This window comes from Collinsella sp. 1033st1_E11_1033SCRN_220408 (assembly GCF_039062465.1).
Classification (GTDB): domain Bacteria; phylum Actinomycetota; class Coriobacteriia; order Coriobacteriales; family Atopobiaceae; genus Parolsenella.
Genome location: NZ_JBCLNF010000002.1, coordinates 1 through 113,276, shown reverse-complemented (window position 1 = coordinate 113,276; position 113,276 = coordinate 1). Strand labels below are relative to the sequence as shown.

General features: G+C 64.2%; 100 protein-coding genes and 1 tRNA gene. 63 read left to right on the top strand and 38 right to left on the bottom strand.

Annotation, left to right across the window (positions count from 1 at the left end; translation table 11 throughout):
* The first annotated feature begins 100 nt into the window (after positions 1-100).
* From rplE to rplQ, 18 genes are all read left to right on the top strand, one after another.
* Positions 101-661, top strand: a complete 561-nt coding sequence (gene rplE, locus ABCN07_RS02450) for a 50S ribosomal protein L5 (protein WP_343005245.1) — start codon at positions 101-103, stop codon at positions 659-661.
* A 100-nt stretch (positions 662-761) separates the two neighbouring features.
* The gene (locus ABCN07_RS02445; protein WP_073296263.1) at positions 762-947 is read left to right on the top strand and encodes a type Z 30S ribosomal protein S14; all 186 of its coding nucleotides are present in this window, start codon (positions 762-764) and stop codon (positions 945-947) included.
* A gap of 114 nt (positions 948-1,061) precedes the next feature.
* Positions 1,062-1,460 (top strand): 30S ribosomal protein S8, encoded by a 399-nt coding sequence (gene rpsH, locus ABCN07_RS02440; protein WP_293847343.1) that lies wholly within the window; start codon positions 1,062-1,064, stop codon positions 1,458-1,460.
* 28 nt (positions 1,461-1,488) lie between these two features.
* Complete coding sequence (gene rplF / locus ABCN07_RS02435) at positions 1,489-2,025, top strand: 50S ribosomal protein L6 (RefSeq protein WP_293814419.1); 537 nt, start codon at positions 1,489-1,491, stop codon at positions 2,023-2,025.
* Between the two features lie 66 nt (positions 2,026-2,091).
* Positions 2,092-2,460, top strand: coding sequence for a 50S ribosomal protein L18 (rplR, locus tag ABCN07_RS02430; protein ID WP_293814420.1), 369 nt, complete (start codon positions 2,092-2,094; stop codon positions 2,458-2,460).
* A 12-nt stretch (positions 2,461-2,472) separates the two neighbouring features.
* Positions 2,473-2,997 (top strand): 30S ribosomal protein S5, encoded by a 525-nt coding sequence (rpsE, locus tag ABCN07_RS02425; protein WP_293814421.1) that lies wholly within the window; start codon positions 2,473-2,475, stop codon positions 2,995-2,997.
* A 2-nt stretch (positions 2,998-2,999) separates the two neighbouring features.
* Positions 3,000-3,185 carry a 50S ribosomal protein L30 gene (gene rpmD, locus ABCN07_RS02420; protein WP_293814422.1) on the top strand — a complete coding sequence of 62 codons (186 nt, stop codon included), beginning with the start codon at positions 3,000-3,002 and terminating at the stop codon, positions 3,183-3,185.
* A 10-nt stretch (positions 3,186-3,195) separates the two neighbouring features.
* Positions 3,196-3,645: a 50S ribosomal protein L15 gene (gene rplO, locus ABCN07_RS02415; RefSeq protein ID WP_293847338.1), complete on the top strand. Its 450-nt coding sequence runs from the start codon at positions 3,196-3,198 to the stop codon at positions 3,643-3,645.
* On the top strand, positions 3,639-4,928 hold the full coding sequence (gene secY / locus ABCN07_RS02410) for a preprotein translocase subunit SecY (RefSeq protein ID WP_343005244.1): 1,290 nt from the start codon (positions 3,639-3,641) through the stop codon (positions 4,926-4,928). Before rplO ends, secY begins: the two co-directional genes overlap by 7 nt.
* Before the next feature lie 122 nt (positions 4,929-5,050).
* Positions 5,051-5,677 (top strand): adenylate kinase, encoded by a 627-nt coding sequence (locus tag ABCN07_RS02405; protein ID WP_343005243.1) that lies wholly within the window; start codon positions 5,051-5,053, stop codon positions 5,675-5,677.
* Positions 5,674-6,459 carry a type I methionyl aminopeptidase gene (gene map / locus ABCN07_RS02400; RefSeq protein ID WP_317285438.1) on the top strand — a complete coding sequence of 262 codons (786 nt, stop codon included), beginning with the start codon at positions 5,674-5,676 and terminating at the stop codon, positions 6,457-6,459. Before ABCN07_RS02405 ends, map begins: the two co-directional genes overlap by 4 nt.
* A gap of 151 nt (positions 6,460-6,610) precedes the next feature.
* The gene (gene infA, locus ABCN07_RS02395; RefSeq protein ID WP_293837134.1) at positions 6,611-6,829 is read left to right on the top strand and encodes a translation initiation factor IF-1; all 219 of its coding nucleotides are present in this window, start codon (positions 6,611-6,613) and stop codon (positions 6,827-6,829) included.
* Positions 6,830-6,972: 143 nt separating this feature from the next.
* Positions 6,973-7,086, top strand: a complete 114-nt coding sequence (gene rpmJ / locus ABCN07_RS02390) for a 50S ribosomal protein L36 (protein WP_013252436.1) — start codon at positions 6,973-6,975, stop codon at positions 7,084-7,086.
* 14 nt (positions 7,087-7,100) lie between these two features.
* The gene (gene rpsM / locus ABCN07_RS02385) at positions 7,101-7,472 is read left to right on the top strand and encodes a 30S ribosomal protein S13 (protein WP_293837131.1); all 372 of its coding nucleotides are present in this window, start codon (positions 7,101-7,103) and stop codon (positions 7,470-7,472) included.
* A gap of 13 nt (positions 7,473-7,485) precedes the next feature.
* Positions 7,486-7,893, top strand: a complete 408-nt coding sequence (gene rpsK, locus ABCN07_RS02380) for a 30S ribosomal protein S11 (RefSeq protein ID WP_073296226.1) — start codon at positions 7,486-7,488, stop codon at positions 7,891-7,893.
* Positions 7,894-7,912: 19 nt separating this feature from the next.
* Complete coding sequence (gene rpsD / locus ABCN07_RS02375; protein WP_293814428.1) at positions 7,913-8,506, top strand: 30S ribosomal protein S4; 594 nt, start codon at positions 7,913-7,915, stop codon at positions 8,504-8,506.
* Between the two features lie 22 nt (positions 8,507-8,528).
* Entirely contained in the window at positions 8,529-9,470 is a 942-nt protein-coding gene (locus ABCN07_RS02370) for a DNA-directed RNA polymerase subunit alpha (RefSeq protein ID WP_293814429.1), read from the top strand.
* A 30-nt stretch (positions 9,471-9,500) separates the two neighbouring features.
* Positions 9,501-9,989 carry a 50S ribosomal protein L17 gene (gene rplQ / locus ABCN07_RS02365; protein WP_343005242.1) on the top strand — a complete coding sequence of 163 codons (489 nt, stop codon included), beginning with the start codon at positions 9,501-9,503 and terminating at the stop codon, positions 9,987-9,989.
* 247 nt (positions 9,990-10,236) lie between these two features.
* Here the strand turns inward: rplQ and ABCN07_RS02360 are convergent, their stop codons facing one another.
* A complete protein-coding gene (locus ABCN07_RS02360) occupies positions 10,237-10,677 on the bottom strand; it encodes a hypothetical protein (protein ID WP_343005241.1) in 441 nt (146 codons plus the stop codon).
* Between the two features lie 312 nt (positions 10,678-10,989).
* Here ABCN07_RS02360 and ABCN07_RS02355 point away from each other — a divergent pair, with 312 nt between their 5' ends.
* From ABCN07_RS02355 to ABCN07_RS02315, 9 genes are all read left to right on the top strand, one after another.
* Positions 10,990-11,730 (top strand): ATP-binding cassette domain-containing protein, encoded by a 741-nt coding sequence (locus ABCN07_RS02355; RefSeq protein WP_343005240.1) that lies wholly within the window; start codon positions 10,990-10,992, stop codon positions 11,728-11,730.
* The gene (locus ABCN07_RS02350; protein ID WP_343005239.1) at positions 11,720-12,505 is read left to right on the top strand and encodes an energy-coupling factor transporter transmembrane protein EcfT; all 786 of its coding nucleotides are present in this window, start codon (positions 11,720-11,722) and stop codon (positions 12,503-12,505) included. Before ABCN07_RS02355 ends, ABCN07_RS02350 begins: the two co-directional genes overlap by 11 nt.
* Positions 12,506-12,512: 7 nt before the next feature.
* Complete coding sequence (gene truA / locus ABCN07_RS02345; protein ID WP_343005238.1) at positions 12,513-13,388, top strand: tRNA pseudouridine(38-40) synthase TruA; 876 nt, start codon at positions 12,513-12,515, stop codon at positions 13,386-13,388.
* Between the two features lie 106 nt (positions 13,389-13,494).
* Positions 13,495-14,250: a hypothetical protein gene (locus ABCN07_RS02340; protein ID WP_343005237.1), complete on the top strand. Its 756-nt coding sequence runs from the start codon at positions 13,495-13,497 to the stop codon at positions 14,248-14,250.
* A gap of 213 nt (positions 14,251-14,463) precedes the next feature.
* On the top strand, positions 14,464-15,534 hold the full coding sequence (locus tag ABCN07_RS02335; RefSeq protein ID WP_343005236.1) for a glycosyltransferase: 1,071 nt from the start codon (positions 14,464-14,466) through the stop codon (positions 15,532-15,534).
* Between the two features lie 286 nt (positions 15,535-15,820).
* Entirely contained in the window at positions 15,821-16,882 is a 1,062-nt protein-coding gene (gene argC, locus ABCN07_RS02330) for an N-acetyl-gamma-glutamyl-phosphate reductase (protein WP_343005235.1), read from the top strand.
* A 48-nt stretch (positions 16,883-16,930) separates the two neighbouring features.
* On the top strand, positions 16,931-18,214 hold the full coding sequence (gene argJ, locus ABCN07_RS02325; protein WP_343005234.1) for a bifunctional glutamate N-acetyltransferase/amino-acid acetyltransferase ArgJ: 1,284 nt from the start codon (positions 16,931-16,933) through the stop codon (positions 18,212-18,214).
* 103 nt (positions 18,215-18,317) lie between these two features.
* Positions 18,318-19,274 carry an acetylglutamate kinase gene (argB, locus tag ABCN07_RS02320; RefSeq protein WP_330028290.1) on the top strand — a complete coding sequence of 319 codons (957 nt, stop codon included), beginning with the start codon at positions 18,318-18,320 and terminating at the stop codon, positions 19,272-19,274.
* A gap of 141 nt (positions 19,275-19,415) precedes the next feature.
* A complete protein-coding gene (locus ABCN07_RS02315; RefSeq protein ID WP_343005233.1) occupies positions 19,416-20,675 on the top strand; it encodes an aminotransferase class III-fold pyridoxal phosphate-dependent enzyme in 1,260 nt (419 codons plus the stop codon).
* 142 nt (positions 20,676-20,817) lie between these two features.
* Here the strand turns inward: ABCN07_RS02315 and ABCN07_RS02310 are convergent, their stop codons facing one another.
* Positions 20,818-22,215: a type IV secretory system conjugative DNA transfer family protein gene (locus ABCN07_RS02310; RefSeq protein ID WP_343005232.1), complete on the bottom strand. Its 1,398-nt coding sequence runs from the start codon at positions 22,213-22,215 to the stop codon at positions 20,818-20,820.
* Between the two features lie 11 nt (positions 22,216-22,226).
* A complete protein-coding gene (locus ABCN07_RS02305) occupies positions 22,227-22,820 on the bottom strand; it encodes an ATP-dependent Clp protease proteolytic subunit (protein ID WP_343005231.1) in 594 nt (197 codons plus the stop codon).
* Positions 22,821-23,192: 372 nt separating this feature from the next.
* Here ABCN07_RS02305 and ABCN07_RS02300 point away from each other — a divergent pair, with 372 nt between their 5' ends.
* Positions 23,193-24,272 (top strand): hypothetical protein, encoded by a 1,080-nt coding sequence (locus ABCN07_RS02300; protein WP_343005230.1) that lies wholly within the window; start codon positions 23,193-23,195, stop codon positions 24,270-24,272.
* 163 nt (positions 24,273-24,435) lie between these two features.
* Here the strand turns inward: ABCN07_RS02300 and ABCN07_RS02295 are convergent, their stop codons facing one another.
* The 3 genes from ABCN07_RS02295 to ABCN07_RS02285 are packed head-to-tail and all read right to left on the bottom strand — an operon-like array spanning position 24,436 to position 28,343.
* A complete protein-coding gene (locus ABCN07_RS02295; protein ID WP_343005229.1) occupies positions 24,436-26,034 on the bottom strand; it encodes a UDP-glucose--hexose-1-phosphate uridylyltransferase in 1,599 nt (532 codons plus the stop codon).
* On the bottom strand, positions 26,025-27,233 hold the full coding sequence (locus ABCN07_RS02290; RefSeq protein WP_343005228.1) for a galactokinase family protein: 1,209 nt from the start codon (positions 27,231-27,233) through the stop codon (positions 26,025-26,027). Before ABCN07_RS02290 ends, ABCN07_RS02295 begins: the two co-directional genes overlap by 10 nt.
* Before the next feature lie 36 nt (positions 27,234-27,269).
* Entirely contained in the window at positions 27,270-28,343 is a 1,074-nt protein-coding gene (locus tag ABCN07_RS02285) for an aldose epimerase family protein (protein ID WP_343005227.1), read from the bottom strand.
* A gap of 231 nt (positions 28,344-28,574) precedes the next feature.
* Between ABCN07_RS02285 and ABCN07_RS02280 the strand changes: the two genes are divergently transcribed.
* The 6 genes from ABCN07_RS02280 (at position 28,575) to ABCN07_RS02255 (ending at position 35,106) form a co-directional block, all read left to right on the top strand.
* Positions 28,575-29,615 (top strand): LacI family DNA-binding transcriptional regulator, encoded by a 1,041-nt coding sequence (locus ABCN07_RS02280; protein ID WP_343005413.1) that lies wholly within the window; start codon positions 28,575-28,577, stop codon positions 29,613-29,615.
* A 10-nt stretch (positions 29,616-29,625) separates the two neighbouring features.
* On the top strand, positions 29,626-29,760 hold the full coding sequence (locus ABCN07_RS02275; RefSeq protein ID WP_343005226.1) for a hypothetical protein: 135 nt from the start codon (positions 29,626-29,628) through the stop codon (positions 29,758-29,760).
* Positions 29,761-29,996: 236 nt separating this feature from the next.
* Positions 29,997-31,283 (top strand): substrate-binding domain-containing protein, encoded by a 1,287-nt coding sequence (locus ABCN07_RS02270; protein WP_330029766.1) that lies wholly within the window; start codon positions 29,997-29,999, stop codon positions 31,281-31,283.
* 123 nt (positions 31,284-31,406) lie between these two features.
* Positions 31,407-32,915 carry a sugar ABC transporter ATP-binding protein gene (locus ABCN07_RS02265; protein WP_293837085.1) on the top strand — a complete coding sequence of 503 codons (1,509 nt, stop codon included), beginning with the start codon at positions 31,407-31,409 and terminating at the stop codon, positions 32,913-32,915.
* Between the two features lie 19 nt (positions 32,916-32,934).
* Entirely contained in the window at positions 32,935-34,590 is a 1,656-nt protein-coding gene (locus ABCN07_RS02260; RefSeq protein ID WP_343005225.1) for a galactoside ABC transporter permease, read from the top strand.
* Between the two features lie 213 nt (positions 34,591-34,803).
* A complete protein-coding gene (locus ABCN07_RS02255; RefSeq protein ID WP_343005224.1) occupies positions 34,804-35,106 on the top strand; it encodes a hypothetical protein in 303 nt (100 codons plus the stop codon).
* Positions 35,107-35,434: 328 nt separating this feature from the next.
* Here the strand turns inward: ABCN07_RS02255 and asnS are convergent, their stop codons facing one another.
* From asnS to ABCN07_RS02225, 6 genes are all read right to left on the bottom strand, one after another.
* The gene (gene asnS, locus ABCN07_RS02250; RefSeq protein ID WP_293814451.1) at positions 35,435-36,874 is read right to left on the bottom strand and encodes an asparagine--tRNA ligase; all 1,440 of its coding nucleotides are present in this window, start codon (positions 36,872-36,874) and stop codon (positions 35,435-35,437) included.
* 162 nt (positions 36,875-37,036) lie between these two features.
* Complete coding sequence (locus ABCN07_RS02245; protein WP_343005223.1) at positions 37,037-38,065, bottom strand: membrane dipeptidase; 1,029 nt, start codon at positions 38,063-38,065, stop codon at positions 37,037-37,039.
* 73 nt (positions 38,066-38,138) lie between these two features.
* Complete coding sequence (locus tag ABCN07_RS02240) at positions 38,139-38,696, bottom strand: helix-turn-helix domain-containing protein (protein ID WP_343005222.1); 558 nt, start codon at positions 38,694-38,696, stop codon at positions 38,139-38,141.
* A 2-nt stretch (positions 38,697-38,698) separates the two neighbouring features.
* A complete protein-coding gene (locus ABCN07_RS02235; RefSeq protein WP_343005221.1) occupies positions 38,699-40,111 on the bottom strand; it encodes a LarC family nickel insertion protein in 1,413 nt (470 codons plus the stop codon).
* Positions 40,112-40,118: 7 nt separating this feature from the next.
* Positions 40,119-40,874, bottom strand: coding sequence for a nickel pincer cofactor biosynthesis protein LarB (gene larB / locus ABCN07_RS02230; RefSeq protein ID WP_343005220.1), 756 nt, complete (start codon positions 40,872-40,874; stop codon positions 40,119-40,121).
* A gap of 5 nt (positions 40,875-40,879) precedes the next feature.
* Positions 40,880-41,545, bottom strand: coding sequence for a hypothetical protein (locus ABCN07_RS02225; RefSeq protein WP_343005219.1), 666 nt, complete (start codon positions 41,543-41,545; stop codon positions 40,880-40,882).
* A 148-nt stretch (positions 41,546-41,693) separates the two neighbouring features.
* Here ABCN07_RS02225 and ABCN07_RS02220 point away from each other — a divergent pair, with 148 nt between their 5' ends.
* Genes ABCN07_RS02220 through ABCN07_RS02200 form a run of 5 tightly spaced genes read left to right on the top strand, consistent with a single transcriptional unit; the run spans position 41,694 to position 46,907 of the window.
* Positions 41,694-43,331: an ABC transporter substrate-binding protein gene (locus ABCN07_RS02220; RefSeq protein WP_343005218.1), complete on the top strand. Its 1,638-nt coding sequence runs from the start codon at positions 41,694-41,696 to the stop codon at positions 43,329-43,331.
* 18 nt (positions 43,332-43,349) lie between these two features.
* Positions 43,350-44,390, top strand: a complete 1,041-nt coding sequence (locus ABCN07_RS02215) for an ABC transporter permease (protein ID WP_343005217.1) — start codon at positions 43,350-43,352, stop codon at positions 44,388-44,390.
* Positions 44,383-45,318 (top strand): ABC transporter permease, encoded by a 936-nt coding sequence (locus ABCN07_RS02210; protein ID WP_343005216.1) that lies wholly within the window; start codon positions 44,383-44,385, stop codon positions 45,316-45,318. The genes ABCN07_RS02215 and ABCN07_RS02210 overlap by 8 nt, the downstream gene beginning before the upstream one ends.
* A 9-nt stretch (positions 45,319-45,327) precedes the next feature.
* Entirely contained in the window at positions 45,328-46,281 is a 954-nt protein-coding gene (locus ABCN07_RS02205; RefSeq protein WP_343005215.1) for an ATP-binding cassette domain-containing protein, read from the top strand.
* Positions 46,278-46,907 (top strand): ATP-binding cassette domain-containing protein, encoded by a 630-nt coding sequence (locus ABCN07_RS02200; protein ID WP_343005214.1) that lies wholly within the window; start codon positions 46,278-46,280, stop codon positions 46,905-46,907. Before ABCN07_RS02205 ends, ABCN07_RS02200 begins: the two co-directional genes overlap by 4 nt.
* Before the next feature lie 137 nt (positions 46,908-47,044).
* On the opposite strand, the gene ABCN07_RS02195 is transcribed toward ABCN07_RS02200, so the two are convergent.
* Positions 47,045-48,058 (bottom strand): DUF5692 family protein, encoded by a 1,014-nt coding sequence (locus ABCN07_RS02195; RefSeq protein WP_343005213.1) that lies wholly within the window; start codon positions 48,056-48,058, stop codon positions 47,045-47,047.
* Between the two features lie 171 nt (positions 48,059-48,229).
* Positions 48,230-48,637, bottom strand: coding sequence for a hypothetical protein (locus ABCN07_RS02190; RefSeq protein WP_343005212.1), 408 nt, complete (start codon positions 48,635-48,637; stop codon positions 48,230-48,232).
* A gap of 165 nt (positions 48,638-48,802) precedes the next feature.
* Here ABCN07_RS02190 and ABCN07_RS02185 point away from each other — a divergent pair, with 165 nt between their 5' ends.
* The gene (locus ABCN07_RS02185) at positions 48,803-49,231 is read left to right on the top strand and encodes an FKBP-type peptidyl-prolyl cis-trans isomerase (protein ID WP_343005211.1); all 429 of its coding nucleotides are present in this window, start codon (positions 48,803-48,805) and stop codon (positions 49,229-49,231) included.
* Between the two features lie 361 nt (positions 49,232-49,592).
* Here ABCN07_RS02185 and ABCN07_RS02180 read toward each other — a convergent pair whose 3' ends face one another.
* From ABCN07_RS02180 to ABCN07_RS02155, 6 genes are all read right to left on the bottom strand, one after another.
* The gene (locus ABCN07_RS02180) at positions 49,593-51,548 is read right to left on the bottom strand and encodes a heavy metal translocating P-type ATPase (protein WP_343005210.1); all 1,956 of its coding nucleotides are present in this window, start codon (positions 51,546-51,548) and stop codon (positions 49,593-49,595) included.
* Between the two features lie 105 nt (positions 51,549-51,653).
* Positions 51,654-51,872, bottom strand: a complete 219-nt coding sequence (locus tag ABCN07_RS02175; protein ID WP_293835986.1) for a heavy metal-associated domain-containing protein — start codon at positions 51,870-51,872, stop codon at positions 51,654-51,656.
* A 165-nt stretch (positions 51,873-52,037) separates the two neighbouring features.
* On the bottom strand, positions 52,038-52,409 hold the full coding sequence (locus tag ABCN07_RS02170; protein WP_343005209.1) for a metalloregulator ArsR/SmtB family transcription factor: 372 nt from the start codon (positions 52,407-52,409) through the stop codon (positions 52,038-52,040).
* Positions 52,410-52,427: 18 nt separating this feature from the next.
* A complete protein-coding gene (locus ABCN07_RS02165; protein ID WP_293814468.1) occupies positions 52,428-52,898 on the bottom strand; it encodes a dCMP deaminase family protein in 471 nt (156 codons plus the stop codon).
* Positions 52,899-52,931: 33 nt separating this feature from the next.
* Positions 52,932-53,588 carry a SprT family zinc-dependent metalloprotease gene (locus ABCN07_RS02160; RefSeq protein ID WP_343005208.1) on the bottom strand — a complete coding sequence of 219 codons (657 nt, stop codon included), beginning with the start codon at positions 53,586-53,588 and terminating at the stop codon, positions 52,932-52,934.
* A gap of 15 nt (positions 53,589-53,603) precedes the next feature.
* Positions 53,604-54,182 (bottom strand): xanthine phosphoribosyltransferase, encoded by a 579-nt coding sequence (locus ABCN07_RS02155; protein WP_293814470.1) that lies wholly within the window; start codon positions 54,180-54,182, stop codon positions 53,604-53,606.
* A gap of 204 nt (positions 54,183-54,386) precedes the next feature.
* On the opposite strand from ABCN07_RS02155, the gene ABCN07_RS02150 reads away from it, so the two are divergent.
* The 3 genes from ABCN07_RS02150 to ABCN07_RS02140 are packed head-to-tail and all read left to right on the top strand — an operon-like array spanning position 54,387 to position 58,095.
* Positions 54,387-56,063: an FAD-binding oxidoreductase gene (locus ABCN07_RS02150; protein ID WP_343005207.1), complete on the top strand. Its 1,677-nt coding sequence runs from the start codon at positions 54,387-54,389 to the stop codon at positions 56,061-56,063.
* On the top strand, positions 56,060-56,845 hold the full coding sequence (locus ABCN07_RS02145; protein ID WP_343005206.1) for an electron transfer flavoprotein subunit beta/FixA family protein: 786 nt from the start codon (positions 56,060-56,062) through the stop codon (positions 56,843-56,845). Before ABCN07_RS02150 ends, ABCN07_RS02145 begins: the two co-directional genes overlap by 4 nt.
* A complete protein-coding gene (locus ABCN07_RS02140) occupies positions 56,842-58,095 on the top strand; it encodes an electron transfer flavoprotein subunit alpha (protein WP_343005205.1) in 1,254 nt (417 codons plus the stop codon). Before ABCN07_RS02145 ends, ABCN07_RS02140 begins: the two co-directional genes overlap by 4 nt.
* A 100-nt stretch (positions 58,096-58,195) precedes the next feature.
* On the opposite strand, the gene ABCN07_RS02135 is transcribed toward ABCN07_RS02140, so the two are convergent.
* The 8 genes from ABCN07_RS02135 to ABCN07_RS02100 form a co-directional block, all read right to left on the bottom strand.
* Positions 58,196-58,519: an SHOCT domain-containing protein gene (locus tag ABCN07_RS02135; RefSeq protein ID WP_343005204.1), complete on the bottom strand. Its 324-nt coding sequence runs from the start codon at positions 58,517-58,519 to the stop codon at positions 58,196-58,198.
* 248 nt (positions 58,520-58,767) lie between these two features.
* A complete protein-coding gene (gltA, locus tag ABCN07_RS02130; RefSeq protein ID WP_343005203.1) occupies positions 58,768-60,177 on the bottom strand; it encodes an NADPH-dependent glutamate synthase in 1,410 nt (469 codons plus the stop codon).
* The gene (locus tag ABCN07_RS02125) at positions 60,165-61,004 is read right to left on the bottom strand and encodes a sulfide/dihydroorotate dehydrogenase-like FAD/NAD-binding protein (protein ID WP_293814475.1); all 840 of its coding nucleotides are present in this window, start codon (positions 61,002-61,004) and stop codon (positions 60,165-60,167) included. Before ABCN07_RS02125 ends, gltA begins: the two co-directional genes overlap by 13 nt.
* A gap of 321 nt (positions 61,005-61,325) precedes the next feature.
* On the bottom strand, positions 61,326-61,952 hold the full coding sequence (gene pth, locus ABCN07_RS02120) for an aminoacyl-tRNA hydrolase (protein ID WP_343005202.1): 627 nt from the start codon (positions 61,950-61,952) through the stop codon (positions 61,326-61,328).
* A gap of 69 nt (positions 61,953-62,021) precedes the next feature.
* A complete protein-coding gene (locus tag ABCN07_RS02115) occupies positions 62,022-63,014 on the bottom strand; it encodes a ribose-phosphate pyrophosphokinase (RefSeq protein WP_320680592.1) in 993 nt (330 codons plus the stop codon).
* A gap of 141 nt (positions 63,015-63,155) precedes the next feature.
* The gene (glmU, locus tag ABCN07_RS02110) at positions 63,156-64,565 is read right to left on the bottom strand and encodes a bifunctional UDP-N-acetylglucosamine diphosphorylase/glucosamine-1-phosphate N-acetyltransferase GlmU (protein ID WP_343005201.1); all 1,410 of its coding nucleotides are present in this window, start codon (positions 64,563-64,565) and stop codon (positions 63,156-63,158) included.
* Between the two features lie 169 nt (positions 64,566-64,734).
* A tRNA-Gln gene (locus ABCN07_RS02105) sits at positions 64,735-64,806 on the bottom strand.
* A gap of 114 nt (positions 64,807-64,920) precedes the next feature.
* Positions 64,921-65,781, bottom strand: a complete 861-nt coding sequence (locus tag ABCN07_RS02100; protein ID WP_343005200.1) for an HAD family hydrolase — start codon at positions 65,779-65,781, stop codon at positions 64,921-64,923.
* A 153-nt stretch (positions 65,782-65,934) separates the two neighbouring features.
* Here ABCN07_RS02100 and ABCN07_RS02095 point away from each other — a divergent pair, with 153 nt between their 5' ends.
* The gene (locus ABCN07_RS02095; RefSeq protein WP_343005199.1) at positions 65,935-69,120 is read left to right on the top strand and encodes a hypothetical protein; all 3,186 of its coding nucleotides are present in this window, start codon (positions 65,935-65,937) and stop codon (positions 69,118-69,120) included.
* Positions 69,121-69,242: 122 nt separating this feature from the next.
* Here the strand turns inward: ABCN07_RS02095 and ABCN07_RS02090 are convergent, their stop codons facing one another.
* The gene (locus ABCN07_RS02090) at positions 69,243-70,850 is read right to left on the bottom strand and encodes a hypothetical protein (RefSeq protein WP_343005198.1); all 1,608 of its coding nucleotides are present in this window, start codon (positions 70,848-70,850) and stop codon (positions 69,243-69,245) included.
* A gap of 229 nt (positions 70,851-71,079) precedes the next feature.
* Here ABCN07_RS02090 and ABCN07_RS02085 point away from each other — a divergent pair, with 229 nt between their 5' ends.
* The 5 genes from ABCN07_RS02085 to ABCN07_RS02065 all read left to right on the top strand — a co-directional run bounded on the left by ABCN07_RS02085 (position 71,080) and on the right by ABCN07_RS02065 (position 76,450).
* Complete coding sequence (locus ABCN07_RS02085) at positions 71,080-72,105, top strand: protein kinase (protein WP_343005197.1); 1,026 nt, start codon at positions 71,080-71,082, stop codon at positions 72,103-72,105.
* A gap of 118 nt (positions 72,106-72,223) precedes the next feature.
* On the top strand, positions 72,224-73,120 hold the full coding sequence (locus ABCN07_RS02080; RefSeq protein ID WP_343005196.1) for a VWA domain-containing protein: 897 nt from the start codon (positions 72,224-72,226) through the stop codon (positions 73,118-73,120).
* 69 nt (positions 73,121-73,189) lie between these two features.
* Positions 73,190-74,305 (top strand): protein phosphatase 2C domain-containing protein, encoded by a 1,116-nt coding sequence (locus tag ABCN07_RS02075; protein WP_343005195.1) that lies wholly within the window; start codon positions 73,190-73,192, stop codon positions 74,303-74,305.
* Between the two features lie 70 nt (positions 74,306-74,375).
* Entirely contained in the window at positions 74,376-75,443 is a 1,068-nt protein-coding gene (locus ABCN07_RS02070; protein WP_343005194.1) for a hypothetical protein, read from the top strand.
* A 2-nt stretch (positions 75,444-75,445) separates the two neighbouring features.
* On the top strand, positions 75,446-76,450 hold the full coding sequence (locus ABCN07_RS02065; protein ID WP_343005412.1) for a transglutaminase domain-containing protein: 1,005 nt from the start codon (positions 75,446-75,448) through the stop codon (positions 76,448-76,450).
* A gap of 248 nt (positions 76,451-76,698) precedes the next feature.
* On the opposite strand, the gene mgtA is transcribed toward ABCN07_RS02065, so the two are convergent.
* A complete protein-coding gene (gene mgtA, locus ABCN07_RS02060) occupies positions 76,699-79,485 on the bottom strand; it encodes a magnesium-translocating P-type ATPase (RefSeq protein WP_343005193.1) in 2,787 nt (928 codons plus the stop codon).
* Between the two features lie 453 nt (positions 79,486-79,938).
* Between mgtA and ABCN07_RS02055 the strand changes: the two genes are divergently transcribed.
* From ABCN07_RS02055 to ABCN07_RS02045, 3 genes are read left to right on the top strand one after another with little or no spacing between them, the layout of a single operon-like run.
* The gene (locus ABCN07_RS02055) at positions 79,939-81,102 is read left to right on the top strand and encodes an FprA family A-type flavoprotein (RefSeq protein WP_343005192.1); all 1,164 of its coding nucleotides are present in this window, start codon (positions 79,939-79,941) and stop codon (positions 81,100-81,102) included.
* A 17-nt stretch (positions 81,103-81,119) separates the two neighbouring features.
* On the top strand, positions 81,120-82,331 hold the full coding sequence (locus ABCN07_RS02050) for an MFS transporter (RefSeq protein ID WP_343005411.1): 1,212 nt from the start codon (positions 81,120-81,122) through the stop codon (positions 82,329-82,331).
* A gap of 1 nt (position 82,332) precedes the next feature.
* Positions 82,333-83,175, top strand: coding sequence for a fused MFS/spermidine synthase (locus tag ABCN07_RS02045; RefSeq protein ID WP_343005191.1), 843 nt, complete (start codon positions 82,333-82,335; stop codon positions 83,173-83,175).
* An 18-nt stretch (positions 83,176-83,193) separates the two neighbouring features.
* Here ABCN07_RS02045 and ABCN07_RS02040 read toward each other — a convergent pair whose 3' ends face one another.
* The 4 genes from ABCN07_RS02040 to ABCN07_RS02025 form a co-directional block, all read right to left on the bottom strand.
* Positions 83,194-85,788 (bottom strand): DEAD/DEAH box helicase, encoded by a 2,595-nt coding sequence (locus tag ABCN07_RS02040; RefSeq protein ID WP_343005190.1) that lies wholly within the window; start codon positions 85,786-85,788, stop codon positions 83,194-83,196.
* Positions 85,788-87,317: an ATP-binding protein gene (locus ABCN07_RS02035; protein WP_343005189.1), complete on the bottom strand. Its 1,530-nt coding sequence runs from the start codon at positions 87,315-87,317 to the stop codon at positions 85,788-85,790. Before ABCN07_RS02035 ends, ABCN07_RS02040 begins: the two co-directional genes overlap by 1 nt.
* Positions 87,310-89,094 (bottom strand): TerB N-terminal domain-containing protein, encoded by a 1,785-nt coding sequence (locus tag ABCN07_RS02030; RefSeq protein ID WP_343005188.1) that lies wholly within the window; start codon positions 89,092-89,094, stop codon positions 87,310-87,312. The genes ABCN07_RS02035 and ABCN07_RS02030 overlap by 8 nt, the downstream gene beginning before the upstream one ends.
* Positions 89,095-89,262: 168 nt before the next feature.
* The gene (locus ABCN07_RS02025) at positions 89,263-90,000 is read right to left on the bottom strand and encodes a DUF554 domain-containing protein (protein WP_343005187.1); all 738 of its coding nucleotides are present in this window, start codon (positions 89,998-90,000) and stop codon (positions 89,263-89,265) included.
* Positions 90,001-90,140: 140 nt separating this feature from the next.
* On the opposite strand from ABCN07_RS02025, the gene ABCN07_RS02020 reads away from it, so the two are divergent.
* On the top strand, positions 90,141-90,911 hold the full coding sequence (locus tag ABCN07_RS02020; protein ID WP_343005186.1) for a DUF3825 domain-containing protein: 771 nt from the start codon (positions 90,141-90,143) through the stop codon (positions 90,909-90,911).
* 297 nt (positions 90,912-91,208) lie between these two features.
* Positions 91,209-94,517, top strand: a complete 3,309-nt coding sequence (locus tag ABCN07_RS02015) for an FtsX-like permease family protein (protein WP_343005185.1) — start codon at positions 91,209-91,211, stop codon at positions 94,515-94,517.
* 177 nt (positions 94,518-94,694) lie between these two features.
* Here ABCN07_RS02015 and ABCN07_RS02010 read toward each other — a convergent pair whose 3' ends face one another.
* Entirely contained in the window at positions 94,695-95,222 is a 528-nt protein-coding gene (locus ABCN07_RS02010) for a helix-turn-helix domain-containing protein (RefSeq protein WP_320680076.1), read from the bottom strand.
* Positions 95,223-95,452: 230 nt separating this feature from the next.
* On the opposite strand from ABCN07_RS02010, the gene dcuC reads away from it, so the two are divergent.
* From dcuC to ABCN07_RS01985, 5 genes are all read left to right on the top strand, one after another.
* A complete protein-coding gene (gene dcuC, locus ABCN07_RS02005) occupies positions 95,453-96,820 on the top strand; it encodes a C4-dicarboxylate transporter DcuC (RefSeq protein WP_343005184.1) in 1,368 nt (455 codons plus the stop codon).
* Positions 96,821-96,914: 94 nt separating this feature from the next.
* Positions 96,915-98,096 (top strand): MalY/PatB family protein, encoded by a 1,182-nt coding sequence (locus ABCN07_RS02000; RefSeq protein ID WP_343005183.1) that lies wholly within the window; start codon positions 96,915-96,917, stop codon positions 98,094-98,096.
* Positions 98,097-98,283: 187 nt separating this feature from the next.
* The gene (locus ABCN07_RS01995; protein ID WP_343005182.1) at positions 98,284-98,736 is read left to right on the top strand and encodes a DUF1893 domain-containing protein; all 453 of its coding nucleotides are present in this window, start codon (positions 98,284-98,286) and stop codon (positions 98,734-98,736) included.
* Positions 98,737-99,036: 300 nt separating this feature from the next.
* The gene (locus ABCN07_RS01990) at positions 99,037-99,597 is read left to right on the top strand and encodes a DUF2798 domain-containing protein (RefSeq protein WP_343005181.1); all 561 of its coding nucleotides are present in this window, start codon (positions 99,037-99,039) and stop codon (positions 99,595-99,597) included.
* 64 nt (positions 99,598-99,661) lie between these two features.
* Positions 99,662-100,633 carry a 3-hydroxyacyl-CoA dehydrogenase family protein gene (locus ABCN07_RS01985; RefSeq protein ID WP_343005180.1) on the top strand — a complete coding sequence of 324 codons (972 nt, stop codon included), beginning with the start codon at positions 99,662-99,664 and terminating at the stop codon, positions 100,631-100,633.
* A gap of 185 nt (positions 100,634-100,818) precedes the next feature.
* Here ABCN07_RS01985 and ABCN07_RS01980 read toward each other — a convergent pair whose 3' ends face one another.
* Both ABCN07_RS01980 and ABCN07_RS01975 read right to left on the bottom strand, forming a co-directional pair.
* Positions 100,819-101,838, bottom strand: coding sequence for a M42 family metallopeptidase (locus tag ABCN07_RS01980; protein ID WP_343005179.1), 1,020 nt, complete (start codon positions 101,836-101,838; stop codon positions 100,819-100,821).
* Between the two features lie 173 nt (positions 101,839-102,011).
* On the bottom strand, positions 102,012-105,791 hold the full coding sequence (locus ABCN07_RS01975) for a phosphoribosylformylglycinamidine synthase (RefSeq protein ID WP_343005178.1): 3,780 nt from the start codon (positions 105,789-105,791) through the stop codon (positions 102,012-102,014).
* Positions 105,792-106,113: 322 nt separating this feature from the next.
* On the opposite strand from ABCN07_RS01975, the gene ABCN07_RS01970 reads away from it, so the two are divergent.
* The 3 genes from ABCN07_RS01970 (at position 106,114) to ABCN07_RS01960 (ending at position 109,650) form a co-directional block, all read left to right on the top strand.
* Positions 106,114-107,502, top strand: a complete 1,389-nt coding sequence (locus ABCN07_RS01970; protein WP_343005177.1) for a transglutaminase-like domain-containing protein — start codon at positions 106,114-106,116, stop codon at positions 107,500-107,502.
* Positions 107,503-107,597: 95 nt separating this feature from the next.
* The gene (locus ABCN07_RS01965; protein ID WP_343005176.1) at positions 107,598-108,866 is read left to right on the top strand and encodes a U32 family peptidase; all 1,269 of its coding nucleotides are present in this window, start codon (positions 107,598-107,600) and stop codon (positions 108,864-108,866) included.
* Positions 108,850-109,650: a U32 family peptidase gene (locus ABCN07_RS01960; RefSeq protein ID WP_343005175.1), complete on the top strand. Its 801-nt coding sequence runs from the start codon at positions 108,850-108,852 to the stop codon at positions 109,648-109,650. The genes ABCN07_RS01965 and ABCN07_RS01960 overlap by 17 nt, the downstream gene beginning before the upstream one ends.
* A gap of 123 nt (positions 109,651-109,773) precedes the next feature.
* Here the strand turns inward: ABCN07_RS01960 and ABCN07_RS01955 are convergent, their stop codons facing one another.
* Positions 109,774-111,777 carry a translation factor GTPase family protein gene (locus tag ABCN07_RS01955; protein ID WP_343005174.1) on the bottom strand — a complete coding sequence of 668 codons (2,004 nt, stop codon included), beginning with the start codon at positions 111,775-111,777 and terminating at the stop codon, positions 109,774-109,776.
* Between the two features lie 362 nt (positions 111,778-112,139).
* Between ABCN07_RS01955 and ABCN07_RS01950 the strand changes: the two genes are divergently transcribed.
* On the top strand, positions 112,140-112,688 hold the full coding sequence (locus ABCN07_RS01950) for a DJ-1/PfpI/YhbO family deglycase/protease (protein ID WP_343005173.1): 549 nt from the start codon (positions 112,140-112,142) through the stop codon (positions 112,686-112,688).
* Positions 112,689-113,276: the final 588 nt, after the last annotated feature.

Sequence of the window (113,276 nt, the reverse complement as noted above, 5' to 3'; positions counted from 1 at the left end):
TCGACCTATGGTCGCTACCTGCGGCTTTACGGTCAGGCAAGGGGAGTCGTGCTTGCCAGCCTGCGCCAACCCCATGCTTAAAACCCCAAGAGGAGTGAATATGGCTGAGGAGAAGTACGTCCCGCGTTTCAAGACCAAGTACAACGACGAGGTCCGCGCCAAGCTCATCGAGCAGTTTGGCTACACCAACCCGATGACCGTTCCGCAGATCGAGAAGATCGTCGTGAACATGGGCGTCGGCGAGGCCGCGACCGATTCCAAGGCTATCGACGGTGCCGTCGCTGACCTTCGCACCATCACCGGCCAGCAGCCGACCATCCGTCGTGCCCGTAAGTCCATCGCTACCTTCCACCTTCGTGAGGGTCAGCCCATCGGCGCCAAGGTCACCCTCCGCGGCGACCGTATGTGGGACTTCCTGGATCGTCTGATCTGCATTGCCATCCCGCGCATCCGTGACTTCCGCGGTATCTCCTCCAAGAGCTTCGACGGCCGTGGCAACTTCTCCATGGGCGTCACCGAGCAGCTCATCTTCCCGGAGATTGACTTCGACAAGATGGACCACACCCGCGGCATGGACATCACCATCGTCACCACCGCGAAGACCAACGAGGAGGGCAAGGCCCTGCTCGACGCCTTTAACTTCCCGTTCAGGGAGAACTAGAGGTAATCCCGCCGCCTACGAGAGCGGGCGGCGTGTTGCCGCTTCGGCGGCATAGACAAAGCCGCGCAAAAAGCGCGACCGTCACCCAGAAGGAGGATTTGTGGCTAAGACATCGATGATCGTCAAGGCTCAGCGTGAGCCGAAGTACTCGACGCGCACTCAGAACCGCTGCCAGCGCTGCGGCCGTCCGCACAGCGTGTATCGCAAGTTCGGCCTGTGCCGTGTGTGCTTCCGCGAGCTCGCGAGCAAGGGCGAGCTTCCCGGCGTCCGCAAGGCGAGCTGGTAGGCCTACAAGGTCTAGCGGCTCCCAGGGCAGACGGAAGACTCCCGTCCAGGCATCCCGGCCAAGGGCTCGGGTGAACCGGACGAAGAGGTTCATCCCTACCGAAGGAGAATCCCAATGAACGTTACCGATCCTATTGCAGACATGCTTACGCGCATCCGCAACGGCAACACCGCCGGCAAGGACGTCGTGAGCATGCCCTCCAGCAAGGTGCTTGCTGAGGTCGCCCGCGTCATCGCGGAGGAGGGCTACATCGAGGGCTATGCCGTCGAGGACACCACTCCCCAGAAGACCCTGCACGTCACCCTGAAGTACGGCGCTCGCCACGCCCGTATCATCCGTGGCATCAAGCGCATTTCCAAGCCCGGTCTGCGCATCTACTCCAAGGCCGAGGATCTTCCTCGTGTCCTCGGTGGCCTGGGCACCGCCGTCATCTCCACCTCCAAGGGCATGATGTGCGACCGCGACGCTCGTAAGCTTGGCGTCGGCGGCGAAGTCATCGCCTACATCTGGTAACTCACGGCAGGATAGGAAAGGAGACACTATGTCCCGCATTGGCAAGAAGCCTGTCCAGATTCCCGCCGGAGTCACTGTGACAGTCAACGGCACCACCGTGAACGTCAAGGGCCCCAAGGGCGAGCTTGAGCGCACGTTCTCCGATCTCGTCACCATCACGGAGGAGGGCGAGGAGATCCTCGTCACCACCAACGACGAGACCCGTGAGGCCAACGCTCAGCACGGCCTGACCCGTACCCTCATCCACAACATGGTCATCGGCGTGTCCGAGGGCTTCATGAAGCAGCTCGAGCTCACGGGCGTTGGTTACCGCGTCGCTCTCAAGGGCAAGGATCTTGATCTTTCCCTCGGCTACTCTCACCCCGTGATCTACGTTGCCCCTGAGAACATCACCTTCGAGGTTCCCGATAACACCCACATCAACGTTAAGGGCATCTCCAAGGAGCAGGTCGGCCAGGTTGCCGCTGAGATCCGCATGAAGCGTCCTCCCGAGCCGTACAAGGGCAAGGGCATCCACTACATGGGTGAGCACATCCGCAGGAAGCTCGGCAAGGCCGCTAAGTAGCGACCGCCAAGGCAGTCATAAAAGTCCGCCACCCTGTCAGGTGGCGGCGTGACTAAGGAGATTGGTATGAACAAGCAGCAGGCGAAGCGAGCCGGCCTCAAGCGCCGTGAGCGTCGCGTCCGCTCCAAGATTTGCGGCACCGCCGAGCGTCCGCGTCTTTCCGTGCACCGCACCAACGCGCACATCTACGCTCAGGTCATCGACGACGTCGATGCCAAGACGATCTGCACCGCCTCGACGCTCGACGCCGAGTTCCGTGCCACCGGCAACCTCGGCTCCAACAAGGAGGCCGCTGAGTTCGTCGGTAAGATGATCGCCGAGCGCGCTCTCAAGGCTGGCGTCGAGACCGTCACCTTCGATCGTGGCGGCCGCATCTACCACGGCCGTGTCAAGGCTCTCGCAGACGGCGCCCGCTCCGCGGGCCTGAAGTTCTAGGAGGTATCTGTAATGGCTCGTAACCCGAAGCAGCAGCGCGAAGCCTCCGAGCTTGAGGAGCGCGTCGTCTTCATCCACCGTGTTTCCAAGACCGTCAAGGGCGGTCGTCGTATGTCCCTCGTCGCCCTCGTGGTCGTTGGCGACGGCAAGGGCAACGTCGGTCTCGGCATGGGCAAGTCCGCCGAGGTGCCCCTGGCCATCCAGAAGGCGTCTGACAACGCCAAGAAGAACATGTTCAAGGTGCCTCTGACCGAGACCGGCTCTGTGCCTCACGAGGTCATGGGTGAGTTTGGCGCCGCGCGCCTCCTCATCAAGCCGGCCATCGAGGGTACCGGTGTTATCGCCGGCGGCCCCGTGCGTCCGCTCTTCGAGCTCGCTGGCATCAAGAACGTCCTGTCCAAGTCGATGGGTTCCAGCAACGGCCTCAACATCATCAAGGCCGGCGTTGACGCCCTTCAGCAGCTCTCCAGCCCGGAGGAGACCGCCGAGCGCCGCGGTCTCACCGTCGCCGAGATGTTCGTTGGTAAGGAGAACTAGACATGGCGAAGACCCTTACGATCAAGCTCGTCAAGAGCCCTGTCTGTGGTGTCAAGAAGGACCAGACGGCCACCGTCCGCGCCCTCGGCCTCCACAAGATCAACAGCGTCGTCGAGCAGCCTGACAACGAGAGCATCCGCGGGATGATCTTCAAGGTCAAGCACCTCGTCACCGTGGAAGAGAACTAGGAGTCACCACATGCAGCTCAACGATCTGCGTCCCGCTGAGGGCGCCAAGAAGGCACGTAAGCGCATTGGTCGCGGCAACGCCTCCGGTCACGGCACCACTGCCGGCCGCGGCACCAAGGGCCAGCTTTCCCGCTCTGGTGGCGGCAAGGGTGCCGGCTTCGAGGGCGGCCAGCAGCCGCTCGCGATGCGTCTCCCGAAGCTCCCCGGCTTCACCAACCGCAATCGTGTCGAGTACGCTCCGGTCAACGTCTCCCGTCTCGAGGAGAAGTTCGCTGATGGCGATACCGTCGATACCGCTAGCCTTATTGCTGCCGGCATCATCAAGCGTGAGTACGAGCTCGTGAAGGTTCTCGGCAACGGCGAGATCACCAAGAAGCTCACCGTCAAGGTGGACAAGGTTTCCGCCTCTGCCAAGGCCAAGATCGAGGCCGCTGGTGGAAAGGTAGAGCTCCCGTGCTAAACGGATTCCTCAACGCGTTCCGCGTGAAGGAGCTCCGCAGCAAGATCCTGCTCACCGTGGGCATCCTCGTGCTGTACAGGATCGGGGCCTATGTCCCCGTGCCAGGCATCCCCTTCCAGGGGATGCTCTCGGCATATCAGTCGAGCTCCAGCGCTAACAGCGCGATTGCCGTTCTGAACCTGTTCAGTGGTGGCGCCCTGTCTCGCGTGTCGGTGTTTTGCCTTGGCATCATGCCCTACATTACGGCCCAGATCATCATGCAGATGTTTCAGGCCGTGATTCCGAGCCTCGGTACCCTCGCTCGCGAGGGCGAGTCTGGCCAGCGTAAGATCACGCAGTACACGCGCTACCTCACGGTCGCGCTTGCCCTGCTGAACTCCGTGGGCTATCTGTTCCTGTTCAAGAGCTCGAGCTTCGGCATCGATTTCTCGCAGGCCGGTATGCCTGGTTGGCTGATGGACACCGTGGTTGTTGTTTCCATGCTGGCTGGCGCCATCCTCATCATGTGGATGGGCGAGGTCATCACGCAGCGTGGCATCGGCAATGGCATGAGCCTCATCATTTTCGCGAACATCATTGCGGGTCTGCCGACCTCGATTGTGCAGTCGCTTCGCACGTCAGACAATGGCATGCTGATGACCGTCATGATCGTGGTGCTTATCGTCGCCGTCGTGCCCTTCATCGTCTACATCGAGCGCGGCCAGCGTCGCATCCCGGTGCAGTACGCCAAGCGCGTCGTTGGACGTCGCATGATGGGCGGCCAGACGACGTACCTGCCGATCAAGGTCAACACCGCTGGCGTTGTCCCCATCATCTTCGCGAGCGCCATCCTGTACTTCCCGGCTCAGCTTGCGGTTTTCTTCCCCGGCGTGGGTTGGATTAACGCATTTGCTAACGCCGTGAGTTCTGGTTGGCTTAACTGGGTGCTCTCTGTGCTTCTCATCGTTGGTTTCGCGTACTTCTACACCTCCATGGTGTTTAACCCCGATGAGACCGCTGACACCCTTCGTAAGCAGGGTGGTTTTATCCCTGGCGTTCGTCCGGGTTCTGCCACTGCCGCTTACATCAAGAACGTGCTGAACCACATCACGCTCCCTGGTGCGATTTTCATCGCCCTCGTAGCCGTTGTGCCGTCCATCGTGTTCACTTTTACGGGCAACTCGCTTGTCCAGGCCTTCGGTGGCACCTCCATCCTTATCATGGTGGGTGTTGCTCTGGATACGATTTCTCAGATCGAGAGCCAGCTGAAGACCGCAAACTACGAGGGACTCTTCATCAAGTAACAAGTCTCTTCATAGTTATCTTTGAGGGGGTCGGCGCCTTAGGGTGCCGACCCTTTTGTTTTGCGGTACGCTAGCTTCATCTTGTACTTCCCATTCGCAACCCGTGAAGAAAGAAGGCACTAATGAACATCGTTCTGCTCGGAGCGCCCGGCGCTGGCAAGGGCACTCAGGCTCAGAAGCTCGTCGAGGAGTTTGGCGTCGCTCATATCTCCACTGGAGACCTCCTTCGTGCCGCCGTTAAGGCTGGCACGAAGCTCGGCGTCAAGGCCAAGGAGTACATGGACGCTGGCCAGCTTGTTCCGGACAAGCTCGTCGTTGACCTCGTGAAGGAGCGCCTCGCTGCTGATGACGCTAAGAAGGGGTTCATTCTCGACGGCTTCCCGCGCAACACCGCTCAGGCCGTGACGCTTGACTCCGCTCTTGCGGACATGGGCCTTTCCCTTGATGCCGCCCTCCTCGTGGACGTCAAGGCCGAGGTCATCGTCGAGCGCCTCTCTTCTCGTCGCACCTGCCGTGACTGCGGCTATACCGCTCCTGCCGGCGTTGACGTCTGCCCCTCCTGTGGTGGCGAGATGTATCAGCGTGACGATGACAAGCCCGAGACCATTCAGAATCGCCTTAACGTCTATGAGTCCCAGACGGCTCCGCTTGTTGAGTACTACAAGGGGAAGGGCCTTCTCAAGTCCGTTGACGGCGACCGCCCGGTCGATGATGTTTACGCCGATGTCAAGGAGCTCCTCGCCCTATGATCATCATTAAGTCGCAAGACCAGATAGAGGCCATGCGACCTGCGGGTGCGCTTTCCAAGCTCACCCTTCGCCGTGTGGGTGCCATGATCATGCCGGGAGTCTCCACGATTGAGCTAGATCGTGTGGCCGAGAGCGTGATTCGCTCTCATGGCGGCACGCCCGCATTTAAGGGCTACGGTGGTTTCCCGGCTAGCATTTGCTGCTCCATCAACGGAGAAATCGTTCATGGCATCCCGTCCGCAGAGCGCGTGCTTGAAGACGGCGACATCGTCTCTATTGACACCGGCGCGGTAGTTGACGGCTGGGTTGGCGATAATGCTTGGACATTCTATTGCGGTAAGCCCAGCGATGCCGATAAAGGTCTCTGCGAGGTCACGCGCGATTGTCTCAAGGCTGGTATCGAAGCTGCCGTGCCTGGCAATCGCCTTGGCGACGTGGGCCATGCTATCCAGTCTCTCGCTGAGGAGAACGGCTACGGAGTAGTTCGCGATTACGTCGGTCATGGCATTGGCCGTGAGATGCACGAGGAACCCAACGTCCCCAACTACGGCAAGAAGGGGAGGGGCGTTAAGCTCCAGGCTGGCATGGTCATCGCCATCGAACCCATGATCTGCATGAACGGCTATGATTCTCATGTGCTCCGTAACCGCTGGACGGTTGTCACCAATGACGGCGGAACGGCTGCTCACTATGAGAACACGGTTGCCGTTACGGAAGATGGCCCTGTCATTCTCACGACTGATGATGAAGGCCCCTGGTGCTCTATGATGGGCGGCGAATAGGGAAGACTACGAGTCGAGATGCTCGTGACCTGAACTCCCGAAGGCGACTTCAATCAAATTCTTATGGAGAACCCGCGCCTCGTAGACGTGGCGCGGGTTTTTCGTTATGATGTTCAGTCGCTGTGTCATGTGTCGAGGAAAAGGTAGCGCAGTGAGCAAACAGGACGCAATCGAGCTCGAGGGTAAGGTTCTCGAGCCGCTGCCCAACGCGATGTTCAACGTTGAGCTCGAGAATGGTCATGTCATTCTCTGCACCATTTCAGGCAAGATCAGGATGAACTACATCCGTATTCTTCCTGGTGACAAGGTCGTCGTCGAGATGTCGCCGTACGATCTTCAGCGTGGGCGCATTACCTACCGTTACAAGTAGGGCACCCTGCGGCGCGAGCCGCATGCCCGCAAGGGCTTTGTACTTCCCACACGCGGAGTAAGGCGCGTGTGATCAGCCTTGGATATTCTCGCCAGCGGCTGGGCGTTCATATAGGAAAGTAAGACACACCGAGAGGAAGAACGATGAAAGTACGTCCTTCGGTCAAGAAGATGTGCGATAAGTGCAAGATCATCCGTCGCCACGGTAAGGTGTACGTGATCTGCGAGAACCCGCGCCACAAGCAGCGTCAGGGCTAGGAGAGGAGCACAAGTTGGCCCGTATTAACGGCGTCGACCTCCCGCGCGAGAAGCGCGTTGAGATCGGACTCACCTATATCTACGGCATCGGCCGTACCGCCGCCTCCAAGATCTGCGCCGCTACCGGCGTTGATCCGAGCACTCACGTGCGCGACCTCACTGAGGAAGAAGTCGGCAAGATCCGCGACTACATCGATGCTAACCTCACCGTCGAGGGCGACCTCCGTCGTGAGACGCGTCAGAACATTGCCCGCCTGATGGAGATCGGCTGCTACCGCGGCCTCCGTCACCGCAAGGGCCTCCCTGTCCGCGGCCAGCGTACGCACACCAACGCTCGTACCCGCAAGGGTAAGAAGCGTCAGGTCGGCGGCAAGAAGAAGAAGTAGGGGAGACTGACTAATGGCTACTGCTAAGAAGGGTGCGCAGGCCCGCGGCCGCATCAAGCGCGCCGACCGCAAGAACATCTCCGTCGGTCAGGCCCACATCAAGAGCACCTTCAACAACACGATCATCTCGATCACCGACCCCCAGGGCAACGTGATCTCCTGGCGCTCTGCCGGCATGGTCGGCTTCAAGGGCTCCCGTAAGTCCACGCCGTTCGCCGCTCAGATGGCTGCCGAGGCGTGCGCCAAGGAGGCCATGGAGCACGGCGTCCACAAGGTGTCCGTCTTCGTCAAGGGCCCGGGTTCGGGTCGCGAGACGGCCATCCGCTCCCTCCAGGCTGCCGGCCTCGAGGTTTCGAGCATCCAGGACAAGACCCCCATCGCGCACAACGGTTGCCGTCCGTGCAAGCGTCGCCGCGTGTAGGTAAGGAAGGAATCTAACTATGGCAGTGGATAGGACTCCTGTCCTTAAGAGGTGCCGCGCGCTCGACATTGACCCGATCGTGATGGGCATCAACAAGAAGTCGAACCGCCAGCCCAAGCGTCAGCGTCGCCAGGAGAGCGAGTACGGCCGTCAGCTTCGTGAGAAGCAGAAGGCCAAGTTCATCTACGGCGTGCTTGAGAAGCAGTTCCACATGTACTACGAGAAGGCTCTGAAGATTGAGGGCATCACGGGTGACAACCTGATGACCATCCTCGAGAGCCGTCTGGACAACGTGGTTTTCCGTCTTGGCTTCGCCCGCACCCGCAAGGAGGCCCGTCAGACCGTCCGTCACGGCCACATCACCGTGAACGGCAAGCGCGTCGACATCCCCTCCTACCGCGTTAAGGCCGGCGACGTCGTTGCCGTCGCCCCGAAGTTCAAGGATCTCCTCCCCATCAAGGAGGCTCTGATCTCTTCTGAGCACATGGCCGTTCCGGCCTGGCTCGAGGTCGACATCGAGAAGCTCCAGGGCACCGTCCTTCAGCTCCCGACCCGTGACCAGATCGACCTTGACATTGACGCTCAGCTCATCGTCGAGCTCTACTCCAAGTAGTAGAGATCGGTTGGAGGTTTCTATGTCCGATTTCATCCGACCGACCGTGTCGGTAGAAGAGGTCAGCGAGAATGTCGCTCGCGTTGTGGCCGAGCCGCTTGAGCACGGCTATGGCGACACGCTTGGCAACTCGCTTCGCCGCGTGCTGCTCTCCTCTCTCGAGGGCGCCGCTGTGGAGGCCATCCAGATCGACGGCGTGCAGCATGAGTTCACTACGGTCGAGGGCGTCTACGAGGACGTCACCGACATCGTTCTGAACGTCAAGGGACTTGCGTTCAAGAGTCTCGGCATTGGCGACGAGGCCACGGCCACGATTTCCATCGACGGCCCGGCTACCGTGACCGGCGGCGACTTCAACATCCCGACCGAGTTCACGCTCGTCAACCCCGAGCACGTTATCTGCACCCTCGGCGAGGGCGCCCACCTCACGATGTCCATGCGCATCGGTACTGGTCGTGGCTATGTGTCTGGCGAGGACAACGAGCGCGATGATGACCCCATCGGTCTCATTCACGTTGACTCCCTCTTCTCGCCGGTTACTCGCTGCGCCAAGGCCGTTGAGCCCTGCCGCGTGGGCCAGCACACCGACTACGATCGTCTCGTCCTCGAGATCGAGACGAACGGTGGTGTTACCGCCCGCGAGGCCGTCGTCGAGGCTGCGAACATCATCAACCAGCACATGACCGCGTTCATGTGCCTGGCCGATGAGGGCGAGCCGGTCGAGGACGCGTCGATCTTCGCCGCTGGCCAGACCGACGACAACACTGAGCTCGACAAGCAGATTGAGGAGCTCGACCTTTCGGTCCGTTCCTACAACTGCCTCAAGCGCGCCGGTATTCACTCCGTGCGTCAGCTCGTTGAGTTCTCCGAGAACGACCTGCTCAACATCCGCAACTTCGGCGTCAAGTCGATCGAGGAAGTCAAGGACAAGCTCGAGTCGATGGGTCTGGGCTTCAAGGCCTAGCCGCCGCTACACACATAGGAGTAACTGACTATGAGGCACTACAAGAAGAGCGGTATGAAGCTTGGTACCGACGCCAGCCACACCAAGGCTATGAAGAAGAGCCTGTGCCAGGCGCTGTTCGCCAACGACCGCATCAAGACGACCCTTCCGCGCGCTAAGGCCATCCGCAGCGACGTGGATCGCATCATCACCTGGGCGAAGAAGGGCGACCTGCACTCCCGTCGTCTCGCCATCGCCAAGCTTGGTGACAAGGAGCTCGTCCGCGAGGCCTTCGAGAAGGCCGCGCAGGGCATGTGGGCTGACCGCAACGGTGGCTACACGCGCATCATGAAGCTCGGTCCCCGCAAGGGTGACAACGCTGAGGTTGTCATCATGGAGATCGTAACCGAGCCTGTCTCCGCCAAGGCCAAGCCGGCCAAGACCGTGGTCACCAAGGTTGAGAAGGTCGAGGAGGCTCCCGCTGAGGAGGCCACCGAGGTCGTCGAGACCGCTGAGGCCACTGAGGAGACCGCCGAGTAGGCGTTTCGCTCAATTTAGCTTCGTGCAAATGAGAGGGTCCGGGATTTCTCGGACCCTCTTTTTGTTTATGCTTGCCTGCGATGGAAATCACGAGAGAACGGTGTTGGGGAGGCCAATGATAAGGGCGCGGGACATACGCTATCGATATTCAGGCTCTTCTCGTGATGCTCTCTCGGAAGTCTCGCTTGATGTGGCTTCGGGAGAGTTCGTCGTATTGCTCGGAGCAAATGGTTCGGGAAAATCGACGCTATCCAGGCTGCTCGCGCGTTCCTTGGAGCTTCAGTGCGGCTCGATTGAGGTTGATGACCGTAATCTTCAGGCTTCGACGCATGACGGTTGCGTTGGATACGTAAGACAGGATCCTGAATCTCAGTTTGTCGCGTCGATTGTCTTTGATGAGGTTGCATTTGGCCCCTGTAATCTCGGACTGCCTGCCGAGGAGGTACGCAAGAGGGTTCACGAGGCGCTTGTCGACTGCCGACTCGCTGGTTTTGAGGGCAGGGCCGTTGACACTCTTTCTGGCGGGGAAAAGCAGCGCTTGGCTCTCGCTGGCGTTCTGGCGATGCACCCGCGGTATCTCGTGCTTGATGAGGTGATGTCCCAGCTTGGGGATGCATCGCGATCGAGTCTCCGAGACGTCCTGAGAGAGCTTGCAAATCGCGGTGTTGGCATCTTGCTGGTATCTCATAGCCCCCAAGAGGCCGCGTATGCAGATCGAGTGGTTGTCCTGGAGGATGGGCGTCTAGTCTGGGAGGGCGCGCCGAACCTGCTATTCGCAGATGGAGAGCGTGCGAGCCGTGTGTTTCCGGGTTCTCGTTTGTCGAGCGTCTTGGCTGTGCTTGCTAAGGATGGATGTGACTTAACTAGTTGCCGAACGGCGTATCAGCTGGTTTCCTTCGCTCGCAAAGCCGGTCATGGGCATGAGCTGCTTGATTCGTTACGCGTTGGTTCGAGGCGTGCGGCCTCATGCTCGGATGGCGAGGCCTCTTCTTCTTGCGGCTTGAGCCTGCGGGATATCCAGTTCAATCTCGAAGGCGCCCAGATTCTTGATGACGTGAGCATCGAAATCCCGTCTCGGCATCTGACCCTTGTCATCGGCCCTTCGGGAGCGGGCAAGTCGACGCTCGTGCGCGTGGCGGCTGGCATTCTTGAGCCTGACGCGGGTTCGGTCACGCTTGCGGGAAAGTCCGTCGTGCGGGGCGCTATTGGCCTTGCCCTCCAGCGACCCGAAAACCAGCTATTCCTAAAATCGGTGCTAGAAGATGCTGAATTTGGTCCTATGAATCTTGGGGTATCACGCGAGGAGGCGCGCAGCCGTGCCCAGCGTTCCCTAAAGCTGCTCAAGGTGCCGGAGGACCTCTGGTCGAGATCTCCATTCCAGCTGTCGGGCGGAGAGAAACGCCGAGTGGCCATAGCGGGCGTCATTGCCATGAGCCCCGCCGCACTTGTCCTCGATGAGCCCACGGATGGGCTGGATGCGTCATGCAGGACGATCCTAATCAACGCCGTGCGCGATCTCGTCGACCAGGGGCACCCCGTCATTGTGGTGAGCCACGACGTGGGGGAGTGGATGTACGCGGCGGATGACGTCGTGCTTCTCGAAGGGGGCAGAATCCGCTGGAGGGGTACGCCTTCGGAGCTCGCCTCGGCGTACGAGGTGCTTGAGCGCTGGGGCGTTGGGGTGCCTCTCGAGCTTGCCATGCTTGGCGAGCTCACGAGGGAGGACCAAGATGCGCACTAGCACCCTGCTGGGATCCTACGTTCCCGGGCGAACGCCCGTCCACAGCCTAGACGCACGCGTAAAGTTGCTCGCTCTCGTTGCGCTTGGCATTGTCCTCTTTGTGTCCGAAGCACCATGTGGTTTGGTGATGCCGGCAATTGCGGTGATAGGGAGCGCATTCTTGGCGGGATTGAGCGCGTGCGACATCCTGAGGGCCCTGAGGCCCTCGGCTCTGCTCCTCGCGTTTGGTCTGCTTGCCTGCGCCTTCGTGGCGGACGGGACGGCCGATATCGTTCTCGTTGGGCGATTCGGCATTAGCTGCCAGGGGGCGGCAAGGGGTCTATTCGCAGCCGTTCGCATTGTGGTGCTCATTGCGGGGTCGCTTGTCATGACGACCACGACTACGCCTTCTGAAGTGGCCGACGCCCTCTCTTCGCTGATGGCGCCGCTCGGCATCCTGGGGCTTCCCGTGGGGGACCTTGCGATGCTGGCGTCCGTCGCGCTTCGCTTTATACCGCTTGCGGCGGAGGAACTCGCGCGAATTCGCGATGCCCAGCGCGCGAGGGGCGTCGACTTTGCTGAAGGCAATCCCGTTGTACGCGTGCGACGATGGCTCTCCGTGCTCATGCCTTTGGTCGTGGCGCTCTTTCGCCGTGCGGAGGACCTCGCGGATGCCATGCGCGAGCGAGGCTACCGTGGTCGCGGCAGAACGCGTCTCACACGCTTTCTTCGCCCGACTGATATCGTTGTCCTAGTCATCGTTCTCGCGGCGACGCTCGCCGCTTGTATCGCGTAGGAGTTCTATGGAGTCACGATTCGACGTTGCCGAGCCTACCTTCAAGGCCCCCGAGCGCCCTTCGATTGCAGAGAGGGCGGCAGACCCCGCCTCGCTTGATGGCACCCTCGTGCTTCGTCTGGGCTACCGCGGTGCGGAATTCTCCGGGTTCGCGGCGCAGCCGGGGCGTCGTACGGTCGCAGGCGAGGTCGTACGCGCCCTCGAGACGCTTCTCCGTAGGCCCGTGGAGCTAACTTGCGCAGGTCGTACGGACGCGGGCGTCCACGCTCTCGCCCAGTATGTGAGCGTGCCCCTGAACGCCGCGGAGCTTGGGCTTGACGCAAGGCGCCTGTCTCATGGCCTCTCCGCCCTGCTCCCGGATGACATCTCGCCCTCCCAGCTTTATCGTGCCCCCGCGGGCTTCTCGGCACGCTTTGACGCCCGCTCGCGCAGCTACCGCTATCGCGTTGTCGCTGGCCAGGCTCGACCAGTCCTCGCGTGGGACCATGCCTGGTGGCTGCGCTGCCCGCTTGACGCGGATGCGATGGATGAGGCCGCTCAGGCCCTTGTCGGAGAGCATGATTTCAAGAGCTTCTGCAAGGCGACATCCGCCGAGGGCAAGCCTACGCATCGCTGTGTCATGAGTCTTGACGTTCACGAGGAGGACGAGTGCGGCGAGCGCGTTACCTGCATAGACGTAGTGGGAAACGCCTTCCTTCACTCTATGGTGCGCACAATCACGGGAACCCTCGTTGAGGTGGGGCGAGGACAGCGTGATGCGGAGTGGGTTGCCAGGGCGCTTGTGGCGTGTGACCGCAAAGCGGCGGGCCCCTGCGCTCCCGCGAAGGGCTTGACCTTCGTAGGGGTAGACTATCCGGAAGAATTGCTCGAACCCTGGGAGTAGCGTCGGGGTTCGGTCGTCATTTGCACGTCGCGCCGCCAGATGGCGAGCTTGATGTGCCGTGCGCGATTTGACGCGCGTCATTTCCTACGCGCGAAAGGAGACGGCTATGTACGAGAGGCCAGATGTCCCCAAGGACAGCCCGCATCGCAATCTCATCGCCGTTATCGTGTTGGTGGTCGTCATCGTGGCGATCGGCGTGCTCGTGACCACGCTGTGGGACCTCGCAAACGCCAACTCGGTTCTCGGCAGCAATGACCTGGGCAACGCCGTTGAGAGCACGATTCCCGCGGAGGAATCAATCTGGGACCAGGCTGAGGCGACGGGCCTCACTGCCACGGGCGACGAGATTGAGACCGTGCTGTTCGCCGTTGCGTCGGATGATTCCGAGGGCGCGGTTGCCACTGCGTACCTCGCGGTGCTCAATAACACCCAGGGGACGGCCAAGCTTCTTCAGTTCACCTCGGATGAGTGGATTCAGGCGGGGGAGGAGAACCTCTCCGTTGCGGATTGGTATGCCCAGAAGGGCGCTGCCGGTCTCGCCTCCGCCATCTCGGGCTCTGCCGTGGTGCCTGTCTCCCACATCGTGGTCATGACGCAGGACGGTTGGGACTCCTTCATGTCAATCGCTTCGAAGGGCAGCTCCGCGCTCCAGAGCCAGTCTCGGAAGCTCATCAAGGGCATAACGCAGACGGATATGGACGCCATGGAGCTTGTCGACATCGCCCAGCGCGCGGTCACGAACGGCGCTTCTTCCGATTCGATCGCCGGCGTAGCTGCGAACGAGGTTACGGATGAAGAGGGTGCGACACGCTTGCAGGTCGACTCCGCGCAGCTCGCGCTTGCCGTAGGCACGCTCGCGTAGGTAGTGCTCTGTCGCAGCCTGGCCGCCATCGCACCAGCGCGCCGCCATCGGGCCACCGCGTTGCCTTCAGCAATTATGCAGATTAACTGCGCTCACCGGGCCTCCACAGCCATACGCCCGTTCGATGGTAGTCTCTCGTGTGTGCATACATTGCCAACTCCGCGCGGTGCGCGCGGCATGTTAACGTGCGACAGAAGGGCAAAGATGGCTCACATGGAGAAGAGAGTCCCGAAGGTCTCGGTGATCATACCGGCCTATAACGTGGATCGCTTCATCGGTCGCGCCATCGAGAGCATTCAGAACCAGACGCTCAGGAACTTCGAGCTCATCATTGTGGACGATGGCTCGACTGACCGTACGGGCCAGATTACCGATCGTCTGGCGGAGCGCGACATCCGCATTGACGTCATCCATACGGAAAATCAGGGCGCTGCCGCTGCGCGCAACGTCGCCCTCGACCGTGCCCGCGGCGAGTTCATCCACTTCATCGATGGCGATGACTGGGCAGAGCCCACCATGCTCGCCGACCTCGTGAACATTGCCGAGGCGGATAGTCTCGACCTCGTCGTCGCCGGTTTCTATATCGAGACCTACTATGGCGATGCCGACCAACACACCACGGAGCTCAAGAGTCAGCCCTCTCGTGTGTATGCGAGCCAGGCGGAGTTCCGCGCCGGCGCGTGGAAGCTCTTTGACCAGAACCTCCTCTATACGCCGTGGAACAAGCTGTTCCGCCGCTCGTATCTCGAACGCATCGGTGCTCGCTTCAAGCCCACCTTCTGGGATGACTTCCCCTTCGTCCTTGATGTCATCCGCGACATCGAGCGCGTGGGTGTGACCGAGCGCGCCTACTACCACTTCATCCGCCTCCGCGCGGAGAGCGAGACGGCCCGCTGGCGTTCCAATATGTACGAGAAGCGCGAGGAAGAGCACGACTGGATGCTCGGCCTTTATGAGCACTGGGGCCTTTCTGGCGATCCCGCTAGCACCGAGATGGTGCAGCGCCGCTACATCGAACGCCTCGTTGGCTGCATCGAAAACGTCTGCAACCCCAGTTGCACGCTTTCCTCTGCTGAGAAGCTCCGTCAGGTCGACGAGATGATCAAGAGCGATCGCGCCCAGCTCGCGGTTTCCATCGCTGAGCCGCGCTCGAAGATGATGGGCGTGATGCTCGTGCCCATCCGCCGCAAGGACGCGCGCATGGCCCTCGCGGAGGGGCGATTCATCTCCTTCGTGAAGCGTCACAACACGAAGCTCTTCGCGACGCTTAAGGCCAACCGCTAGACGGCGGCCCGTCCTGCGCAGATGAATTGCCGGGCCGAGAAGCCCCGCGAGGCTGGGCGTGCCGGACCGAGAAACCCCGTGGGCAAAGCGCTCTGACGGCGGACGCGCGTCCGTTTGGTTACGATGCGAATAAACCGTGGCAGTAAACCCAATAATGTATGCAATATACAGCGAAATGCATAAAGTTACACGTTTATGCAAAATCGCGATAGATAGTTAGACCCTCGCGCTTTCGTAGGTCTATAATGGCGAGTCGTTGCACTCATAGCTTATGAGGGAGATTCGCATGTCATACAAAGTGGGAATCATCGGCGCCGCGGGATTTTCCGGAGCGGAGCTTGTGAGGCTCGTGCTCCAGCATCCCGAGTTCGAGCTTGCCGCCATCACCTCAAACGCCGACGCTGGCACTTCGCTCGCTGACGTCTATCCCGCGTTCGCGGGGGCGTCTGACCTCGTGTTCACCACGCACGACGACCCGGCGGTCAAGAGCTGCGACCTCGCCTTCCTCGCCGTGCCTCACACCGCCGCCATGGCGCAGGCGCCCTCGCTGCTTGAGGCGGGCGTGACGGTGGTCGACCTCTCCGCGGACTATCGCCTGACGGATAAGGACGTCTACGAGCAGTGGTACGGCGCCAAGCACACCTCGCCCGAGCTCCTCGCGACGCGCTCCTTCGGCCTTCCCGAGCTCTTCCCCGAGGACATCGAGCGTGCCCGTGCCCTCCGCGCCGCGGGCAAGCCCGCCCTCGTCGGCTGCGCCGGCTGCTATCCCACGGCGACCTCCATCGCCTCTGCGCCCGCTATCCGTGCCGATTGGACCCAGGGTCTCGTCATCGTCGACGCCAAGAGCGGCGTCACCGGCGCCGGTAAGGGCTGCAATGCCAAGACGCACTTCTGCAATGCGGACGAGGACGTCCAGGCCTATAACGTTGGCAAGCACCGCCACACGCCCGAGATCGAGCAGATTCTCGGCAAGCCCGGTGAGGTCGTCTTCACGCCTCACCTCGTGCCCATGCGCCGCGGCATCCTTTCGACCGTCTACCTCCAGCTCACGCCCGAGGCGGCGTCTATGAGCGTTGAGGATATGGTCGACTACTACGCCGGCTTCTACGCGGGCCGCCCCTTCGCGCAGGTGCTTCCCGCCGGCAAGCTCCCGCGCACCTCGAGCGTTACGGGCACGAACGTCTGCCAGGTGGGCCTCGCCAAGAACGAGCGCACGAACACCCTCGTGACCATCGGCGCCATCGACAACCTCTGCAAGGGTGCCGCGGGCCAGGCCGTCCAGTGCGCGAACCTCGTCTTCGGCCTTGCCGAGGACACCGGGCTCGCGCGCGTCGGCATGCCCGTCTAACCTTTCCAATCCCTTCTTTCGGGCGCGTGCCCGTCGATAGGAGACTTCATGCAAGACAACATCACGACAAAGCTCGCGGTTATCGCCGACGGTGGCGTCGCGAGTCCCGCGGGCGTCCACGCGGGTGGCATTCATGCCGGGTTCCGTAAGAACCCCGGCCGCCTCGACATGGCACTCGTGGAGGTTGACGAGCCGTGCTCCGCTGCCGGCGCCTTCACGACCAACAAGTTCTGCGCCGCCCCGGTGACGGTCTCTCGCGCCCACCTTGGCGCGAGTGGCTGCGCTCCCGTGCGCGCGATCTGCATCAACTCCGGCAACGCCAACGCCGCGACGGGCGAGGAGGGGCTGGAGGTTGCCGAGGCCACCTGCAAGCTCGTTGCTGACACCCTCGGCTGTGAGCCGGGCGAGGTCCTCGTGGCGTCTACCGGCGTCATCGGCCAGCTTCTCGAGCTCGACCACTTCGAGACGGGTGTGCCCGAGCTTCACGCGCAGATTGCCGCCGCGGGCGACGAAGCGGCTCGCCAGGCCGGTGGCCACGATGCCGCTCGCGCCATCATGACGACCGACACCCAGCCAAAGGAGTACGCCGTCTCCTATGAGGCGACGGGCGCCCTCGCTGGCCACACCGTGACCGTTGGAGGCATGTGCAAGGGCTCCGGCATGATCATGCCGAACATGGCCACGATGATCGCCATCATCACGACGGACGCCCCCGTGGCGCCCGAGGCGCTTCACGAGGTGCTTATCGACGTCGTGAAGGCCACGTTCAACAAGGTGACGGTCGACTCGGACACCTCCACCAACGACACCTGCATCGCGCTCGCCACGGGTGAAGCCGCCAAGGACGCCGCTCCCATCGAGCCGGGTACGCAGGAGGCCGCCGAGCTCGCGGTTGCCGTGAATGCCGTTTGCCAGCATCTCGCGCGCGAGATCGCCGCCGATGGCGAGGGCGCTTCGAAGCTCGTGACCGTTACGGTCGCCGGAGCCGCTACCGACGAGGACGCGGACACCTGCGCTCGCGCCATCGCCAACTCGCCGCTCGTGAAGACCGCCATCTATGGTCACGACTGCAACTGGGGCCGCATCGCGATGGCTCTTGGCAAGTGCGGCGTCGAGTTTGACCAGCGCGACGTCGACATCGACATCATGGGTATGCCCGTCTGCCGCGATGGCCTTACCGTCGCCTTCGACGAGGACGAGGCCCTCCGCCGCTTCGAGGAGCCCGAGATCACGATCTGGGCGGACCTCAAGGCCGGTACCTGCGAGACCACGGTCTGGACCTGCGACCTCACCCACGAGTACGTCAAGATCAACGGCGACTACCGCACCTAAACCTGAAAAAGGGACAGTCCCTTTTTCAGGTTCTCGAGGCGGGTTGACAAAGGGACTGTCCCTTTGTCAACTTTGCGCCAATCGTACGAAGCAGGAGACGCGCATGAAGTACGTAACAGACACAAGCCATCGCGCCAAGGACACCGACGAGAGGACCGGTAACGTCCTTTTCGAGGCACTTCCTTGGATTAAGAACATCACGGGCAAGACCGTCGTCATCAAGTACGGTGGCGCCGCCATGGTCGACGAGAAGCTTCGCGCCGACGTCATGAGCGATATCGTCCTGCTCAAGATCCTGGGTGTGAACGTCGTTATCGTCCACGGTGGCGGCAAGGCCATCAACCGCGCCTTCGAGGCCCTCAACTTCCCCGTGGAGTTCAAGAACGGCCAGCGCGTCACTACGCCCGCGGCGATGGATGTCGTCCGTCAGGTGCTCGTGGGCGAAGTCAACCAGGATCTGGTCGCTGCCATCAACCGCCATGGCAACCTCGCTGTTGGCGTCTCTGGCGCTGACGCCGGCACGATCATGTGCTCGACCCTCGACCCCGAACTCGGCCGCGTGGGCAAGATCGAGCACGTTGACACCGCCTATCTCGAGAGCCTCATCAAGAACGAGTACATCCCCGTGGTCGCCACGGTAGGTGTGGGCGAGGATGGCGGCTACTACAACATCAACGCCGACGTCGCCGCCGGCCACGTGGCCGCTGCCATCGGCGCGCAGAAGATTGTCTACCTCACCGACGTCGATGGCGTCTATGAGGACTTCTCCAACAAGGACTCGCTCATCTCCAATATGAGCCTGCGCGAGATGGAGGAGATGCTCGCCTCCGGCATCGTGGACAAGGGCATGATCCCCAAGCTTCAGAGCTGCTGCTTCGCCCTGCGTGCGGGAGTTTTCCGCAGCCACGTCATCAATGGCAAGACTCCGCATTCCCTGCTCATCGAGCTGCTCACCGATAAGGGCATCGGCACGACGATGCACTCCACCGAGGAAGCGCTCGAGTATGACGCACATCCGCTTGGGACGTTTGCAAGCAGGCTTTCAGTCAATAATCTGTAGTACGAGGCGCGACGCGTTGCTATCGTCGTGGCCGTCGCGCACAAGGGCGTAGCGTCCTTCGCCGTCGAGGCGCGGACAATCGCGTATATGGGCACGGCGTCATAGCTTAAGACGCGTGACGCAGCCCACGAAAGGAGCCCCATGTCTTTCGAAGAGGCCAAGAAGCTAGACGACGCGTACGTGATGCACACGTTCGGCCGCTCGCCGGTCGAGTTCGTGGGTGGCAGCGGTATGCGTCTCACTGATTCGGACGGCAAGGAATATCTCGACTTCCTCGCCGGCATCGCCGTCAACTGTCTGGGTTACGGCCATCCCGCGCTCACGGGTGCCATCCAGGAGCAGGTCGACAAGCTCCTGCACGTCTCGAACTACTTCCAGATCGAGCACAGGGGCGAGGTCGCGCGTCGCATCGCCCAGCTCGCCAACGCCGGCTCCGGCGCGCCCAAGGACGCGAGCCCCGACGCGCCGCAGCAGTGGCGTACCTTCTTTGGCAACTCTGGTGCCGAGGCCAACGAGTGCGCCATCAAGCTTGCTCGCCTCTGGGCGAAGCGCGGTGGCAACGGCGGCTTTGACATCGTTTGCCTCAACAAGAGCTTCCACGGCCGCACGATGGAGACCATTGCTGCGACGATGCAGGGCTGGGCTCAGGACCCGTTCCGCCCGCTGCCGGGTGGCTTCATCAGCATCGATGCCAACGACGTCGACGCCCTGCGCGACGTCTTCGCCCAGAAGGGCTCCAGCATCGCCGCGGTGCTCCTCGAGCCCATCCAGGGCGAGTCCGGCGTCCACCCGATGACGCAGGAGTTCATGACCGAGGTGCGCAACCTCACGAGCGAGTATGGCGCCCTCATGATGTGCGATGAGGTCCAGACGGGCCTGTTCCGCACGGGCTGGGCGCTCGCCTTCCAGGCCTACGGAATCGTTCCCGATGTGTTCACCCTCGCCAAGGCCATTGCGGGCGGCGTGCCGATGGGCGCCTGCGTCGCCAAGGCGGAGATCAGCGAGGCCTTCCATGTCGGCGACCATGGCTCCACCTTTGGCGGCGGCCCGCTCGCCTGCGCCGCGGCGGACGCCGTGCTGACCGAGCTCACGGAGGGCACCGCTCCCGAGGGCGAGGAGGGCGAGGGCTATCTCGAGCATGTCCGCTCCGTTGGCGAGTATCTGGCAGAGCAGCTCGCTGAGCTGCCACACGTTGTCGAGGTGCGCGGCAGCGGCCTCATCCAGGGAGCCGAGCTTGAGGCGGGCCTGCCTGATGCTCACGAGTTCGTCGCGCGTGCGCTCGAGGCCGGACTCGTGATCAACGCCACTGGCCCCACGACGCTGCGTCTCCTGCCACCGCTTGTCTGCACGCGTGCGGATGTCGACGAGATGTGCGACATCCTTCGCGAGCTTCTCGCCTAGCGGCGACGCGCGGCGGCGGCGCCCGGCGGCGATGCCTAGCGGCGGCGCGCGCCGACGGCGCCCGGCGGCAGCGCATCGTGCCGGCACATAACGAATCCGAGGACGGCCCCGCGAGCGCTCGCTTGCGGGGCCGTCCCGTTCTCTAGGCCGCCGGCGTGAAGCCGTATTTCTCATACTCGGACGGGTCGATTTCCTCGAAGGAATCCTCGTCCCTCACGTCCACCTCGAAGTTGCTTGCGAGCGTGAGCTGCTGGTAGGCGGGGTGTTCCTCGAGGTGATAGGCCTCGTCCATGACGCCGCGATGGCCTTGCTCGAACAGCCACCACTGCCCAGACGGGGTTTCGAGCAGCGACGAGGCAGGCTTGTTGGCGCGAACGCTGAAGTAGCGTGCGGTCCTCTCGTCCTGGAAGGCGGTGACGAGCTGGCGGTCGCAGTTGCCGATGATCGAGTTTGCGTTGGCTTCGCCATAGCGCGCCTCGAGCTGGCTCACCGTCTGGCAGACGATCGTGCAGCTGATCTCGCGGCTGCGGATGACGGCGAGGGCGTCGTCGATGCCGGGAAGGTTGAGGTTCGCGAAGTCGTCGAGGACGAGACGCACGGGCATGTCCAGCCTGCCGGACGGATTGGCGTCCGCGGCGTCGCAGAGGCTCGAGATGGCCTGCTTCACGAAGAGGCTCGTGAGCGCGGCCAGGCTGTGGTCGAGGTCGTCCATGGTGACGAACAGGGCGCGGCGCTCGCGCCCGAAGGACGCGAAGTCGATCTGCTCGGGGTTCTGGAATGACCAGATAGCGCCCTTGTGCGAGAGCGGTAGGAGGTTGGCGGCGACGATGCCCGTGATGCTCGAGTGCATCTTCTCGGCGCCCTGCGTGGTCCTGCTGCGCCGGTAGAGCGCCGCGGCGTAGCTGCCGGGCTTCTCGCGTTCGAGGGCCTCGAACAGCTCCCGCTCCCTGCGGTCGCACATCGCCTCGAAGACGCGGATGACACTCGAGAAGTTGCGATTGTCGCGGGGCATCGCCTCGAAGACATAGGCGATGAAGCATGCGAGGTAGTTGGACGCGGCGAGCGGCCAGAAGGGGTCGGTTTCGTGCTGCGAGGTGGGGCAGATCGCGCTGGCGATCGAGATGATGTCCGACTGGACGGGCTCGCCTTGGCACCAGCGGACGTGCGCGAGGGGATCGTAGCCGATCGAGTCGCTACAGGGGCTGGTGAAGTCGAGGCGGTCGACCTTGTAGCCGTTGAGGGCGAGGAACGGCGCCATCTCATGCCAGAGGCGGCCCTTGCCGTCGAGCACGATGTAGGAGCCCTGGCACTGCATGAGGTTGGGCTTCACGTGGTGGCGCGTCTTGCCGCCGCCGGAGCAGCCGAGAACCAGCACGTTGTTGTTGAGCCCGGAGGCCCAGGAGTCTGCGTTGGAGGAGTGGTGGCGCGTGAAGAGCAGCTCGCCGGCATAGGCGGAGCGGGGGTCGTGGCCGCCGGCCACGCTGTCCTTGCGGATGCCGCCGTTGGCGCGGAGGCTGTCGGAGATGTTCGTGTTGTACATGTGGCTCCCTTCTAGAGCGAGGTGATGATGCGGTCGGCGAGGCCGGCGTCGACGGCGGCCTCCGCCTCGAAATAGGTGTCCGATGCGGTGAGTGCGAAGACCTGCTCGAGCGTCATGCCCGTGTGGCGAGAGATGACCTCCGCCGTGATGTCGCGGATGCGCATGAGGTCGTCGGCGCGGGCCTTGACGGACAGGGCGCTGCCGCCGAGGCCTCCGCCGATGAGCGGGTCGTGGATCATGACGCGGCTGTGGGGCAGCATCTCGCGTTCATCGCCCGAGATGAACAGCAGTGCGGCCATGCTTGCCGCCGTGCCGAGACAGACGGTGCGGATGGGATAGCTCACCGCCTGCATGACGTCATAGAGCGCCAGTCCCGACTGAACCTCGCCGCCGGGGCTGTTGATGTAGAGCGTGACGGGGGCGTCTGGATCCTCTCGCTCGAGGAAGAAGAGGTTGCGGATGACGCCGGCGCACGAGTCTGCGTCGACCTGGCTGGTGAGCTCGAGCTCGCGGTTGGCGAGCATCTGGTCACGAACGTCAAAGCGCTCAAGGCCAGACGACGTCTCGCGGACGATCTGGGGGCTGTAGGCAAAGCTGGATTCCATGGGTGTCTCCCTGCTGAGGTCTGGGGCGGCGCGGCTGCGCGGCCTCGAGCGGTATGCGTCATGGCGTGCCGCTCATGGTGGCGAGAATCCTTGTATTTGGTTGTTGGGGCGGACCTCGCGTCATCTCAGAGGGGCCGACTTGTCCTTGCTCAACGCGGTTGGGTCAATGATGTGAACCCGGAGCCTTCGTCCGGGTGCTCGCCTTTGGCGGGCAAACGGGAGGACGATTCTATCCCGCTTGTTTCTCGCGGTCAAGCTTATCGCCCGTTCATGACATTAAATATCGGCCTATATGTGCTGGTACAAGGCGCGAAGAGCGTGGCGCTTTGGTGCTAGCATGGGCCAAAAAGACATCGCGACGAGGAGGCGACCATGGGTCGAGAGGATCGTGATCGTGACGAATTCGGCGGACAGAGCGGGCACACGCGCCTCGCGAACGTGCCCGAGGTGGCGGAGACGGCCGACGCGCCGCGCGCGCTCCGTACGGGCGGCGAGCTCTCGCCCTCTGCGAGGAAGGCCCTCTACGTCGCCCTTCTCGTAATCGTCGCCCTCGTCTTCGCGTTTCCCGTGGCTGACGCCATGGGTTCGAAGGAGACGTACCGCGGCAGCATCGAGAAACTCGATGCCAAGGCTCAGACGGTGACGGCACTCGTTGGTACGACGACGGCGGCCTCCGTTGCCATCTCTGCGATCCCAGGCGACACGGGGATTCCCGTCGCGGACAAGCTGATGGATGTCGCGGCAGACTTCGCAATCGTGCTCGGGGCCATCTACCTCGAGAAATATATGCTAACGATATTTGGTCTCGCCGCTTGTCGCGTGGTAGTGCCGCTTGCGTGCGCGCTCGGCGTCGGCTACGTCCTCGTGCGCGAAGATGTGACGTGGCGTGCGGGCCTGCGTACGTCGGCGGTCAAGCTCGCCCTTCTCGCGCCCGCCCTCACGCTTGTCGTGCCCGCGAGCGTGCAGGTCTCCAACATGATCGAGGATACCTTCGAGTATGACGCCGCCTCCGTTTCTTCCGAGATGGACGCCGAGGGCGCTGCGGACTCCGAGGCTGCTGTCGCGATGACTGAGAGTGCCGACGCGGCGGACAATGCACGGTCGAATGACGGGGCCTCGTCCGCGTCGTCCGACGAGGCACCCGATGCCTCGACCGATCCCATTGGCGCGTTTGCCGCGTGGGCGGGCGGACTCGGCGAGGATATCGGATCTGCGCTCAGCGGGGCCGGTACGGCCTTGAGCTCTGGGGTTACGGGCATCCTCGACACGGCGAAGGGTTGGGTCGCACGGCTAATCGAGGCATTCGCGGTCATGATCGTGACGAACTGCGTGATACCCGTCGTCGTGCTGCTGTTCTTCGTCTGGATCATCAACGTGCTCATGGGCCTCAATATCGAGATTCCCGCCCGTCCGGGCGCGAGTCTCCTACGCCGTCATCGCGCTCGCGGATAGGAGGCGTCGCCGCGCGGCTTGGGATGGCCGCTGCGACGCCGGGCGCTATGGCCACTGCTGACGAGGCCGCAGCTGGGAATCCATCCCAAAGGAAAGGGCCGCCCCCGTTTGGGAGCGGCCCGGTGCCTTTCTGCGCGTCTATGTTTGCGGATAGGCGGCCCTGCTACAGGCTCCCGACGAAGCGTTCGCAGGCGGCACGGCCCTGCTCGTCCCACTTGAAGACGCCAGCGTTCTCGAGCACGTGGCCGAAGACGACGCCGACCTCCTCGTGCAGGATGTCGAGGGCGTTCTCGGGGGTAAGTTCATCGCCGCGACGCGCGAACACGTCGGCGGCCCACTCGGCGTGGCTCGCGGTGAGCTCGTCCACGGAAAGGCCCGCCACGTCGCCCGCAAGCAGGTGTTCGCGCACGGCCGCAAGCTCGGGAACGAGGCGCGGCGGAAGGATGGCGAGGCCCATGACCTCGATGAGGCCAATGTTCTCCTTCTTGATGTGGTGGTATTCCGCGTGGGGGTGGAACACGCCCAGCGGATGCTCTGCCGTGGTGATGTTGCAACGAAGGGCGAGGTAGACCTCATAGCCTTCGCCACCAACGTTGCCGTTCTCGTCAACGCGGCGGACCACGGGCGTCACGGTGTTGTGGCGCGTGCCATCGGGGTCGTTGGCGATGATGCCCACGGACTCGTCGGACCAGGCGCGCCACGCGTCGATGGCGTGCGTGGCGGCGTCGAGGAGCTCGTCCCTGCTGGCGCTGCGAAGGCGCAGCACGGAGAGGGGCCAGCGAAGCACGGCGCCGGCGACGCCGGGGAATCCATCCATCGTGAACTCGCCAACCACTTCGGCGCGCATCATCGGGAACTCATGGGCGCCGCCCTGGAAGTGGTCGTGCGACAGGATGGAGCCGCCGACGATCGGGAGGTCAGCGTTGGAGCCGATGAAGTAGCCCGGAACGGTGTCGACGAAATCGAGAAGGCATGAGAGCGCGGTGCGGTCGATGTGCATCGGCCTGTGGTGGCAGCTCATCGCGATGCAGTGCTCGTTGAAGTAGGCGTAAGGGGAGTATTGGAGGCCCCAACGCTCGCCGCCAAGCGTGATGGGGATGATACGCAGGTTCTGGCGTGCGGGGTGTGCTCCGCCCGGGGCGCTCGCGGCGCGGCCAGCGTAGCCCTCGTTCTCAATGCAGAGCTGGCAGGCGGGGTACTTCTCGCCGGTGTTCTTGGCGGCGCCCGCGGCGGCGATCTCGCGCGGGTCCTTCTCAGGCTTGGAGAGGTTGATCGTGATCTCAAGGCCACCCCAGTCGGTGGGGGTGACCCACTCGATGTTGCGGGCTATGGCAGAGCGGCGCACGTAGCCGGCATCGCAACACAGCTGGTAGAACCAGCCGGTGGCAGCCTTGGGCCCCTGCTTGCTGGCGAGGTGCCTGAACTCGGCGGCGACGGCGGCGGGCTTGGGCATGAGGAGCCCCATCACGCGGCATGCGGCGCGGTCGCGTCCGCTTGCCGTGTCGTCTGTCGCGCCGTTGGCCACGGCGGCCTCGGCGATGATTGCCAAGGTGGCGTCGAGATCGAACGTGGCGTCCTCTGCGGGCGCGCCTTCGGCAAGGACCCAGTCCACCTCGGGTGCGGGACCCTGGGCGCCGGCGCACTCGAGCACGGCGTTGTAGGACCACACGCGATCCTCCGCCTGCTCGAGGCCATGGGTTACGGAGTAGTCCACGAGCGCCTGGATTGCGTCGCGGAGAGTCGCGTCCTGCTCTACAGCCATGCCGCGAACGCCCCCTCGTCAGAGACCTTGTAGCGACGGCTTGAACCGGCGCCGAGCCAGTAGTCCATGCGCTCGATGAACTGGTCGACGAGGTCGAGCGGAACGAAGGCCTGGATGGTGCCGCCAAAGCCACCGCCGTGGATGCGCACGGCTCCACGGCCGTCCAGGATGTGCTCGGCAAGGCCGAGGGCGTACATGGCGGGTTGCTCGCGGCCAAGCTCGGCTACGACGTTCTGCAGGTACATCGCGGAGCTGGCGCCGCTTGCGCGCGTCAGCGAGAGGAACGCGTCGATGTCCGCGGACTTAAGCGCCTCCCAGCGGCGGTCGACAAGGTCGTTCTCGTACCAATAGTGGATGCAGCGGAGAACGGCGCGATCGCCAAACTCCTTGCGAAGGGCGGGGACGTCGCGGTCGAAGCCGGCCTTATCGACCTCGCACAGGCGCGCGTGGCCGAGCTTGGCCGCGATGGCCTGCATCTCGCCCGGGACGGCGGCGTAGTCATCGGTGGAGGCGGCGTGATCGGCACCGACCTTTACGAGCACCAGGGCGTGGCCGTACTTCTCGAAGTCGAGCTCGAGCTTCTGCGTCTTGGGGTTGGCGGAGTCCTCGAAGTCCATGAAGGCGAGGCCGCCCAGGCAGACGGCGGCCTGGTCCATAAGGCCGCAGGGCTTGCCATAGTAGTTGTTCTCGGTGCGCTGGCTCATCTGTGCGAGGGCAACGGGCTCGGCGGGGGTGACGCCCCAGAGGGCTTCCATCGCGCGGCCAAAGGCGCCTTCGACGGCAGCGGAGCTGGAGAGGCCGCCGCCCGAGGGGACGGTGCAGGTCATCGCGAGGTCGAAGCCCGCGGGCGTACCACCGTTCGCGGCGACCTCGTGGGCCATGCCGCGCACGAGGCTCGCGGTGGTGCCCTTCTCGTCCTCGGCGACGTCGAGCGTGTCGAGCTCGACCTCGATGAGGGGATAGCCCTCGGAGGCGACGCGCACGGTGTTGGTGCCGTTGGGGCGGGCGAGGCCGTCGACCGCCACGTCGAGCGCGGCGGCGATGACGTGGCCTCCCTCGTGGTCCGTGTGGTTGCCCGAAATCTCGGAGCGACCGGGTGCGTGGACATGGAGGACGCGCCCGTCGCCAACGGGGCCGAAGGCGCCTTCGAATAGCTCGGTGAGGTGCGAGAGGAGCTCGGGACAGATGCTGTCGCTCATGGATGGTCCTTTCTCGAGGCGCATACGCGTCGGTAATTACCTGTTGGAGAAGCGATAGACGATGGTTTGCTCGTAGGGCTGTCCTGGCTTGCAGACGGGGTGCTCCCAGTCATCGTGATGCATGTTGTCGGGCCAGAACTCGGGCTCGAAGGCAAAGCCGCAACGGGGCGTGTACGTGGCGCCGTCCTTGGCGTCTGCGTCATCAAGCCAGTTGCCGGTGTAGAGGTGCGCGCCCGGCGTCGTGATTGAGATGTCGAGCACGCGGCCGCTCGCGGGGTCCTCGGCGTGAAGCGCGTGACGCGGCACGTCCGTGCCGTCATACCCGTCGACGCAGAGGCAGTGGTCATAGCCGCGACCCTGGGCGAGCTGCTCGTCCTCGAGTTCGATGTCGCGGCCGAGCTCCTTGGCCTGCCTGAAGTCAAACGGGGTGTCGGCGACATCGGCGACCTCGCCCAGAGAGACGTTGTCGGAGCGAAGGGGCAGGTAATGGCTGGCGTTCACGCTGACCAGCTGGTTCAAGACGAGGCCGGAGGCGTGGCCGGCGAGGTTCCAATAGGTGTGGTTGGTCATGTTCACAAACGTGGGGGCGTCAGACTCACACCTATAGTGCAGGGTGAGCGTCACGCCGCCCTCGGGCGAGGGGGCAAGCGCGTATGTCGCGGTGATCCATCGGTTACCGGGAAGACCGTAGTCGCCGTCTGCGAGCGTTATGGAGAAGGTGACGGAGGAATCATCCTCCGCGGGCTCGGCGTTCCAGACGCGCTTGTGCAGGCCGTCCGCAAGATCGGTGTGGAGGTTGTTGCGGGAGTCCGGACCGTCGTTCTTGGGCATCTGGTACGTGGCCTCGCCAATGGTGACCTGGCCGAGGTCCGTGCGATTGGCGGAGGGGCCTACGGTCGCGCCGTAGCAGGCGGGGTTGTCGAAGTAGCCGCCGAGCCTGTCGAACCCGAGGACGATATCCTCCGCCGCGCCGTCCCTGTTGGGCGCGCTGAGGGAGAGGAGGGTTGCCCCGAAGTCCATGACGCGGGCGGTGACGCCATCGCAGGAGAGCTCATATGAACTCACGGGGGTGCCGTCCGGGGCTTTCCCAAGGAACTCGATGTTTGCCATGATGCGCCTCTCGCACTCGCATTTACGTGTCCTGACTGCCGTTCGGCGAGTAATCGGGACACTTCACTTGAATAATGTTAACGTACTCATAAGGAATTTGCCGAACCAGACCCCATTCCCGCAATCGGCCATAATTGCCCTGTGAGCGGCGTGGGGGCTTGTCCGCCCTGTGTCTGGGGCGGGTCGGCCATTGCCCAACGAATCTGGCGGGACCGGGAGGCGAGCGGCGTGATGCGCAGTGAAGACAACGGGACCAAGGCGGTGGCGGCTGGGCGCACCGTCTCGATGGTTGATGTGGCGCGCCTCGCGGGCGTATCGCAGCAGACGGTTTCTCGCGTGGCGAACAATATGCCCAATGTCAGCGAGAAGACGCGCAAGCGCGTTCAGGAGGCCATGGACCAGCTCGGCTTCCGTGTGAGCTATGCGGGTCGCTCGCTCAGGGACGGCAGGTACCATTCCGTTGGCTTCTGCGTGAACGACATCACGGAGTTCGGCAACCTCTCTATGCTCGACGGAATCACCGCCGCCGCGCGAGATCGCGGTTACGCCGTCACGCTTATGGAGATCAGCAAGAACCAGAACTTTAGCCTCGAAGAGGCCACGCGCGCGATGTCCGCGCTGCCTGTCGATGGCGTCATCTTTGGCATGAGCCGTCTCGCGCCAGACTTCGAGGAGTTCACGCCGCTTGCGGGCCTTCCTTCGGTGATCGTCTCTATGTATGCGCACCCGCGCTGTACGACGGTCGACTCCGACCAGTATCGTTGCGCCCTCACGCTCATGGAGCATCTCTTCTCGTATGGTCACCGCGAGATTCGCTATGTTGCCGGCCCCGAGTTCTCCGTGGACGAGGTTTTTCGCCAGGCTGGTTGGAGGGACGCCCTCCAGGAGAGGGGACTCGCCGTAGTCGAGCCCATGCGTGGAGACTGGTCTGCGAATAGTGGCTATGAGGCGGCATGCCAAATGCTCGAGCATGACCATGACTTCACGGCGGTCTTCGCCGCGAACGACCAGATGGCAAATGGCGTCATCTGTGCCCTGCGCGATCATGGGCTGCGCGTTCCGGAGGACGTGAGCGTCGTCGGCGTCGATGACTCGCTCGTGGACTATGTGCCCAACTGCCAGCTTACCACCGTGCGCTTCGACATGAGCGAACGTGGGCGCACCGCCTTCGAGCATGCCGTGCCGGAGGATCCGGCAAACAACCAGGTCGTTGCCGTGCGCATTCCCGGCAAGCTTATCGAGCGAGGCTCCGTTGCCCGAGCGAGGGCATAGTGTAGACATCGTGTCATCAGGCGCCTCGCGTCCCGAGCAGGTCCTCGAGAACCTCAAGGCCCTCGATGGGGAGGCGTGGAATGCGGAAGAGCTCGCACGTGTTGACGAGGCGGCCTTTGGCGAGGGTCCCAAAGCTGAAAACTAAGGACCTGCCTGCGCGCGCGTTGCCACTCGCGGCGCAAAAATCGACCGTTCGGCAACAATTCGAGCCTCGCTGAGTTGTGCGCTCGGCGAGAATGTTAACGTACTCACATGAAATGGCGACTCAGGAGTGGTCAACTTTTATTTCCAATGCGTTACTCTTGAGTCCGGAGCGGGAGAATTCCCGCCAAACGTCAAAAGGCGCGCGAATCGCGCGCTAAAAAGGAAAGGGAGATCGTTATGGCAATGTCTCGTCGTAAGTTCCTCCAGGTCTGTGGTCTTGGCCTGACCACCGTCGCTGCTGGCAGCCTCGTTGGCTGCGGCGGCTCTGACAACAGCGCCGCCACCACGGCCGCTGCTGGCGGAGATGTCGCCAACAAGGACAAGCCGGTCGTTTTCTTCAACCGCCAGCCGTCCAACAGCTCCACCGGTGAGCTCGACATGACCACGCTCAACTGGAACGCCAACACCTACTACGTCGGCTTCGACGCCAACCAGGGCGGCGAGCTCGAGGGCCAGATGGTCGTTGACTACATCAAGGAGCACATCGACACCATCGACCGCAACGGCGACGGCGTCATCGGCTATGTCCTCGCCATCGGTGATGTGGGCCACAACGACTCCATCGCCCGTACCCGTGGTTGCCGCAAGGCCCTCGGCACTGCTGTCGAGCAGAACGGCGCCATCGTCTCCGAGGCTGCCGGCACCAACGTTGACGGCTCCGCTACCGTCGTCAAGGACGGCGAGCTCGAGGTCAACGGCAAGAAGTACATCGTCCGCGAGCTCGCCTCGCAGGAGATGAAGAACTCCGCCGGCGCCACCTGGGATGCTGCCACCGCTGGCAACGCCCTGGGCAGCTGGGCCACCTCCTTCGGTGACCAGATCGACGTCATCGTCTCCAACAACGACGGCATGGGCATGGCCATGTTCAACGCCTGGTCCAAGGAGAACAAGGTCCCGACCTTCGGCTACGACGCCAACTCTGACGCTGTCGCCGCCATCGCCGAGGGCTACGCCGGCACCATCTCCCAGAACCCGGCCGTCCAGGCTTACCTGACCCTCCGTCTGCTCCGCAACTCCCTTGACGGCGTTGACATCAACACGGGCATCTCCAAGGCCGACGACGCCGGCAACGTCCTTGCCGAGGATGACTACAAGTACAGCGAGGAGGATCGCTCCTACTACGCGATGAACCTCGCCGTCACCGCCGAGAACGCCGACAAGTTCGCCGATGCCACCGCTCTGTATGACGGCGCCCAGGCCCAGCTTGACTCCTCCAAGAGCCCGGAGAAGAAGGTCTGGCTCGACATCTACAACGCGGCCGACAACTTCCTGTCCGCCACCTACCAGCCGCTCCTCCAGAAGTACGACAAGCTCCTCAACCTCAAGGTTGACTACATCGGCGGCGACGGCCAGACCGAGTCCAACATCACGAACCGTCTCGGCAACCCGGGTGAGTACGACGCCTTCGCCATCAACATGGTGAAGACCGACAACGGCTCCTCCTACACCTCGCTCCTGGCGTAGGTCTAGCTATCGTCCAGCTTTAACGTTGGCACCGGGCCGGGGAGGGGTAGGTCCTCTTCCCGGCCTTTTCCCGGTAAGGGATGAGTACGTTATCAATTTCTAGGGGTAAAGAGGGGTGATCAAATGGCGGATGAGCAAGAGGACTACGTCCTGCAAATCAAAGGGATGAGCAAGTCGTTCGGCCGTAACAGGGTCCTCGATCACATCAACCTCAATGTGCGTCGCGGCACCGTGATGGGGCTCATGGGCGAGAACGGCGCAGGCAAATCCACCATGATGAAGTGCCTGTTTGGCACTTACCAGAAGGACGAGGGTGACATCATCCTCGACGGCAGGGAGGTGAGCTTCTCCGGTCCTAAGGACGCGCTCGAGAACGGCGTGGCCATGGTCCACCAGGAGCTCAACCAGTGCCTCGAGCGCAACGTGGTAGACAACCTGTTCCTGGGTCGCTATCCCGTCAACGGCGCCGGCATCATCGATGAGGCCCGCATGAAGAAGGAGGCCTCGGACCTGTTCCGTCGTCTCGGCATGACGGTCAACCTCACCCAGCCGATGAAGAACATGAGTGTCTCGCAGCGCCAGATGTGTGAGATCGCGAAGGCAATCTCGTATAACGCCAAGGTCATCGTGCTCGACGAGCCCACCTCGTCGCTGATGGCCCAGGAGGTCGAGAAGCTCTTCCAGATGATGCGCATGCTTAAAAGCCAGGGCATTGCGCTCGTCTATATCTCCCACAAGATGGACGAGATCTTCGAGATCTGCGATGACATCTCCGTGCTCCGTGACGGCAACCTCGTCATGACGAAGCACACCTCAGACACGAATATGAACGAGCTTATCTCGGCCATGGTCGGCCGCTCGCTCGAGAACCGCTTCCCGCCGGTCGACAACGAGCCCGGCGAGCCGATTCTCTCGATCCAGCACCTGTCCACCAAGTTCGAGCCGCACCTGCAGGACATCACCTTCGATGTTCGCAAGGGCGAGATCTTTGGCCTGTATGGTCTGGTGGGCGCCGGCCGAACCGAGTTGCTCGAAACGATTTTTGGCGTGCGTACGCGTGCTGCCGGTCGCGTCTATTTCCGCGATCGCCTTATGAACTTCAACAACGCGCGTGACGCCATGGAACACGGTTTTGCCCTCATCACCGAGGAGCGTAAGGCCAACGGCCTGTTCCTCAAGGGCGACCTGACGTTCAACACCACCATCGCCAATCTCAACCAGTACAAGAGCGGTGTTGCGCTCTCGACGGACAAGATGGTCCGTGCGACCGCCAAAGAGATCAAGACGATGAACACCAAGTGCATGGGCCCCGACGACCTCATCTCGTCGCTTTCGGGCGGCAACCAGCAGAAGGTCATCTTCGGCAAGTGGCTCGAGCGCGGGCCACAGGTCTTCATGATGGACGAGCCCACGCGCGGCATCGACGTTGGTGCGAAGTACGAGATTTACGAGCTGATCATCAAGATGGCCAAGCAGGGCAAGACGATCATCGTGGTCTCTTCTGAGATGCCCGAGATTCTCGGCATTACCAACCGCATCGGCGTCATGTCCAACGGCCGACTTTCCGGCATCGTGAACACGTCCGAGACCAACCAGGAAGAGCTTCTGCGCCTGAGCGCCAAGTACCTGTAACAGGAGGGAGTCTGATCATATGGCCGCACCCAGCGGAAAGATTCTCTCGATCGATGATGAGGCAAAACTCATCCAGCCGATCGATGAGTATGTAAGCACTATCCAGAGCAAGGTCGACGAGCTCCGTGCCGAGGGCACGACGAAGGTCGTCGCCCTCCAGACCAGCATCGACGTCACCAAGTCCGATCGCGTCCTCACCAAGGCCGAGCGCGACGAGGCCATCGCCGAGTACAAGGCCGAGATGGAGAAGGCCAAGAAGGTCGAGGCCGCCAACAAGCCCGAGGTCGACAAGCTCATCGCCGACGCCGAGGCATATCTCAAGCAGCACTTCGACTCCGAGTACTACGAGCCCGTCAAGGCCAGCTGCGCCGCGCAGAAGGTCGAGGCCAAGGCCAAGTACGAGAAGGCGCTCGCCGACCTCGCCGAGGAGCACAAGCAGACCCTCGCAGGTCTCTCTGATTCCAGGGAGGTCAAGGAGGAGAACTACATCTACAAGAACCGTCAGTTCGACGCTAAGGTGACCTATAGCACCGAGCTGCAGCAGATCAAGGACCGCCAGCACGAGGCCTTCGCCTATGAGTACCACCTCATCGACATGCTGCGCATGGGCAAGTTCACCTTTGCCGAGAAGCAGGCCCAGAAGCGCGAGAACTACCTCTACACGTTCAACACGCGCAACTTCTTCCTGAAGAACGGCCTGTACATCGTCATTCTTCTCGTGTTCATCGGTCTGTGCATCGCCGCCCCGATCGTCAAGGGCACGCAGCTGCTCACCTACCAGAACGTCCTCAACATCCTGCAGCAGGCCTCGCCGCGCATGTTCTACGCTCTTGGCGTCGCCGGCCTGATCCTGCTTACGGGCACTGACCTGTCGATTGGTCGTATGGTCGGTATGGGTATGACCGCCTCGACGATCATCATGCACCAGGGCATCAACACGGGTTCGGTCTTTGGTGTCGTCTTCGACTTCACCTCGGTCCCCCTCGTTCCGCGTGCGCTTCTGGCCCTCGTCGTCTGCATTTGCCTGACGACGATCTTCACGACCATCGCCGGCTTCTTCACGGCGCGCTTCAAGATGCACCCGTTCATCTCCACGATGGCCAACATGCTCATCATCTTTGGCCTCGTGACCTATGCCACCAAGGGTGTTTCCTTCGGTGCCATTGAGGGTGCCATCCCGGGCATCTTCATCCCGAAGGTCAACGGCTTCCCGACGATCATTCTCTGGGCCGCCATCGCCGTCGCGATCGTTTGGTTCATCTGGAACAAGACGACGTTCGGCAAGAACCTCTACGCCGTGGGTGGCAACCCCGAGGCCGCTGCCGTCTCCGGCATCTCCGTCTTCGGCGTCACCATCGGTGCCTTCGTGCTCGCCGGCATCCTCTACGGCTTCGGCGACTGGCTCGAGTGCATGCGCATGGTCGGTTCTGGCTCCGCCGCTTATGGTCAGGGTTGGGACATGGACGCCATCGCGGCCTGCGTGGTCGGCGGCGTCTCCTTCACTGGCGGCATCGGCAAGATTTCGGGCGTCACGGTCGGCGTGCTGATCTTCACCGCGCTTACCTACTCCCTCACCATTCTGGGCATCGACACCAACCTGCAGTTCGTGTTCTCCGGCATCATCATCCTCACCGCCGTCACGCTCGACTGCCTCAAGTACGTCCAGAAGAAGTAGTCCCCCCCTCGGCTCCCGCTCGAATGGCTTGCGGGCGGGAGCCACCCCTTTTGCTTCGCTTGGCCCGCGAGTGGAAGTCGTCCTTGTGCGATACGTAGGACGAGCGGGCAAGGCGCGCCTTGTTGCGTTTGTACGGATCATGCGGAAGCGCGCCCTATCGACCTCGCATGGCATGTGAATCGTGTTCCCGCCTCAGAGACGGAAGGCATGGTCATGAAGAAGATCGTTCTGTGCTGCACTCTTAGCGTTACCTCGAGCGTCATTGCCGCCAAGATGCGTGCGCTCGTCGAGGGGCGCAACCTTGATATCGACGTCAAGTCGATGCCAGTCGGCGAGGCCGTAGATCACGTGGATGATGCTGACGTGATTATGCTGTCTCCCGCGGTTGATTTCGCGAAGGCGGCGTTTGAAGAGGCGGGCGCTAAGAAGGTTGTTACCATCACTTCGGATGAGTATCAGCCTCAGCATGCGGCGTTGCTCCTCGACATGGGACTCGCCGCTCTCGGTAGTTGTTAGCGTCACCTGGCCTGAGCCATGCTCCCCTTCCTGGCGTCGCTTGAGGCCAGTTGCTACATGCGCGTCCGTGCAACCTCCCAGCACGGGCGCTTTTGCGTTTTGGGGTGGGTGCTGCGCGAGCGCTGACGGGCGGAGCGGGTATTTGACGGCTTTCGGGTGCGCGCTTGCAAGTGGCCGTGCATGTTGCATGCGCCTGCGGGTGCCTTGCGTGCGCTTGCCTGAGATAAGAGGACGGGCCGCTCCGCTGGGAGCGACCCGTCCTTTGCTTGTGCGTCAATGCGATATGGACAGGCGTGGCTCGAGTGGCCACTTGCGCGCTGGTCTCGGCCTAGAACTCGGCGTTGCCGACCGTGCGCGGGTGCGGGATGACGTCGCGGATGTTGCTCACGCCCGTCAGGTACATGACGAGGCGCTCGAAACCCAGGCCATAGCCGGCGTGCTTGCAAGAGCCATAGCGGCGAAGGTCGAGGTAGTACTTGTACTGCTCGGGGTTCATGCCAAGATCGGCGATGCGCTGCTCGAGCAGGTCGAGGCGCTCCTCGCGCTGGGAGCCGCCGATGATCTCGCCAATGCCGGGAACCAGGCAATCCGCCGCGGCGACGGTCTTGCCGTCGTCGTTCATGCGCATGTAGAAGGCCTTGATCTCCGCCGGATAGTCGGTCACGAAGGTCGGGCGCTTGAAGTGCTCCTCGGTGAGGAAGCGCTCGTGCTCGGTCTGGAGGTCGATACCCCAGCTGACGGGATAGTCGAACTTGTGGCCATCGGCGACGGCCTTCTCGAGGATCTCGACGGCCTCGGTGTAGGTGACGCGCGCGAAGTCACTCGTCGCGACGTGGTGCAGGCGGTCGAGCAGGCCCTTGTCGACGAACTTGTTGAGCATGGCGAGCTCGTCCGGGCAAGTCTCCATGACGGTGGTGAGGACGTACTTGAGCATGGCCTCGGCGTTGTCCATGTAGTCGTTGAGGTCTGCGAAGGCCATCTCGGGCTCGACCATCCAGAACTCGGCCGCGTGGCGCGTCGTGTTGGAGTTCTCGGCGCGGAAGGTGGGGCCAAAGGTGTAGACGTCACCAAAGGCCATGGCGAAGTTCTCGGCGTTGAGCTGGCCGGAGACGGTGAGGCTCGCGTGCTTGCCGAAGAAGTCCTGGCTCCAGTCGACATCGCCGGCGACAAGCTCGCCGTTGCTGGCAGCAGCCTGCTCCTCGGTCACGAGCGGCGGGTTCTTCGGGTCAAGCGTGGTGACGCGGAACATCTCGCCCGCGCCCTCGCAGTCGCTCGTGGTGATGAGCGGGGTGTTGACGTAGACGAAGTCTCTTCCCTGGAAGAAGCTGTGAATGGCCGCGGCAGCCACGGAGCGGACGCGGAACACGGCGCGGAAGAGGTTCGTGCGCGGGCGGAGGTGCTGCTGGGTGCGAAGGAACTCGACCGTGGCGCGCTTCTTCTGAAGCGGGTAATCCGCGGCGCAGGCGCCTTCGACGGTGATGGTCTCCGCGGTGAGCTCGAAGGGCTGCTGCGCCTCGGGCGTGAGCTTGACGGTGCCCGTGCAGACGAGGGCTGTGTAGCCGGAACAACGCGAGATCTCGTCATAGTTGGCGAGGGCTTCGCGGTTCATGACGACCTGGAGGTCCTTGAAGCAGCTGCCGTCGTTGAGCGTGACGAAGCCGAAGTTCTTCATGTCGCGGACGGACTTGGTCCAGCCGGCGACGGTGACGGTCTTGCCGTCAAGCTGCTCCATGTTGCGATAGAGCTCGACAATCTTGGTGCGATTCATGTTCTCTCCCTTATTGAGCTCGCTCGAGCGAGCGCCCATTCCGAGAGAAGATGATAGCAGGGTACGGCAATTGTTCGGCGGGGCGCGGGCCGGCACGGGCCGACGCACGGGGCGTCCGCAGCGTTTTGGCCGAGGTGGCCCGCCGGCGGCTACGGACGGCGCCTAACCGTGGTAGCGCTCGAAGAAGTTGAGGGCGTTTTCGTAGCAGAGCTTCGCGGTGACGTCCTCGCCGAAGCGCTTCTCGAGCAGGCCCTGGAAAACGGGCATTTTGTCTGCGCCGTCGAGCAGGTCTGGGACATCCGCGCCGTCGAGGTCTCCGCCGAGTGCGATGGCGTTCTCTCCGCCAAGGTCGAGCCAGTGCTCAATGTGGGCGGCGATCTGATCGAACGTGACGGACTTGCCCGTCTCGCCCTTTGCACCCTCGACGAGGAAATAGCTGCAGTAGTTGAGGCCAACGACGCCACCGCGAGCGCAAATCTCGGCAAACTCGGCGTCTGTGAGGTTGCGCGGGTGGTTGCAGACGGCGCGGGAGTTTGAGTGGCTCGCGACGAGCGGCTCGTCGGTCGCGCGGGCGACGTCTGCGAAGGACTCGTCGTTCAGGTGGGAGACGTCGACGGCGACGTTGTGGCGGCCCATCTCGGTAAGCGCTTCGCGTCCGAGCGAGGTGAGGCCTTCGTGGGTGTCGTTGCCGCTTGCGAGGGGGCCTGCGGCGTTCCATGTCAGCGAGGCCATGAGGAGGCCGTCTGTGGCATAGCGCTCGACGAGCCCGAGGTCCGCGGCAAACATGCGGGCGTTCTCGATTGTGTGAACGGTCGCCACGTGTGGCTCGCCGCCACCCTCGAGCACGCCGCGGAGCTGAGATGCCGATGCCACAGGGGTGACGCGCCCGGCGTTGCGCTCAACTTCGTGCGCGAGGTGGGACATTACGCTCCCGTGAAAGCCCGTGGCCTGCTCGGGCGAGAGGGCATCGGGCACATAGCAGGCAAAGCATTGCGCCCATGGTGTGTTGCCGATCTTGTCGAGCGAGATGTGGCAGTGGCTGCTCGCGAGGTCTCGGCACGCGGATGGGTCGTCTGCGTCTCCAGATCCGTAGAAGTCCATGCCGCACGTCTGCTTGATGTCGTCCGGGAGGAACTGCCAGGCCAGGCGGTCTGCCGTGTCGCAGTGCAGGTCAAAGACGGGATAGCTCATCGTGTGCTCCTTTTGTCCGAGCCGCTCGCGAGCTTGCGCCGCGGGTGCGTCCGGCTCGATGCCTGGGACAGTTTTACTCCGTGGGCGTACTCTCGCCAAACAGCGGGAGGATTGCATTGAGATAGTCGGTTGCGAGGTCGTGCGGCGTGGCGGCAAAGTCGTTCCATGCCCACCAGCGCACCATGCCCACGAAGCTCGCGGCTATGTGGTGCAGCAGAAATGAGCGGTTCATGCGTGCGGCCGCGCCCCTGGGGCAGGCGGGGACGGCGGCGTCCGCGCGGGTGACGATGGCGTGACGCAGGCAGTCGGCGAAGCGCTCGGAGCCCTCGTCGACGATGAGGGCATGCAGCCCGCCCCTGCGGTCGAGGAGGTTCTCCAGCACGCGCTCGGTCTGGACGAGCGGCGAGACGGGCGTTGCCGCGCCCATGTCGAGCGCGTGGTCGCACAGAGCGCAGACCTGGGCTTCGAGCAGGTCGTCCTTGCTGTGGAACTGCGCGTAGAACGTGGCGCGCCCCACGCCGGAGCGCTCGAGGATGTCCTGGACCGTGGTCTTCGCATAGCCCCGCTCGTCGATGAGCTCGACGAATGCGGTCTCTATGGCCTCGCGGGTGCGCTGGCGTCTCTTGTCCATCTCTATGCCTCTCGCGCGTCGCCGTTATGCCCGGCATCCGCGGCCGCCTGCGCGGCACGGAACACGTCCTGGAACGACGCGCCCGTGCGCTCGCACGCCTCGACGACCGAGGAGTACTCGGGGTAGGCCCGCACGTGGCCGTCCGGCATCACGACGAGCTTTGTGGCGACGCGCCCATAGGGCGTCTCGATGCCGGCGGGCGTGCGTGGAAGGGCATGGCGACGCATGTCCATGGAGCGGATGCCGATGGTCGTGGTGTTCTCGAAGATGATGCGCTCAAGCGCGGGCGCGAGCTCCCCATCGCAAATGACCTCGAGCTGGTGACCCGGGCGTCCCTTCTTCATGACGATCGGGATGGCGTGCGCCTCACGCGCGCCGGTGGCCATGAGCAGCTCGATGACGCGGCCGAGCGCCTCGCCGGTGCAGTCGTCGAGATCGCTCTCGAGCTTCGTGACGGTGCTGCGGTCGCCGTCGCCCGCGTCGTCGCTGCCCGCGGATGCGATGAGGACGGCGCGCAGCACGCCCGAGCAGTTCTCGTAGGCGCGCTTGCCTGCGCCGTAGCCCACGCGCTCGATGGCGTAGGTCGCGGGAAGGGCGCTGCCCGTGCGCAGCGCGGCGACGATGGCGGCACCCGTGGGCGTCACGAGCTCGCCGGCGACGGGCGCGGGCACAAGGGCGATGCCGGCCGCCTGGCACAGGTTCACCACGGCGGGCACGGGAACGGGCATGATGCCGTGGGCGCAGCGGATCGTGCCGTGCCCCTCGGCGAGCGAGGGCACGATGACCTCGGTGACGTCCAGGTCGTCGAGGCAGATGGCCACCGAGCAGATGTCGACGATGGAGTCGACGGCTCCCACCTCGTGAAACATCACGGTCTCGGGCGTGGCGCCGTGCGCCTTCGCCTCGGCCTCGGCGAGCTTTCCGAACACGGCGTGCGCGAGCTTCTTGGCGCGCTCGCTCATGGCCGAGGCGTCGATGATCGCGCAGACGTCCGCGAGCGAGCGGTGCTCGTGATGGTGATGATGGTGCTCGTGCTCGTGATCATGCTCCGCCGAGTGCGCGTGATCGTGTGCGTGCTCGTGCTCGTGATCATGCTCCGCCGAGTGCTCGTGTGCGTGCTCGTGATCGTGCTCGTGCACGTGTGCGTGCTCGTGATCGCTGGCGTCGAGGTGGCCGTAGAGCCAGGCCATGTCGTGGTCGTGGTTTTCGTGCGCGGCGTCGAGGCGAACGTCAAAGTCGCAGGCGTCCAGTCCGCTCTTTCTTACGCGCGTCACGGCTACGTCAAAGCCGCGGGCGGGTAGCGTGGAAAGCGCCTCGCGCAGGCGCTGCTCACTTGCGCCGAGGTCGAGCAGCGCCGCGACGGTCATGTCTCCGCTGATGCCGGAACTGCAGTCAAGGTAGAGGGTCTTGCCCATGGTGCTCCTATCGCTGGGCGTCCGCCGGGCGGGCGTCGTGGGTCTGCGCCGGGGCTCGCCCCGGCAGGTGGTTGATGAGGCTCGCCTGGTAGCCGGCGCCGAACCCGTTGTCGATGTTCACGACGCTCACGCCGCTCGCGCATGAGTTGAGCATCGAGAGCAGGGCGGAGAGGCCGCCGAGGTTGGCGCCGTAGCCCACGCTCGTGGGAACGGCGATGACGGGACACGAGACGAGCCCGCCGATGACGCTCGCGAGTGCCCCCTCCATGCCGGCTACGGCCACGATGACCTGCGCGCGGGCGAGCTGGTCGGCATGGGCGAGTAGTCGGTGCAGGCCCGCCACACCCACGTCGCGCACGCGCTCGACGCGGTTGCCGAGGAACTCGGCCGTGAGTGCGGCCTCCTCGGCCACCGGCAGGTCGCTCGTGCCCGCGCAGGCCACGACGATGGTGCCGTTGCCGCTCTGCGCGGGCATGCCACCCGCGATGGCGATGCGGGCGTCGGCGTGGTACTCGAGGGGCGTGCCGTTCTCCATGAGCTCGCGGGCCCGCTCGAACTTCTCGGCGGACAGGCGCGTGACGAGCACGTGGCGCTGGCCTGCGGCGATGAGCGCGTCCACGATACCGGCGACCTGCTCGGCCGTCTTGCCCTCGCCGTAGACGACCTCGCCTGCGCCGCACCTGGCGCCACGTGTGAGGTCGAGCTGTGCATAGCCGATGTCTGCCACTTTGGGTGTGACGGTTGACCCCGGCACCTTTGTCATCTCCGCTACGCCTTCTCTCGGGCGAGCGCGGCGGCCTCGGTCGGGCTCGGCTCAATGTTGCCGTCCGTGCGCACACGGTCTGCCGCGTCCGGGTGGGAGGCCATGAACTTGTCTACCGTCTTTTTCAGCGACTCGGGCGTGATGGCCTCGCCCCTGTCGAAGTAGGCGCCGTAGCAGGCGTAGCTTGGCTTGTTGGCCGTAGGCAGCCCCAGCTTGGCGGAGTTCTCGCGCACCTGGTCCTTCGTGAGGCCGGCTTCGCGCAGCGGCGAGCGCACGCCAAGCTCGTGTATAGCGCGGAATCCCGGTCTGCGGTCCTCGCGGTCGCTTGCGTTCGTGCCGTCGAGTAGGACGGTACGGCCGTCTGCACGCATGTGCTCGAGGATGGTGCCGAACACCATGGACTTGCAGTGGTAGCAGCGGTCCCAGGGGTTGGCGCGCAGGTCCTCGTGGCCGTCCCAGATGTTGATGGGGATGATTTCCTGCTCGGCGCCGAGCATCTTGGCGATTGCCACGGAGTCGTCGGTGTCTCGCGTGATCTGAAGGTCGTCGAGGATTGTGTAGGCCTTGACGTCGTAGCCCTCGCGGAGGAGCTCCGCGAGCAGGTAACACGAGTCGACGCCACCGGAGTAAGCGAGGCCGTAGCGAACGTTCTTATCGAGGTCGAACTGCATGAACGATGCCTCCTGCATGCTAGTTACGGAACAGTCTGTTCAATCCGTTCAGATACCATTGAACGATAGTACTCTTCTGTTCGACAAGACAGACCTTTTATTTCTATGCTTGCGCGCCGTCGTGACGCGCGCGGGGGAGGAGTTTCAAGTGAGCGGTGCGAATGTGACGAGGCGTGCCTTCGTGGGCGGCGGCATAGCGGCGGCGCTCGCCGCGTGCGGCCTTGCGGGCTGTGGCAACGGGGGTGGGCGCGCGGACGCCGCGACCGCCTCGGACGTGGACGCCACCCATCAGGTTACGATCGCGATGAGCGCCGAGAACGAGCCGGACGCCGGGTTTGACCCCTGCGTCGACTGGGGCTGCGGCGAGCACGTGCACGAGCCCCTTATCCAGTCGACCCTCATCGTCACCGACGAGGACATGAACTTCACCAACGACCTCGCGACGGACTGGTCATGCTCGCCTGACAAGCTCACCTGGACGTTCAAGATCCGCGACGACGTCACGTTCTCGGACGGCCAGGCACTCACGGCCGCGGACGTCGCGTTCACCATCAACACGATCCGCAGCTCCAAGAACGCCCAGGCGGACCTCTCCATGGTCGCCGACGCCACGGCGCCCGACGATACGACGGCGCTCATCACGCTCTCCAAGCCCTGCAACACACTGCTATACACGCTTGCCAACATGGGCATCGTGCCCGAGCACGCCTATGGCCCCGACTACGGCACCAACCCCATAGGCTCGGGGCGCTACAAGCTTGTGCAGTGGGATCGCGGCCAGCAGGCTATTCTCGAGGCCAATCCGAGTTACTACGGCGAAAAGCCCAACATCGAGCGCGTTGTCGTCGTGTTCATGGCCGAGGACGCTGCCCTGGCCGCCGCGCGCGCCGGCCAGGTCGACATGGCCTACACCTCTGCCACGCTCGCCGACCAGACGATCGAGGGCTACTCGCTCGAGGCCTACGACACCGTGGACTCTCGCGGGATCCAGCTGCCCGTCATCCCGGCGGGCTCCGAGCGTGCCGATGGTGACGCCATCTACCCGGCGGGCAATGACGTGACATGTAACGTTGAGGTGCGCCGCGCCATCAATCTGGGCGTCGACCGCCAGGCGATCGTGGACGATGTCCTGGGCGGCTACGGCAAGGTTGCTTACAGCATCGGCGACGACATGCCGTGGGCAAGCGACGGCATGCGTTGCGACTATGACCCCAAGGCTGCCAAGGCCCAGCTCGAGGGTGCGGGCTGGGCGCTCGGCGAGGACGGCGTGTACGCGCGTGAGGGCTTGCGCTGCTCGCTTGACCTCTACTATCCCGCCAGCGACTCGGTGCGCCAGTCCATGGCTAACGCCTTCGCGAATCAGATGGCTCAGATTGGCATCGAGGTCAACACGCACGGCGGCAGCTGGGACGACCTCTACCCCCATGAGTTCAGCGACCCCATCACCTGGGGCTGGGGTTCCAACTCGCCCTCTGACGTCTACGAGCTCAGCCACAGCTCGGGCACAATGAACTACTCGTGCTACTCGGATGCCACCGTGGACGCCTATCTCGACGAGGCGCTCGCCGCCGATGACGTCGAGGCGTCCTACCCGCTGTGGCAGCAGTCCGAGTGGGATGGCGTGGGCGGCATCGCGCCCGCCGGCGACGCCACGTGGGTGTGGCTCGCCAACGTGAGCCACCTGTACTGGAAGCGCGACGGCCTCACCGTGGCCCGCCAGAAGCTGCAGCCCCACGGCCACGGCTGGTCCGTGCTCAATAACGTCGACCGTTGGAGCTGGCAGTAGCCGATGGGAAGGGGAGTGTTGGAGAGAGGGCCTGCGGAGGCGGACCCGACGGGGGCGAGGCCGACAAGGGCCCTGCCGAGACGGGCGAGGGCGCTGCTGCGCCTCGCGGCGCTGCTTGTGGCCACGAGCGTTGTGACGTTCGCGCTCGTGGGGGCCTCGCCCGTTGACCCGGTGAGGGCCAACGTGGGGCAGGCGTCCTACGCCCACATGAGCGTCGGGCAGCGCGAGGAGCTCGAGCAGTACTGGGGTTCCTCGACGCCCATATGGCAGCGCTATGCCCACTGGGCGGCAGGCGCCCTTCGCGGTGACCTCGGGGAGAGCCTACGCTTCGCTCGGCCCGTGACGGAGGTCGTGGGGGAACGTTTCGCGAGCTCGGCCGCGCTCATGCTCGCCGCCTGGCTGCTCGCCGGTGTCGGCGGGCTTGTGCTCGGGATTGCGATGGGGACACGAGAGGGCGGCGCTCTTGACCGCGTGGCCCTTGGCATGTGCTACCTGCTCTCCTCCACGCCGGCCTTCTGGCTGGGCCTTCTGGCCCTCATGGTCTTCTGCGTGTGGCTCGGGTGGTTTCCGCTGGGCTTCTCGGTGCCTGTGGGTGTGGCGGCCTCGCAGGTGAGCTGGGCGGACAGGCTCCACCACCTCGTGCTTCCGGCCCTGGTGCTTGCCGTGTCCAACATGCCCGGCATCGCTCTGCACACGCGCGAGAAGACGATTGACGTCATGGCGAGTGACTACGTGCGCTTTGCGCGCAGCCGAGGCGAGTCTGGCCTCGCGCTGCTTGCCCGTCATGGGTTGAGTAATCTCGTCGTGCCCGCGCTCACGATCGAGATGTCGAGCGTGAGCGAGGTGTTTGGCGGCTCGGTGCTCGTGGAGCAGGTGTTCTCCTACCCTGGCCTTGGCCAGGCGGCCGTCACGGCAGGCCTTGGCGGGGACGCGCCGCTGCTCGTGGCCATCGCGCTCGTCTCGGCGCTCGTCGTGTTCGCGGGCAACGCCCTTGCGGACGTGCTCTACGGCGTCATCGACCCGCGCGTGCGTGGGTGGGAGGCGAGGTCTCGTGGGTAGTGTCGTTAGCACGTCCCGGGCGCGCGTGGCGTGCCCCGGGCCACGCGGCGAGGGCGGGCACCATGGCGAGGACGGCTCCCGCACCGTGTTCCACACGCCCGAACGGGGTCGCCTGGGCAACCGGCGCCTCATGCTCGTCGGCCTCGTGGGGGCCTGCGCACTGCTCGCGCTCGTCGTGGTCGCGGGCAGGTGCCTTGCGGGCGTCGCCGTGGCGAGCGACTTTACGGCCAAGAACCTCGCGCCGTGCGCCGCACATCCCTTTGGTACGGACTGGATGGGTCGAGACATGCTTGCCCGTACGCTTGCGGGCCTTTCCACCTCGGTGTTCGTGGGCCTGCTTGCGGCGGCGTGCTCGGGCGTCATCGCGTTTGCGCTCGCCTGCGTGGCGGCCCTCGGCGGTAGGGTGGCAGACGCCGTCGTGTCGTGGCTTGTCGACCTCGTTATGGGCATCCCGCACATCGTGCTCCTCATCCTCGTGAGTTATGCGCTTGGCCGCGGCGCCGTGGGCGTCACGGTTGGCGTGGCTCTCACGCACTGGCCGAGCCTCGCGCGCGTCCTGCGAGCAGAGATCGTGCAGCTGCGCGAGCAGCCCTGGCTCGCCTCGGCGCGCGCCGCGGGCGCCACGCCTTGGCAAGTCGTGCGCGGCCACGTGCTTCCGGCGGTGCTTCCGCAGCTGCTCGTGGGCGTCGTTCTGATGTTCCCGCACGCGATCTTGCATGAGGCGTCTATCACGTTCCTCGGGTTTGGCCTCTCGCCGGACGAGCCCGCCGTGGGCGTGATCCTGTCGGAGTCCATGCAGTACCTCTCCGCGGGGTACTGGTGGCTCGCGGCGCTGCCCGGCGCGGCGCTGCTCGTCGTTGTCCTCGCATTCGCATGCTTGGGCTCGCTGGCGCGCGCCCTCGCGTCGGCGCGTTCGTCGCAGAAATAGGGGAGGCTCATGGACGCTTTGCAGACGGGTGGCCACGCCGTGGCTCACGTGACCGGCGAGCTGCACCACCATCACAGCCATGCGGGCTCCTCGCATCATGCCGGCGGGCACCACCTGCTCGCCGTGGAGCACCTGAGCGTGGCGTTCGATGACTACGACCCGACTGCCCCGTACTTCTCCGGCGCTCGCTGTCGCGGCGAGGTGCTGCACGACCTCACGCTTTCCGTGCACGAGGGCGAGCTCCTGGCCGTCGTGGGGGCGAGCGGCTCGGGAAAGACGGTGCTCGCAGACGCCCTCATGGGCCAGTACGAGACGAACGCCGAGGTGACGGGCTCCATCTGGTTTGACGGCACCGCGCAGGACGCAGCATCGCTTGCGCGGCTGCGGGGGCGCGGGATCTCGCTCGTGCCGCAGGGCGTGGATAATCTCGACCCGCTCATGCGCGTGGGCGATCAGGTCCGCGGCGTGCCTCGCGGCTCCTCGCGTGCCGAGCGAAGGGCGGACGCCGCGCGCAGGCTGGCCCGCCAGCGCGAGCTATTTGCCTCGTATGGGCTGGGCGAGCAGGTCGAGCGCCTCTATCCCCACCAGCTCTCCGGCGGCATGGCGCGGCGCGTGCTGCTTATGTGCGCGCTCATGGAGGAGCCGCGCCTCATCATCGCCGACGAACCTACGCCGGGCCTCGACCTTGACCTTGCGGTGCATGCCCTCGACGACCTGCGCGCCTTTGCGGACGCGGGCGGCGGCGTGTTGCTCATCACGCACGACATCGAGCTTGCGCTGCGCGTTGCGGACCGCGTGGCAGTATTCCGGGACGGCACGGTCGTGGAGGAGACGGGCGTGGGGAGCTTCTCGGCTCCGGAGCTGCTGAGGCATCCCTTCTCGCGTGCCCTGTGGCATGCGCTGCCGGGCCACGACTTTGCGACGTTTGGTGCGGCTGGCGACGATCTGGAGGTGACCCGATGAGCCTCGAGGCACGAGACATCTCCTTTCGTTACCCGTGTGGGCGCGAGCTGTACCGGGGTCTGAGCCTTTCGGTGGAGCCGGGGGAGCGCGTGGCGCTCACGGCCCCGTCTGGCCGCGGAAAGACGACGCTATGCCAGCTGCTTGCTGGCTATCTGGAGCCTGCGTCTGGGTGTGTGCTCGCGGACGGCGAGCCCGTGCGTCCCATTGCGCGCCTGCGGGGCGAGGCAAGCCCCGTGCAGCTGCTGCCCCAGCATCCCGAGCTGGCGTTTGACCCGCGGGTGAGACTTGGGCGGAGCCTGGGGGAGGTGGCCGGAGCGGGCGAGGCGTGCGTGCGTGCGGACGAGCTTCTCGGTTCGTTCGGCGTGCGCGAGGAGTGGCTTGCGCGGCGCCCGCACGAGCTGAGCGGTGGCGAGCTCATGCGCCTCGCCATGGTGCGCGCGCTGTCCGTGCGGCCTCGCTACCTCATCGCCGACGAGTCCACGGCCATGCTCGACGCCGTGACGCAGGCCGAGCTGTGGCGTGTGCTGATGGGCCTTCAGGAGCGCGACGGCTGGGGCCTCGTGCTCGTCTCGCACTCCCCGGCACTCGTTGGCCGTGTGGCCACGAGGCGTGTGGAGCTGCGGTAACAAAGGAGGCCCTGCCCTATCGCGCCACCACGCTGCGCGGTGACAAAGGCGATCCTGCCCCCGCTGCGCGATGACAAACGACCCCGGCGCCATCGTCACGGTGCCGGGGTCGTTGCATTGGGCTTTGTTGTGAGATGTTAGGCTGCGAGTGCGGGGTCGTTCTCGGCGGGCTCTCGACGGGCCGTGGCCTGCTCCCAGTCACGCGTGCCCTTGAAGACATCGCTCTTGTAGGGGTTCACACCGAGCTTCTTGGCGTGATAGACGATGTAGATGATGGCCGCCACGTTTGCCACGAGCGCAAGTACGGAGACCACGAGCGCGGAGGTGGGGTTGAGCGTGGAGTGCGTCACGAAGACGGACTGCTCCTGGAAGTAGGGGAACACCTGCGCGAACATGCACCAGATGGCAAGCGTGTAGGCGCGGTTCTGGATCCAGCCGCCCTTGTTCCAGAAGAAGTTTGCCACGGTGGGGGCCAGCAGCAACGCAAAGCCGCAGAACCAGGAGTGCGTGGGCAGGCAGTTGTACGTGTAGCAGAAGTTCCAGATGTCATAGGCGATGATATAGACCCACGTCATGTCGGGCCAGAGCATATCCGCCTCGTCCTTGGACGCGTAGACGCTCCACCAGCCGGTCATGCAGAAGATGTTGATGATGCCAGCGATGCCGTTGAACACGTTGTTCCATCCAGCGAGCTGCGTGGCGCCCTCGGACGTGACCCAGGTGGTCTCGCCGAGCGCGAAGAAGTGGTAGGCACTCTCGAAGTCGGAGCATACCGCGATTAGGATGTTGATGGCCACGATGACGAACGGCCAGGCGCGGAACCAGTGGGCGCGGCCGAGCCTGCCCCACTTGTACTTGATGACCATGAATCCCAGGCAGCCGGCGAGCGCCGCGTAGACCTTTGCGTAGTGGAACCAGCTGTTCTGGTAGACGTGCGTGGGGTTGTTGAGCGCCCATTCGGCTCCCTGTGTCACGCCGATGCCGATGGCCACGCAGTAGACGGTCATGGCGATGGGGAGGGCGCCGAACATGATGAGTCCGCCAACCTTGGAACGACGCGCGAATTCATTGGCGAGGATGAGGCCAACGAACACGAGGACCCAGCCAAGCCACTGGAATGGTGCGTTGGTGCCGTAGACATCGAAGAGCATCGTTTCCTCCTTCTTTTGTCGTGCCGTGGACGGGCACTGTGCATCGCTCGCGGCGCATGAAAAACGGGTCACGGCAACTTCCCATGCCGTGATCCGTCCATCTTATGTGAAATGTGCAGTTGCTGGGCTCATGGCCCGGTGAGGGGCCCGTATGGCGCGCCGGGCGAGTCCTTAGCGGTCGAGTTCCTTGACGACCTTGCCGGAGGTGATGAAGCCGGCGATGGCGAGGACGAGCGAGGCGATAGTCGAGATGCCAGCGCTGCCGATGATGTTCTCGGGGTGAGAGGCAACGGCGACGGCAACGTTGAGCACGCCAAACGCGAGCACGATCACGGTGTAGACGCGGAACGGGCCAATCTTGCGCGGAGAGTTGGCGCCGCGGATGCCGAGGACGACGTAGATGACGAAGGCGACGGCGTCGATAAAGCAGAGGATGCCAAGCTGACGGAGGACCTCGGGGTTGTCGCTGGAGATGACCGGGACGCCGGCAAGGCAGAGCGCGCCGACGACGATGAAGGCCACGGCGATCGCCATGGCGATGAAGCTGAGGATTTTAACGGTCTTCTGGGCAGAGGACATGCGGGCCCCTTTCATTGCGATACGGAAGCCTTAACTATATCAACAGCGTGTTTCCAGTGTGAAGATAAAGAAACAGACATATTGCCCTTTGGTTTACGAATGTTTATGCTACCTGGTCTGAAAACCCTCAGCAGTATTGAGGGCGCCATAGACAGGAGACACGAAATGTCCAACATCGGTAAAAAGGTCAAGGTCAACTACCGTGGCACGCTCGACGACGGCACGCAGTTCGACAGCAGCTACGATCGAGGCACGCCGCTCGAGTTCACGTGCGGCGCCAAGCAGATGATTCCAGGGTTTGACTTTGCCGTTGCGGATATGCAGGTTGGCGAGAAGAAGAACATCCACCTTGCTCCTAGCGAGGCGTATGGCGAGCACGACGATCAGCTCGTCTTTACGTTCCGTCGCGAGGAGGCCCTTGGCATGGAGCGCATGTCCGTGGGCGATCAGGTTGGTCTTCGCGGGCCGAACAACCAGGTCATTCCCGCGCGCGTGGTCGAGGTGACCCCGGCGCAGATCAAGGTCGACGCCAACCACGAGTTTGCGGGCAAGCCGCTCAACTTCGAGATCGAGCTTCTCGAGGTCGAGGAGTAGGGTTGCTGTAGCGTGGCCGTGGCTATGCTGCGACTTCGGGACGGCGGCTTTGGGGCTGGGTCTCCGGGGCCTGAGGTTCCAAGAGGTTTGGTAAGAAAAGCGACGCCCCTTCGCCCGGCGAAAGCCGAAGGCGAAGGGGCGCCGTCTCATTTATGGCGGTGATGTGTCGCGAACGTGGTGGCGGTGTGGCGTGAACGTGACGGAGACGTGAAGCTCGTGCGGCGACGCTATAACGCCTGGTGGAGGGGTAAGTACAAAGTACCTTCCTTCCTTTGGCCCCCGTCGCGCCCCCTCGCGGCGGGGGCATTGTTATGCGACGCCAAAAGTTGACAAAGGGACAGTCCCTTTGTCAACTTTTTCGTTAGCTGTCGACGCGCATGGCGCGCATGGCGTTGAGGATCGCGATGATCGCGACGCCCACGTCGCCAAAGACGGCGAGCCACATGTTGGCGATGCCAAACGCCGCCAGCGCCAGAATCAGGAGCTTCACGGCAAGCGCGAAGACGATGTTCTGCCAGACGATCCCCATCGTCTTGCGGGCAATGCGGATGGCTCGCGAGATGTTCGAGGGCTTGTCGTCCATGAGGACGACGTCGGCTGCCTCGATGGCGGCGTCGGAGCCCATCGCGCCCATGGCAATGCCCACGTCCGCGCGGGTGAGGACCGGGGCGTCGTTGATGCCGTCGCCAACAAAGGCGAGCTTGTGCTTGGCATTCTCGCTCGAGAGCAGTGCCTCGACGTGTTCGACCTTGTCCGCGGGCAGGAGCTGTGCGTGGAACTCATCGATGCCGAGCTGCTCCGCCACGGCGGCGGCGACCTCCTCGCGGTCACCCGTGAGCATGACGCAGCGGCGGACGCCACAGGCGTGGAGGTCGCGGATGGTCTGCGCGGCGTCGTCCTTCACGACGTCCGCGATCACGATGTGGCCCACGTAGCGGCCATCGACCGAGACGTGCAGGATGGTGCCGGTGAGCGAACAATCGTGCCAGGTCTCGTCGTGCGCGCGCATGAGCTTGTCGTTGCCCACGAGGACTACGTGCTCTGCGGCCTGGGCCTCCTCGACCACGCGAGCCACGACGCCGTGGCCGCTCTCCTCCTGGACGTCGCGAATGCGATTGCGGTCAATCTCGCCCGTATATGCAGCCTTGACGGAGAGCGCGATGGGATGGTCCGAGAATGCCTCCGCATAGGCGGCGTGGCTGAGGACGTAATCCGGGTCGATGCCGGACTCTGGGTGAATGGCGACGACGTTGAAGGTGCCGTTGGTGAGGGTGCCCGTCTTGTCGAAGACGACCGTGTCGACCTCCGCCAGGGACTCGAGGTAGTTCGATCCCTTTACGAGAACGCCGATGCGCGACGCCCCGCCGATGCCGCCGAAGAAGCTGAGCGGCACGCTGATGACGAGGGCACACGGACAGGAGACGACGAGGAAGGTGAGGCCACGGAGGATCCAGTCGCTCCAGGCGCCGGTGATGAGGCCGCCGCCAAGGGCGAGGACGGCCGCGGCACCGGTGACCGCCGGGGTGTATACGCGGGCGAAGCGAGTGATGAAGTTCTCGGTCTTGGCCTTCTTTTCGCTGGCGTTCTCAACGAGTTCGAGGATGCGCGAGACGGTCGACTCCCCAAAGGGCTTGGTGGTCCTGACTTTGATGAGGCCGGTCATGTTGATGCAGCCCGAGATGACGTCAGCGCCCGTTTCGGCATGGCGCGGGACGGATTCGCCCGTGAGCGCTGCGGTGTCGAGCTGGGTCGCGCCCTCGATGATGGTGCCGTCGATGGGGACGCGCTCGCCCGGCTTGACCACAATGACAGACCCCACGGCGACCTCGTCCGGGTCGACCTGTTCGAGCTCGCCGTTCTCACCCTCGATGTTTGCGTAGTCAGGGGCGATATCCATCATGGCGGCGATGGACTTGCGGCTCTTGCCGACGGCGTATGCCTGGAACAGCTCGCCCACCTGGTAGAAGAGCATGACCGCCGCGCCCTCGGCCATGTGCGGGTCAGTGTCGGGGAAGAGGACCATCGCGAAGGCGCCGATCGTGGCGACGGCCATAAGGAACGACTCGTCAAAGGCCTTGCCGCGACGGATGTTGCTGTAGGCCTTCCTGAGGACATCGTGGCCAGCGATGACGAAGGGCACGAGATAGAGTACGAAGCTTGCATAGACGCATCCCGGGTCGCCAAAGGCGGCCTTGAGCGCGCCGAGCTCATCTATCGCGAAGATAACGGCAAAGATGACAAGCGCGATGAGGATGCGACGGAGCTTCTGCTCCTGTGTCTCCTTCTTGCGACGCTTCTTTTTCTTTTGGTCTGCCATTGTGCTCCCTCTCCCAAATCGATGAACGTATGCGCAGCCGTTCATATATTAGCATTTAAAAGACCCCCGCCGCGAAAAGTAGGGTCAGCGGCAGGGGATGGCTTGCTAACGGATGATTTCGCAGTCGGGCTCGGCATCGGCGGTGAAGTCGACGACGCGCTCGAGGACCTCGTCGAACTCCGCGTCATCGGCCTCGAGGGTGAGCTTCTGGGTCATGAAATTGACGGAGACGGACTTGACGCCCTCGAGCTTGGAGAGCTCGTCCTGCAGCTCGCGGGCGCAGTTGGCACAATCAATCTCGTCGAGCTTGAACGCCTTCTTCATGATGGGACCTTTCTCTCAAGGGCCGTGCCCTCACTTGTATATTAACGATAACCGGAACATCTGAACAACCATTCATATACCCGGTTAAAGCAAATTATATGAGCGCATATTCATATGTCAACGAGAATTGGGTAAGTGGGCGATTTGCATGGGTGGCGGGTAAGCTTACTCGCAGATGTGGTTGAGGCCGACGTTGAGCATCGTGTAGACGTGGTCGTCCGCGAGGGAATAGACGATGTTGCGTCCGTCGCGCACGAACTTCACGAGGTGCGCCTGCTTGAGCGTGCGCAACTGGTGAGAGACGGCGCTCTGCGTGGTGTCCGTCTCGTCTGCGATATCCGCCACGCACAGGTCGCGCCCCATGAGGGTGAACAGGATCTTGATGCGCGTCGTGTCAGAGAAGACCTTGAAAAGGTCCGCAAGGTCATAGAGAAGCTCCTCGTCTGGCTCGCACTCAGGCGCCTTGCCAACGGGAATGATGCTGCTCTTGGGCTCGTCGTTGCTCGCGAGGGCCGTTTCCTTGTTCGTCTCCGTCATGGGTGTTCCTCCTTGGGGCTAGTCCGAGAGCGTGATCTGGCGATAGCCAATGCCGCACCGATCGAGGATGCTCTTGGAGACGAGGTTGTCCGTCGTACCCTCGTACTTGTCGCCAAGGTAGACGACTTCGCCAATGCCTGCTTGTACGAGGGTCTTGGCGCACTCGTGGCAGGGGAAGAGGGTCACGTAGACGCTTGCGCCGTCGAGGTCCTTGAGCGAGCCGCGATAGTTGAGAATCGCGTTCGCCTCGGCGTGGATCACGTAGTTATGCTTGTCGAGCAGGGGGTCAGCGTCCGTCTCCCAAGGGAAGTCGTCATCGTTGAGGCCGGTGGGGGTGCCGTTGTAGCCCACGGACAGGATACGGTGGTTGGTGTCTGCGATACAGGCGCCCACCTGGGTGTTTGGGTCTTTGCTGCGAAGGCTCGCCGCAACGGCGACACGCATGAAGAACTCGTCCCAACTGATGACATCGGTGCGCTTACCCGGCATGCTGGCTCCTTGGTCTCGTTTCCTTCGTGAATCTTACCCCACGGGCGGCTTGCGCATCCGGGCGCGAATCTCGGGCTCGTTGGGGATGGCGCGAGCGACGATCGCGTGGAATCGAGCGTTGTGGGTCGGTTCGAGGAGGTGTGCGAGCTCATGCGCGACAACGTAGGAGAGGCATTCGGGCGGGTAGGCGGCGAGGCGCGCGTTGATGCGGATGGCACCGGTCTTAGGGGTGCACGATCCCCAACGTGTCGCCATGGAACGAATCTTCCAGGAGCTTGCGTGGGCTCCCACCTGCGACTCCATCCACATCACGGTCTCTGGCAGGCGGCGGGCGAGCTCTTCTCGGTAAATCTCGTCGACCTCGTCCAGCGTGAGCTTCCCGCCGTCCGGAACCTCAACGGACTCACCCCAGAGCGGATAGGTGGAGGCACCCTGACCCGCCAGGAGATCTTGCACCGCGGCACGCTTGAGACGCGAGTCGACGTTCTTGCGAATCCACGCCGCGCGCCTGTCGAGGAACTCCTGGGCGCGACCTGCCGGCATGCCCATCGGCATGCTCAGCACGACCGAACCGTCGCGGTGGATGCGCAGGTTGAGATTGCGCACGTGTTTGCGCGTCACGGAAACGGGGATGGCGTCGCCAGCGCGTACGCCATCCCCGTCGTTTACGTAGAGAATGAAGCTGCTCACGGATTTGTGCTGAGCCTAGGCGAACTCGATCTCGCCGGTAGCGGCGTCCATCGACTGGACGATGGCGAGACTCTCCACCTGGTAGCCACGCTCGCGCAGGCTCTTGCCGCCGGGCTGGAAACCCTTCTCGATGGCGATGCCGATGCCCTCGACCACGACGCCCGCCTCCTCGCAGATCTCGAGGAGGCCGTTGAGGGCGCAGCCCATGGCCAGGAAGTCGTCGAGGATGATGACGTGCTCGCCGCGCTCGAGGAAGCGCTTGGCGACGATGACCTCGTAGGTGCGGCCCTTGGTGTAGCTCCTGATCTGGGTGCGGTACTGTTCGCCGTCGAGGTTCTTGGACTCGGTCTTGCGGGCGAAGACCACGGGCACGTCGTTGAAGTGGGTGGCGGCGACGCAGGCGATGCCGATGCCCGAGCTCTCGATCGTCAGGATCTTGTCGATGTGCTTGCCGGCGAACAGGCGGGCCCACTCGGCACCCATCTGGTCATAGAGTGCGACGTCGCACTTGTGGTTGAGGAAGCTGTCCACCTTCAGGACGTTGCCCTCGCGAACGATGCCGTCCTGGCGAATGCGATCCTCGAGTTCCTTCATGCGGCGCTGCCTCCTGAACTAGTGGGATGGGCGCGGCGTTTGGGTGGGACCGCGCGAACTTTTCTGACCATTATGCCGCGTATTCGCCTATTTGTCGTGCGATATCGAGCAACGCATCCGAGATACGTAAATTCGAGAAACGAAACGGCAACCTATGGCGCGTATCGTGACTCCCTACAAACTGGCGGCGCGAAAGAGGTTCGCATGGTGCAAGTCAGACCCTTTACCTCGGAATACGAGGAATTCGTTCGCGATGAGTCACGCAGCGTGGGAGAGGCGGAGAGCATTTCCTTTCCCGTGAGTGAGGACGAGATTCGTGCCGTCTTGCGCGAAGCGTTCGTCGCGGGAGGCCCCGTGACCGTCCAGGGCGCGAGGACTGGCCTTGCCGCTGGTGCCGTCCCGCACGGCGGCCATGTCATGAGCCTCGCGCGTATGGATGGCTATCTTGGGCTTCGGCGAGATGGGGATGGCAGGTTCTACCTGCGCGTCCAGCCGGGCGTCGTCCTCGCCAACTTGCGCAAGGCCCTTGCGAACAAAGCCATTCCCACGGCGGGCTGGGACAAGGAGAGCCTGGCGGCGCTTGAGGAGCTCTATGCCGGTCCCGAGCAGTTCTTTCCCACGGACCCAACGGAGACGAGCGCCTGTATCGGCGGCATGGTGGCCTGCAACGCCTCTGGAGCCCGCAGCTACGGCTACGGACCCGTGCGCCCTCACGTGAGCGCCCTGCGCGTCGTGCTCGCGGACGGCGATGTCGTTGCGCTGCGTCGCGGCGAGGTGCGCGCGAGTGGACGTGCGCTCACGCTCGTGACGGAGGGCGGCCGCGAGATCACGCTCGACCTCCCCACGTATGAGATGCCCAAGACCAAGAACGCCTCCGGCTACTTCGTGGAGGATGACATGGATGCCGTCGACCTGTTCATAGGGTCTGACGGCACGCTTGGCGTGGTGAGCGAGGTTGAGCTCGCCCTTACGCCGGCACCGGCGGTCGTGTGGGGCGTGAGCTGCTTCTTCGAGAGCGAGACGGCAGCGCTCGACTTCACCTGCGCGGTGCGCCCGCGCCTCTCGCGCGCGAAGGCTATCGAGTACTTTGACGATGGCGCCCTCTCGATCCTGCGTTCCCAGCGCGAGAACAGCGCCGCCTTCGCGAGCCTTCCTTCTGTGGAGGAGCGCTTTGCGTGCTGCGTATACGTCGAGCTCGATTGCAGCGACGAGGCGGAGGCCGCCTCTGAGCTCTACACGATTGGCGATGCCATGGCCGAGGTGGGGGCGAGCGAGGTTGACACCTGGGTCGCGCGCACGGACGTGGACCGCGAGTGCCAGCGCTTCTTCCGTCATGCCGTTCCGGAGAGCGTGAACATGCTCATTGACGAGCGCCGCAGAATTGACCCCTCCATCACGAAGCTGGGGAGCGACATGTCCGTGCCGGACGAGCGCCTGCATGGCGTCGTGTCGCTCTACCGCCGCACGCTTGCCGAGGCGGGTCTTGAGAGCGCCGCGTGGGGGCACATAGGCGACAACCACCTGCACGTGAACGTGCTGCCTCGCGATTCGCGCGACTTTGCCGTCGGCAAAAGGCTCTTCGCTGGCTGGGCGGCGGAGGTCACGCGCATGGGCGGGGCGGTCTCTGCCGAGCACGGCGTGGGCAAGATCAAGCGCGGCTTCCTCGAGACGATGTATGGTCCCGCGCACATCCGCGAGATGGCGCGGCTCAAGTGCCAGCTCGACCCCAAGGGCCAGCTTGGACGAGGCAACCTCTTTGGTGAGGAACTGCTGGACGAGATGGTCGCCGCAGGGGCAGTGCGAGCCAACGCGCGCGAGCGTGGTGGCGCTGGGGCAGATGCCTTGTCTGCCGATGCCGAGAAGGGCGGTGAGCGCGCATGAGGATGGTCGTCTGCATGAAGGCCGTGCCCTCCACCACCGAGGTGCGCATGGACCCCAAGACCAACACGATCGTGCGAGACGGGCGGCAGTCCGTCGTGAACCCGTTTGACACGGCGGCGCTCGAGGTCGCGCTCGAGCTCAAGGAGCACCTCGGCGGCACGGTCCGCGCGCTTTCGATGGGCATTCCCGATGCGGCGCGCCTCCTGCGCGACGCCATCGCCCGTGGCGCGGACTCGGCGACGCTCCTCTCGGACCGCGCGTTCGCGGGAGCGGATACGCTTGCCACTTCCTATGCCCTCTCGCTTGCGTTGGGGGAGGGCGGCGAGCGCCCTGACCTCGTTCTTTGTGGCAAGATGGCGGTGGATGGCGACACGGCGCAGATTGGCCCCGAGCTTGCGGGCATCATGGGTGTCCCCTGTGTCGCAGGCGTCTCGGAGGTTGTTGACGCCGGCGAGGGTTCGCTTGTCGTGCGTCGCGACACGGATGAGGGCGCCGAGGTCGTCGAGGTGCCGCTCCCCGCGGTCATTACGGTGACGAAGGACATCGCGACTCTGCGCATGCCCAGCATTGCCGGCGTGCGAGCGGGCGAGGCGGCGGAGGTCGAGGTCCTTGATGCCGTGGCGGCGGGAGCCGATCGCGCCTGTTGTGGCCTTGACGGGTCGCCCACGCAGGTGGTCCGGTCCTTCGTGCCGGAGCGCTCGAACGAGGCCGTCGAACTCGAGGGATCCATCTGCGAGCAGGTCGCGGGCTTGCTGCGTGTCATCGAGGAGGTCGCGCGATGAGCGGTCTGGTCGTTAATGCCGAGAAGTGCGTGGGGTGCCGTCGCTGCGAGCGCGTGTGCGCGAACGCGGGCATCGAAGTCGCCGATCGCAAGGCGCGCGTCCTTGACGGTTGCGTGAGCTGCGGCATGTGCGTTGACGCGTGCCCTGTTGGTGCCCTTTCGATCGAGAAGGACGCTGCGGACGTCGACCTCTCTGAATATGAGAACATCTGGGTATTCGCGCAGGTGGATTCTGCGGGTGCGGTGCTGCCCGTGGCATGTGAGCTGCTGGGCAAGGCGCGCGAGCTTGCTGACGAGCGTGGCTGCGAGCTCGTTGCCGTGCTCGGGGAGCCTCTCGGCGCGGGTGTCGCTGACGATGACGAGGCTGCTGCCGACAGCGCCGCCGAGGTGGACGCGAACGTCCTCACCCTCCTCGCCGCCGGCGCGGACGAAGTCATCCGCACGCGCGACGAGCGCCTCGCCGAGAATGACGCCGAGGTCTACGCCGCGTGGCTCTGCGACCTTGCCCTCGAGCGCAAGCCCGAGGTCATCCTCTATGGTGCGACTAACTTTGGCCGCGAGCTCGCGCCGCGCGTCGCGGTTCTCCTCCAGACCGGTCTTACCGCAGATTGCACGATCATCGAGATGGATACCGAGAAGGGCCTCCTCCAGCAGACGCGTCCGGCGTTTGGCGGCAACCTGATGGCGACCATCGTCTGCCCGAGTCACCGCCCGCAGATGGCGACCGTGCGTCCGGGGATCTTCCCGGCTCCTGAGCCCCGCGAGGTGCGGAGCGTGGTCGTCGAGGACGTTCCCTTGGCGGAGGGCGTCGAGCGCCGCGTTCGCGTGCTTTCTCGCGAGGCGGCGGGTACCGATGGCTCGGTCACCGATGCTGATGTCCTCGTCGTGGTGGGGCGTGGCATCGGCGACAAGAGGGCACTTGCGCCCGTGCGCCGGCTTGTCGAGCTTCTGGGCGAGCGGCTTGGCTGCAAGGTCGAGATTGGCTGCACGCGCCCGGTCGTAGAGGCCGGCTGGCTCGACTACTCGCACCAGGTTGGCCAGACGGGCGTCTCCGTGGCGCCGAAGCTCTTGCTGAGCCTGGGCGTGAGCGGTGCCATCCAGCACCTCGCGGGCATTGGCGGCGCGCAGGCTATCGTTGCCGTGAACGATGACCCCGACGCCCCGATCTTCGGCGCCGCGCAGTACAAGGTGGTCGCCGATTGCCACGCCGTCATCGACGAGCTTATCGCCCAGCTCGAGGCTCTCGAGTAGCTTGTGATGCTTCTAAGCCCTGCGAATTCCGTAACGAATTACGGCCCCGGAACCCTATTGGATTCCGGGGCCGATCTGTTGCAGCGAAGTGCTTATTGCACTAATTGCCGAGCAACTCCTTCTTCTTCTGCTCAAACTCGTCTGCCGTGATGACACCCTGGTCAAACAATTGCTTGTACTTAAGGATGCTGTCAGGGTCGGCCTCCTTTGGGAGAGAGGAATTTGCGAGAACCGCGGTGATAAGGATGCCAAGAGGCCCGAGAAGGAGGCCGAGTGCAAAGTAGGGCGTGTAATTCAGTCCTCTGTTTTCTGCGATTTTTCCAGAAATGCCTCCGCAGACCGCGTAGACCGCCAATAACAAAAGTGCTAAAAACCAGCCCATATCCTCGCCATTCTCTTCGACGCCGGTTGACCTATAGGTCAACTCTTCCTACCAATTAGATGGTAGGAAGAGCCCTACATCTCAATGAATAATCTCTGTTGGATTTGAGGCGGGCGAGGCTGTCATGCAGAAATGAGGGTCTTCTTATCGGGGGAAGCTTGCTTCTGGGCTCTCTTTTGGTTGTCAGCGGTTTCAATTTCGTGTCTCGGGTGCGCTCGCATACAAAAAAGCGACCCCGGAGCCACAGGGCTTCGGGGTCGCTGGCGTACTAGTGATGCCGTGAGAGGTGCTTAGCCCTCCAGGACCTCCATCATGGAGTGCGCGGCCTTCTTGCCGGCACCCATGGCCAGGATGACCGTGGCAGCGCCGGTGACGATGTCACCGCCGGCCCAGATGCGCGGGTCAGACGTGCGACCGTTCTCGTCTGCCTCGATGTAGCCCCACTTGTTGAGGGCGACTTCCTCGGCGGCGAGCTTCGGGAAGGGGTTGGCGTTCGTGCCGATGGCCGTGACGGCGACGTCGCACGGAATCTCGAACTCGGAGCCCTCGACCGGGTGCGGACGACGACGGCCGCTCTCGTCGGGCTCGCCAAGCTCCATCCTCTCGAGCTTGACCTTGCTCACGAAGCCGTTCTCGTCAGCCTCGAACTCCAGCGGCGAGACGAGTGGGAGGATCTTGACACCCTCCTGCTTGGCGTGGTGGAGCTCGGCCTTACGGGCGGGCATCTCTTCCTCGGTGCGGCGATAGGCGAGGGTGACGGTGTCGGCGCCGAGACGGAGCGCGGTGCGCGCGGCGTCCATGGCGACGTTGCCGCCGCCGAACACGACGACGTTCTTGCCGTGCTTGGTCGGGGTGTCGTACACCGGGAACTTCTCGGCCTTCATGAGGTTCACGCGGGTGAGGTACTCGTTGGCGCAGAAGACACCGGGGAGGTTCTCGCCCGGGACGTTCAGGAACTTGGGCAGGCCGGCGCCCACGGCGAGGTACATGGCGTCAAAGCCCTGCTCCTCGAAGAGCTCCTTGGCGTCGGTGATGCGGCCCACGACGCTGTTGTACTCGAACTTGACGCCGAGCTTCTCCAGGCCGTCGATCTCGCGCTTGACGATCGCCTTGGGGAGACGGAACTCGGGGATGCCGTAGGTCAGGACGCCGCCGCCGGTGAAGAAGGCCTCGAAGACCGTGACCTCATAGCCGTTGCGGGCGAGCTCGCCGGCGCAGGCGATGCCGGAGGGGCCGGAGCCCACGACGGCGACCTTCTTGCCGTTGGACGGCTTGATCTCGGGGTCGTGGGCGAGCTCGGTGGCGTTGTCGCCGAGGAAGCGCTCGAGCTGGCCGATGGCGATGGCGCGGTCCTTGTTGTTGAGGACGCAGTTGCCCTCGCACTGGTTCTCCTGCGGGCAGACGCGGCCGCAGACGGAGGGAAGCAGGCTCGCCTCGCGAATGATGTCGAGGCCGCCACCGAAGTCTCCCTCGCGGATCTTCTCGATGAAGCCGGGGATGTTGATGTTGACCGGGCAGCCCTGGACGCACTTGGGGTTCTTGCAGTCGAGGCAGCGGTTAGCCTCGGCCACGGCGTCGGCCATGGAGTAGCCACGGTCGACCGGGCGGAAGTCCTGCGCACGCTCCTCAGGAAGCTCCTCGACGTAAGGGGTGCGGGGAGCCTTCATGTTGGGCTTGTACTTACCGTTTACCTGTGGCATGCGCAGCTCTCCTCCTTGTAAGCCTCGAGGGACTCGCCCTCTTCGGCGCGGTACGAACCCTGACGGGCGCGAAGGTCATCCCAGTCGACCTGGGTGGCGTCGAAATCCGGGCCGTCGACGCAGGCGAAGCGGGTCTTGCCGCCAACCTCGACGCGGCAGCAGCCGCACATGCCGGTGCCGTCGACCATGATCGGGTTCAGGCTGGCGATGATCGGGAGGTTGTACTTCTGGGCCGTAAGGGCGGAGAACTTCATCATCGGGACGGGGCCAACGCAGAAGGCGCCGTCGACGGCACCCTCCTGGCAGAGGCGCTCGAGCGGAGCGGTGACAACGCCCTTCTCGCCCTCAGAGCCGTCGTCCGTGGTGATGTAGAGACCCTCGAGCGGGAGCGCCTTGAACTGGTCGGTCAGGATGAGCAGGTCCTTGGTGCGCGCGCCCATGATGACGGAGACCTTCTTGCCCTCCTCGCAGAAGGTGCGGGCAACGGGGTAGGCGATGGCCAGGCCGACGCCGCCGCCGAGCACGACGACGCGATCGCCCTCGATCTCGGTGGGGTTGCCCAGGGGGCCGGTGACGTCCTGAAGCTCGTCACCCTCGTTGTAGGCGGAAAGCATCTCGGTGGTCTTGCCGATCACCATGAAGATGAACTCGACCCAACCCTCCTCGGCGTTCCAGCCAGCGAGGGTGAACGGGACGCGCTCTCCCTGCTCGTTCGCGCGGACCATGAGGAACTGGCCGGCGTGAGCCTTCTTCGCCATCTGCGGTGCCTCTACGCGAAACTCGAACACCTTCTCCGAGAACTGCGTCTTTTTGAGGATCTTGTACATGCAGATCTCCTCTCCTGTCTTGCTTCGTGCGCCTGAGCGCCGACCTTTTGCCCCGAGTCGACGTGCGTTGGCGCGTGTTTGCACACACGACGTAATTCTATCGCGCTGCGTGCGTTCGGATATCGGAATTGTCTTGACAATAATGCCTGTGACCTGCGGGTATTTGGCTAAATGACCATGTGTCAGAGGTCAACTTTTTGGCTGGCGGCGCGCTGACCTGCGACGGCGCCCGGGCGTTGCGCCGGTGGAGAAAAAAGCCTGCGAGCAGCGTCATGCCGCTCGCGGGCGAATACCTACCGTTCACGGCTCAGCGGCCGTGCGCTACCTGCTGCCCGGCTTGCCGGCCCCGTTGATGTGGTCGCGGGCGAAGATGACGCCTCGCTCGAGGCACGTCTCGACGGCGTCCGCCGCGTCAACGGCAGCGAGACGGACGTCTTCCATCTCGCCGGTGCGGTACTCCTTGAGCACCCAGTCCACGACGGGCATACGTCCCGGGGGCATGCCGATGCCCACGCGGATGCGGGAGAAGTCCTTGGTGCCGAGCTTATTGATGATGGACTTGAGGCCGTTGTGGCCGGCGTGGCCACCGCCGAACTTCACGCGGACCACCCCGGGGTCGAGGTCGAGCTCGTCATGGATGACGAGGACCTCGTCGGGGGAGATGTGATACTCGGCGCAGAGCTTGGAGATGGGGCCGCCGCTCGTGTTCATGTAGCTCTGCGGCTTTGCGAGCACCACCTCGCGCGGGCCCTCCTCGCCGCGAACGCGCACGACGGCTGCCTCGGCTCCGCACTGGCTCTTCCAGTAGCCGGCTCCTAGGCGCTCACCCAGCACGTCGATGGCGCGGAAGCCTGCGTTGTGGCGGGTGTTCGCGTATTCGTCGCCGGGATTGCCGAGACCTGCGACCAGGCGGATGGTTCCGGGTTGTGCTTGCGGCTTTGCGGGCATGATGCTCCTTCATGAGAAAGGCCGCGCGCCCAGGTGAGCACGCGGCCCTGTTGCTTGCTTAGGGGTGCCTTAGAGCGCGAAACGGCCGCCGACCATGCCGGAGACGCTCGTCTCGGTGAAGACGTGGTAGATGCACTCGGCAATCTCGTTGGCGACGCTGATCGTGGAGACCTTGCCCTGGAGGTTCTCCTCGGGCTGGGGCACGGAGTCGGTCACGACGCACTCGACGATGGGGGCGTCATTCAGGCGCTCGATGGCCGGGCCGGAGAAGATGCCGTGGGTGGCGCACACGTAGATGTCGCCGGCGCCCATGGTCTTGAGCTCGCGGATGGCGGCGCAGAGCGTGCCCGCGGTGTCGATCATGTCATCGTTGATGATGCAGGTCTTGTCCTTGATGTCACCAATGATGCCCATGACCTCGGCCTGGTTGTGGTGCGGACGGCCCTTGTGGGCGATCGCGAGGTCGCAGCCGAGCTGATCGGACAGCTTCTTGCAGGCCTTGGCGCGGCCCACATCGGGGGAGACGACGACGGTGTTCTCCCAGTCGAAGTTCTTCTTCATGAAGTACTGGCCGAAGAGCGGGAGCGCGGTGAGGTGGTTGACGGGGACGTCGAAGAAGCCCTCGATCTGGCCCTGGTGCAGGTCAAGCGTGATGACGCGGTCAACGCCGGCGCACTCGAGCAGGTTAGCGACGAGGCGAGCGGTGATCGGCTCGCGCGGGCCGGCCTTGCGATCCTGACGGGCGTAGGCGTAGTGGGGGATGACCGCGGTGACGGAGCGGGCGGAGGCGCGGTGCGCGGCGTCGGCGACGATGAGGGTCTCCATCATGAGGTCGTTGACGTTCTTGCCAACGATGGACTGGATGAAGAACACGTCGCAACCGCGGACGGTCTCGTCAAAGCGAGCGTAGATCTCGCCGTTGGCGAACTGCTCGAGCACGAGGCCATCAACCTCGACGCCCAAAATCTTCGCGATATCTGCAGCGAGCTTGGGGTTGCTCGATCCGCTGTAGATCCTCAGGCGCTTCTTGATGGTAACAAGCTGGTCGAGGTCTTCGTACATCTGAGTGCCGCCCTTTCGTAAGAGAGTACGTGGCCAAAAACTGCCGGCGGGGGAATCCGGCTACGGCGTCGAAACGTCGCATGCCCCTCTATGGTACTTCATACAAACCGCCGCGGGTGCTTGCCGCGGCGGTCGATTGCCTTATTTCTGTGCGCGAAGGGCTTCGAAGTGCTTCGAGGCCCAGCCTGCGATCTCGGTCTGGCGGGCACGGCCGATGGCGAGCGCGTCTGCGGAGACGGGCTTGGTGATGACGGATCCGGCAGCGACGAGGGCGCCGTCGCCAATCTCGCCCGGGGCCACGATCATGGTGTCCGAGCCGACGAAGACGTCGTTGCCGATGACCGTCTTGTGCTTGTGGACGCCATCATAGTTGCAGGTAATGGAGCCGGCTCCCATGTTGACGCCGCTGCCCATCGTGGTGTCGCCGATGTAGGAGAGGTGCGGGACCTTGGAGCCCTCGCCGATCGTGGACTTCTTGATCTCGACGTGCGTGCCGGCCTTGGAGCCGTTGAGCATGTGGGTGCCGGGACGCAGGTAGGCGCGCGGGCCGCAATCGACGGCGTTCTCGAGCTTGGCGTCGATGGCGACAGTCTCGTCGATGACGCAGCCGTTGCCGGCGCTCGTGTTGGTGAGGCGGCTGTTGGGGCCGAGCTGGCAATCCGTGCCGATGTGGCACTCGCCGACGAGATGGGTCTGGGGCCAGACGACGGTGTCGCGGCCGATGGTGGCGTCCGGGCCGATCCAAGCCTGGACGGGGTCGATGAAGGTAACGCCCTCGGCCATCCAGTGCTCGTTGATGCGGTCGCGCGCGATGGCGGTGAGCTGGGCGAGCTGGGCGCGGGAGTTCACGCCGAGGCCCTCGCGGTAGTCGTCGCAGTGGAAGGCGCGAACGGCCTGGCCGTGGGACTTGAGGATCTCGAGCATGTCGGGCAGGTAGTACTCGCCCTGGGCGTTGTCGCATCCGATCTCGCCGATGTGAGCGGCGAGCTGGGTGCCGTCGAAGGCGTAGCAGCCAGCATTGCACTCGAGGAGCGTCGCCGCCTGCTCGGGCGTGCAGTCCTTCTGCTCGATGTTGCGCTCGATGGTGCCGTCCTCTGCGAGGACGATGCGGCCATAGCCGAACGGGTCGGGCGGGGTGATGGTGAAGGCAGTCGCCGCGGCGTTGCCGGCGGAGACGGACTCGGCGAAGGCGCGAATGGTCTCGGCGGTGACCAGCGGAAGGTCGCCGTTGAGGACCACGACGGGGCCCTCGTTGATGCCGGTGGCCTCGAGGGCGACCTTGACGGCGTGGCCCGTGCCCTTGCGCTCGGCCTGCTCGACGCACTCGACCGTAGCGGCGGAGCCGGCGTAGGCGGCGTCGACGATGGCGCGGACCTCATCAGCGTGGCTGCCGACAACGACGACCACGCGGTCGCAGCCGCCTGCGATGGCGGCGTCCGCCACCCAGCGGATCATCGGCTTGCCGAGAATCTTGTGGGAGACCTTGGCGTGACTGGACTTCATGCGCGTGCCCTCGCCGGCGGCGAGGATGATTGCGGTGGCGTTTGCCATGGAGTTGCCTTCCGTTGGGGCGGGATCCGCCTTGGGATGCGAACCTCGTCATGATAGCGCACGGATGTGGAGAGTCCGGAAAGGGCTGCGTGAGCGGATGAGGAAGGCACCGCGCCTTCTGCCGCGTTCGCGGCGCCGTGCCGCATAGAAACAAAAAACCAGCGCATCGCTGGGGTACTAGGATTCGAACCTAGGTAACGGGAATCAAAATCCCGGGTCCTAACCACTGGACGATACCCCAGCGACACGCTGGCCGGTTAAGTGTAGCAGCTTGCGGCGACGTTGAGTGCGAAGAGCCGTCTGCGGCTGCGATTGCCCCGTGGGCTACTTGCCCGGGGCGTGCAGCCGCCTCCGGTTACTTGCCGAGGAGGAAGCGTTCCACGAAGTCGGCGAGGCCGTCCTGCTCGTTCGTGAGGTCGAGCGTGAAGTCCGCTGCGTTGCGGGCGACGTCCGAGGCGTTTCCCATGGCGATGCCCAGGCCCGCCGCCTCGAGCATCTCGACATCGTTGCCGGAGTCGCCAATGGTGCACACCTGCTCGAGGCCAAAGCCCAGGTGATGGGCGAGCTCCTCGAGACCGCGCGCCTTGCTCACGCCGAAGGCGTCCCACTCGATGTTGTTCACTGCGGCGGGGTTTACCGTGAGGCCGGAGTTCGCGGGGAGCGAGAGGAAGTCCTCCTCGCGCCACGGGTCGATGAAGTTGATGCCAACTTTGAGCACGCCTTTGCCCAGCCGTTCGACCCTATCGGCGATATCCGCCGCGCCGTCATAGCCGTTACGCGGGGTAAACGTGGCGGCGACGCGATCGAACTCCTCGCGGTTCACGGCGCAGCCATAACGCGTGCCGGGCTCGTCGTCGATGCAGACATAGGCGGAGATGCCCGGCTTCATGAAGGTGCGAAGGAGGTCGGCCGCGGTCCCCGCGTCGATGGTCTTGCGACAGAAGAACTCGCCCGTGCGCAGGTCTCGGATGATGGCTCCGCAGGCGGCTACGAGGTAGTGGAAGCCATCCATGCCGATCTCGGGCATGGGAAGGCCCTGCCAGGCGCGACCCGTGGCGGGGACGGCCTCGATGCCGCGGGCGAGAAGCTTGCGAATCGCGTTCTGCGTGCGTTCCGAGACGCTCTTGTCGTCTCTCATCAGGGTGCCGTCAAGGTCGAAGGCGAACAGCCTGATGTCCTTGGCCTTCTCGGCCAGCTCTTGTTCTGTGAGTGTCATGCGTTGCCCCCGTTTCGCGCGTGCCGTCGCGCACATGATAACCGCTTGGAGGAGTTGACGGCGAGAGAGGTTGGTGGCTGTTCGGCTAGGCCCCGCCCGTGCGTGCGTGTGGTACCTTACATGCGGTAATGGGCTGCGGAGGAGGGCCGGGGCTTGTCGCGATTCGTCGCAACCGAAGTTAACGAGCGCGTGGCGTGCAACCCGCTTGCCGTCGCGGACTCACTGTGTCTGGGCGACGTTGTCGCCTTCGGCTCTAGCGCCACGGCCCATCTCACCGACGCCTCGGGCAAGAAGCTCCTCGTTAAGGTCTTGCGCAGCAATGCCGTCTGTGAACAGCGGGCGCGCGACGAGTATCGTCTGCTTGCCGAGCTTGGGGGCGCTGCGGGACATGCTCCGCTTGTCTATGCGCTTGGTGTCTGCGAGGGCGATGGGCCTGCCACTGCGGCCGCCGCGCTGTCGTGTGCCGTTGACGGCGGGCATCATTCCGCGGCTACGCCCGCCATCGCGATGGAGTACGTCGAGGGGGCTGACCTCTTTGGCCTCCGCGCGCTTATCTCGGATGAGAGGGGTAGCGTGGCGAGCGCCGACGCACTCGGCGTGGCCCGTCACCTTGTGTTGGCGCTCCTTTGCTGCTCGGTGGAGTCGCGCTCCGACGCACGCTATCTCTCGACGGTTTCACACCGCGACGTGAGCGCGGGCAATGTCCGCTTTGTTCTTGATGACTCGGGTTCGATTTCGCGAGCCGTCCTTATCGACTTTGGCCAGGGCGTCGAGTCCGATGATCCGGACGTCACGGCGACGAATCCCCTCGAGCGCTCGACGACGCCCTTCGTGGGCGCCCCGGAGATGTTCGACCAGCGCCCGGAGGGTAGTCGTCCGCTCAGAAACAGCAGCTATACCGATACGTATTCGGTTGGTTGCCTCCTGTACTACCTGCGCACGGGCGAATGGGCCCTGCGCCGGCAGGTGGAAGATGCCATCGCCAGGCTTGGTCTGGGCCGAGAGGGCAGACAGGCGCTGTGCGATCTCAAGATGCGCTCGGCCATCCATCTCCCCTCTGAGTTCGTGACGACCGAGGAGGACCGCGAGCTCGACACCCTGATCGCGCGTTGCACGGAACCGGGCGTGGGCAAGCTCGGCGGCCGCTTTGACCTTGTGCGCCTCGCGGAGAGGCTCGGCATTTCCGAGGAGGAGGCGATCGAGGCTAGGCGCGCATCGGGTGCGGCGCCCGCCGGGCGGGTCGACCCTGGGGCGGTAACCGTGGCCCCAACGCCCCTCGTTGAGGAGGAGACCACAGACGCAGCCGAGCAGCGAGAGGACGGGCGAGGCGCCCGGCCGCGCGCTGTCCCCGCTGGGCGTTCGCGCGCCGGGGAGCCGGATGCACCGTCGGCGGAGCATCCGGGCGCTGGGCGTCCCTCGCGCCTCCGTGGGGTTCTGGGGAAGACGCGCCGCACGCCCGCGGTGCCGCTCCCGCTCAAGGTGGCGATGCTCGTGACCGTTGCGGTGGCGCTCGCCGTGACCGTCTATGCGAGCGTTCCGGCGTGGTTGCCCGTTGCGGGTGCGCCTGCCAGCTCGAGCGCGCAGACGCTCGTGCTTTATCCTCGCTCTGAGTTTCTCGCGATCTCCCAGCTCAAAGACACCGCGGACCTCGTCCAGGCGCGTCTTTCGAGCGTGGAGGGAGCGTCCGCGGCGCTGCTCGACTCCTCTGACGGCATCTCCGTTTCCCTGGCGAGCCCCCTTGCGGATGCGGCCGAGCTCGAGGGCGCCATCGCTGACGACGACGTCACGGCGGAGAAGCTCGCCGCGTGGCTTGAGGGCGATGCGAAGAGCCTTCTCGCAAACCCGCTCGCGCTCTACCTCGTGGATGACTCGAACGAGGACGCGGTCTTTGACGGCACCGCCCCGCGCGTGCGCGTCTATCGAAGCGAGATTGCCTCCGCCGAGGCTTGCACGGGACGCGTCGACGGCCTCGAATCCGCCAACTACCTCAAGGATGATTTCGCCGCTTACGTGCGTCTGACGCTTACGGACGAGGGCGAGCGCAGGCTTGAGGAGGCGTGTGGGGACTGGTTCGACCATGCCGTCTTCGCGTTCGACCTCGAGAGCAGCTCGTGGTCCACTACCTCGACGGTGCGCCTGGCCAGCGGCTCCTACGCCGTCTCTTCGATGCTCGCGCCCATGGAACCCGAGGCAAAGATGCTCGCGGCGGCGCTCGCTACCGAAGAGTACCCGGCCTCATTCAGTTGCGAGGCTGTCCCCAACGTCAACTGGGACGAGCCAGATGCGTCGAGCCAGAACCGGGTGGCGGAGACGGGCGTAGAGCCCGGGGACGCATGGGTGGTTGAGGCAAGTACCGCGGATGGCCTTACCGAGGGAGAGGCCCTCGACGCTCGCACGATGCTCGTCGAACGCTGCGAGGCCATGGGAGTTCCGTACGCCCTCGGAACGGTGGGAGACGGCGAGGGCATCGCCGTGAAGCTCGCCCCGGAGGGATTCGACGCGCTCGCGGCGGAGGCGCTCGTGCAGGGACGTTCGATCGCGCTCTCATGGGGGATGGAGAAGCGCTCGCTTACCTCCGAGAAAGTCGAGGTTGTGGAACAGGACGGCCGTGTGTCCCTGTGCATCTCGGGCGGCTCTGATGGCGGCGCGGTCGCGCAGGCGTCTCGTGCCGCGGCGGACTCGCTGGGCGTGTGGGTGTACGCCGAGGTGGCGGGCATCCCGCTCATGCGCGGCTGGGTCGACGCGAGCTCGAATGGGAAGGTCGTCCTGGACCAGACATGTGTCACAAATGCCGAGATAGACGAGGCCGGCGCCTGGCTGCCTCGCCTCATTGCGTCCGTTTTCGAGACGGACGGACCGAGCGCCATCGTCGTCTACAGCGGCAAGGCGGATCTCTCGTGGCCTGGCTCCGCCCGCGCGACCGAGGGCCCCGTTTCTGAGGCCCGGGCCGCCGCAAAGGCGGTAAACCCCGCCACGACGGTTGGCACGGACCCCTACGATGCCAGTGGTTTGCTCATGTACCTGCAGCTTGATGACTCGCGTGGCTCAGACGCGTCCGCTTCCCTTGCCGCGGACGCGCTCGATGCGGCGCGCGCGACGTACGAGCGCATGGATTTCGAGTCTGGCCCGTTCGAGACCCTGTCGTTCTATTTCGGCGGCACAGACACGGAGCCCGCGGGGATGATCAGGTTCCGCAAGCAACGCTCTCTTTGGAACGGGGAAAAACCTGCCGTGGAAGTCGCGTTCGTGTCGTATGGCGGAGAAGACGGGCTCGAGGAGCGCCTCTCTGCGGATGCCGCGGCTGATGAGTTCTACGCGAGCAAACTCGGGCGGGCGTAACAAGCCCTGTTACGCGAGCAAACTCGGGCGGGCGTGGCAAGCCCTGCTTAGCCGCGCGTCCGAGACGGCGCGAGGCTCCTACGCCATGCTCCTAATCCAGCTTGTCTCTAGCCCAGCATGCCCTAGCCCAGCTGTGCGACTTCGATCACGAAGTCGACCTCGCTTCCGATCACGGTGACGGCGTCGCCCGGCTCGAGCTGGAGCGCGGCTCCCTTTTCCTGCTGGCTTCCGCGCAGGTAGGTGTTCTGGTTGAGGACCTCGAGCTCAAGCGCGTCCTCCGTGCGCAGCACCAGCGCGAGGCGCGAGACCGCGGGGTCTGGCAGCGCGAGGTCGGCGACCGCCGCGGGCGTATCGCCCGCCGTCGTCCCACCGAGAAGGGCCTGCGTGTCGGCGTAGCTCGGCGCGCGCCCGATGCGCACGACGGTGCCAAGCTCGAACGCGTGGCTTTCGACCGACGCCGCGCGCCCGCTGCCCCGCTCCGTAACGGGAATCCTCGAAACGCGAAGGGTGACGTACTCTGCCTTCCTCGCGGGGGCCTTCGGTTCGAGGGGACTGCCACCTGGGGTTCCTGGCGCGGGCAGCGTGCCTAGGCCCGCCTCCACCACGACGGCGTCGAAGCCTGAGGAGGCAATACCCGAGCGAAGCGCCACGCAACAGAGCAGGCTCGCGAAGAGCGGAGTCAGAAGCTCGTTGACCACGGCGTTCGTGGGTGCGGGCACGTCTTTCGCGCCGCCGTGCGCGATTGCCCATCGGCGACCGAGCGCATCGGCAAAGAAGGCCAGCTCGCGGGCGGCTTGTGCCGAGCCGTCGCGCTCGCATTGGCTTGCCACGGCGTCGACGATTCGCTGGGCCTCGCTCGCGAGGTCGGAGGGAGTGCAGCCCCGCCCGCACGTCTCGGAAAACCAAGATGCCAGGACGTGGCCGGAGGCGATCCACTTGGCATGCTCGTGGCCAACCAGCCCTAGGCGCTCGCGGGCGTCTGTGCGGTTGCCCTGAGCGAAGCCCCAGCGCCAGGCGACGGGCGTTGCCGTGCGATCCTTGAGCGTGGCGGAGGCGTGGACGATGTCTAGACGCGTCTCCACCGCCTGAAAGAGTACCCGCCTCGCACGGTACTGGACGTATCGCGGCGATGAGGGGCCTTCCTCCTTCGGCGAGGACGGAATCGAGCCGCTGGGGTTGGCCAGCGGTAGCTCGGCGTCCTTCTCGCTATAGCCCACATAGCCCATGAGCTGGCCGATCTTCGCGCCCGTGCTGGCAAACGAGCGGTTCTTCTCGATGGGGGAGAAGCTTGCGATGGAGGAGGACGCTCCCATGCGGGAAAGGAGATGCCCCTCGGTCTCGAGGATGGCGTACTGGGTCAGGAGGTCGCCCACGTCTCCGGCGAGCTGCGTCGCCGCGTGGTCCCTGCCGTGGTCGAGGCAGAGCAGGCCGATCGCGTGCGGATCGCGCAGCGCCTTGGCCTCGATATCCGCGTCGCCTGTGGTGAGGAGCCATCGTACGCCGGCCTCATTCGCGCGTGTGCGCAGGTAGGAGGCAAGCTCGTCGAAGATGGCGACCCCGATGCGCTCGCAGCCCTCGGCCGCCTGCGAGAAGTTCATGTGCGTGGCATAGCCGACCGCCTCGCGGCCGCCGAGCGCGCACCACGCGCCGAAGGGTGTCGTGGTGGCGCGGGCGAGTTCTGCGCAGAGGGTCTCGTAGGCGTTTTCGGGGAGCTTCTTGAGCTTGGGCATGGGTCCTCCTTTGCTGCCGCGAGTCTATCAGAGGCCGCGCGTTCCCCGCGGGTGGAGTCAGCTGAAAAGCTCCTGCGCATTCGAGATGCCTTGGATAGCCTCGCCTTGAGGAGGGGTGCCTGCGTCGGCACCCCGCGACGCAGCTGTTGACAGGGGGTTGGCCATGGTTGGGGCACTGCTGGGAAGGTTTCTGAGAGTTCTGCTGAGAACGTTCGTGTGGGTCGCCTGCGTGGCAGTTCCCAACATCGCGCGCAAGCTGGCGCGCGTGGCCTTGCTGCTCGCCCGAGGACTGGCGCGCGCGGCCCGGGCGCTGGCCCGGGATCTTGCACATTCTACCTGGGAGTTCGCCCGCGAGCTGGCGTGCCTCGTCCGCGGGCTGCCGCGAATGGCGACGTGTGCCGCCCAAGCGCTCGCTCGCGCGGCAACGCGCCTCGACTTGCGCCTGCGCCGTCGTGACGTCTCCCTGCCCCGCCCCGGGGCGGCCGCCTGGCCCGACGCCTCCGCCCCTCCGCTCGAGCAGATCTACCCGTCGCCGGGGGCTAGCGCGGAGACGCGCCTCGTGCGCATGGGGGAGCGTGTCGGCAAGCTGGCGCTCACGCCCGCCGCCGAGGAACGCTTGCTCGTGGAGCATCGCGTGCTTGGTCTCCTCGCTCCCGCTGGGTTCTTCCCGCGGGAATACGGCTTGGAGCGCGTGCGCGATGGACACGCGTCGGGAGGCGAGGCCCTGTGCCTTCGCGAGGAGTACGTCGAGGGCGAGAGCCTCGCCTGCTATCTCGGGCGGGTCGAAGCGGGCGAGTGCCGTCTCGAGAGTCTCGACGCCATCGCCCTTCTCGCGCAGCTGCTCTTCGCCCTCTCGCTCGTCCATGGCGCGGGATGGATCCACCGAGACCTCCACCCCCGCAACGTCATCGTCGCGCCGGATGGCCGCGTGCGTGTCGTCGACTTCGGGTGCGCGGCGCTGGCTGAGGAGTGCGAACGGGGCCTTCATCGCGAGAAGATCATCAGCCTCGGGTTCGAGCCGCCGGAGTCCGCGAGCTACGGGCCGTGGTCGCCTGCCTCAGACGTGTATTCGGCCTGCGCCATCGGAGCGCGCCTGCTCTATGGGGAGGCCGGTGTTCCCGCGTCCGACGACTCGCCGCTCGGCTGCTTCCTGCACCGCGGCACGTCCGTCTCGCCGTCTTGCCGCTATCCCGATGCCGGCGCCGCCTACCGCGCCTTGGCCGCAGCGGTGCCCGGTCTGGGCGTCGCCGCGTAGCCCCGTCGCTATTCAGCTGATAAGCGCGAGCGGCGAGGCGCGCTTCCGCCGATTCTGTAGCCAAGGAAAAACGGCCGCGGCAAACGCACCCGATCGCGGCCCGAGGAAAGGAAACGCCATGACCACCAACGATGCCGCCAAGACCCAGGTCCTCAACCGCCCCGCCGACCAGACGTCGACGCCCGATTTCCCCGCCTTTTCGGCGGGCTCCTCAGCCCAGACCCAGGTGCTTGAGCCCACGAGGCTCGGCCGCGTCGCCACGAGCGGCCTTACCCGTCGCTTCGCGAGCGTCGAACCCACAAACATCATCATCGCGGCGGACTGCAGCAGCTCGGTGCACAGCTCCATGGACTCCATCAACGCGGGTCTCGCGGGCATCAAGAGCTCCATCTGCAAGGATCCCGTCTCCGGACAGACCGCGCACGTCTCGGTTATCTCGTTTAGCAGCGAGGTCAAGGTCTGGCGCCTGCGTGACCAGGATTCTTCCCAGGGCCTCGACGAGGTCGACGCTGCCTTCGTCCCCGCTGCCGAGATGCCCGAGGTCGTTCTTCGCGCCAAGGGGGCCACGCACCTCAATGACGCCATTCTCAAGGCCGTTGAGCTCGAGCGCGAGCAGGTTCACCGCCAGGTTCGCCTCCATGGCCAGAACCCACGTCGCTCCCTGCTGATCATCCTCTCCGACGGCGCCGACTACCCGGGCAAGAACATCGACGCTGCGGCAGCGGCCCTCTCCACGGCCGTCGCCAAGGGCAAGATCAAGGTGATGTTCCTGGGCTTTGGCGACTACAAGCCCGAGATCGCCGAGCGTCTCGCGGGTAGCGACGGCTGGTTTGCCGCCGATGACGGCGCCTCGATCGACGACTTCCTCGAGCTCGCCGGCAAGTACGCCCGCGTTCTCTCCTCGGAGGAGCCGGGCAAGGTCCCCGCGGTGGGCACCAAGGTCGGAACTCCCGACAGCCCCATCAGGTTCTGCTCGCCCGCGGGCATGACCCTACGCGAGTACCTCGCCTCCTAGACGCCTCGCCGGCGGCCCGAGATTGGCCGTCGGCGTGTCGAGACCATCGATTGAGAGAAGGGCATATCCATGAGCTTGATGTGCTATCAGGCCTCCGTTCCCGGGACCTCCCACCTCGCCCTCGGCATCCCCAACCAGGACTCGTTCGCCGTTCGCATCGTGCGCTCGGGCTGGTCGAGCACGTGTGTGGCCCCCGGCGACACCCGCGTCCGTCGTGTTCGCGGCGACGAGTTCGTTGTGGCGGCGGTGGCGGACGGGCTCGGCTCGGCGGAGCTTTCGGACCTCGGGTCCGCCGCCGCGGCGACGGCGGCGGTTGAGGCACTCTCGCTGTCCGCGGCCACGTATCCCGGCCTTGCCGGGATTGACGACCTTAAGCTCGAGGGGGCCGTGCATCGCGCCCTTACCGCCGTTAATCGCAAGGCGGCCGAGGTCGGGGCCGATCCCGCCGCGCTGGCGACGACCCTCGCCCTGTGCGTCTGGGATGGCTATAGCGTGGCCTGGGCCTGTGCCGGGGACTCCGGCATCGTGGGCCTCTTCGCGGATGGCTACCACCCCCTCTGCCGCATGGACCGAGCCGGGCATCGCAACACGGTCTTCTCCCTGAGCGCGGATGACCACTGGCGGTTTGGGATGGTCGAGGGGGTCGAGGGCCTCGTCCTCGCCACGGACGGCATGCTCGAGCAGTTCGTGCCGGGCTTCGTCATGCCGGCGTCCGAGGCGGATGGGGACCTGGCCAACGTCGAGGTCAACGACCCATTGCTTGACCTGCTGCTGCGCCTCGATCCAGCCGACGCCGCTCGCCCCGAGGACCTGAGTGCCGCCGCCGAGAAGTTCCTCGGGGACCTTGACCCGATCGACGTCTATGACGACAAGACCGTGGTGGTCCTCTACGAGGCTCCCGGCGCCCGCGAGTGCGATGCGGACGTTGCCGCTGATCGCACCGCTTCCGAGAGGGTCATTGAGGACGAGGGACCCATCGGCAAGCAGCCGTTTGACGAGCCTGACGATGAGAGGCCCGTCTGGGGCCCCGGAGGCGAATCTGGTTTGGAACCCGACGCCGATCCTGATGCCGGTTCCGAGCCGGTTGGCGCTGGCCCTGCCGAGCCGGCCGCCGGTCACGCGCCCAAACCTGCACCCGAGCCCACCGACCCCGCACGCGAGGTTCAGGCCCTATCGTCACCTTAACTAGCAGGTGTTTGTTTGATTCGACCCGGCGCGGTGCCGTCGCCCGCTCCGTCCGAAGGAAGGAATGGCAATGGTTGTCTACACGAATGCCGGCCGCCCCGTGGTTCTTGCCGACGCCGGTTCAAGCGGTTCCGAGGGCGTCGTCTACAACGTCGTCGACGACCCGTGCTCGGTCGCGAAGATCTATCACGCCGATGACCCCGACATGTTCATCCATGAGGTCAAGGTCGAGGCGATGGCCAGGTGCCACCTCGTGCTCTGCGACAAGGCCCCTGACGCCATGGCGGCTCTCGCCTGGCCTTCCGAGGCGCTCTATAGAGATCCGGCCGCCACGGAGTTTGCGGGCTTCGTGATGCGACGCTTCCAGGGCGATCCGCTTCCCGTGGCCTGCGAGTATCCGGGTGCCGACGCCGCCGCCACGCGTCGCTCGCTGGTCGCCCTTAAGGGGCTGTGCCACGTCGTGGAATTCCTGCACCACATCGGCATCTGCGTGGGCGACTGGAACCCCTATAACTTCGTGGTGGGGGAAGATGGCCATGTCGGCCTTCTTGACGTCGACGGCTTCCACCTGGCGTATGACCGCGGCCTGGTCTATCCCTGCGGCGTCTGTGCCGAAGGTTACGTCGCCCCCGAGCTCGTCCGCGCCCAGCGCGAATGCGGCCTCGGTTATCGAGAGATGGCGCTGAAGGGCATTTCCACGTTCACGCCCGAGACCGATGAATTCGGCCTCGCGGTGGCGATCTTCCGCGCCCTCGACAATTGGGTCCATCCCTTCTCGGGTTCAGTCGACATCGGCCCCGACGACTCCTACGAGCGCCCAAGGCCCGTGGACGAGCTGGTGGCGGAAGGCGCCTCCCCGTTCGTCGGCACCGCGCCTGGTCTCAAGCTCAAGCCCTGGGCCCTGCCCCTGGAGTATCTCCCGCCACTCTTCCAGGAGGCCTTCCAGTGGAGCCTGTTCGACGATGACCCGAGCCGTCGCCTCGCGCCGGGCCAGTGGGAGCGCCTGCTGGGCGACTATCTTGACCAGCTTGTCGATTGTCCCTGCGGGCACGCGTACCACCGTGGCTTCAGCGCGTGCCCGTACTGCCAAGTCGAGGCCGAGATGGCCAAGGCCACCCCTGCGGCCGAGGCGGCGTGAGGATGGTCGCGCAGCTGCATCGCTCGGCCCTGGGGCCGGTCTCGCGTGTCTACTACGAGGAGATTCTCGACGCGCTCGCCACCTTCTCGCGCGAGGCGACGCTTCCTGGCGGCCTCGACCACACCGCCGCGTTCGAGGTGTTCCGTCTGGTGATGCACGACAACCCGCGCATCATCTGGGCAAATTCGTCCGCGACGACGATCGAGCGCGGGTCGCAGGGGGTAACGAGGATGTCTTTCTCCTACCTGCGCGACGAGGTCGAGGCGCGCTCGGAGCTCGACGCGATAGCCCGCAGCGCCGATCCGATCCTCGAGGCGGCTTCCTCCCTTCCCGCGGGGCTGGCGCGCGTCGCCGCCATCCATGACGGGCTGCTCAGCCTTGGCGCTGGCATCGAGGGCGGAGCCGATCTGCGAAACGCGGTCGGCGCGCTTGGCCGCGGGCACACCGGGGCCGTTTGCACGGGTTATGCCCGCGCGTTCAAGCTGCTGTGTGATGCGGCACATGTGCCGTGCGCCGTCGTGAGCGGGTGGGCTACGGGCGGGGACCGGCCCCTGAGGCGCGGTCGCGATGGCGAGACCAGCCATGCCTGGAACCTCGTCGACGTGTCCGCCGAGAGGGGTGTGCCGCCTCGCTGGGTGCATGTGGACGCCTATTGGGACGCGGAGCGCGACGGCTGGACTTGCAGCCACGCCTATCTCGGCCTGTCCGATGTCGAGGTCGCGCCAACCCACCTCGCCGCAGGCGTTGGCTTTAGCCCCGCGTGCGATGTCTCGGCGGGCTACTACGACGCCTTTGACCTCGAGGCGTGGGATATGGGTGGGGCGAGGGCGATCCTGCGGCGAGCACGCGGCGCCTCTTCCGTCGAGATGCGCCTGCCCTCGGGTGACGAAGGCGAGTTCAGGCGCTTCGCGCACGAGGTGGTCAAGCTGGCCACGAAGACCTGGCGCCATGACATTGCGTATCGGCTCGTCCCCGGACGCAACGTGCTTCTCTGCCGCAAGAGGTAGGGGTCGCCCGGACTCACGGGCCGGCGCCCCTCCGGCTGCTTCGGTACCGCCGAGATGGGCGACAAGGTCGTCGCTGCCCTGTAGAGTTGACAAAGGGACAGTCCCTTTGTCAACTCTACAGGGCAGCGACCTGCCGGACCTGCAAATGAACTGGGACCTGCAAAAGGGACAGTCCCTTTTGCAGGTCGCGGGTGGGGCGCTGGCGAGCCCTGGCGCTCGCCAGCCTTGCTCCGCCGGCCGTCTCGTTCCTACAGGAGCGAGTCGTTGCGGCTCAGGAAGAGCTTCTTCATGCCGGAGACGACGGCCGCGTAGCCGAGCACCATCGCGGCGAGGACGCCCCAGAACATCGGCGGCAGGCTGCAGAAGTCGAGTGTCGCGCCCAGCGCGCTCGCCGGCAGGAGCGTCGCGACGGCGATACCCATCGAGCCGAGCATCACGAGTGGCAGCGCCGCGCAGCTGCCCACGAACGGGACCTTCTCGGTGCGGATCAGGTGCACGACGAGGGTCTGCGTCCACATGCTCTCGACGAACCAGCCCGCCTGGAAGGTGCCGACGAACAGTGCCTGGCCCGCGGCGTCGAGCGTGCCCCAGGCGCCGCCCGCGACGGCGGGGCACACGAAGAAGAAGAGCGCCGCGAAGGTGAGGATGTCGAAGACCGAGCTCAGCGGGCCAAACGCGACCATGAAGCGGCGCACGGACGCGGTGTCCCAGCGCCGCGGGGTGCGGATGGCGTCCTCGTCGACGTTGTCCCAGGGGATGGCCGTGCAGGTGAGGTCGTAGATCAGGTTGAGCAGGAGGAGCTGGACGGCCGTCATGGGCAGGAACGGCAGCAGCGCCGCCGCCACGAGGACGCTCGCGATGTTGCCGAAGTTCGAGCTGACGGTCATCTTCACGTACTTGATCATGTTCGCGTAGGTGCGACGCCCGCACTCGATGCCGCGCTCGAGGACCATGAGGTCCTTCTCGAGCAGGATGATGTCGGCGGCCTCGCGGGCCACGTCGACGGCGGTGTCGACCGAGATGCCGCAGTCGCTCTCGCGCATGGCGGCGGCGTCGTTCACGCCATCGCCCATGTACGCGACGGCGTGGCCGAGGCCGCGGAGCGTGGCGACGACGCGCACCTTCTGGGAGGGGGAGAGCTTGGCGAAGATGCACGTCTGCTGAACGGCAGCCGCCAGCTCCTCGTCGCCCATGGCCTCGACGTCGGTGCCGGTGAGGACGTTGTCGGCGGGGATGCCGATGGCGCGGCAGACGTGCGCCGCGACGCGGCCGGAGTCTCCCGTGAGGACCTTCGTCTCCACGCCGTGGTCCAGAAGTGCCTTGATGGCGGCGGCGGAGCTCTCCTTGGGTGGATCGAGGAAGGCGAGGTAGCCGATGAGGACCATGTCCCGCTCGTCATCGACCGTGAGGATGCCGGTGCCGGCGGGGTTGTCCTTGCGGGCGACGCCGAGGACGCGCATGCCCTCGTCCGCGAGGTCCGCGCCGCGGGAGATGACCTTCTCCGCGAGCTCGTCGGTTAGGGGAAGGACCTGCCCGTCGACCTCGACGCGCGAGCAGATGCCGAGAATCTTCTCGAGGGCGCCCTTGGTCACCATGCGCGTGCGCCCCTTGGCGTCGCCCACGACGACGGAGAGGCGACGGCGCTCGAAGTCGAACGGAAGCTCGTCGATGCCGTGGTAGTACTCGGCCAGCTCCTCTGCCGTGACGGGGGTGCCCTTCGTCACGGCGTCGACCTCGTCGGTGCCCTCCGCGAGGGCGCGCTCGATAATCGCGTTGTCGACGAGGTTCTTCACGCCGGTCGAGAAGTAGCTGTTGAGGAAGGCATAGCGAAGGACGCGGGCGTCCTCGCGGCCGTTGACGTCGAGGTGGCGCTCGAGCACGATGCGGTCCTCGGTGAGGGTGCCGGTCTTGTCGGTGCAGAGGACGTCGACGGCGCCGAGGTCCTGGATCGAGTCGAGACGCTTGACGATGACGCGGGAGTGGCTGAGGTCGACGGCACCCTTGCCGAGGCAGGTGGTGACGAGCATGGGCAGCATCTCGGGCGTGAGGCCGACGGCGACGGAGAGCGAGAAGAGCAGGGCGTCAACCCAGTCGCCCTTCGTGACGCCGGAGATGACGAAGACCACCGGCAGCATGACGAACATGAGGCGCATGAGCAGGCGGCTCGTCGACTTGATGCCCACGTCGAACGAGGTCTCGCGCTTGCGGCCGACGAGCGTGCCCGTGGCCTCGCCAAACATCGTGCGGGCGCCCGTGGCGACGACGACGCCGCGCGCGTTGCCGGAGATGACGGTGGAGCCCATGAAGGCGAGGTCGGGGAGGTCGGTGATGGCCGTCGTGGCGACGTCGAGGTTCTCGAGGCCCGTGACATCGAGGCTCGCGCGCTTCTCGATGGGCTCGGACTCGCCGGTGAGCGACGCCTGGCTCACGAAGAGGTCGCGGGCGGCAAAGATGCGCAGGTCAGCGGGGACGATGTCGCCCGATGAGAGGTGGATGACGTCGCCGACGACGATCTCGTCGATCGGGGTCTCGTTTCCGCCGTCGCCGTCGCGCTCGACCTCGGCCGTGGACTCGACCATCTCCGCTAGGGACTCTGCGGCGACGGTGCTCTTCTCGTCCTGGACGAAGCGCAGTACGCCGGAGACGAGCACCATCGCTCCGATGATCAGTGGGGTGGAGAGGTCGCGTTCGGTGCCGGTGGCGAAGACCCAGTCTGTCAGGACCGAGACGATGGCGATGAAGACGAGGATGTAGGTGAAGGGGTCTGCGAAGGACGCAAGGAATCGGACCGGCAGCGGACGCTTGGCCGCCTGGGCGACGGAGTTCGCGCCGTAGAACTCGCGGGCTGTGTCGATCTGGTCAGACGCGAGGCCTTCTTCGGAACTGTTTATCTCGCAGAATAGCTCTGAAGAAGGAGCCGCGGCGGCGTGTCGCAGCCACTCCTGCTGTGCCTTGGCCTGGGACTCCCTCTTGGCGGAGGGCTTCTGCTTCTGGACGTCCGCGTGCATGCGAACGAAGAGGTCGCGCAGCATCATGGCGCACCTCGCAATCCCGGGATACTAAAAAGGCCCCGGCGCTTTGCCAGGGACCCCGGAGGCACAACGTGTGCATGCGCGCGATTATCTAGCTACTTAGCGTTTGGCCGTTAGCTGTGCGGCTGTCTTGCCGACAAGCTGTCTAGCTGCCGCTATGCGCGACGGGCGGCCGCCATCCCGAGGACGGGCGCCTCCTCCATGGACTTGAGGGTCTTGGGTTCGTGACTGTTGTTGCGACTATGACTGGAACCGTCGGACATGACGCACCTCCTTGGTGTCAGGGCCAGTGCCCATCGTTGCTGCGTCGGCTAAATGATAACAAATAGGGGGAGTTGGGTTATGTAAGGTTGCCGTAAGTCTGTCATTCCTAATTGTTACCAACCAGGGCGCGTTTATGCGTTGGCATGGGTGATAGGATGGGGCGGCTAGATAAATGGTAAGGATTGGGGTCTTATGAACGTTACCGACAACATTGCATACGTTGGCGTGAACGACCACGACATCGACCTGTTTGAGGGTCAGTACGATGTGCGTGTCAATGGCATGTCCTATAACTCCTACGTCGTCTTTGGTGACGAGAAGATCGCTGTTACGGATACCGTCGACGCCCACTTCACTGACGAGTGGCTGGCGAACCTCGACTCCGCGCTTGCGGGCCGCACGCCTGATTACCTCGTCGTTCATCACATGGAGCCTGACCACTCTGCGAGCATCGCCGTCTTCATGGAGCGTTACCCCGAGGCGACCGTCGTTGCCTCGGCGCCGGCGTTCAAGATGATGGTTGCCTACTTCGGCACTGACTATCCGGAGCGCAAGCTCGTGGTTAAGGAGGGCGCCACGCTCGAGCTGGGCGGGCGCAGTCTCACCTTCGTCGGCGCGCCCAACGTGCACTGGCCTGAGGTGCTCTTCTCCTATGTGCCCGAGGACAAGGTGCTCTTCTCCGCTGACGGATTCGGCAAGTTCGGTGCGCTCGACTCCGAGGACCCGGAGGGCTGGGCGTGCGAGGCGAGGCGCTACTATTTCGGTATCGTCGGCAAGTTTGGCAAGAACGTCCAGGCCGTGCTCAAGAAGGCCGCGAAGCTCGACATCGCGCACATCTGCCCGCTTCATGGCCCCGTGCTTTCTGAGAATCTTGGCTACTACCTCGACCTTTACAACACGTGGTCGAGCTATGAGCCGGAGGATAAGGGCGTGACCATCGCCTACTCCTCCGTCTATGGCAATACGAGGCAGGCGGCGCTCGAGCTCGCGGACGCGCTCAAGGCCCGCGGCCAGGAGGTTTCGGTCTTCGACCTCGCCCGTGACGACATGTCCGAGGCCGTAGAGGATGCCTTCCGCTATGATCGCCTCGTGCTGGCGAGCATCACCTACGCGGGCAGCATCTTCCCGCACATGAGCACGTTCCTTCACACGCTCGCCGAGCACGCCTACCAGAACCGTCGCGTCGCTCTCGTCGAGGCCGGTTCCTGGGCGCCGATGGCCGCCAAGGTCATGCGCTCCCAGCTCGAGGCGATGAAGGATATCGATATCTGCGAGAACGTCGTTACCGTCAAGGGTGCCGTCAACGATGAGACGCGTGCCCAGATCGAGGCGCTTGCCGAGGAGCTCGCGCGATAGGAGAGCAAGTGAAAGAGATGACCAAGACGACGGGAGCTTCCGCGCTGTCGCCTGCACGTCGCCGTATCTGCGTGGCCCTGCTCGTCGTCCTCGGCTTCTCTTTGGGTTGCTCTGAGTTCGCCGTCATAGGCGTCGAGCAGGAGATTGCCGACGCCTATGGCGTGACGCTTGCGGAGGCGGGCCAGCTCATCAGCTTTTTTGCGATGACGTATGCGTTCCTGACCCCGCTGCTCACCCTTGCGACGGGCCGCTTCAAGCGCTTCCATCTCGTCGTTGCCTACTCGGCGGTGTTCTGCGTCGCCAACCTCGTTCAGTCGCTTGCTCCGACGTTTGGCATTCTCCTCGTGAGCCGCGTGCTTATCGGCGCCGTCTCTGGAACGTTTTTGGGCGTGGGTATCACGTTCATCCCCGAGCTCGTCGACCCGAAGCGGACGTCCGCGATGATCAGCGTGGTTTACGCCGCGTTCTCCGTGGCGATGGTTGTCGCAACCTCCGCCGGCAAGGCCCTGGCCGCTCTCTCCGACTGGCGCATCATCATGTGGGCCGCGCTTGCGCTCGCCCTCGTGACGTGTGCCGCTCTTATCGCATTGCTTCCGCGCGAGGGTGCCACGGACGAGCCCGCGACTGCCGGCGAGCAGGTGCGCCTCCTCTTCGAGCCGCAGGTCATGACGGGTATCGCCATCTTTGTCTTTGGTGTGGGCTCGATTTACGTGTTCTATGGGTATGTCACGCCTTATCTCGAGACGGTCCTCGGGATGTCTCCGCTTGCCGCGAGCGCCACGCTGATGGCGTATGGCGCGGGTACGTTTGCGTCGAACCTGCTCTCCGGCTGGGTTGATTCTCGCTTCGGAATTCGAGCGCTTTGCGTGACCTTCCCCATGCTTTCCGTCGTGCTGCTCACGCTCTGGCTCGCGGGTTCCTCGCAGCCGCTGGGCCTCGCATGTGTCATGGCGATATCGCTGCTCATGTACATTGCGTCCGTGCCCTGTATCTCGATGTTCATCAACACGGCAATGCGCAAGCACCCCAAGGCGCTCACGCTCGCGAGCTCTCTCGAGGCGACGGCGTTCAACATCGGCATCGCATTTGGCACGGCGGTCGGCGGAGTCATCGTGAGCGACCTCGGGCTTGCGAACGTTGGCGCTGTGGGCGCCGTGTTCGCGCTGGTGGCGCTTGGGCTCGTGCTGGTCACCATTCCGCTCGAGCGCCGTTCGAGGGCGAAAGCCTAGCATGAAGGAGCGCTCGACAGATGCCTGCCGCCGTGCGCCGGGTGTGGGCGGGCCCGGCGCCGAGGGCCGCTGGCCCTCGTGGTTGCCGCGCCCCGTTCGCCTCTCGGATGGGTGGGGCTTCGTGCGCCAGGTCCGCGACCACGATGGCGAACCCGTGCGGGTGCTGCAGACGGGAGGCGTCTACCAAAGCGCCACCTACCTCGACGAACGCCGCATGGAGCCCGTGTTCTCCTACTACCGCGCCTTTGACCACGCCTTCACGCTGCGCCCCGATACGCGTCGCGTCCTCATGATCGGTGGCGGTGGCTACGCGTGGCCCAAGCACGTGCTCGCGACGCGCGATGATGTCTCGCTCGACGTGGTTGAGATCGACGCGTCCGTGACCGAGGTCGCGCGCCGCTGGTTCTTCCTCGACGAGGCGATGTCCGCCCATCCGGGTCGCTGCCGCCTCATCACGGAAGACGGGCGAGCTTTCCTCGAGGATGGTGCCGCCTCTGGGCGCGAGCCGTATGACTTGATTGTGCTCGATGCATTCGACGGGTCCGAGCCCGTGCGCGCACTCGCGACCGTCGAAGCCGCGCGGGCGGTGCACGCCAACCTTGTGTTGGATGGCTTGGCGCTCGCAAACGTCGTCTCCGCGGAGGCGGGAACGGACATCGAGTTCCTCCGAGACATCGCCGCATCGTTTACCGAGGTATTCGCCCATGTGTACGTGATGCCCTGCGAGGACGACCCCTTTGCGGTGGAGGATAACTACCTGCTCGTTGCGACTGATGCCAACTGGCCAGCTCCGGATGCGATTCCCTTCGACGAGGAGTTCCTCGGCGAGCCGATGTACGACTAGTCGCTCAGAGCCTTCTCGTCAGTCGAACCAGGGGATGTCGACGCCGGGGACTCCACCGCCGGACAGAAGTTCCGCGCTCGTGGCGTAGGGCTCCCATTCGTTGACGCGGCTCCTCATGCCTTGGACGTCGAGGACGCCCTCCGCGAAGCCCTTTCGCACGAGCTCGGGCGGGAGCAGGCTGTCGTACTTCTCGAAAACCGGGACCTCCGTCGGGCCGAGGAGGTCGAGGGGGTCGAAGGGTTTGTTCGCCTCGTCGATGAGGGTTCGAAAGAACTCGCCGGGGCCCGCGCTCATGCGGAACTGCAGGTAGTAGGGGCGAGTCGGGTCAAGGCCCTTGATGCCGAGCTGTTTTGCGCACTTGTGTTTGATGAGGCGCTCGAGGGCGAGGAACGCGTAGCTTCCAAGCCAGGGTAAGAGTGCCCACGTGTCTTCCCCTAGGTTGATGAGGGGCGTGCGATCTATGTCCGCGCCGGCGGCTGCGCGGCGCGCGACGGCGAGACGTACCGTTGCGTTGCGCATGAGGAACGGATAGTTGCAGCGCTCCTCAAGGACGCGACGCATGCGCTCGAGCACGCGCGTGTGGATATCGCCGGCGCACTCGCCAAAATAGGCGGGCACGCGGCCCTTGATCTTTGTGACGTAGACGACGAGACGCTTGTGATCGACCTCGTCGACCATCCAGGTGGCGCCGGCGATGGCGACCTTGCCGCCCGGGGGCGGCGGCGCGACGAGCGTGCCAAGATCTGCTGAGTCGCTGCGGACGGTGTACTCGATGTTCTCCTGAAAGACGCCGTAGAACTTGTACGAGTTGACGACGCGTTCTCCGGCGAGGCCGACGATGAACGTCCCCGCCTCCGTGAGCTCGAGGTAGTCCGTCTCGAGGAGATGGCGGAGCAGGACCTTGAAGTCATCCGGACTCACGCGCCTGAACACGGTGAGGTTGAGCACCCTGCCCGCAAGCTCGCTCGCGGAGAGCTCCCCCTCGCTGGCGAGCGTGGCAAGCGTCTGGTGAAGCAGGAGGCTGTAGGGGAGGCGGTCGAGGCGAGGCGGCTCGACCCAGCGCTCCTCGAGGTAGAGCTGGACGAGGGCGATGCCCTGGAGCAACTTCCACGGGATGGTCTCCGGGAGGAGGGCCCTGACGTCAGGGTGATCCTCGCGCATGACGAACCACATCTCGGGCGGGCGCTCCCGGCGGCCGGTGCGACCCATGCGTTGGAGGAACGCGCTCACCGTGAAGGGGGCGTCGATCTGGAAGGCGCGCTCGAGTCGCCCGATATCAATTCCCAGTTCAAGGGTGGCCGTGGTAACCGTGGTCATGCACTGCGTCTCGTCGCGCATGAGGTCCTCCGCGGACTCGCGAATCGAGCTCGAGAGGTTGCCATGGTGGATCAGGAAGCGATCCGGCTCGTGCGCGAGCTCGCAGTAACGACGGAGTTCCGTGCAGTAGGCTTCCGCGTCCTCACGGGAGTTGGCGAAGAGCAGGCATTTCTTGTTGCGTGAGTGCTCGAAGACATAGCCGAGTCCGGGGTCGGCCTCCTTGGGGGCGGCGTCTGTGGCGACGTCAAGCGTGGGACAGATGAAGAAGTCGTCGTCGATCTCGTCGGGTTCGATGGGGGACGGGGCGGCGAGGGAGGTTTCGTCGCCTCTTGAGGCGACAGCGGGGCCAGACACGCGGCCGCCGTCTTCGCCTGTGGTCTCTACGCTGCCGGTGTTTGTGGGGCCAGCATCGGCATCGCTTGTGGAGCCAGCGCTAGCGCCGTTTGCGGACTCGGCGTAGCCTGCGGACCCGGTATTGCTTGCGGGTCCGGCGCTGCTGCTTGACGCCTTGCGAGCGTCCGCTGCCCTTCGTGACGCGTCGAAATCGCGAAGCGAGCGCAGCGCTTCGGCGAGCGAGGCGTCTCCCGCCTGGTCTCCATCGAGGTAGAAGTGCTCCATTGAGAGGTTCCATACGCGTTCAGGCTCCTGAACGCGCGGAACCACCCATCCTCGACCCGTGCCTGCGGATAGGAATGCGCCGACGGCATCCGGGTCGCCGATCGTGGCGGAAAGCCCGATGCGGCGCGGGTTGACGCCCGCGATGCGACCGAGGCGTTCGATGAGCGAAATCGTTTGGCCGCCACGGTCTCCGCGTAGAAGCGAGTGGACCTCGTCGATTACGACGAAGCGAAGGTCGCTGAACAGATGCGGGATGGCCGAGTGCTTATGGAGTAGAAGCGCCTCGAGTGACTCTGGCGTGATCTGGAGGATGCCGCTCGGCTTCTTGAGGAGCTTGGCCTTGTGGCTCGAGGAGACGTCTCCGTGCCAGCGCCAGACGGGGATGTGCGCCTCGTCACAGAGATCCCCCAGGCGGAGGAACTGATCGTTGATGAGGGCCTTGAGGGGGCCGATGTATATGGCGCCCACGCTCGCGGGAGGGTTCTCGTCGAAGAGCGTGAGGATGGGGAAGAACGCGGCCTCCGTCTTGCCGGACGCGGTTGACGCGGTGAGCAGGACGTTGTCATCCGTGTTGAAGATGGCTTCGGCGGCAGCCACCTGGACGCCACGGAGGCTCTCCCAGTCGTGGTCATAGATGAAGTCCTGGATGAAGGGTGCATAGCGAGAGAAGGTATCCATCAGAGCTTGAACCCGGAGAAGTCTCTGCTGGATGTGCCTTCGGCAGGACGGCTCGCGCCTGCGATGGTGGAGGCCGTGCCAGCGGCTGCCGAGCTCGACGGCGCGGCACCCGCGAGCGTTACGCCCCCGCTCTGTGTCGCCACGCTTGCCGTGTTACCGGCTGCCGACGTGGTGACGACCGGTGCGCCGGTGTCACTCGGCATGCCGCCGGCTGCCGACGTGGTGGTGACCGGTGCATTGACATTGCTCGGCATGCTGGCGCCGCCGGACACATCGGTTGCGAGAATGCTCTCGATTGTGGTGCCGGGGTTCTGGTGGAGGATGTCGAGAAGCTCGACGAAGTCGCGGATGACCTCGCGCGGGGTGAGGTGGGTATCCGCGCCGACACGCCCGTACTCGAGCTGGAGGAACCTGACGAGGTCCCCCGTGCCAAGCGTGCGCTCATATCCGAAGTAGCCTGCATGAATATCCGAGAGCTTCTCCGTCAGGACGAGAAGCTCCTCATAGGTGAGGGGATTCAGCTTGATGACGGGTGCGAGCATGTCATACATGCCCTCGCGGGCGAAGCGGCCCTCTGCCAAGCGCGAGCGCAGGGCTTCGTACGAGTAGACTCCGCGGCGGCGGTCCTCGATTGATTGCGGAGTGCCGCCCATGATGATGCCCAGGTGGTGCGCCTTGCCCTGGAGCGTGTCGTTGTACATCGTGAGGATCTTCTCGTAGTTGTACTGGCGTGTGATGGCGTTGGGAATCTTGTAGAGGTTCACCAGCTCATCGATGAGGACGAGCATGCCCTGATAGCCGGCGCCCACGAGGAACTGCGCGAGGAGCTTGAGGTAGTCATACCAGTCGTCGTCGCCGATGCAGCAGGAGATGCCGAGCTCGCCACGGGCCTCGGTCTTGGTGCGGTACTCGCCGCGGAGCCACCTGAGGACGGCGGCGCGGCGCTCGTCATCCCCCTGGGCGCTGGCCTCGTGGTAGGCGCGCAGGATACGGGCGAAGTCGAACCCGTGGACCATCTCCTCGAGCGGGGCGCATGCTGCGGCGAGAGCTGCCTCCGCGCCGGCGGGGGAGGCGTCAATGGTGGCGACCCAGCGATCGAGCACGAGCTGGAGCGCGCCGCCCTCCGGACGCGTCTTGGTCGAGAGGTTGCGAATGAGCTCGCGATAGGTAGCGAGGCCCTGTCCGGCGGTACCCTGGAGGCGACGCTCCGGCGAGAGGTCTGCGTCCGCAACGACGAAGCCCTTACCCATGGCATGAGTGCGTATGGTTTGAAGCAGGAAGCTCTTGCCCGCGCCGTAGCGACCTACGAGGAAGCGGAAGCTGGCACCGCCGTTGGCGATAAGGTCGAGGTCATGGAGGAGGGCGCGAATTTCAGTCTCGCGGCCGACCGTCACGTAGGGCAGACCGATGCGCGGCACCACGCCGCCTTTGAGCGAGTTGATGATGACGGCGGCGATGCGCTTGGGCACGCGCGGCTTGGCGGTGGGCGCATCGGCGGATAGCGCCATCTGGCTTGTGTTTTCACTCATAGGAGAGGGCCTCCCTCACGTCTTCTGCGTAGTCGTCGATGATAGCGGGCATGCCGGACACTAAACCGTCGAACTCGAGCGCGGTATCTCCAAGCAAGTCGAAGAGCTTCTCGTTGATGGAGTCCACGAGCATGTCGAGCGATGTGCCTGCGGGAACCTCCCATGGGGTGCCATCGAGAAGTGACTGAAGAAGCTCGAGCTCAATGGCGGTGAGGCCATAGGGCGCCGGCGCTGTTTCCGCGGAAGACGCCCCGGCGGGTGCTGCGACCTGCGGCGTGGGGGTCGCAGGCGACAGCGCCTCTGCCGCGGACGACACGGCCACTGCTGCCGCCGACGCCGCCTCTGCCGCGGGCGACACGGCCACTGCTGCCGCCGACGCCGCCGCTGCCGCGGGCGACACCGCCGCTGCTGCCGCCGACGTCACTGTCGCGTCCGACACAGCCTCATCCTCTCGCTCTTCGTCGATGAGGAGCGAATCGCACGTGGCGTTTGCCGCGGCGCGAATGCCGGCGAGCTGGGAGAGGTCGACCCGAACGGCCCTTGCCTCGCGAACCGCCTCCCAGGCGAGGCGGTTCTCTATCTGCTCCGCGATGATCTTGTCGAGGTACTTGGGTGCATCCTTCTTGGTGAGCGGATGGGGATAGTCAATCGCGACACGCAGGCGCTGGTCGATTAGACGGAGAATGGCTCCGAGCTTGGAGCTGCGTTTGGCGGTGGTCAGGAATCCTTCGTGATACCAGCGTCCCTTGGCGCAACCGTAGCGATTGCATGGGCTTATCTCGTAGATCGTGTCTTCGTGGGGGCTACCCGTCCAGAAGACGGCGTTCATGAACATGACGTAGGGGAAGGCCTGTGAGCTGCCGAAAAGATCTTCGACAAGGCCGGATTTGCGGTGCTTCTCGTAATAGAGGGCAAGCTCAGCGATAACGGAGCAGGTCACATGGCGGAGCGTCTCCGGACGGTCGCGATAAAGGCGACTTACGCGTGGCCGGTAGGTGGACAGCGGGTCGAGTGCGGAGAAGAGCCGCTCCTCCTCCGGCCTGTCTGCGCCAGCGAGAGCCATTGCCCGCGCATCTTGTTTGCGAGGCTTTTTCTGGGGCGTCGCCGCCATCCAAGAGCCGAGGGACTCCGTGAGGCTGACGAGTGCTTCGTCAAAGGCGGTATTTACGTACGGAGCGAGGTAGGACGTGTCAAGCCCATGCCAGACCGCGTAATCGCGGAGCCAACGCGTCACGTAACGTTGCAGCTCGGGGTAGGTGTCCTCGTGAGTCTTCCAGAAATGCTCGATGGCAAGGAAACCCTGCTCAGCCCTAGTGAGACCTTCGCGGCTACGCCCGATGGGCTCGAGTTCGATGCCAATGCTGGCGATTAGCTCATAGAGGTGAACGAACGCAAAGGAGAGGGGCGCTTTAGGGGTCTCCTCTCCGCGACGGACGGCGCTTCTCCATGAGAAATAGCCTCTGAGCTGGCGGTCATTCATATCCACGTAAGTGGGGAAATAGCGCTCGAACGAGCCGTGATACTCGACGTCGTCCTCGTAATCCTCCATGAAGAGCGCTTGCTTGGTGAAGAGCTGGGCGCCAATCATCACACGACCTTCGGGCGAGAGCGCCATCTCGCGCATCTCTTGGATGCGCGGGGGGATGTAGCTGGCCATTTGGGAGCCGCGCATGAGGATGGGCTCATCCGTGAAGACGCGGTCCACGAAGTCGCTGCGGCGGAGGCTGGGGCTCTGGAGGAGCATGTCGAGCACTTCTTGAGCGGTAGATCGCATCATGCCTCCCTCCCGAGCCAGCCTTAGGGACGCCTATGATAGCACTGATTGCGAACATCTGTTTGACTAGCTTCTCCCGGGCAGCACGATGGAATCCAGGCCTTGGGCAAGAACCAGGCCGCGCGCCAGAACCAGGCTGCGGGCTGGAGCCGGGCTTTGGACCGCTTGAGCTTAGAACCAGGGGAGCCCCGCGCATACGGCGGCGATGACCACAGCAGGCAGCATGTTTGCCGGCTTGAAGGTACGAGGCCAGATGAGGTTGATCCCTACGCAGAAGATGAGGACTGAGCCTACGAGGGTGAGGTTGGCGAGCGCCGCATCGGACAGGACCGGGGCGATAAGCGTGGCGAGTGCCGTGACGAGTCCCTGGAAAACGCCAACCGAGAGCGCGGAGAAGATGCAGCCCCTGCCCATAGACGCCGCCATCGTGCAGACGATGATCGCGTCGATGGAACCTTTGAGCGCGAGGGCGGACCAATCGCCCGCAAGGCCGTCTTGGATGGAACCCACAATGGCCATCGCGCCGACCGAGAGGGTGAGCGATGCGGTGACGAAGCCGTCGACGAAGCGGGGGTCGCCGGAGCTGCCAGTGTGGTCGCGCAGCCATTTTCCGAGGTCATCGAAGCGAGCGTCGATGTCGATGACCTCGCCGATGACCGTACCGAGCGCCATCGACACGACAAGCATCATCGTGCCCGTCGTGGAGAGGAGAACGGTTCCGTCTTCCGCAACGGTGGCGACGAGCATGTGCTGGAGCGTGCCTGCGATGCCAACGAATACGATGCACGCGCCGCATGCGCGGAGAAGCGCGTCTTGCAGGCGCTCCGTGACGAGCGAGCTGGCGGCGAGGCCGATGAGCCCGCCGATAATGATCAGGGTGACGTTGATGAGGGTACCGAGGCCGGGCATTGGGCTCCTTAACTGGTTTGCGCGGTCCTTTAGTATACAGGCGGCCGACAAGCGGCATCTGCGCTCGCGCCTCGATTCTTGCGATGCGTGCGGTATGGATGGCGCGTATAGTAGCCTCAAACCCGAGAAACGGAGGACACATGGTCTACCCTGACAGGATTGTCGACTTCGCCTTCTGTCCTTATCCCTGCTACCAATACCTGGCAGATCTGGCTGACCCCGAGGATTGGGGCCCGGATAACAGGATATTGCTCAACTACATCGACTTCACGTACCGTCGTGCCGCGTACCTGCAGGAACGTGTCGATGAAGAGGGGAGAGGGAAGTCCTTCATCGTGTCGGATGGCGATTTCGCCTGTTTCAATACGGGGCTTTTCACGCCGCGCTTCGAGGCGATATACGCATTGTTCCAGCCCAACAATCGCCCGGGTGCCCAGCCATGGTTCCTCAAGGGCTTCTTTAAGTCGAGCGACTTGGCGCTGTCAGAGGTTGACGTGCTTCCTGCCCGCGTTCATTACACTGATAACCCCGCAGACCTCATTTATGATTTCCACCTGCGGGTTCGTCCGAATATCGATCATATTTTGGGCGATGAGAACAACTTGGCTCGCATCCCGGAACAACTTCGTGGCGAGGAAAACGAGTGCTTACTGCGCCGGGCCTTTGAGGGCGCCGTTGCGGAGGCCGAGCGTCGCGCGGCTGCGAACTACACCATTGCGGTGCCGCAGTACTACAACGGGCGCATCCAGCTGCTTCTGCCACTTCGCCTTACGGGTAACCAGCCGGAGCTCGCACTGACTATCTGTCGTGAGGACGGGTTCTATTCTGCGCGAACGTGTCTTACGCTCGATATGGCATACAACAATGCGCGTCAGATTTGCCGTCCGATGGCGAGTTGGCTGGCAAAGTAGGGCCAGGAAACTGAGCGTGTGTCAGGTGGGACGCGGCAAAACCGCGCCCCACCTGTTTTTAACCGGGTTTGACGCCCTGAAACGATGCCGCTTGATGACCAAGAGCCATGTTGTGCGCTTTGCGTTGCGTGCGAACGCCGCGTGTGCCCCGCTTCGCCAGTAGTTACCGTTCGCCTCTTCGGGCAGGTGACGGCCTGGGCCATGCTGGTTGGCTTATCAGGCAGACTTATGTAATCCCATTCGATCGAATGGATACAATAACCGCAGGTGGCCGGGCCTAGTACGGGAGAGGGCGTCATGGCACGCGTAAAGAAGACCATGCTTTGGCGTGACGTCCTCGCCACGTTCAAGAAGTCAAAGGGGCGCTTCTGCTCCATCGTTTGCCTTATCGCCCTGGGCTCTTTCGCTCTCGTGGGCCTCAAGGTTGCGGGTCCGGATATGCGCGCGACTTCCGCCCGATTCTTCGACCGCTACGACATGGCAGACGTTACCGTTATTGGCGACCTTGGCCTTGACGCCGATGACCAGGCGGATGTCAAAGCGACTCCCGGCATTCGCGAGGTCGAGTTCGGCTACCTCAAGGACGTTACGATTGCGGACACCAATGACTCCATTCGACTCGAGTCGGTCCCTGAGCGCGTAAGTCAGTTTGAGATCGTTGACGGTCGCATGCCTTTGGCTCCTGACGAAATAGCCGTCGACTCCTTCCTCGCGGATCGTTTTCCGCTCGGCTCGATGATCGACCTGGTCGAAAAGGCCGGCATGGGTGGCAGCACGGTGCTGACGCAGACGCATTTCCGCGTTGTGGGACATGTGAGCTCGACGGAGATCATCGCGAGCGTGAACAAGGGCAAGACAATGGTGGGAACGGGCGACCTTACGGGATATGCCGTGGTAACGCCCGACGTCTTCAATGCGGGCTATCGCATGGTTGCGCGCCTTACGTTTGATGACACCGAGGGCCTTGACCCGTATGGCGCGGAGTATCTCGCACGCGTCTCGGCTCATAAGGAGGAGCTTGCCACCGTGCTCGCACACGCACCGCAGCGCCGTCTTGCTGCGGTACGCGCGGAGTTCGATGACAAGATCGCTGACGGCCAGGCGACCCTCGACAGCGCTCGTCAGCAGCTCTCCGATGCCAAAGCAGCGCTAGATGATGCTGCCGCGAGACTCGCAGATGGACAAGTGACCCTCGATGACACTTGGTCACAGCTTGAGGCAGCTGCCGCGCGGCTGGCGGGTGCGCGCGAAACGCTTTTCGCTTCCCGCGATCGTCTTGCAGATGCCCGCGCCCAGCTAGACGAAGGAGAGCGGCAGCTTGCCGAGGCGCACTCCCAATACGCGGCGTCCGTCCAGGCTCTCGATGACGCCAAGGTGGCAGCGGAGCAGCAAACGGCTCAGGTGCAGGCGCAGATTGATGCCCAGCGTGCGGACGTTGCGCAAAAGAGGGATCAGCTCGAGCTGGCGCACGCCGCCGGCCTCATCGACGACGCGAGCTACGTCCAGCAGTCGGCACAGCTCGATGCCGCTGAGCAGCAGCTTTCCGCGGCTCAGGTGGCTCTTGACCAGCAAGTCGCGAACGGTCAGGCGGAGTTTGCCGCCAAGCAGCAGGAACTCGATGCCGTCTCCGCGCAGATTGACGCAAACGCCGAGAAGCTATCCGCAAGCCAGGCTGAGTACGCTGCCGGCAAGGCCACCTATGACGCCGGCATGGCCGAGTACAACGAGGGACTTGCTGCCTATCAGCGGGGCCGCGCCGCGTATGACGAGGCGGCGGGTACGCTTGCCCAAAAGCGCTCCGAGTACGAATCCGCTCTCGCGGAGTACAACGACGCCTTGCCCGATGCCGAGCATGAGATCGCCGATGGCGAAGCCTCCCTCGTCGATGCGCGCGAGCAACGAGATTCCATCGACCAACCGGCTTACGCCGTCGACTCGCGTCGAGAAACCCCGGGCTCAGAAGGCTATAAGACCTACAGCAGCGTGAGCGAGATCGTCGATTCTCTCGCGGACGTCTTTCCCTACTTTCTCTACCTGGTGGCGGCACTCGTGGCATCGACCACGATGACTCGCATGGTGGATGAGGAACGCGTGAACTCCGGCACCCTCAAGGCCTTGGGGTACCGTGACCGCGACGTCATGCTTAAGTTTGTGGTCTATGGGGCTACGGCGGGAGGCATTGGCGCGCTTGTCGGCATCGCACTCGGCCATACGCTGATGCCATTCATCGTCTTTAGCGCCTATGGTTCGAAGTTCGTGCTGCCACCCATCGAGATGCACTTCCACCCGCTGGTGAGCGCGGCTGCCTTTGCGCTGGCCCTGGCCGTCTCGGTTGGCCCGGCGGCAGCGGTGGCCAAGCGAAGCCTAGCGGAGAAACCCGCCCAGCTCCTTCTCCCCAAAGCTCCGGCCGCCGGCTCGAAGGTCATCCTCGAGCGCGTCTCACTGGTGTGGAATCGTCTCAACTTTACGCAGAAGGTCACCTGCAGAAACCTCCTTCGCTACAAGAAGCGCATGCTCATGACCGTCATTGGCGTGGCGGGCGCCGTATGTCTCATGTTCTGCGGCTTTGCCGTTCGCAACTCCATCAACGGCCTTGCCGAGGCTCAGTTTGGCGACATCATCGGCTATGACTTAATCGTTGCCGAGAATAGCCACGTGAGTGAGGATGAGCGCGCGGGGATAGATGCCGAGCTCGCCTCCGGTGCCGTCGCCAGCCACCTGCCTGTGCGCTACGAAAGCGTGACCAAGCGGGGTGGCGCCAAGGGCGATGACCAGAAGATCAATCTCCTTGTCCCGGAGGACGCGAGCGCTTTTGCTGGTTATCTGCGCATTCGCGAGCGCTCGACCGGTAGGACGCTCGAGCTTTCCCCGGACGGCGCCGTGATTTCCGAGCGCCTCGCGAACCTCATTGGCCTGCGCGTAGGGGATACCCTCACGTTCAAGGACGCGGATGGCCGCGAGTGCAGCGTGCGTGTGGCTGGCATCTGCGAGATGTACATGGAGCACTTCATGTTCATGAGTGCGGAGGCCTACCAGAACTGCTTCGGCAAGCCCTTGGAGACGAATGCCTTTGTCGTGAACCTGACGGATGACGGCACGACGGCGATTCGCTCCGAGGCGGCGCGCTTCATGAGCCTTTCGGGCGTGATGGGGTGTGTGCAGAGTGCGGCGCTTATCGACCAGATCAACGTCGTGGTGAAGTCCCTCAACATGATTATGGGCGTGCTTATCGTGGTGGCGGTGCTGTTGGCGGTGGTAATCGTCTATAACCTCGTGACCATCAACGTGGCCGAGCGCATCCGCGAGCTATCCACGATCAAGGTCCTTGGGTTCTATCCACGCGAGGTCACGATGTACATCTATCGCGAGACGATCATCAACTCGTGTCTCGCGCTGCCGGTTGGCTGGCTACTCGGCTGGATGCTGCAGCAGTACATCATCGCCGCCATGCCGCCGGAGAACGTGATGTTCGATCCTGCTTGCGGGTGGCTCCCGTTCGTGGTGTCGACGGTCGTCATCGTGCTCGTGGTTGCGGCGATGTATGCTGTCGTCAACCGGTACCTGCGCCGCGTCGACATGCTCGAGGCGCTCAAGAGCGTGGACTAGGCGGAAACGAGAATCGCGGTTAGCTACAGATCCAGGACGAAAAGGACCGGCAGGGGAGCGTCCCCTGCCGGCCACGTAGTAGTGCGTGCAAACAATATATGTGCGCGAAGATATGTGCGCGAAGAGGTTGGCATTGGAACCGGCGCACATCTTGCGCGGCCTGCCGCCTTGCAATCCCTAGAAGGAGTCGTTGCCAGAAGCCCTCTGCTGCTCGATGCGCTTCTTGTGGATAGCGCGACGCGCGTTGAGCCAGCACAGCAGAACCGTAAAGGCCTGGTCAACCTCCTCGTCCGTGTACTGAGACCTCACGATGGACATCGACTCGCCAAAGTGAATCGCATCATAGTGCTCATGCGCGGCGTTGAGCTCGAGGCCCTTCTCGCTCAGCTCGAGGAACTGGCGGTTGTCCATACCCTCCGCTTTGTTCTTGACGATAAGGCCGCGCGCGACGAGTCTGTTCACGATTTGGGAGAACGCGCCCTTGGTCTTGCCAAATGCGAGCGCCATGTCGGTGAGCGTGACGCCCGGGTGATCGGCGATGTACTTGATGACGTGGGTCTCCCAGGCGGTGTATGCCTCGCCGGTGCCGTAGTCATGGGGCTTCTTCGTTCCGGAATAGAAAGAAGACATCTGATGGAGGATGTCACATGCCGTGACGTCGTCAATGGGGTGACGAATGCCGTCATTGGGTACTGGCTGCGTCATATGCAACCTCCCTTCATTCGAGGTAATCGAACAAGTTTACTACTAAAACATACAGTATTAATAGGGGAATGGCGATACCGTTCGCGGCCGATAAACTACCGTTCATAGTTTAAGCGTAAAACAACGCAAGTTAGCGTCTAAACTTCGGCGATGTAGATGCTAAACAACGCCATGGCAAGCCAGTTCGCATCCGTCGTTCTATAACCTCAAAGAAAAGAGGAAGTGAGTCGATGAGTCCTGCAATCTCTGTTCTTCTGACGCTGATTTACATCGCGTTCGTCGTGCGTTGCGTCCTGAAGAAGGTCAACTCCGTCTTCATCTTCATGATGTCCGGCATCGCCGTCCTCATGGCCTACTCTGCCTTCACCGGCACCTCCGTCCTCGGTGAGGACACCACCGGTAACATCCTCCTCGACTGCGTCGTGTTCGCGAAGAACTGCTTCTCCAAGAACATGAGCGGCGTCGGCCTCACGCTTATGATGGTCACCGGCTACGCGATGTACATGACGCACATCGGTGCCTCCACCAAGCTGGCCTTCCTCGCCACCAAGCCCCTCGGTGGCATCAAGAACCCCTACATCGTTCTGAGCTTCCTGTTCCTCATCGGCTGCGCTCTTAAGCTCGTTATCCCCAGCGCTTCCGGCCACGCGATGCTCCTTATGTCCATCGCCTTCCCGATCATGATCTCCCTTGGCATCAGCCCGCTCTCCGCGTGCACCGCCGTCGTCATGGGCAGCTTCCTTGACTGGGGCCCCAACGACTCCTCCGCCATCTTCGCCGCTGAGAAGGTCGTCGGCATCCCGATGATTGACTACTTCATGCAGTGGCAGCTCCCCGTTGGCGTCATCCTGTCCGTCATCGCCGCCATCCTTCTTCCCATGTGGCTCAACCACTGCGACAAGAAGGCCGCCGCTGCCGAGGGTGTCCAGGAGCTTCAGCACGAGGCCGTCAAGGATTCTGACTGCCCGGTTTGGTACTCCATCTTCCCGGTTGCCCCGCTCGTCATCATCATTGCCTGCGCCTTCAGCCCCATCAAGATGGACGTCGCTGTCGCGAACCTGCTCTGCCTGCTCGTCGTCTTCCTCATCGAGCTTGTCCGTAAGCGCGACAAGGCCGTCACCGACGACATGAGCTTCGTCATGAAGGAGATGGGTGGCGCCTTCGCTCGCGTCGTCTCCATCCTCTCTGCCGCCGCCATCTTCGCTGAGGGCATCAAGCTCCTCGGTGGCCTGACGGTCGTCTCCGGCCTCCTCGCCGAGGCCAACGGTGCCCCGATCATCGTCGTCCTCTGCATGTCCTTCATCACGTTCTTCGGTGCCTTCATCCTCGGCTCCGGCAACGCCTCTTGGTACGCCTTCGGCCCGCTCGTCCCGGATATGTGCGCCACCATGGGCATGACCACCCAGAGCATCGCCGTCCCGATGCAGCTCGCCACCGCTATGGGCCGCTCCATGTCCCCCGTCGCCGGTGTCATCATCGCCACCGCTGGTATGGGCGGCATCGACCTGCAGGATCTCTCCAAGAGCTGCATGATCCCCTGCATCACCATGTTCCTGCTGAACGTCATCATCGGCTACGGCTGGACCCTGTTCTTCTAGGCCATTCGCAATTTGCCCGGCCTAACCACCAGCACTATTTAGGTAATGCGTTGTTTTGCAGTCCGTTCTAACTCAGAAAGAAATGGAGCAAATCATGAGCCACGTTTACGATTTCGATAAGGGCGTTGATCGCCGCGGCACCGACGCCAAGAAGTTCGACCCGTCCCTCTGCCCGGACGACGTCCTCCCCTTCTGGATCGCTGACTCCGAGTTCCAGAGCCCGGTTGAGCTCACCGAGGCCCTCCACAAGCGCGTCGACATGCCCCACTACGGCTACCCCTACATCGACACCGCTTTCGAGAACGCCGTCGCTCGTTGGTACAAGGTTCGTCACAACACCGTGCTGAACCCCGACTACATCGACTTCTCGCCGAACGTCATCATGGCCATGATCTGGGTCGTCAAGGAGTTCTCCGCCGTCGGCGATAAGGTCCTCCTCCAGACCCCGGTTTACCCGCCGTTCCACGGCCTCATCAAGAACAACGGCCGTCAGCTCGTCTACAACGAGATGAAGCTCATCGACGGTCGCTACGAGATCGACTGGGAGGACCTCGAGAAGAAGCTCAAGGATCCCGCCCTCAAGATCATGTTCATCTGCAACCCGCAGAACCCGACCGGCCGCAACTTCACCCGCGAGGAGCTCACTCGCATGGGCGAGCTCTGCATCGCCAACGACGTTATGGTCGGCATCGACGAGATCCACGCTGACATCGTCTTCGACGGCGGCGAGTTCATCCCCTTCTGCTCCATCTCCGAGGAGTTCGCCAACCACTCCGTCACCTTCGTCAACCCGGCCAAGACCTTCAACATCGCTGCCTTCCGCACCGCCGCTTGGTTCACGCACAACGAGAAGATCTACCGCCGCATGATGAACCAGCAGGCTTACGCCAAGGGCATGGGCCGCAACATCTTCGGCAACATCGCCCTCGAGGTCTGCTTCGGCCAGTGCGACGACTACGCTGATCAGTGCCTCGCTTACCTCAACGGCACCCGCGACATGTTCGTTGACTACATCAACGAGAACGTCCCGGGCATCACCGCCATCAAGCCCGAGGCCACCTTCATGAGCTGGCTCGACTGCCGCGGCCTCGGCTTCGAGACCCAGCAGGAGCTCAAGGACTTCATGTTCAACGACGCTAAGGTCCTGCTGAACGACGGCACCACCTTCGGCGCCAAGGAGGGCTTCGGCTTCATGCGCTTCAACTTCGCCGCTCCGCGCTCCATGGTTATGGAGGGCGCTAAGCGCATCGAGGCTGCCGTCAAGGCTCGCGCCTAGTTCTTGCGCGCAAGCGACTAAAGCCAAGCTGCACTAAGTAGCTGACAGCGGGGTGGGGCGGAGAAATCCGTTCCACCCCGCTTCTGCTTGGTCTCATCCGTTTAGTAACGAAACTATGCGGGTAGAAGTGCGGCAGAGAAGAGCGGGGTTTGCGCCTCGTATGTCAGTGCGATAGGAGGGTCATACGATGACCAACGAAGAACTGCTTGAGATCGGCACCGCTGATGGCGCGCTTGTCGCGCTTGTCTCCGAGGCCGGCGAGGTCGTTTGGAGCGCTCAGAAGAGCCCGGCTGGCACCATCGTCAAGGCGATGCTCGCCAACGAGGTTCCCGACGCGTACGCCCTCGTGGCCACTCAGCTTGGCGCCGCGCTTTCGACCGTGGGCAGCAAGCTTGGCGTGAAGAGGTACGCATGCCGCCAGCTCTCCAAGCCGGGCCGTCGTTTCCTCGAGGCTGCCGGCGTCGAGTTCTATGCCGAGGAGGACATTGAGCTCGTGAAGTCCTCGAAGGACCCCTCGAAGGTCTGCCCTGTCGAGGCTGCCCTCTCTGAGATGGAGACCGCGGAGGAGATGTGGGCCTTCCTCGAGAAGAAGTTCTCCTCCGAGGAGAACCCGAGCTGCAGCGTGCCCTGGGCCAAGTAGGGCACTCCTTCTTCGGCTAATTTCCGCGTGCTTTGATGGCTCACGCCTGACCTGCGGCTTCGTTCGCGCCGCGTGCGCCTCTCGGGCTGCGCCCGCTTGTCTGGGTGTCTCCACAAACTTAACGCTTACGAAGGGACGGCGTTTCGTGCTAGAGTAGCCGGGCAAACAGAGAATGTAGTCGCAGCCATGCATACGCAGACGGGCGAGATGATGTTCATCGTCATCTCGCCCGTTTTTTGTTGGCGCGGCTACCGCCGCAGGCACAGCCTGCGGAGACAAACGGAGAGGAATCGCCCGCATATGCCTACCAACAAGCGAGAGAGCCTGATTTTCACCGTCATCATGTGCTTCTGCATGGTGCTTTGGATGTCCATCTACAACGTCGCGCGCATGTACGGACACGTTGGGATTGACGTGATTGTCGACGCGTGGGTCGGCTTCCCGCCCGCCTACATCTTCGCGATGCTGTGCGACGTGTTCGTCGCAGGCCCGCTCGCCAAGGGCTTCGCGTTCAAGTATCTCGTGACCCCGGGCAAGAGCTCTCCTCGCGCTATGACGCTCGCGGTCTCCAGCTGCATGGTCGTCCCGATGGTGATCATCATGTCGCTCTACGGCGCCTTTGAGGGGGCCTTCCATGCCGGTACGCTCGCCATTGTCCCCATGGCCTGGATCGCGAACATCCCCTGGAACTTCGTGATGGCCCTGCCGTGGAACCTCCTCGTCGCTGGCCCCTTCGCACGCTTTGTGTTCCGTCGCGCGTTTCCCGTGGGGACCGTGCTTGAGGAGCCGGTCGAGCTGGCGGACCTCGGGGTCATTGGCGGCGAGGACGAGGCGGATGTCTTCGCAGCCGAGGCGGTGTAGCCAGACCTATACTCAGGGGAGGCGGGCTTACGAGACCCGCGTTTCCTCGGCTGGGAGGCATTGCATGGAGATTGACGGCATCCAGATTAAGAAGGTGGCGTCGGTCGGTGCCGGCGTCATCGGGTATAGCTACGCGCTTAAGTTTGCGATGGCTGGGCTTGACGTGTGGGCGCAGAACCGTACGGAGGAGTCGAGCGAGCTCGCGCGCGAGCGTGTGGCGGCTTCGCTGGAGTCCCTCGTGAAGAATGGCGTCTATACGGAGGAAGAGTCGGCGGCAATCGCGGAGCGTATCCACTACACCACCTCCATTGCCGAGGCGGTCGCGGGAGCGCAGTTCATCCAGGAGTCCTCGGCTGAGCACTATGAGGTCAAATGGGAGCTCGTGAAGGAGATCGAGGAGGCGGCAGAGCCGGACGCCATCATCGCGAGCTCGACGTCTGGCCTGCTCGTGACCGAGATCGCCAAGAACGCCAAGCATCCGGAGCGCTTCTGTGGCGGCCACCCCTACAATCCGCCTCATCTCATCCCGCTCGTGGAGATCACGAAGGGCGAGAAGACCAGCGAGGAGACCGTCGAACGTGCCAAGGCGTTCTATACGGCTATTGGTATGGAGCCGGTCGTGCTGCAGAAGGAGGCCCTCGGCTTTATTTGCAACAGGCTTCAGATGGCACTGTACCGCGAGGTGGCGAACCTCGTGCTTTCCGGCGTGTGCAGCGTCGAGGACGCTGACAAGGCGGTGACCTTTGGCCCGGGCATTCGCTGGGGCATCATGGGGCCGTCTCTCGTGTTTGAGCTGGGCGGCGGCAAGGGTGGCGTGTCCGGCCTCATGAATCACCTCAATGACTCGATCAACCTGTGGCTTGAGGACATGGCGGACTGGAAGAGCTTCCCGCCCGAGTTTGCGCAGGTGGTACAGGACGGCGTGAACGCCGAGCTTGCCGCGCGTCCCGCGGAGACGGGTAATACGCCCGAGAGCCTAGCGGAGTACCGCGACCATATGCTTATCGAGCTGCTGAAGCTCCACAAGAAGCTGTAACGAGGACGGGGGGCGAGCCTGACGATCTGGCTCGCCCTCTTGCTGTGAGATTGGGCTCGGGGCGATTGCCCGCCAATTCCTGTTCTTACAAAAAGCGCGCCTGCACGTTGACCGTGCGGGCGCGCTTTTGCGTCTAGCGGGCTTTGGCGTCTCTACAGCGCGACGTAGGCGCGGAGTAGTTCGACCTACAGCGCGACGTAGGCGCGGAGAAGCTCGAAGGTGTTGCGGACGCCGTCCATGTGGGAGCGCTCGTAGTTGTGCGAGGCGTAGACGCCAGGGCCGATGAGGCCGTGTCGGATGTCGAAGCCGGCCGTGAGCGTGGCCTCGACATCAGAGCCGTAGTGCGGGTAGACGTCGATCGCGTAGTCGAGGCCGGCTACCTTGGCCGCCGCCGCGAGGTCGCTCACGACGTCATAGTTGTACGGGCCGCCCGAGTCCTTGGCGCAGATCGAAACCATACGCTCGGTGCAGCCGAGGTCCGCACCTACGCAGCCCATGTCGACGCTGATCATGTCGCGGGTATCCTCCGGCACAACGCTGCCGCCGTGGCCGACCTCCTCGTAGACCGTGAACAGCAGAGAGACCTTGCGGCCGAGCGTGATCTCGCCGGCGGCGACGGCGCGGGCGAAACCGATGAGGATTGAGGCGGAGAGCTTGTCATCCAGGAAGCGGCTCTTGATGTAGCCGCTCTCCGTGACCGTGGTGCGAGGGTCCATGGCGATGATGTCACCTGTCTGAATACCCAGAGCCAGGACCTCGTCCTTCGTGGTTACGTTCTCGTCGAGGAGGATCTCCATGTTCTTCTCGACCTGCTCGACCTTGTCGTCGGCGACGTGGGCGGAGGGCTCGGTGTTGAGGACGACGCCGGTGTAGGTGCGGCCGTCGCGCGTGTGGACGGTGCAGTTCTCACCGTCCGCGGTGCGCCACTGGTGGCCGCCGAGGGTCGTGGGGCGCAGGCGGCCGTTGTCCTTGATGGAGCGGATCATGGCGCCGAGCGTGTCGATGTGGCTGGCGAGCACGAGGGGGTTGCCCTCGCCACCCAGCTGGACGAGCACGTTGCCCTTGTTGGAGACCTCGGGCGAAAAGCCGAGCTCGGTGAGGGTCTTCACGAGGTAGTCCGTTGCATGCTTGGTGTAGCCGGTGGGGCTGGGGATGGCGGTGAGCTCCGTGAGGCGCTCCGCGATGTAGCTGAGGTTGGAATCCAAGGTTTGCTCCGTGGTCGTGGCTGTTGCTTGTCCTCCATTATCTGTCAGACGCGGGGCGAACGACGCCGCGGCTCGAGCGGCGGCGCACAAAAAGCGCCCCGGCTCGCAAGGGAGCCGGGGCGCCTGGTTGGCAAAGTTGACAAAGGGACAGTCCCTTTGTCAACTTTTGCGGGCTACATGAAGTACTTCACGCCGCTCTCGAAGACGGGCATGAACTTGTTGCCCGGCACGTTGACGTAGAGGCCGTCGCCGCGGCGCTCGACGTGGCCCATCTTGCCGAAGACGCGGCCGTCGGGGCTGGTGATGCCCTCGACGCAGGCGATGGAGCCGTTGGGGTTTACGTCGAGGTCCATGCTTGGGACGCCGGCTTCGTCGACGTACTGCGTGGCAATCTGGCCGTTGGCAATGAGCTGGGCGAGAACCTCGTCGCTGGCGACGAAGCGGCCCTCACCATGGGAGATGGCGACGGTGTAGTCGCTGCCCTGCTCGCACTGGGCGAGCCACGGCGAAAGGTTGCTTGCGACGCGGGTGCGCACGAGGCGGCTCTGGTGGCGGCCGATGGTGTTGAACGTCAGCGTGGGCGCCTCGGGCGTGGCGTCGACGATGTCGCCGTAGGGAACGAGGCCAAGCTTGATGAGGGCCTGGAAGCCGTTGCAGATGCCGAGCATGAGGCCATCGCGCTGCTGGAGCAGGTCGCGAACCGCCTCGGTGACCTCGGGGGCGCGGAAGAAGGCCGTGATGAACTTGGCGGAGCCATCGGGCTCGTCGCCGCCGGAGAAGCCACCCGGGATCATGACGATCTGGCTCTTGCGGATGCGCTCGGCGAGCTCGTGGGTGCTCTCTGCAACAGCGGCGGGCGTGAGGTTGTTGATGACGAAGACGTCGGCGTCGGCACCGGCGGCGGTGAAGGCGCGGGCGGAGTCGTACTCGCAGTTGTTACCCGGGAAGACGGGGATGGTCACGCGCGGGCGACCGAGCTTGGCGCCACTGAAGACGTGGACGTCCTTGGCCTGGTAGTCGATTGCGTCGACCTTCTCGGCCTCGCCCTTGGTGCGGTAGGGGAACACGCCCTCGATGCCGCTCTCCCAAGCCTCCTGGAGGGTCGCGAGGTCGCAGGTCTCGCCGGCGGCAACGAACTCGTAGGCGTCAGTCGTGGTGCCGAGGAGCTCGACGGAGACGTTGTCGGTCGAGGCGGGCAGCTCGACGCCGTCGGCGAGCTCCACGAGGAAGCTGCCGTAGGCCGGGTCGAACAGGCTGTCGGCGGGGACGTCCTCGACGAGGCCGACGCCAAGCTGGTTGCCGACGCACATCTTGAACAGGGCCTCGGCCTCGCCGCCATAGCCAGGCGTGGAGATGGCGAGCGCGGCGCCGTCGCCCACGAGCTTCTCGATGACGTCGAAGGTCTCGAGCAGGCCGGTGGCGTTCGGACGGTAGTCGTCACCGTACTCGGCGGGCTCGACGCAGATAACGCGGTGGCCGCTGGCCTTGAACTCAGGCGAGGTGGCGCGAGCGGCCTTGCCCACGGCGACGGCGAAGCTGATGAGGGTGGGCGGGACGTTGAGCTCGCCCTCGGCATCCTCGAAGCTGCCGCTCATCGAGTCCTTGCCGCCGATGGCGCCAGCGCCAAGGTCCATCTGGGCCATGAGGGCGCCGAGGACGGCGGCCATGGGCTTGCCCCAGCGCTCGGGCTCGGTGCGCAGACGCTCGAAGTACTCCTGGAAGGAGAGGTAGGCGTCGCGGTGGCAGAAGCCGGCGGCGACGAGCTTGGAGATGCTCTCGACGACGGAGAGATAGGCGCCGGCGAACTGGTTCTTCTCCATCAGATAGGGGTTGAAGCTCCACGCCATGGCGCTGGCCGTGGTGGTCTCGCCGTCGACGGGGAACTTCGCGACCATTGCGGAGGTGGGGGTGAGCTGGGTCTTGCCGCCGAAGGGCATGAGGACCGTGGCGGCGCCGATGGTGGAGTCGAAGCGCTCGGACAGGCCCTTGTTGGAGGCGACGTTGAGGTCGCGGACGAGCGAGGTCATGCGTTCGGCGAGGGTGTCGCCTGCCCACTCGGGCTCCCAGCGCTCTGCCTTCAGGACGTGGACGTCCATGTGCTTCGGGGCGCCGTTGCTGGCGAGGAACTCGCGGGAGAGGTCGACGATGGTGTCGCCGCGCCACGTGATGTGGACGCGCGGGTCCTCGGTGACGGTGGCGATGACGGTGGCCTCGAGGTTCTCCTCGCGGGCGTAGCCCATAAACTCGTCGACGTCGGAGGCGGCAAGGGCCACGGCCATGCGCTCCTGGCTCTCGGAGATGGCAAGCTCGGTGCCGTCGAGGCCCTCGTACTTCTTGGTCACGCGGTCGAGGTCGATGTCGAGGCCATCGGCGAGCTCGCCCACGGCGACGGAGACGCCGCCGGCGCCGAAGTCATTGCAGCGCTTGATCAGACGGCAGGCGTCGCCGCGACGGAAGAGGCGCTGGAGCTTGCGCTCGACAGGGGCGTTGCCCTTCTGGACCTCGGCACCGCACTCCTCCAGGCTCTCGACGTTCTGGGTCTTGGAGCTGCCGGTGGCGCCGCCGATGCCGTCACGGCCGGTGCGACCGCCGAGAAGGACGATCTTGTCGCCGGGCGCGGGGCACTCGCGGCGCACGTGGGAGGCGGGGGTGGCGCCCACGACGGCGCCAACCTCCATGCGCTTGGCCATGTAGCCGGGGTGGTAGAGCTCGGAGACCTGGCCGGTGGCGAGGCCAATCTGGTTGCCGTAGCTGGAGTAGCCGGCCGCGGCGGTGGTCACGAGCTTGCGCTGCGGGAGCTTGCCGGCGCGGGTGGTGGAGACGGGGACCGTCGGGTCAGCGGCGCCGGTGACGCGCATGGCCTGGTAGACGTAGCTGCGGCCGGACAGCGGGTCGCGGATCGCGCCGCCGACGCAGGTAGCGGCGCCACCGAAGGGCTCGATCTCCGTCGGGTGGTTGTGGGTCTCGTTCTTGAAGAGGAAGAGCCAGTCCTGGTCCTCGCCGTCGACGTCGACCTTCACCTTGACGGTGCAGGCGTTGATCTCCTCGGACTCGTCGAGGTTCTTGAGGATGCCCTGCTTCTTGAGCCACTTGGCGCCGATGGTGCCCATGTCCATGAGGCAGACGGGCTTGGCGTCGCGGCCGAGCTCGTGGCGGACCTCGAGGTACTTGTCGAACGCAGCCTTGACGACCTCGTCATCGATCTGGACGTTCTCGAGCTGCGTGCCGAAGGTGGTGTGGCGGCAGTGATCAGACCAGTAGGTGTCGATGACGCGAATCTCGGTGATGGTGGGGTTGCGCTTCTCGCCGGCGAAGTACTCCTGGCAGAACTTGATGTCCGCGAGATCCATGGCGAGACCGCGGTTGGCGATGAAGGCGGCGAGACCGGCCTCATCGAGACCGAGGAAGGCGTCGAGAACCTCGACGTTGGCCGGGGTGGCGACCTCCATCTTGAGCGTCGCCTTGGTCGAGAGCGTCGCCTCGCGGGCCTCGACGGGGTTGATCACGTAGTGTTTGATGGCGTCGACGTCGGCGGCGGAGAGCTCGCCGGAGAGGACGTAGACCTTGGCGGATCGAACGTCCGGGCGCTCGCCGGCGCTCACGAGCTGGACGCACTCGCTGGCGGAATCCGCGCGCTGGTCGAACTGGCCGGGCAGGTACTCAACGGCGAAGACGGCGGTGCCGGCCGGGGCGGAGGCGACGAAGCCGCGCTCATCAAGCTCGACGCCCTCGACGGGGAGCTCGGCGGTGGCGGTGTCGACCTGCGGCTCGCTGAAGACGATGGGGACGCAGCGCTGGAACAGGGCCTCATCGACCCCCTCGACGTCATAGCGGTTGATGACGCGGAGGCTCGTCAGGCCACCGATACCGAGGATGGTGCGCAGCTCTTGTGCGAGCTGCTGCGCCTCCACGTCGAAGCCCGGCTTCTTCTCAACGTAGATGCGAGAGACCATTGATCCTGCCCTTCTCGGCTTTTGGCCGATTCGCGGTGCTTGGTTTCCTTGCGATGTGAATGCGGCTGGCTAGGCGGTCAGACCTGGAGCCGCGCGTGCCGCGGCACAGCTGGGCGGCCTTTGGCACAACTCCTTATTATGCCGCGATACCGCCCAGCGTGTTGGCCGCAAGTTGACAAAGGGACAGTCCCTTTGTCAACCCTGCGCGGGCCGCAACCTGAAAAAGGGACAGTCCCTTTTTCAGGTTGCGTGCGTGAGCTCGGGCTGCCTGGCGCTATGCTTGAGTCGCTCGCGGGTTGACGGCTCAGGGAGGCCTTTCGCTATGAACGAGTTCGAGGCTACGAATGACGATTTCCGCCACTTGGATGACGGCCTTCCGCCGGAGATTCAGCGGCTCAAGGACGCGGGACAGCTCAAGCGTGCCATCCGCCTCATCGAGGGCGAGCTGCGTGCGGGAACGCGCCCCGAGCTCGCGCCCTGCCTGCGTGCCGAGCGCGCCCGTATGCTGCGTACGCCGCTCGACTTCTGCGTGACGCGAGAGGCGGCCCTCGAGCAGGTGCGCGCGGAGTGGCCGGATTTCTCCGAGGACGACCTCGACCGCCTCGTTGACGCGCGGCGCATCGATTGGCGTCTCGTCGAGGGAGAGCAGCGCTTTCTCGACAACTTCGTCGACTCGCTGCGGAAGTATCCCGAGGACGTGCCTGGTCTCGCGTGTCCCGTGCAGGACCGCGCAGAGCAGCTTGCCGTTCTCGATGAGATGCGCGAGAGGGGCTTCGCCGAGCGGCGCATCCGCATCCGCGCGAGCATCGCAGCGGGCGAGGACGTTGACGTGGCGTCGGATACGCCCGTGCGCTGCTGGCTGCCCCTGCCCGCTAAGTGTCCGCAGATCTGCGACATCCAGCTGCGAGATGCCATGTCGGGCGTCCAGGTGGCGCCCACCGACGCGCCGCAGCGAACGGCCTATTGGGAGACGTGCGGCGAGCGTGAGTTCTACGTGGACTACGAGTACACGATTCGCGCGCCGTACGTGGACCTTTGGTGCGAGGCGCCGGCTCCTGCCGAGAAGGACGCGCGCTTTGCCTCCGCGCCCGCGCCCGAGGTGGCGGATGTCGCCGAGCAGCGGCCACACGTTACGTTCACGCCCTACCTGCGCGAACTTGCGGATCGCCTGTTTGCGACCATCCCCGCCGATGACGCGCTTGGCCGTGCGCGTGCCGCCTATGACTACGTGACGAACAACGTCGACTATCGTTTCCAGCCTGAGTACCTGCTGCTCGATCCCATCGCAGACTCATGCGCGAAGTCGCTTCGCGGCGACTGCGGCGTGTTTGCCGTCACGTTCATCACGCTGTGCCGCCTGGGCGGCGTGCCCGCGCGCTGGCAGAGCGGCCTCTATGCGGCGCCCGATTACGTGGGGCCGCATGACTGGGCGATGTTCTTCATCGAGGGCCTTGGGTGGCTCTGGGCCGATTGCTCGTTCGGCTCCTCTGCCCGCCGCGACGGCGACGAAGCGCGCCGTCGCTTCTACTTTGGCAACCTTGGCCCGTGGCGCATGGTCGCGAACTCGCAGTTCATGGCTCCGCTTACGCCTGCGTGTGACATTCTGCGCGCGGACCCGTATGACAACCAGGTTGGCGAGCTGGTCGTCGGCGACCGCGGGCTCACCTTCCATGACTTCACCTGGCAAACCACCCTCGTCTCCATGAGCTAGCGGCCTCGCGCGAAACCTGAAAAAGGGACTGTCCCTTTTGCAGGTGGCGGCGCGCGGGTTGACAAAGGGACTGTCCCTTTGTCAACTTGTTTGGGATGAGAACCAGGGATGACATAGCGGAGCTCTTGGCGCCGGCGGGGGATCGCGAGGCGTTCCTCGCTGCTGTCGCGGCGGGGGCGGATGCGATCTATTGCGGCGTTACCGGCGAGCTCAACGCCCGCCGCCGTGCGGGAGGTATCGGGCCTGGCGAGCTCGCGGGGCTATGCGACTTCGCCCACGCTCGCGGCGTTCGCGTCTACGTGACGATGAACGTTGTCGTGAAGCAGGCGGAACTCGCTGGCGCCGTTGCCGCGGCGGGTCGTGTGCTCGACGCGGGTGCTGACGCCCTCATCATCCAGGACCTGGGCTTTATTGCCGAGGTGCATCGCGCGTTCCCCGCGGCAGAGATTCACGTCTCGACCCAGGCAAACGTGCATGACGCCCGTGGGGTCCGCCTGTGCGAGCAGCTTGGCGCCTCGCGCGTGACGCTCTCTCGCGAGCTGCCGCTGGCGGAGATTGCCGCCATTGCCGCGGAGACGAACGCGGAGCTCGAGGTCTTCTCGCACGGGGCAATTTGCCCCAGCTATTCGGGCATATGCATGCTTTCGAGCTTCCTTCGCGAGGGCCGCTCTCCCAATCGGGGCCTCTGCGCCCAGCCGTGTCGCTTGCCGTTCGATCTTGTGGACGAGCGCGGCGTGCGCCTTCAGGTGCCGGATCGCGAACGCCCGCTCTGCACGCATGACAACTGCGTGATTGATGACTTGGGACCCATGATTGACGCGGGCGTTTCTGCCTTCAAGCTCGAGGGACGCATGAAGCCGGCGGCATACGTTTGGGCCGTTACCTCGGCATATCGAGCGGCGCTTGATGCGATCGCCGTCAACGCCGATGTACCTGGCTCTGCGCGGGCCCGTCTCAAGCGCACGTTCAACCGTGGCCTCACCGACGCATATCTACATGGCACCTCGGGAAACGAGCTCATGAGCTATGAGCGCAGCGGCAACCGCGGCCTGTTTGTGGGCGAGGTCGTGGGGTTCGAGCCCGAGCCCGGCTTCAAGCCGCGCGATGGCCAGCAGCTGCGCGGCACCGTGCGCGTGCACCTCACCGCACCCGTGGGGGAGGGCGACTCCATCGAGCTCAGACCGCAGAGGGATCCCGGGCGCTTTCTCGTGGTCAAGGTCCCGTGTGACTCACGAGCGGGAGACGTCATCGAGTGCTTCTGCCCCAGGCCGATGGAGCCGGGTGTTCTCGCTCGAGTCACGAAATCCGTGGCGTTGGAGCTTGCGGCGGCAAAGGCGGTGAGCGAGCTTGAGCAAGAACTGTGAGCTCTGCGCGCTCGTGCGCAGCATTGATGATGCGCCCGCTGTGCGCGCTGCTGGTGCCACCCGCATTTACCTCGACGTTATTGACGTGCAGTCCGCGCCTGAACTTCTCGCCCGTGTGGCGGAGGAGGGCGTCATCCCCGTGCTGGACGAGGTTTGCCGCGAGGCAGACCATGCCCGCATCGATCCGTGGATGCGCGTCGGGATGCCGGCGGCGGTGGGTAACGTCTCCGAGCTCGCCCTCGCTCGCGAGTGTGGCGCCCTTGTCGAGACGCGCTCCTGTATCCCTGTGCACAACACGTCTACGCTGCGGCTTATTGGCGATCTTGGTGCTCGGCTCGCCTGGCTGTCTCCGGAGCTCTCGCTTGATGAGGCGTGCGAGCTTGCACGAGCCGATGCCTTGCCGCTTGGCGTGTCCGTCTATGGCCGTCCGCGCATCATGACGTGCGAGCACTGTGCCTTGCAGGTCGCCTATGACTGCGACCGCGACCATGTGCATTGTCCGCATCGGAGCGAGGCCCATTGGCTCGTGAACATCGACGGGCGCGCCCTGCCCGTACGCACGGATGCCTGCGGTCGCTCTCGCATCTACCTCGATGAGCCTCTCGATCTTGTGCCCTATGCGGCCAAGCTTGCCGAGGCGGGTGTTGCCCGTCTGCTCGTCGACGCCGCATCGACGAGTGTGGACGAGGCCTGCGACGCGCTCGCGAGGCTTCGCCGCGCGCTTGCCGATGAGGATGTGGAGCGGCGCGGCATCGATGGCCTTGCCCAAACGGGCGTCGAGTAGCTAGCCTCCCGCACAACGTTCCAAGGCGGCGAGGCACCCCCTGCGGCGAGGCACCCCCTGCGGCGAGGCACCCCCGTGTCGAGATGCCCCATGCCGAGATGCTCCCGTGCCGAGCCGCGCCTTCTACCGTCCCGCCTCGCCCATGACCTCTGCCGCCGAGCGCCAGGGACGCAGTCGCGACGGATCAACCTCGACATGAGCGTGCTCTGGCACCTCATGCCACTTGACGGTATACCCCGCGCCATGACTGCAGAAGACCGAATCCGGCGTGTTGGGAAGGTCCGCCTCGGGGTCATATCCCGCTTCCGCAATAACGCGATCCGCGTCGTGACACGGCTCATAGCCGGAGAACTCGAGAGAGATCCTTCCCTGGCCACTCGTGTATTCGGCGAGCTGTAAGGCGTAGTCGCCGAGCTCAGACGCGGGAACCTCGCCTGTGAGCCGAGCCTCGTCACCCATCTGCTCGGGAGAGCCGAAGCGAGCGGACATCCTCGTGAGATCAGACATCGCACGGCCGACCTTGTCCGTGGGCAGCTCGAGCTCAAACGCGTACCACGGCTCCAGCAGCATGCATTCTCCGAGCTCACGGGCAGTCATGAGTGCCTGTCGCATCGCGCGATAGGTTGCTTGCCTGAAATCGCCGCCCTCGGTGTGCTTGAGGTGCGCGCGGCCTCCAACGAGGGTAATGCGAACGTCAGTCACGGGCGCGCCGGTGAGAACGCCAACGAGTTCTCGTTCCTGCGCGTTCGTGAGGACTAGGCGCTGCCAGTTGCGGTCAAGGTCATCCTCGGAGCACTCGGAGCCAAACGTCACGCCGCTGCCGCGCGGCGCCGGGTCAAGGCGGAGATGAACCTCGGCGTAGTGACGCAGGGGCTCGAAGTGGCCAACGCCCACGACTGGCTTCGAGATGGTCTCCTCGTACAGAATGCTGCCCGGGCCAAAGTCGATATCGAGGCCAAAGCGACGCGTCATGAGGTCGCGGACGACCTCGAGCTGGACCGCCCCCATAAGCCTCAAGCGAATTTCCTGCAGGTGCTCGTCCCAGGAGACGGCGAGCATGGGGTCCTCCTCGGCAAGCTCTCGCAAGGCGCTGAGTACCGTGTGGATGTCGGCGCCGCCCGTGAGCACGCCGTAGGTGAGGACGGGCGCCAAGATGGGGCGCTCCGGCGCGGATTCGGCGCCCAGCGCATCGCCTGGGCGAACGTGCGAGAGGCCCGTTACGGCGCAGACTCCGCCGGCGGAGACATTTGATATGGGTTCGAAGCGCGACCCCGTGTAGATGCGGAGTTCGTTGATCTTTTCGGACCAGGGGATGCCGTCCGTCGCACCGTCTACCTGCTGGCGGGCGCGGAGCTCGCCGCCGGTGATCTTGAGCCAGGCGATTCGCTCGCCGCGGTCGCCGCGGCTTACGCGATACACGCGAGCGGCGAACTCGCCGGGCCAGGCGCGGTCGGGCGCGAGCTTGGCGATAGCATCCAGAAGCTCGGCCACGCCCTCGTTCTTGAGGGCCGAGCCAAACAGACACGGAAAGACGTGGCGCTCAGCGAAGAGGCGTCGAGTGGTCGCGTCGCTGAGCTCGCCTGTCTCGAGAAACTCCTCGAGCGCCGCCTCGTCCGTCATGACAGCGGCTTCGCCGGTTAGCTCCTCGATGGGGAGGCATCCCTCGGAGAGCCTTGCGCGCAGGGCCGCAAGCAGGGCGTTTCTCTCGGCAAGAGAGCCCGCGTCAGGCAAAAGGTCTACCTTGTTCGCGAAGATGATGGTGGGGATGCCGTGACGCTCAAGCAGACGCCAGAGGGTGCGGGTGTGACCCTGGATGCCGTCATTTGCGCCTACGACGAGCACCGCGAGGTCGAGGGCGGCGAGCGTCCGCTCCGCCTCAGCGGAGAAATCGACGTGACCGGGGGAGTCCACCAGCGTGATCTCGGTGCCTGCGTGCTCGAGAGCCGCTTGGGAGGAGAAGATCGTGATGCCACGGTCACGCTCCATGAGGTCAGTGTCGAGGTGGGAGTCGCCGCGGTCGACGCGACCGCAGGTGCGGATGGTGCCCGCGTCGAACAGCATCGCTTCCGCGAGCGTGGTCTTACCTGCGTCGACGTGCGCCAATATGCCGACAACCGTCTGCCTCATAGGTCTCCCGAGCGTTGAGTGCTTGTGTGTGGGTGCAATCGTCTCCCCGGTGAGCGTCTTGGTCAAGACACGAGACGGCCTTACCGTCCCGTCCCGGGCGCCTAAAGACCGCGGAGGCTATGGTGCCGTTCGAGCGGGCCTGCGGTTGCCCTGCGTGCCGATATTGACGCGCTGCCCATTCGCGAGGAAAGCGGCCTTGCCTACGCGAGTGCCAACGGTCGTGATTGCCCACGATACCGGTTTCTCCTTGCCGATGCCCTCAAACCATTTGGCGGGTGCGACGCTCGATGGCCCTTCTGCGTGGGTATCGTTACACCATTGCACGTATGCGTTGGCGCCTAGGCGCCGGACAGGGGGATACCATGGCAGATCTTACTGGCAAGCGCGCTCTCGTCATCGTCGAGGGCTATGGCACTGAGGAGCCCGAGCTTCTCCAGCCTGTCGAGTTCCTGCGCGAGCGCGGTGCGGAGGTTGATATCGCCGCAGCTCAGAACCCGATTGACTGCGTGACGGGCGATCGCTATGACTCGCAGCAGATCGTTCCTGACAAGATGCTCGCGGAGACTGGGGCTGAGGGCTATGACGTGTTGATCGTTCCTGGCGGCACTGTCAACATGGATCGCCTGCGCATCAACCCGGAGGCGCACCGCATCATGCGCGAGTTCATGGAGGCCAAGAAGGTCGTCGCGTGCATCTGCCATGGCCCATGGCTGCTCGTGAATTCCGGCGTTGCCGAGGGTAAGACCGTGACCAGCTGCGAGTTCAATCGCATTGACATGGAGAACGGCGGTTTCGTATGGGTTGACGAGGAGGCTCACGTCGATGACTCTGACGGTCAGATGCTCATCACGAGCCGTTGCCCGGATGACCTGCCGGCGTTCTGCGCCGCCATTGAGGCCGCTCTGGCGTAAGGCGCAAGTCTCGGAGGTGATTCGCCCGCCGGCGGTGTGCCTCGTGGGAGCTTGCTAGCGACGAGTCAACAAAGACCACTTTGATGGGGCTGCTGTCCGGATGGGCGGCAGCCCCCTTTGTGCGCTTCTGAGCTGCGGATATAGCATATAAGTCATATTCACAACAAACGATAGCTGCATGAAGACGGATTTATCTACCTGGCCTTATGACATATAAGTCATATTGAGAGGTAGGTAATACTTCCAGTACATCTAGCTGCGGATATGACATATACGTCATATCCAGCAAGCACAAGAACAACGTCATTAGCAGCAGATATGACATATACGTCACATTGTTCGAGTCAAATGGCGCGGCCGGTGCATAAAGCAAACGCGCCGGCAGCTTGCCCTTGGCGGCTGCCGGCGCGTCATTCTCGCGCGTTATGTTGGTGTGCCCGTCGGATAGATTGCTGTGCCCTAGCTCTGGCGACTGAACCTAGTGCCCTAGCTCTGGCGACTGAATCTAGTGGGTTGATTTCCGATCCCAACCGAACACATTGAGCTGACGGCACGCTCCCGCAGTTAACCGAACGCCCCCGAGGTCCT

What these genes read in the sequence shown, in the direction of transcription:
- rplE (WP_343005245.1), top strand. Translation starts at nt 101, where the DNA reads ATGGCTGAGGAGAAGTACGTCCCGCGTTTCAAGACCAAGTACAACGAC.
- rpsH (WP_293847343.1), top strand. Translation starts at nt 1,062, where the DNA reads ATGAACGTTACCGATCCTATTGCAGACATGCTTACGCGCATCCGCAAC.
- rplF (WP_293814419.1), top strand. Translation starts at nt 1,489, where the DNA reads ATGTCCCGCATTGGCAAGAAGCCTGTCCAGATTCCCGCCGGAGTCACT.
- rplR (WP_293814420.1), top strand. Translation starts at nt 2,092, where the DNA reads ATGAACAAGCAGCAGGCGAAGCGAGCCGGCCTCAAGCGCCGTGAGCGT.
- rpsE (WP_293814421.1), top strand. Translation starts at nt 2,473, where the DNA reads ATGGCTCGTAACCCGAAGCAGCAGCGCGAAGCCTCCGAGCTTGAGGAG.
- rpmD (WP_293814422.1), top strand. Translation starts at nt 3,000, where the DNA reads ATGGCGAAGACCCTTACGATCAAGCTCGTCAAGAGCCCTGTCTGTGGT.
- rplO (WP_293847338.1), top strand. Translation starts at nt 3,196, where the DNA reads ATGCAGCTCAACGATCTGCGTCCCGCTGAGGGCGCCAAGAAGGCACGT.
- ABCN07_RS02405 (WP_343005243.1), top strand. Translation starts at nt 5,051, where the DNA reads ATGAACATCGTTCTGCTCGGAGCGCCCGGCGCTGGCAAGGGCACTCAG.
- map (WP_317285438.1), top strand. Translation starts at nt 5,674, where the DNA reads ATGATCATCATTAAGTCGCAAGACCAGATAGAGGCCATGCGACCTGCG.
- rpmJ (WP_013252436.1), top strand. Translation starts at nt 6,973, where the DNA reads ATGAAAGTACGTCCTTCGGTCAAGAAGATGTGCGATAAGTGCAAGATC.
- rpsK (WP_073296226.1), top strand. Translation starts at nt 7,486, where the DNA reads ATGGCTACTGCTAAGAAGGGTGCGCAGGCCCGCGGCCGCATCAAGCGC.
- rpsD (WP_293814428.1), top strand. Translation starts at nt 7,913, where the DNA reads ATGGCAGTGGATAGGACTCCTGTCCTTAAGAGGTGCCGCGCGCTCGAC.
- ABCN07_RS02370 (WP_293814429.1), top strand. Translation starts at nt 8,529, where the DNA reads ATGTCCGATTTCATCCGACCGACCGTGTCGGTAGAAGAGGTCAGCGAG.
- rplQ (WP_343005242.1), top strand. Translation starts at nt 9,501, where the DNA reads ATGAGGCACTACAAGAAGAGCGGTATGAAGCTTGGTACCGACGCCAGC.
- ABCN07_RS02360 (WP_343005241.1), bottom strand. Translation starts at nt 10,677, where the DNA reads ATGAGATACCAGCAAGATGCCAACACCGCGATTTGCAAGCTCTCTCAG.
- ABCN07_RS02350 (WP_343005239.1), top strand. Translation starts at nt 11,720, where the DNA reads ATGCGCACTAGCACCCTGCTGGGATCCTACGTTCCCGGGCGAACGCCC.
- truA (WP_343005238.1), top strand. Translation starts at nt 12,513, where the DNA reads ATGGAGTCACGATTCGACGTTGCCGAGCCTACCTTCAAGGCCCCCGAG.
- ABCN07_RS02340 (WP_343005237.1), top strand. Translation starts at nt 13,495, where the DNA reads ATGTACGAGAGGCCAGATGTCCCCAAGGACAGCCCGCATCGCAATCTC.
- ABCN07_RS02335 (WP_343005236.1), top strand. Translation starts at nt 14,464, where the DNA reads ATGGAGAAGAGAGTCCCGAAGGTCTCGGTGATCATACCGGCCTATAAC.
- argC (WP_343005235.1), top strand. Translation starts at nt 15,821, where the DNA reads ATGTCATACAAAGTGGGAATCATCGGCGCCGCGGGATTTTCCGGAGCG.
- argJ (WP_343005234.1), top strand. Translation starts at nt 16,931, where the DNA reads ATGCAAGACAACATCACGACAAAGCTCGCGGTTATCGCCGACGGTGGC.
- argB (WP_330028290.1), top strand. Translation starts at nt 18,318, where the DNA reads ATGAAGTACGTAACAGACACAAGCCATCGCGCCAAGGACACCGACGAG.
- ABCN07_RS02315 (WP_343005233.1), top strand. Translation starts at nt 19,416, where the DNA reads ATGTCTTTCGAAGAGGCCAAGAAGCTAGACGACGCGTACGTGATGCAC.
- ABCN07_RS02310 (WP_343005232.1), bottom strand. Translation starts at nt 22,215, where the DNA reads ATGTACAACACGAACATCTCCGACAGCCTCCGCGCCAACGGCGGCATC.
- ABCN07_RS02305 (WP_343005231.1), bottom strand. Translation starts at nt 22,820, where the DNA reads ATGGAATCCAGCTTTGCCTACAGCCCCCAGATCGTCCGCGAGACGTCG.
- ABCN07_RS02300 (WP_343005230.1), top strand. Translation starts at nt 23,193, where the DNA reads ATGGGTCGAGAGGATCGTGATCGTGACGAATTCGGCGGACAGAGCGGG.
- ABCN07_RS02295 (WP_343005229.1), bottom strand. Translation starts at nt 26,034, where the DNA reads ATGGCTGTAGAGCAGGACGCGACTCTCCGCGACGCAATCCAGGCGCTC.
- ABCN07_RS02290 (WP_343005228.1), bottom strand. Translation starts at nt 27,233, where the DNA reads ATGAGCGACAGCATCTGTCCCGAGCTCCTCTCGCACCTCACCGAGCTA.
- ABCN07_RS02285 (WP_343005227.1), bottom strand. Translation starts at nt 28,343, where the DNA reads ATGGCAAACATCGAGTTCCTTGGGAAAGCCCCGGACGGCACCCCCGTG.
- ABCN07_RS02280 (WP_343005413.1), top strand. Translation starts at nt 28,575, where the DNA reads ATGCGCAGTGAAGACAACGGGACCAAGGCGGTGGCGGCTGGGCGCACC.
- ABCN07_RS02270 (WP_330029766.1), top strand. Translation starts at nt 29,997, where the DNA reads ATGGCAATGTCTCGTCGTAAGTTCCTCCAGGTCTGTGGTCTTGGCCTG.
- ABCN07_RS02265 (WP_293837085.1), top strand. Translation starts at nt 31,407, where the DNA reads ATGGCGGATGAGCAAGAGGACTACGTCCTGCAAATCAAAGGGATGAGC.
- ABCN07_RS02260 (WP_343005225.1), top strand. Translation starts at nt 32,935, where the DNA reads ATGGCCGCACCCAGCGGAAAGATTCTCTCGATCGATGATGAGGCAAAA.
- ABCN07_RS02255 (WP_343005224.1), top strand. Translation starts at nt 34,804, where the DNA reads ATGAAGAAGATCGTTCTGTGCTGCACTCTTAGCGTTACCTCGAGCGTC.
- asnS (WP_293814451.1), bottom strand. Translation starts at nt 36,874, where the DNA reads ATGAATCGCACCAAGATTGTCGAGCTCTATCGCAACATGGAGCAGCTT.
- ABCN07_RS02245 (WP_343005223.1), bottom strand. Translation starts at nt 38,065, where the DNA reads ATGAGCTATCCCGTCTTTGACCTGCACTGCGACACGGCAGACCGCCTG.
- ABCN07_RS02240 (WP_343005222.1), bottom strand. Translation starts at nt 38,696, where the DNA reads ATGGACAAGAGACGCCAGCGCACCCGCGAGGCCATAGAGACCGCATTC.
- ABCN07_RS02235 (WP_343005221.1), bottom strand. Translation starts at nt 40,111, where the DNA reads ATGGGCAAGACCCTCTACCTTGACTGCAGTTCCGGCATCAGCGGAGAC.
- larB (WP_343005220.1), bottom strand. Translation starts at nt 40,874, where the DNA reads ATGACAAAGGTGCCGGGGTCAACCGTCACACCCAAAGTGGCAGACATC.
- ABCN07_RS02225 (WP_343005219.1), bottom strand. Translation starts at nt 41,545, where the DNA reads ATGCAGTTCGACCTCGATAAGAACGTTCGCTACGGCCTCGCTTACTCC.
- ABCN07_RS02205 (WP_343005215.1), top strand. Translation starts at nt 45,328, where the DNA reads ATGGACGCTTTGCAGACGGGTGGCCACGCCGTGGCTCACGTGACCGGC.
- ABCN07_RS02200 (WP_343005214.1), top strand. Translation starts at nt 46,278, where the DNA reads ATGAGCCTCGAGGCACGAGACATCTCCTTTCGTTACCCGTGTGGGCGC.
- ABCN07_RS02195 (WP_343005213.1), bottom strand. Translation starts at nt 48,058, where the DNA reads ATGCTCTTCGATGTCTACGGCACCAACGCACCATTCCAGTGGCTTGGC.
- ABCN07_RS02190 (WP_343005212.1), bottom strand. Translation starts at nt 48,637, where the DNA reads ATGTCCTCTGCCCAGAAGACCGTTAAAATCCTCAGCTTCATCGCCATG.
- ABCN07_RS02185 (WP_343005211.1), top strand. Translation starts at nt 48,803, where the DNA reads ATGTCCAACATCGGTAAAAAGGTCAAGGTCAACTACCGTGGCACGCTC.
- ABCN07_RS02180 (WP_343005210.1), bottom strand. Translation starts at nt 51,548, where the DNA reads ATGGCAGACCAAAAGAAAAAGAAGCGTCGCAAGAAGGAGACACAGGAG.
- ABCN07_RS02175 (WP_293835986.1), bottom strand. Translation starts at nt 51,872, where the DNA reads ATGAAGAAGGCGTTCAAGCTCGACGAGATTGATTGTGCCAACTGCGCC.
- ABCN07_RS02170 (WP_343005209.1), bottom strand. Translation starts at nt 52,409, where the DNA reads ATGACGGAGACGAACAAGGAAACGGCCCTCGCGAGCAACGACGAGCCC.
- ABCN07_RS02165 (WP_293814468.1), bottom strand. Translation starts at nt 52,898, where the DNA reads ATGCCGGGTAAGCGCACCGATGTCATCAGTTGGGACGAGTTCTTCATG.
- ABCN07_RS02155 (WP_293814470.1), bottom strand. Translation starts at nt 54,182, where the DNA reads ATGAAGGAACTCGAGGATCGCATTCGCCAGGACGGCATCGTTCGCGAG.
- ABCN07_RS02150 (WP_343005207.1), top strand. Translation starts at nt 54,387, where the DNA reads ATGGTGCAAGTCAGACCCTTTACCTCGGAATACGAGGAATTCGTTCGC.
- ABCN07_RS02145 (WP_343005206.1), top strand. Translation starts at nt 56,060, where the DNA reads ATGAGGATGGTCGTCTGCATGAAGGCCGTGCCCTCCACCACCGAGGTG.
- ABCN07_RS02140 (WP_343005205.1), top strand. Translation starts at nt 56,842, where the DNA reads ATGAGCGGTCTGGTCGTTAATGCCGAGAAGTGCGTGGGGTGCCGTCGC.
- gltA (WP_343005203.1), bottom strand. Translation starts at nt 60,177, where the DNA reads ATGCCACAGGTAAACGGTAAGTACAAGCCCAACATGAAGGCTCCCCGC.
- ABCN07_RS02125 (WP_293814475.1), bottom strand. Translation starts at nt 61,004, where the DNA reads ATGTACAAGATCCTCAAAAAGACGCAGTTCTCGGAGAAGGTGTTCGAG.
- pth (WP_343005202.1), bottom strand. Translation starts at nt 61,952, where the DNA reads ATGCCCGCAAAGCCGCAAGCACAACCCGGAACCATCCGCCTGGTCGCA.
- ABCN07_RS02115 (WP_320680592.1), bottom strand. Translation starts at nt 63,014, where the DNA reads ATGTACGAAGACCTCGACCAGCTTGTTACCATCAAGAAGCGCCTGAGG.
- glmU (WP_343005201.1), bottom strand. Translation starts at nt 64,565, where the DNA reads ATGGCAAACGCCACCGCAATCATCCTCGCCGCCGGCGAGGGCACGCGC.
- ABCN07_RS02100 (WP_343005200.1), bottom strand. Translation starts at nt 65,781, where the DNA reads ATGACACTCACAGAACAAGAGCTGGCCGAGAAGGCCAAGGACATCAGG.
- ABCN07_RS02090 (WP_343005198.1), bottom strand. Translation starts at nt 70,850, where the DNA reads ATGCCCAAGCTCAAGAAGCTCCCCGAAAACGCCTACGAGACCCTCTGC.
- ABCN07_RS02080 (WP_343005196.1), top strand. Translation starts at nt 72,224, where the DNA reads ATGACCACCAACGATGCCGCCAAGACCCAGGTCCTCAACCGCCCCGCC.
- ABCN07_RS02075 (WP_343005195.1), top strand. Translation starts at nt 73,190, where the DNA reads ATGAGCTTGATGTGCTATCAGGCCTCCGTTCCCGGGACCTCCCACCTC.
- ABCN07_RS02070 (WP_343005194.1), top strand. Translation starts at nt 74,376, where the DNA reads ATGGTTGTCTACACGAATGCCGGCCGCCCCGTGGTTCTTGCCGACGCC.
- ABCN07_RS02065 (WP_343005412.1), top strand. Translation starts at nt 75,446, where the DNA reads ATGGTCGCGCAGCTGCATCGCTCGGCCCTGGGGCCGGTCTCGCGTGTC.
- mgtA (WP_343005193.1), bottom strand. Translation starts at nt 79,485, where the DNA reads ATGATGCTGCGCGACCTCTTCGTTCGCATGCACGCGGACGTCCAGAAG.
- ABCN07_RS02055 (WP_343005192.1), top strand. Translation starts at nt 79,939, where the DNA reads ATGAACGTTACCGACAACATTGCATACGTTGGCGTGAACGACCACGAC.
- ABCN07_RS02050 (WP_343005411.1), top strand. Translation starts at nt 81,120, where the DNA reads ATGACCAAGACGACGGGAGCTTCCGCGCTGTCGCCTGCACGTCGCCGT.
- ABCN07_RS02045 (WP_343005191.1), top strand. Translation starts at nt 82,333, where the DNA reads ATGAAGGAGCGCTCGACAGATGCCTGCCGCCGTGCGCCGGGTGTGGGC.
- ABCN07_RS02040 (WP_343005190.1), bottom strand. Translation starts at nt 85,788, where the DNA reads ATGGATACCTTCTCTCGCTATGCACCCTTCATCCAGGACTTCATCTAT.
- ABCN07_RS02035 (WP_343005189.1), bottom strand. Translation starts at nt 87,317, where the DNA reads ATGAGTGAAAACACAAGCCAGATGGCGCTATCCGCCGATGCGCCCACC.
- ABCN07_RS02030 (WP_343005188.1), bottom strand. Translation starts at nt 89,094, where the DNA reads ATGATGCGATCTACCGCTCAAGAAGTGCTCGACATGCTCCTCCAGAGC.
- ABCN07_RS02025 (WP_343005187.1), bottom strand. Translation starts at nt 90,000, where the DNA reads ATGCCCGGCCTCGGTACCCTCATCAACGTCACCCTGATCATTATCGGC.
- ABCN07_RS02020 (WP_343005186.1), top strand. Translation starts at nt 90,141, where the DNA reads ATGGTCTACCCTGACAGGATTGTCGACTTCGCCTTCTGTCCTTATCCC.
- ABCN07_RS02015 (WP_343005185.1), top strand. Translation starts at nt 91,209, where the DNA reads ATGGCACGCGTAAAGAAGACCATGCTTTGGCGTGACGTCCTCGCCACG.
- ABCN07_RS02010 (WP_320680076.1), bottom strand. Translation starts at nt 95,222, where the DNA reads ATGACGCAGCCAGTACCCAATGACGGCATTCGTCACCCCATTGACGAC.
- dcuC (WP_343005184.1), top strand. Translation starts at nt 95,453, where the DNA reads ATGAGTCCTGCAATCTCTGTTCTTCTGACGCTGATTTACATCGCGTTC.
- ABCN07_RS02000 (WP_343005183.1), top strand. Translation starts at nt 96,915, where the DNA reads ATGAGCCACGTTTACGATTTCGATAAGGGCGTTGATCGCCGCGGCACC.
- ABCN07_RS01995 (WP_343005182.1), top strand. Translation starts at nt 98,284, where the DNA reads ATGACCAACGAAGAACTGCTTGAGATCGGCACCGCTGATGGCGCGCTT.
- ABCN07_RS01990 (WP_343005181.1), top strand. Translation starts at nt 99,037, where the DNA reads ATGCCTACCAACAAGCGAGAGAGCCTGATTTTCACCGTCATCATGTGC.
- ABCN07_RS01985 (WP_343005180.1), top strand. Translation starts at nt 99,662, where the DNA reads ATGGAGATTGACGGCATCCAGATTAAGAAGGTGGCGTCGGTCGGTGCC.
- ABCN07_RS01975 (WP_343005178.1), bottom strand. Translation starts at nt 105,791, where the DNA reads ATGGTCTCTCGCATCTACGTTGAGAAGAAGCCGGGCTTCGACGTGGAG.
- ABCN07_RS01970 (WP_343005177.1), top strand. Translation starts at nt 106,114, where the DNA reads ATGAACGAGTTCGAGGCTACGAATGACGATTTCCGCCACTTGGATGAC.
- ABCN07_RS01965 (WP_343005176.1), top strand. Translation starts at nt 107,598, where the DNA reads ATGAGAACCAGGGATGACATAGCGGAGCTCTTGGCGCCGGCGGGGGAT.
- ABCN07_RS01955 (WP_343005174.1), bottom strand. Translation starts at nt 111,777, where the DNA reads ATGAGGCAGACGGTTGTCGGCATATTGGCGCACGTCGACGCAGGTAAG.
- ABCN07_RS01950 (WP_343005173.1), top strand. Translation starts at nt 112,140, where the DNA reads ATGGCAGATCTTACTGGCAAGCGCGCTCTCGTCATCGTCGAGGGCTAT.